Source organism: Phaeobacter sp. A36a-5a (genome assembly GCF_037911135.1).
GTDB classification, from domain to species: Bacteria; Pseudomonadota; Alphaproteobacteria; order Rhodobacterales; family Rhodobacteraceae; genus Phaeobacter; species Phaeobacter bryozoorum.
Genome location: NZ_JBBLYU010000001.1, coordinates 111501 through 225900, shown reverse-complemented (window position 1 = coordinate 225900; position 114400 = coordinate 111501). Strand labels below are relative to the sequence as shown.

Sequence of the window (114400 nt, the reverse complement as noted above, 5' to 3'; positions counted from 1 at the left end):
TTCTTCCCAGAGGAAAACCTGTTGGAGCGGGCAGATATTCTGACCGCCAAGCCCCCTCAGCTGCTGAATATCCCCGGTGCCACCCGCACCCCCTATTTCTGCTCGGGCTGCCCTCATAACACCTCCACTAAACTGCCTGAAGGCAGCAAGGCCAACTCGGGAATTGGCTGCCATGTCATGGCCAGCTGGATGGACCGCGACACCGCCGGTTATGCCCAGATGGGAGGCGAAGGGGTGCCCTGGACAGTTGCCTCGAAATTCAACGGCGGCAAGCATGTGTTCCAGAACCTTGGCGAGGGCACCTGGTATCACTCCGGCTCTCTGGCGATCCGTCAGGCGGTCGCTGCGGGCACAAATATCACTTATAAAATTCTTTATAATGATGCGGTCGCGATGACCGGCGGCCAGCCAGTGGATGGACCGGTCAGTGTCTCAGGCATCGCCCAAACCTGCCGCGCAGAAGGCGTCGACCGGATTGCGCTGGTGTCCGATGAGATCGGCAAGTTCTCCCCCTCCGATTTCCCTGCGGGCACCAGTTTTCACGACCGTGCCGAAATGGACACCGTCCAACGCGAGCTGCGGGAGATCCCCGGCGTTACCGTCTTGATTTACGAACAGACCTGCGCCACCGAAAAACGCCGCCGCCGCAAGCGTGGCACAATGGAGGATCCAAAGCGGTTTGCCTTTATCAATGATCTGGTTTGTGAGGGTTGCGGCGATTGTTCGGTGGAATCCAACTGCCTGAGTGTCGAGCCGAAAGAGACCCCCTTTGGCCGAAAACGCAAGATCAACCTTTCAAGCTGCAACAAGGATTTCTCCTGCCTGAATGGTTTCTGCCCAAGCTTCGTAACCGTGGAAGGTGCAACGCGGCGCAAGAAAGAAATTGCCGCTTTGGACATTGGTACGCTGACCGCTGGCCTACCTATGCCTGCTTTGCCATCGCTGGAGGATCCATTCGATCTTCTGGTGACCGGTGTCGGCGGTACGGGCGTCGTCACGGTAGGTGCTCTGATCACTATGGCCGCGCATCTGGAAGGGAAAGGCGCCAGCGTCCTGGACTTTACCGGCTTCGCACAGAAGTTCGGCACCGTACTCGGCTACATCCGCCTTTCAAATGCACCGGACGCGCTGCATCAGGTGCGTATCGACCAAAGTGCGGCAGATGCGGTAATCGGTTGCGACGTGGTAGTCAGTTCCGCTCCGAAAGCGTCAGCCCACTATCGCGAGGGCACGAAAATGGTGCTGAACCGCGCCGAAATGCCCACAGGCGATCTGGTCCTGCGCCGTGATGCCGACTTGATGGCCACTCTGCGCGAAAAATCCATCGCCGATGTTATCGGTGCCGACAACCTGTCGGGCTTCAACGCGAATGAAGCGGCAGAAACTCTGCTTGGCGATGCCGTTCTGGCCAATGTCATGATGCTGGGCTTTGCTTGGCAAAAGGGACTGGTTCCGGTCAGCCTCGTCGCCCTTGATCAGGCTATTGTCTTGAACGGTGTTGCGATCGAGAAGAACCGCCTGGCCCTGGCCATCGGGCGGGCCTTCGCCCATGATCCGGCGCGCCTGTTAGATCTCTACTCCGAAGAGGAGGCGCGCGTAGAAACCCTGGCCGAGCTGATTGACCGCCGCGCCACGTTTCTGACCGGCTATCAGGATGTTGCCTATGCACAATCTTATACTGCCCAGCTGGAAACCCTGCGCGATGCCCTTCCTGTGGATCGGTCTGAAGAGCTGGTCAAGGCGGCCGCAAGATCGCTGTTCAAACTGATGGCCTACAAGGACGAATTCGAAGTGGCCCGCCTTCTGAGCAACGATCGTTTTACGCATCAGCTCGAAACCGAATTTGAGGGCAACTTTCAGGTGAACTATCACCTTGCCCCGCCGCTCCTCAGCCGCAAAACCGATGCGCGGGGCCGCCCCCGCAAAATCCAGTTCGGCGGCTGGATGCGTCCGGCGCTCCGCCTTCTGGCGAAGGGACGCCGCCTGAGAGGCCATCGCTGGAACCCCTTCGGTCATCACGAAGAGGCACGTCTGCACCGTGATCTGCTCAGCTGGTATCAGGGCATCCTCCAGCAGGCCGCCGTACGCTATACAGCAGAGGATCACGACAAATGGCTGTCCGTGCTGACTGCACCGATGGATATCCGTGGATACGGACCGGTGCGCATGGCCGCCGCCGAAAAGACCAGGGCCGACGTCGACAAGCTGCTCACTGCGATGTGAGACCGCGTCTTAGGGGCGCCAGTACTGTTTGGCGTATTCCGCAAATTCGGCCAGCTCTGCGGGGCTGGCCGACTGGCCGGTAAAGACCTCCAGATAAGCCCCCGTCATGCTGAGCCGCTGCTCGTACGGCTCATTAAGGCCCGCCATGTCGTAGCCCAGCTGCATGTAATAGAGCACTTTGGCCCGCGTTTCTGCATCGCGTTCAGGGTAATCATAGCGCCGAAACATCGAGGTCAACGCATCGATCCTGCGGGCATCCGACATGTCCAGAATATTGCGCACATGGCCGGATCTGCGCGCCCAGTCCCGTATCGCGAAGTCAAGAGCCGTGTTGAACAACTGCGGGTTCGCCGTACAGCGAAACACATTCAGGACAGCGGCGGTAATGGTCTCTGCCGCAGCTTCAGCCTGCCCCATCAGGCCAACCGTATTGGTCTGTTCCCAATTGGTCAGCAGCGCGTCCAACAGATCCTGCCGTGACTTGAAATACCAATAGAACGAAGACCGAGAAACCCCCATGCGTTCCGCGAGCGCAAGCACCTTGACCTGCTCGACCCCGTCGGTAATCAGCACATCCATCGCCACATTCAGCCAATCTGCACGCGTGACCTTGACGTTGCCAACCAATGGGATGGCTTCGGGATCATCGCGGTGCAGGATCGGTTTTTCAGCCATGGCTGACCTCTGAATACTTGGATTGAAACCTCGGCGGGCGGGCCGCAGACGACACGAATGATCTGCCCGCACAACTTGCCGCTGTTTGTACAGGCTGTCCATCCGGTCCTACAAGTGTTCTCACAATCGGGCGCTTGGGCGCTCGGCGATCCTATCGTACCACGCGCGGGTCGCAGTATTGTCTGCCGGGATACGCATCTTAATGACCCGGGCGAAGTCGACAAAAACAAAGGCGGCAATGTCGGCCAGGGTCAGATCGTCCAAAGCGACAAAGACGCTTTGCTGCAAGCGCGCCTCCAGCAGATCGAAAAACCGCGCAGTTCGGGCAAGACCTCGTTCTGCCAACTCTGGAATCTGAGCATGATCTTCGGGGCCAGGAATGGCCCGGTGGGCAAAGGACGGGTGGCTGTTTCGCAGCGCTTCGGCGATCGGCAGTCCGCCCTGCGCCTCTACTATCGCATGCCACATCAGGACTTGCCCTTTTTCCGCCGGAGTGCGCCCCGTCAATGGCGGTTCCGGGTGGAGCGCCTCCAGATAGGCCGCAATCCCCAGGTTCTCAGTCAAGGTCAGCCCGTCATCCGTCACCAGAACCGGCAGCGTCGCCTGCGGATTGACCGCCCGAAACGCCTCAGACAATTGTTCGCCCTTTGCAATCGAAATGTCGCGCGTCTCGATCTCCAGCCCCTTTTCTGCGATGAACATCCGCGCTCGTCTGGGGTTGGGGGCGGTGCTGCAATCGTAAAATATCATAGTGCGGCCTCTCATCTGCGTTTCGGAACGTCTCAAGCAGCCTAGGTCGCCGGAAGGCCACGGCGCCAGTCAAACCCGACGTCGCAACCGCAGCTGACACGCGCGGATCAGCTCACACGGCAATAGATGAAACACCGCCCCGGAACCGCCCCCGCTGGCAAAGGCTGTTCCACCAGCGCGTCGAAATACATCCGGTCTGAGGACACCATAAGGCCGCCCACCGCCAGAAGCGGCTCGACCAGAGGCGAGATCATCCTCGCGAAGGCGTCGTTCTTTTCGCGGTCATGCCCGCCCAGGTCGGCGTGGATCAGGCTGGCGCCTCCCGAAAACCGGTCTGCGGCTGCAGGCAGTGTTTCACGAACGTCACCAAGGATGGTCAGATGTTCCGCTGGCGTGCTGTCAGGATGCGAGGCGACGGCGCGCTCGAACACATAGACGTCACGATCACGAATGCGTTCGCGCATGTGGTGAAAGGTACGGCCATTGCCTAACCCCAGTTCAAACACCGGCTCTGTCCGGCCCGCGGTCTGCGCAATAGCCGCATCCAGACAGGCCCGCTGCGACACCATCCGGTCGATAAACAGATCAAGCCGTGTGGTGGTATTCTGCGCGTTCATGACATTCTCCCTTAGATGACCGTGGCAGCACTAAGGCCGCAAGTTGCGACAGCTGTGACAGAGATCGTCGCGAATGTGTAGCATCCGAAAGCTATGCGTCTCTGCGCTTTTGCACGAGCCTGGGCTGCTCGCGGGCACTCAATTTTTTGGCATCAATCTTTAGGGTATGGAAATGGGATTTGACTATTGCCCCAGTGGCGCGCGACAGTGGGCGAAAAAACAGGGGATATGGAACCGCTATGCAAGCGCCGCAACGGCTTGGCGGCTTAGGCTAAATGACGCCTCTGCTGTCTGTCGAGAACCTCAGTATCGGATTTGGCCAGGGTGACCCGGTTGTGAGAGACGTGAATTTTTCCGTCTCCGCAGGTGAAACCGTTGCGCTTGTCGGAGAAAGCGGCTCGGGCAAAACCGTGACCTGTCGTGCTGTCTTGCGGATCCTGCCGAAGGCCGCGCAGATCAGGCAGGGCCGGATCTTGTGGCGTGGCGCCAACGGCGGTGGCGAACGGGATCTGCGCACGCTGGGCGAGCGGCAGATGCGAGACGTTCGCGGCAATGAAATCGCAATGATCTTTCAGGAGCCGATGCGCTCTCTTTCGCCACTGCACAGGATCGGCAATCAGGTTGCCGAAGTACTCTGGCTGCATGGTGGCAAGAGCGAAAGCGCCGCCAAGCGCGAGGTCTTGACCTGTTTTGAACGGGTGGGCTTCCCGGATCCGGAGCGCACCTATAAATCCTATCCTTTTGAGCTGTCCGGCGGGATGCGTCAGCGCGCGATGATTGCGATGGCGATGGTCGCCAAGCCTGATCTTTTGATCGCGGACGAACCGACGACGGCGCTGGACGTAACCACCCAGGCACAGGTACTGGGCCTAATGAAAGACCTCCAGCGCGATACCGGCATGGCGATGATCCTGGTGACCCACGATCTGGGTGTTGTCGCCAATATGGCAGAGCAGGTCGTCGTCATGCACAAAGGCCGCGTCATGGAATCCGGCAGTGCCGAAGCTGTCCTTGGCGCGCCCGCGCATCCCTACACTCAGGCTTTGTTCAGGGCGGCCCCGCAGATCCCCGAGACACCAGAACCCGTCTCCCCTGTGCCGCAGGACGATCTGATCCTTGAACTGCGCAACATTTCCAAGACATACGCGTTGCGGGCTGGCAAAGGCTGGTCTGCGCCCACCCTTATTCATGCCTGCAAAGAGCTGAATCTAGCGCTCCCGCGCGGCAAGACGCTGGCAATCGTCGGCGAAAGCGGTTCGGGAAAGACAACAGCCGCACGTATTGCGCTTGGCGCCGAAGCCCCCGACCCCGGCGGGGAAGTCTTGTTCAGACCCGCAGCAGATGCCGCACCGATTTCTGTTCATGACATGGACCGCAGCAGCCGGACGGCGTTTCAACGAGCCGCCCAGATGGTGTTTCAGGACCCCTATTCATCGCTGTCGCCGCGGATGCGTGTTCAGGATGCCATGACGGAACCTCTGGAGATCCACGGTTTGGGCAATCGCAGCAGCCGCCGGGATCGCGCCGAAGAGATGTTGCGGCTGGTGGGCCTGCAACCTGAAATGCTGCTTCGCTATCCACATGCGTTCTCGGGCGGTCAGCGCCAACGCCTGTCGATCGCCCGCGCGCTGATGCTCGATCCATCGCTGATCGTCTGCGATGAGCCGACATCGGCCCTGGACGTCTCGGTCCAGGAACAGATCCTGCGACTGCTGGAGGACATCCGCGATCAGCAGCAACTGTCCTATCTCTTTATCAGCCACGACCTGGCTGTGGTGGCACGCATCGCCGATGAGGTCGCTGTAATGCGCCGTGGTATGGTGGTAGAACAGGCGCCGCCTGAAACGCTGTTTTACAATCCTCAGCATCCATACACCAAGGCACTGATTGCTGCGCAGCCGGAACCGAGCATCAAGCGCCCGATCAATCTCAAATTGGTAGCACAGGGCGCCGGATCGCCCGACAGCTGGCCAGACCGTTTCAAATTCTCCGGCATCACGGCACCGCCTTTGGTACAAGTGGAGCCCGGACATAAGGTACGTTGTCATGTTTAATCTGCGCTCATCCCTGAAGACCCTCGCAACTGGAGCGGTTCTGGCCCATGCCCTCAGTCTGGCAATGGCCTCGACGGCCCTCGCCACGCCCGCACAACTGATCGAAAGCGGATTTTGGGAACAGGAGGTGCAATCCGGCGACCTGCCGCCCGTCGCCGAACGAGTGCCCGAGGTCCCGTTGATCGTCGATCTGGAAGCCAAGGGCCGTCGGTTCGGGGTCCAGGGCGGCACGCTCAACACCATGGTGACTCGGTCCAAGGACATCCGGCAGATGGTGGTGTATGGCTACGCCCGACTGGCGGGCTATGACGAGACCTATCAGCTACAGCCAGACATCCTGCTGGATTTCGAGGTTGAGGATAATCGCCGCTTCACCTTGAAACTGCGTCCGGGTCACCGCTGGTCAAATGGTGATCCCTTCACCTCTGCCGATTTTGAATACTGGTGGAAAGACGTCGCCAATAACCTGCTACTCAACCCTACTGGCGCCCCGGATTATCTGCGGGTGGATGGGGCGCTGCCAACCGTCAGTTTTCCTGATGAAACAACCATCATCTACGAATGGGCTGCCCCCAATCCCAGTTTCCTGCACAGTCTTGCGCAGGCCAGCCCGCCCTTCATCTATCGCCCATCGGCCTATCTGAAACAGTTTCATGCCGATTACGCCGACCCCGAAAAGCTCGCTGAGGAAGTGGACTATGCCCGGGTCAAGAGCTGGGCCGCCCTGCACAACAAGCTCGACAATATGTATAAGTTCGACAACCACGAATTGCCGACTTTGCAGCCTTGGATCAATGCAACCTCGGGCAAGAAGATCCGGCATCTCTTCGTGCGCAATCCTTATTACCATCGTGTCGACAGCAAGGGCGTGCAGCTGCCCTATATCGACACGGTCGAGATGGAAATCGTGGCAGGCGGCCTGGTCGCCGCCAAGACCAATGCCGGCGAAGCGGACCTGCAAGCCCGCGGACTTGGCTTTCGCGATATTCCGATCCTGCGCAAGGGAGAGAGCGATGGCGCCGCCTACAAGACCTATCTCTGGGGCAATGGAACTGCTTCTCAGATCGCCATCTATCCAAATCTCAACGTAAACGACGACCAATGGCGCCAGGTTCTGCGCGACACGCGCGTACGCCGGGCCCTCTCTGTCGCGATCAACCGGGCCGGCATCAACAAGGCGCTCTATTTCAAACTGGCAAAGCCGGGGGCGATGACGGTGCTTGAGGCCAGCCCCTTCTTTGATCCCGCCCTGCGCGAGGCCTGGGCTCAATATGACCCCGAGCTGGCAAACCAGCTTCTGGACCAAGCCGGGCTGAGCGAGCGTGACAGCTATGGCATCCGTAAACTGCCCGATGGCCGTCCCATGGAACTTGTCGTGGAGACCGCCGGCGAACGTCAGGAGGTAGAAAACGCGCTACAGATCATCTCCGATGACTGGCGCGATGTTGGCGTCAAACTGGTGATGCGGCCCCTTGATCGAGACATCCTGCGCAACCGGGTGTTTTCCGGCACTACAATGGCCTCGGTCTGGTATGGCTGGGACAACGGGCTGCCGCAAACCTATACCTCACCTGCTTATCTGGCACCGACCGATCAGGTGTTTCTGTCTTGGCCGAAATGGGGCCAATACCATCAGACCGGAGGTGACGTTGGGGAGGCACCGGACCTCGAACCCGCCCAGCGACTGATGGAACTCTGGCACGCCTGGGAAGCCGCAACAACGGACGAAACCCGCACCAAGGTCTGGCAGGAAATGCTGAAGATCCACGCTGATGAAGTCTATGCAATCGGTCTGGTCGCTGCGGCCCCGCAACCTGTTGTTGTCAGCAATCGTCTGCGCAATGTGCCGACAAAAGGCACCTGGGCCTGGGATCCGGGCGCCCATTTTGGCATCTACCGCCCGGATGAGTTCTTCTTCGAAGACGGCAAAGGCTGAGGGACCACGACCAGATGGAGATCCTGCGCTACGCCATCTATCGCTTTGGAACCATGTTGCTGACGCTGCTTGTGGTATCAGTGCTGATCTTCGTCATCATCAACCTGCCCCCCGGTGACTACCTGTCCAACCAGATCGCGGAGCTGCGAGCCTCCGGCCAGTCGTCCGGCGTGGACAAGGCGGAATTCCTTCGCAAGGAATATGCGCTGGATCGCCCGCTGTGGCAGCAATACATGATCTGGATGGGGTTCATGCCGGGCCCGCATGGGTTCTCCGGGATGATACAGGGCAATTTTGGCTGGTCTTTCGAATTTGACCGCCCGGTTGCCGAGATCGTCGGTGAGAGCCTCTGGCTCACCGTTCTGGTCAATGTTGCAGCAGTGCTGTTTGTCTACCTCGTTGCACTTCCGCTGGGGGTCCTGGCGGCAGCGCGCTCTCGCACCTGGGTCGACTATACCTCTGCCTTCGTTGGATACCTCGGGCTCGCAACGCCGAACTTTCTGCTGGCGCTTATCCTGTTCTATTATGGGCATAAATATTTCGATCTGCCAATCGGTGGCCTGATGGATCCCGCCTATGAGGGAGAGCCGATGACATGGGAAAAGGTGAAATCCATTCTGATCCACCTGATTGTGCCAACCTTCGTGATCGGAACCTCCGGCGCCTCGGCCATGATGCAGCGGCTGCGGGCCAATATGCTGGATGAACTCGGCAAACCCTATGTGGAAACCGCGATAGCAAAGGGGATGGCACCGGCCCGGATGTTAACAAAATATCCGCTGCGTGTGGCCTTCAACCCCTTTGTTGCGGATATTGGCAACCTGCTGCCAGCCATGATCTCCGGCTCGGTTCTGGTCTCCGTTGTTCTGGGCCTGCAGACCATTGGGCCTACCCTACTCACCGCACTCAAAACACAAGATATGTTCCTGAGCGGTTTCGTCTTGATGTTCGTCGCACTGCTCACCCTGATCGGGACCATGATTTCCGATGTCTTGCTGGTGATGCTCGATCCCCGCATCCGCTATGAGGAGCGCAAGCGATGAGCACCCAACCCGACAATCGCTACGTCGATACCGCGCCCTATGATCCCAATACGGCCCTGCAAGAGCTGGAGCGCAAGGATCTCGACGCCCCCAATTGGGTGTTGATCTGGCGCAAGTTCAAAACGCACAAACTGGGACTCACCTCGGGTATCTTCCTGCTGGTCTGCTACCTGCTGCTTCCTGTCATCGGCTTCATAGCGCCCTACGGCCCGAATGAGCGCGACAGCGAGCATATCTACTCGCCGCCTCAATCCATAAACCTGTTCCACGAGGGCAAGCTGCGCGCGCCGTTTATCTATCCGATGACCTCGGAGGCGGATCTCGAAACGTTTCAATGGGTCTTCAAGCCAGATCTGGAAAACCCGCAACCGCTGCGATACTTCTGCGAGGGTGCAACCTACAAGATTGCCGGGCTGTTCCCCTCCGACACCCATCTGTTCTGCCCCCCCGAAGACGCAACTCTGTTTATCTGGGGATCCGACCGGCTGGGCCGGGATGTCTTCAGCCGTATTCTTTATGGCGCCCAGCTGTCACTCACCGTGGGTCTGATTGGCATCACCGTCTCCTTTGTGCTGGGGATATTCTTTGGCTCCCTCGCGGGATACTTCGGCGGCAAGCTGGACTGGATGATCAACCGGATGATCGAAATCCTGCGCTCGCTGCCTGAACTGCCGCTGTGGCTGGCGCTCTCCGCCGCTGTGCCATCCAACTGGTCGCCAGTCGCGGTGTTCTTTGTCATCTCAATCATTCTGGGCATTCTTGACTGGCCCGGCCTGGCGCGCTCCGTCAGAGCGAAGTTCCTATCCCTGCGCGAAGAAGAATACGTCCGCGCTGCAGAAATGATGGGAGCGTCCTCGGGGCGGGTGATACGCAAACACCTGCTGCCGAATTTCATGTCACATCTTATCGCCTCTGCTGCCCTGTCGATCCCGGCAATGATCCTTGGTGAAACGGCGCTCTCGTTCCTTGGCCTCGGTTTGCGCGCCCCGGCCGTTAGTTGGGGCGTCATGCTGAACGACGCGCAAAATCTTGCTTCGATCGAGATTTACCCATGGACCGCCATTCCCATGCTTCCTATCATCATTGTTGTGCTTGCATTCAATTTCCTCGGCGACGGATTGCGCGACAGCCTCGATCCCTACCAGCAATAACCCCCAGGTGATCAACTGACCCGCGAAAGGAGAGCCCAATGCAGGCGCTACCAGACCCTGAAACCTACTCCGTGATCGCAGGTGCTCGCTGGCCCAGCTGCTATGCTGTTTCGGAACTGGCCAACCGCTCGCTGGCTGCGGTCGGGGTCGCCCTAGCCGAACTGATGACCGCGATGAACCTCGACACCGAAGATCTGGCCGTTACCGTCGATCAGCGCCGGGCTGCGCTCTGGTTTCGCTACAGCTTCCGTCCCATGGGCTGGGAGATGCCCAATCTCTGGGACCCCTTGGCCGGCGATTATCGCACAGCCGACGGATGGATCCGGCTTCATACCAACCTTCCCCATCATCGCGACGCGGCGCTGGCGACCCTCGGCTGCCAACCTACCCCGGAGGCGGTACGCGACGCTGTTGCTAGCAGATCCGCGGATACGTTGGAGCAGGCCATCGTTGGTGCGGGCGGTGTCGCGGCAGCGATGCGCAGCCATGCCGACTGGCAGGCCCATCAACAGGGGCAGGCAGTCGGTTCCGAGCCCTTGATCGCCTGGGGGCGGCCCCGTCACATCAACCTCCGAAAGCAACCATTGGCAACAGGGGCTCGGCCTTTGGCGGGACTGCGGGTGCTGGACCTCACGCGGGTGCTGGCAGGCCCGGTAGCGACCCGGACCTTGGCCGCCTTCGGTGCAACTGTCCTCAGGATTGATCCGCCGGGCTGGGACGAACCCGGCGTGCTTCAGGATATCTCCCTGGGCAAACATATGGCGTCATTGGATCTGCGCTCCGCCAGCGGGCGTGATCGCTTTGAAACTCTGTTAGCCGACGCCGATGTTCTGGTGCATGGCTTTCGTCCCGGAGCGCTGGACGGGCTGGGATATGATACCGCAAAGCTGCAGGAACTCGCGCCGAACCTCATTGATGTGCGCCTGAATGCCTATGGCTGGACCGGCCCGTGGGCGCGGCGCAGGGGATTTGACAGCCTTGTGCAGATGAGCAGCGGGATCGCCGAACGTGGGCGCCAATGGGTCGCCGGATTTCCATCGACATCTGACCCCGCGGCAAAACCGGTTCCGCTCCCTGTACAGGCACTGGACCACGCGACCGGTTATCTGATGGCCGCAGCAGTTCTACAGGCATTGGGCAAGGCAAGCAGAGGCGAGCCTGTTGCCGATGCGCGCCTGTCGCTGGCCCGCACCGCGCATGAGCTCACATCCCTAACCGACTGTCATGGCGATGACAGCGCACCCGGCCAGGAACTGGCGGGCGCAGTCGATCACGACTTCTCACCGGAAGTGGAGCAGACAAGCTGGGGATCCGGACAGCGGCTGCTTGCGCCGCTGGCGGTTGGTAAGACGCAGATGCAGTGGGTCCAGCCCGCGACGGCATCAGGAACAGCAGCGCCGGACTGGCCTCGCTGATCTCCTAGCGATCGTCACCGTCGCCATCGTTCACATCCATCAGATCCTCATCGATGGCCGCCTGAACAGCCCCGACAGCCAGATCGCGCTTCTCTTTGGGGGTTTGCTCGACCTGATCCCCAGCCAAACGCACGGTAACCTCGCGATGGGCAAATTTGATACCTTCGCGCGCAAAGAGATCGCGGATTTCCTGAAACACCTTCTTGCGCACCAGCCATTGGTCGCCAGGCTTGGTCATGAATTTGACCCGAATGATCATTGCAGAATCCTGCATCTCGATCACACCCTGCGACTTCAGCGGCTGTATGAAGGTGTCTCCAATCACCGGATCATCCAGCAGCTCTTGCCCCAGTTTCTTGATGAGTTTGCGAACCTTTTCCACATCGGTGTCATAGGTCACCCGTAGCGGCAGCTTCATCATGACCCAGTCGCGGGAATAATTGGTCAGCACGCGGATCTCACCAAAGGGAATGGTGTGCAACGCTCCCAGGTGATGGCGCAACTGAAAGGATCGCACCGAAATACGTTCGACCGTGCCTTTGACATCGCCGATATCTATGTATTCGCCTTTGCGGAAGGCGTCGTCCACGAGGAAGAAGGCACCCGAAAAGATATCCCGGACCAGGGTCTGCGACCCAAAACCCACCGCCAGACCGACTACACCGGCACCGGCGAACAACGGGCTGACGTTGATCCCCAGTTCCAGCAGAACGATCAGGATGATGGAGACCACGACAACCGCCAAGATCGCGCCTCGGAACAGCGGCAGCAGGGTTGCCAACCGGCTGGCACCGCCCGCGCCGCCCTCGTCCCCTAATTCGCCAACCGGCATGTCGCCGACCTCTTCGTCGATCTTGCTGTCGATCCAGATCCGGGCGATGTGGTAGACGATATAACCGATGAACAGGATCACGATTATATCGCTCATCCGGTCCAGACGGGAGTTTTCCATCCAGGCTGCTTCGGGGTTCCAGATCGTGACCATGGCGAGAAAGCCGACGGTAAAGGCCAGTATACCGGCGATGCGGCGCGCGAGATCTTCGAAAGTGGCTATCGGGTGCCGCTGCTGTTGCGGAAGCATCTCGGCATCGTCGTCGGTCTCTGCGTCACTGTCTTCGTCGCTTCCATCGGCAGCGTTGACCAGCACCCGTCGCTGCGACCGATTGAAGAAGCGTTCGATCACATAGTTGATGAGGCCGTAGACAACCAGAATAGAGGTCAGCACCGAATAGCTGCCCGCCATGAGCGGCAGCGACATATCGCGCTCCAACACCAGATCGAAGGCCAGCTCCAGCCATCCAAATATGATGTAGACCACCAGAACAGGTGCCCAGGCAACAGACAGAAGCCGGACGAGCCAGGAGCAGGTTTCCGGGGCGCGGCCTGCACGTATGGCGTTGGAAATGGGTCGCGCATTGATCACAACCATCAACAGATTGCCGAACGTGCCAACCAATGCCAACACGCCATAGACAAGCGCATATACATTGTAATTGAGCCCGAAATCGCCAACCCAAGTCGCAAAAAGCACCGAACAGATATCGTAGGTCGCCAGCCCGGAGGCCCAGAAATACAGACGCCGAGCGTCCCGGTCTGAGAACACAGGAATGCGGTATTGGCTGAGGTAAGGCGACAGCACCATGCGCCACAGGTCCGAAACTGTCCGCGACAAGAAAAACGCCGTGTAGATCGCGGTGACGGTGAATTTCACCGATGAATTGCCGGAAGTTCCGAAGATGAGATAGGACGTCAGCAACGCAAACGCCATGGCTACAATTGTACCGCCGACCCCCATAATGAAACGGAAGACCAGGAACGGCATTTTATCCTGATAGCCTTCGGGCTGTTCCTTGATCCGCGACACCACATGTTTCTTGGCGATACGCTTGCCGTAAATCTCGACCGAGACCCAGCGACCGATGAACAGCAGAAACAAGCTCCAGCCGAGCACCTTCACGTAGGTGATAATGCGGCCATCCGGGCTCGTCTGTCGCAGGATGTACTGCACCTCAAAGATCGAATAGGGCATCGCCTCCAGACGACTTTTCAGGGCATCCCCGAATTGCTCCACCTCCGATTGCGCTTTCATCAGCGCCGAGGCCCCTTCCATCTGATCCGTGGCGGGAACAGGTATCGTTCCACCCTGCGCATCCGAGGGCGAAACCAGCTGGCCGCGACCATCAACGATGATGACGCCGACGCCGCTCTCAGCTGCCTGCTCAATCGCCTTGGCTAGATCATCCCCACCCTGAGGTGACGTCGATTGCGCCCATGTTGCTGCCGGACCAAAGGCCGCCACAACCAGCGCCAGCGTCAAACAGACAAGATACTGCGATACCATTCGCCACATGAGAACAACCCGATTTTTTGGAACCATCCCTTCACCAAGGCCGCAAAACGGTGAAAATATCAAGTCTTTGCACCTCGGCACGGCGTTTCAGTGGTGAAAGTGCGGTTCGCAAGCGCTTGATTGCAACTTATACCTCTGCACGTTATAGAAAATTCAGCGTATCACACAGAGCGCAGGAGGGCAGACCACGCCGACGGGCGCAGGATGCCACCTTCGACGTTCTGGATCTGACGCAACGATGATCTGTGCCTTGGCCCGTAGCGTGTCAGGCTGAGCAACCTGAGGCGATACTATGCTGAGGCGGACCCTGGCCGAGCTGTTACGCACAGCCGCTGATGCGGAGGATGGGCACCCGTGTCCAGAACATCTCTGCACGTCCTCCCGACTTGGGTTTCCCGGTGTTTCATCTCTCCTATCCTTGTACCAGACGCAGGCCCAGCGATGACAGTCAACGCACCCTCCAGCACCCCTCGCGGCCCCCGTGTCATGCTCTACAGCCACGATACCTTCGGGCTGGGTCATCTGCGACGGTCGAGGGCCCTGGCCGGTGCGATTACCGATGCGGACCCGTCGGCCTCGGCCCTGATCCTGACCGGCTCTCCCGTGGCCGGGCGTTTCGCCTTTCCCTCACGCGTCGACCATGTGCGGCTACCCGGTGTAATCAAGCGGTCGGACGGCTCCTATGCGTCACGGACAATGGGAATGTCGATTGAAGAGACCACCACGCTGCGGGCAGGTCTTATCCGATCTACCGCGATGGAATACGCCCCCGATGTGCTGATCGTCGACAAGGAACCAACCGGGTTTCGCGGCGAATTGCTGCCCACCCTGGAAGAGCTGCAGCGCAAGGGCAAAACACGCCTGATCCTCGGGTTGCGCGATGTTCTGGATGAGCCGGAGGTGCTGGCCACCGAGTGGGCCCGCAAGGATGCCGTTGCCGCCACTGAACAATTCTATGACGAGATCTGGGTCTATGGCATCCGCTCCGTCTATGATCCCACCGCCGGGCTTCCCCTCAGCGCGGACGCACAGGCGCGGATGCATTGGACCGGGTATCTGCGCCGCGATCTTGGCGAGCTGGGAACCCCTCCAGAACAGCCATATGTCCTGATCACCCCCGGCGGCGGCGGCGATGGCGCGATGATGGTCGACCTTGTCCTGACCGCCTATGAACGCGACCCGAACCTGGCACCCCGTGCCATGCTCGTCTACGGCCCCTTCCTGTCGGGCGAAACCCGAACCGAGTTCGAGACTCGTGTTGCCGCTCTGAACGGCCGCGTCACAGCAGTGGGGTTCGAATCCGAGATCGAAACCCTCTTCGCCGGGGCGCAGGGCGTTGTCTGCATGGGCGGCTACAACACGTTCTGCGAGGTTTTGTCCTTTGACAAACCCGCCGTCATTGTACCGCGCACCACCCCGAGGCTTGAGCAGTGGATCCGCGCCAGCCGCGCCGAAGAACTTGGGCTGACGGCCATGCTGGATGAGCGTCGAGACGGCTGGACACCAGAGGCGATGATCCGTGCGATCCGTGCGCTCGCCGACCAACCACCGCCCTCGGCGGCGATTCCCGACGGGTTGTTAGACGGTCTCGACTATGTAACCGACCGGGTCGATGCACTTCTGCATAAGACCAGCGGGAAGGCCGCCGAATGAACTCTCGCAAGACCACGCCGTCGCGCCCGCCTCTTGCCGTGATCGTCAAAGGTTGGCCGCGCCTGTCCGAAACGTTCATCGCGCAGGAACTGGTCGCGCTGGAGGCCGCAGGCCATAGTTTTGAAATCTGGTCCCTTCGTCATCCCACGGATATCAAACGTCACCCCTTACATGAGAAGCTGAGCGCCGCGGTCCACTACCTGCCGGAGTATCTTTATCAGGAACCTGATCGTGTCTGGAGCGCGCGGCAACAGGCACAGGCCATGCCCGGCTATCAGACCGCCTATCGGATCTGGCGGCAGGACCTGCGCCGCGATCCCTCCCGCAACCGGATCCGCCGATTTGGCCAGGCTTGCGTCCTGGCTGCGGAAATGCCGGAGCAGGTCCTCGGGCTTTATGCTCATTTCCTGCACACGCCGTCTTCAGTGGCGCGCTATGCCGCCATCATGCGCGGTCTGCCCTGGAGTTTTTCCGCCCATGCCAAGGACATCTGGACATCCCCCGAGTGGGAACTGAAAGAAAAGCTTGCCACCGCGACACATGGCGCTGCCTTTGGTGCCACTTGCACCGGGTTTGGGGCGAAACACCTGCAAGCGCTTTCGGACAGAACTGACCGGGTTGACCTGATCTATCACGGTCTGGATCTCTCGCGTTTCCCCTCTCCGCCCCAGCGCAGATGGCGTGCTCCGGGCGACCCGCTGCATCTGATGTCGGTCGGCCGATTGGTCGAGAAGAAGGGCTTTGACCGGTTGATCGCCGCGCTCGCCCTCCTGCCCAGTTCGCTTGACTGGCACTGGACCCACATCGGCGGCGGCGACCTGAAAGACCTGCTACGAGGCATGGCAGAGGATCTAGGCGTGGTCGATCGGATCACCTGGCGCGGCGCCTGCGATCAGCCCGAGGTTATCTCGGCCATGCGCGCATGTGACATATTCGTCCTGCCCAGCCGCATCGCCAGCGATGGTGATCGGGACGGGCTACCTAACGTGCTGATGGAAGCCGCGTCGCAGCGCCTGCCGATCCTGTCCACCGCGGTCTCTGCGATCCCGGAGTTCATCGAAAATGGCACCCACGGCGTGCTCAGCCAAGATACCCCCGAAGCCTTGGCAGAGGCCATCCTGACCCTGAGCCGGAATCCCGAGCAAGCCGCCCGAATGGCAGAAGCGGCACTCGTTCGACTGCGTCATGATTTTGGCATGGACCCCGGCATCGCCCGGCTGTCGGAGCGGCTGAAGACGATGATACGCGAGACATGAGCCGGGGCCACAAGATTGCCTTTTATGCGCCGATGAAGTCACCGCGCCACCCGGTGCCTTCAGGTGATCGAGAGATGGCCCGCAATCTGATGGGATTACTCGCCGGGACTGGGGCAACCGTCACGCTGGCCAGCGAGCTTCGGGTGTATGACAGATCCGGTGACACCGAACACCAAGCCACACTGCGCGGCAAGGCAGCACATGAGATCGACCGCATCTGTACCGAGATTCGCGCCACTCCCGAGGCCGACCAGCCTGCGCTCTGGCTTACCTACCACAACTATTACAAGGCCCCCGATCTGATCGGCCCTGCCGTCGCGGAGCGTCTCGGCATCCCCTATGTTCAGGTAGAATCGACACGCGCCAACAAAAGGCTCGAAGGTCCATGGTCGGATTTCGCCAGAGCAGCCCATGAGGCGGCCGATGCGGCTGCGGTCATCTTCTATCTGACCGAACAGGACCACGAGACCTTGCTGCGCGACAGATACGCGGACCAGAGGCTGGTCCACCTGCCCCCGTTCTTGACAGCGAAGACGCTGCCGACCGCCAGCGATCACTCCGGCCCGCTGTTGAGCGTCGGTATGATGCGACCGGGCGACAAGCTCGCCTCATATCGTCTGCTCGCGGATGCGCTCGCCAGGGTATCCCAGCCCTGGCGGTTGGACATCGTCGGCGACGGCCCGGCCCGCCTCGAGGTCGAAACCCTGATGCGCCCCTTCGGCGAGCATGTCCGATTTCTTGGTGAGTTGAACCGGGAGGCATTGGAGGCGCTCTATCAACAGGCCTCCCTTTTTCTCTGGCCCGGTGTCAACGAAGCGTTTGGAATGGTCTATCTTGAAGCCCAGGCCTATGGCGTGCCTGTCGTGGCGCAGGATCGCCCTGGCCTGTGCGATGTCGTCACCCAATGGGAGGAACCAGACCTTAATCCAACGACCGACAGCGGCGCTGCGGGCTACGCCCGGGCGCTCGAACGGGCGCTGGATGATGGAGCCTTGCGGAACCGGCAGGCCAAACGCGCCCGCGACCGGATTGCCACGCGACACCTCGCACCGGTGGCGGCACAAAAATTGTGGGCCACGCTCTCACCCTTGCTGGAGATTTCATCATGATCAGGCTTGCCCTCCTGCGCCACGGCCACACCGACTGGAACCGTGCCGGCCGAATTCAAGGTCGCAGCGATATCCCGTTGGACGACACGGCACGTGCCGAACTCGCCGTGCAGGCCCTGCCTGCCCCTTGGGATCAAGCTTCGCTTTGGTCGAGCCCGTTGAAACGCGCGGCCGAGACCGCCAAGCTGGTTGCAGACCGTACCCCCCAGACCAGCCCGGCGCTCATCGAAATGAACTGGGGAGACTGGGAAGGCCAGCACGGCAAGGATCTAAGAGCCGACCCGACTAGCGGATTTCGCGACATCGAGGAGTGGGGCTGGGACTACCGCCCGCCCGGCGGCGAAACCCCACAGGAGGTCTGGGAGAGGATCGTGCCATGGCTCGCCCAGTTGACAGAGGACACCGTTGCCGTGTGCCATATCGGGATCATGCGGATGATCCTGGCGCGGGCATATGGCTGGAACTTTGACTCGCCAGCCCCATTTCAGATCAAGCGCAACCGGTTGTTCGTGGTGGAGCGACACGCTGACGGCAGGCTCACACCCGTCGCTGAACCAGTGCGTCTCAGCAAACGTGACATGTGATGAAAGTCCTCATCGCCGTCACGCATCTGTTGGGCACTGGGCATCTGTCACGCGCCCTGACACTGGGCCGGGCGTTCAGCGCTGCCGGACAGCAGCCCTGCGTCGTCTCCGGCGGCGGGTCGGCGCGTCAGCTTGATCATAGCGGTGTTGATCTCGTGCAGCTGCCTCCTTTGCGATCAGACGGCGTCAGTTTCTCGCGCCTGCTGACACCAACCGGTGAAGTGGCCGACGATGCCTATTTCGACAGCCGGATCGAAATGCTGTGCGACACGGTTCAACGGATCCAGCCGGATATTGTCATCACTGAGTTATTCCCCTTTGGACGGCGCAGCTTGCGGCAGGAGTTTCTGGCACTGCTCGATGCGGCTCACGACCTGCCGAAACGACCTGTCGTGTTGGCCTCCGTGCGCGATATCCTGGCACCACCCTCGAAACCCAAGAAGGCCGATGACGCCGCGGCCATTCTGACAACACGCTATGATGGTGTGCTGGTTCATTCAGATCCCCAGGCCACGCAGTTGGAGGCCTCATGGCCTGTCACACCGGCGATCTCGTCAATGCTGCACTATACCGGATATGTCGCACCGCCCCCGCCAGCACCGCACCCAGAAGGAACCGGCAAAGGCGAGATCCTTGTCAGCGCCGGTGGCGGCGCCGTCGGTGAAACGCTTTACCGGATCGCGCTCAAAGCCGCTGCGCTGCGTCCCGCTCTACGCTGGCGGATTCTGGTGGGCGGCCCGTCCGCAGCGGAGCAAATCGCCCAGCTGGTGGCGGAGCACGGCGAAACACTCGCACATCTGGAACCCGCACGGCCAGATTTCAGGCAGATGCTAAAAGGCGCAGCCGCTTCGGTCAGCATGTGTGGCTACAATACTGCGCTCGATCTGTTGCAAACAGGGGTGCCCGCAGTGATCGTTCCATTCGATGCGGGCAATGAGGTCGAACAGACCCTGCGCGCCAGCAGTCTCACGCAGCTGGATGGCATCGCGGCGATACCCTCGGCCGATCTGACGCCGGAGGCGCTTTGCAGGGCCGTTGACGCGGTTATGGCGGCACCCGCACGGCCAACAGATGGCTTCCGGTTTGACGGCGCCTCCCGAACGGTAGAGATTGCCCGCGAAATGGCAAAGGAGCGTTCATGACACCCGATTGGACCAATTTGGACCGAGAGCTTGCCAGGTGGCAGGAGGATGGGCTGATCCTGCCGCTGTGGTGGCGCGATGACGACGCGATTGCGGCGACACCACAGCTCGACCGGCTAATCGAACAATCGCAGCAACTGGCGCTACCTGCCCATCTCGCGGTTGTGGGACGTGACGCAACCTCCTCCCTTGCCAATCGGCTGGCTCAGGTCGACACGCTGGTGCCGGTGGTTCATGGCTGGGCGCATCAGAACCATGCCCCGCATGGTGAAAAGAAGGCCGAGTTCGGCACCCATCGACCGATAGATGATGTGCTGGAGGATGCAGAGAACGCCCTGACCCGTCTGCGTGACCTTTTTGGCGATCGGCTAAGACCGATGTTTGTCCCTCCCTGGAACCGGATCGACGCCGAAGTTGAACCCTGGCTGGCCGGACTCGGCTATAGCGCGCTATCGACCTTTGCTCCTCGGCGACGGGCCAAGGCAGCCCCGGGTCTATGGCAGATCAATACGCATCTGGACCCGATCGACTGGAAGGGCACGCGCTCACTCGTACCGCCAGCGTTGCTTCTTTCACAGCTGGTCACGCAGCTCGCAGCGCGCCGCAAGGGGCAGGCCGATGTCGCCGAACCCTATGGCATCCTGACCCATCATCTGGTGCAGGACGATGTGACATGGACGTTCTGCAACGATGTGATACGCCGCCTGCTGGACGGCCCGGGGCGTGCTTGGGTTTTTGATGAAAGGATTAACTGAATGAGCCGCTTGGATTCCATGCTGCGTCGCCTGACCGCGCAGCGAGATGGGCTCAACTGGGCCGCAGACCAAATTCGTGGCCTGAGCGGTGATGTTCTTGATATCGGGTTGGGCAACGGCCGCACCTATGACCACCTGCGCGAAACATTGCCTGACCGCAGGGTGCGGGTCATCGACCGGGTGCTGCAGTGCCATCCCTCCTGCGTGCCGCCAGAAGCAGACTTCCTCCAAGGGGAGGCGCGCCCGATGTTGGACCAGCTGGCCGACGAGAACAGCCCAATAGCGCTGGCCCATTATGATCTGGGTTTCGGCGTCCCGGAGCGGGACATCGCCGAGGCTGCGGCTCTGTCACCGGCCATTGCGGCAGTGATGACGCCGGGCGGGATCATCGTTTCAGGTCAGCCGCTGGTCGGATTTGAAGAGTTGCAAGGCCCGGCGGATATTCCACCGGGGCGCTACCTGTTCTATCGCGCCTGACTGGCGCAGCCCTGCCGCGCAGGCACTAGGCGACGCGGTTTCCTTGTGACCAGACGGAAGACAACGCTGGCACCCCTGCCCGCATTCGGAAGCGGATCAGATCTGCGCGCTTGCCGATGTCGATACGTCCACGATCCGTCAGGTTCACCGCGTCCGCCGGTGCCGAAGTGACGGTCGCGAGACCTCGCGACATGTCACCCCAGATATCGCCAAGCTGCGCAGCTGCCAGCAACAGGGCCGCTGGCACATAATCGGAGGACAGCACGTCAAGAAGCTCTAGTTCCGCAAGCTCCTTTGCCGCAACGTTGCCGGAATGCGAACCCCCGCGGATCAGGTTCGGCGCGCCCATCATCACCTTGATGCCGTGCGCATGGCAGGCCTGTGCCGCCACGACGGTGGTGGGGAATTCAGCAAGATGGATGCCGTGACCGGCTGATACCGCCACCTGGTCTGCAGTTGTATCATCATGGCTCGCCAGAACCGCTCCAAAGCGGCGCGCAGCATTCACCGCCTCGACCTCGTGCAGGTCGCCATAGGTCTCGCGCATTTGCTTCAGTCCCGCTACATGCGCTCGGAAGCCGTCGTCATCAAAGCCATGCTTGCCCTTCACATAGGCTTCCAGCTTTGACATGTCGCGGAACTGGCGCTGTCCCGGCGTGTGATCCATCAGGGACACCAGACCGACCCGGTCCTCCTCCCCAAATTCGTTCAGCTCCTGTACCAGGGTTTCAGAACACACCTCGGCGCGCAGATGTAGAAAATGGCTGATCTTGAGCGCCGCCTGATCGCGAAGCTCAAGCAATTCAGATGCAAGACTACGGGCATAGGCGCCGTAGCGGGACTCAGCCGCCTTGATCGAGCCAACGCGCATTGCATCAAAAACTGTGGTAATCCCGGTTCCCGCCAGCTCGGCATCATGAGCGATAATGGCCGCGGCATGGGGCCAGTCGACCTTCGGTCGCGGTTGAATATGTCGCTCCAAGTTGTCGGTGTGCAGCTCAATCAGACCGGGGCACAGAAAGTCTCCCTCTAGGTCAATAGCCCCATTCGGTACGGATGCGCCATCGGCGATATCCACGATCTGCCCATCTTTCAGGGTGACGGAACCGGTGCGGGTTTCTCCGGGAAGAACGAGCGTGGCATTGGCAAGGATCATAGGTTCTGTCATCTGAGTTTCACACGGTTTGAGCTATAGAACGGGCCACACCTAGGAGGCCATTGTGACATTCACGCGATACGCGATCTATTATGTGCCGCCCAAGCAGGCGGAATGGAGCCGATTTGCATCCAGTTGGCTGGGCTGGGACCTTTGCGAAGGGCGTCCGCTGGATCATCCCCCGAACACCGGTCTGGACGTTGCTGCAATCACTGACGTGCCGCGCAAATACGGGCTTCACGCGACCATCAAGCCGCCGTTTCGGCTCGCTGAGGGCAAGACAGCGGACGCTCTGGCAGAGCGGTTTGCGCAGTTCGCAACTGAGATGGCACCAGTTAGGCTGGACGGGCTGACGCTCACACGGCTTGGCCGTTTCCTCGCCCTTTGTCCGACCGGGGATCTGCTGTCGCTGAACCGCCTTGCGTTTAACTGCGTGCGGGATCTGGACGATTTCCGCTCTCCACCTTCGGCAGCTGAACTGGATCGGCGCCGCACTGGAGGTCTGACGCCCGCTCAGGAACTGGCGCTTCTCACCTGGGGCTACCCCTATGTCGGCGACAGCTTCCGGTTCCACATCACACTGACCGGCAAACGGCCTAAGGCGGAACTGCCTGCCATCGAAAGCATGTTGCAGGACCGGCTTGGGCCGCTGCTGCCAGCGCCCTTTGTTCTTGGAGATCTGGCTCTGGTCGGCGAGGGCAGCGACGGTCGTTTTCAGCTGATCCATCGTCATGCCCTCACTGGCTGAAGCCAGGGGGCCAGGGCTGCTTCTGCGGCCTTGATCGCCCCGTCCAGTTCACCGCTGTTGTCGATGTCGATTACATGCTCGAGCCCGGTCGGCAACGGCGTTGCCGCGCGGGCAAGCCTGCGGCTGACTTCAGCGCCATCCTCGCGCCCGCGCTCGGCCAACCGCGCCGCCAGCGCCTCTGGGGTGGCTGTGACAGACAGAACAATCAGGACCCCAAAAACATCCTGCGCTTCGAGGAGCACCTTTCTCGAAAGGTTCACCAAGACGCCCGATGCGATCCCACGCGCCTGGTCTATTTCTCGTGGAATCGCATAATGCAGACCGTGCGCCTGCCAATGGAGCGCAAACCGCTCCTCGGCACGGAGTGTTGCAAAACGGGCCTCGCTTACCGCCTCATAGTCTTCACCACCCAGTTCCGGCGCCCGCGTGATGACGCGCCGCTGCTTCTGCACGCCCGGCAGACGGGCCATCAGCGCATCCATCAGGCTATCCTTGCCAACCCCTGAGGGGCCAACCACAGCGATAACAGGGGCTATCGAAGGCTCCAGGATCATGCAGCAGCCTTTGGGGTAAAGGCTGAAACATCGACAAAACGATCGCAGACCTGCTCGCGTGCGGCCTCATCGTGGAAGATACCGATAATGGCGGCGCCGCGCGCCTTGGCGTCTTCGATCAGAGACAGAACGGTCGCCCGGTTTTGCGCATCGAGACTCGCCGTTGGTTCGTCCAAGAGCATCGCCGGGTAGGTATGGGCGAAACCGCGAGCAATGTTCACCCGCTGCTGTTCCCCACCCGAGAAGGTGGTCGGGCTGAGCTGCCACAGGCGTTCCGGTATGTTCAATCCCGCAAGCAGGGTCGCGGCCCGGTCGCGCGCCGCAGCTGTATCAACGCCCACCGACAGAAGCGGCTCAGCCACGACATCGAGCGTTGGTACTCGCGGCACCACCCTCAGGAACTGGCTCACATAGCCCAGCGTTTCACGGCGCAGCGCCAAGATCTCGCGCGGAGCCGCCTTCGCCACATCCACGCCGCCCACCATAACCCTGCCAGATGCCGCCAGATAATTCCCGTAGATTACCCGCATCAGAGTGGATTTTCCCGCCCCGGATGCGCCTATCAGGCCAATGCACTCTCCGGGGGCCACCTTTAGATTTGCACCTTCCATGACCGGGATGACCGCACTGCCCTGATTGTGCAGGGTGAAGCTCTTGCTGACGTTTTGAAGTTCAATCATCTCGGATCCTCAGACCTGCAGAACGCTGGAAACCAGCAATTGGGTATAGGCGTGCTGCGGGTCATCCAGCACCTGATCGGTCAGACCAGCCTCGACGACATGACCGTCTTTCATGACCATCAGCCGATCCGCCAGGAGACGCACCACCGCGAGATCATGGGTCACGATAATGGCGCTCAGGCCCATTTCCCGCACCAGCCCGCGCAACAGATCCAACAGCCGCGCCTGCACCGAGACATCAAGCCCGCCAGTGGGTTCGTCCATGAAGACAAGGCGCGGCCCGGTGACCAGATTGCGGGCAATCTGAAGTCGCTGCTGCATCCCGCCGGAAAAAGCTGTGGGCCGGTCATCGATGCGGCTTTCGGCAATCTCGACGCGGCCCAGCCAATCGGCCGCTCGGGCGCGGATGCTGCCGTAGTGGCGATCCCCCACAGCCATCAGCCGTTCACCGATATTGCCACCGGCTGACACAGACATCCGCAGCCCATCGCGGGCGTGCTGATGGACAAACGCCCAATCCGTTCGCCCCAGCATACGACGTGCCGGTTCCGACATGGTGACTGTGTCCACCGGCCCGTCTGCACGGGTGTCGAAGATCACTTCACCACGATCCGGCGTCAGATGCCCCGCCATACTGTTCAACAGAGTCGATTTCCCCGACCCGCTTTCACCAACAATGCCCATGACTTCGCCCGGATAAAGATCAAAGCTGACATCTGTGCAGCCAATCCGCGCGCCATACATCTTGGCCAGGTTCTTTACTTGCAGCAGCGGTGTCATCACGCGGCCTCCTCACTCAGGCGGCCAATATGGCCAGCGTCACGCCGGGATCGGCAATAATCCGTGTCCGAGCAGACAAACATCCGGTTGCCCGCGTCGTCGAGGATCACCTCATCCAGATAGCTGTCTTCGGCCGCGCAGAGATCGCAGGGGTGATCCGCCTTGCTGGCTTCAAACGGATAGTCCTCAAAATCCAGGGAGACCACTTCGGTATAAGGCGGCACCGCGTAGATGCGTTGCTCGCGCCCTGCGCCAAACAGCTGGATCGCCGCCATGTTCATTTTCGGGTTGTCAAATTTCGGGATCGGCGAGGGGTCCATCACATATCGGCCTGCGACCTTCACCGGATAGGCATAGGAGGTCGCAATCGCGCCGTGCTGGCTGATGTCCTCATAAAGTTTCACGTGCATCAGCCCATATTCCTGCAGGCTGTGCATCTTGCGGGTCTCGGTCTCCCGCGGCTCGAGAAAGCGCAGGGGCTCCGGGATTGGCACCTGATAGACTAGGATCTGATCCTCGCTCAGCTCCGCCTCAGGGATACGATGGCGGGTCTGGATAACACTGGCCTTCGCAGTTTCTTCAGTGGTGGCTACGCCTGCGGTGTTTTCGAAGAACTTCCGGATCGAGACCGCGTTGGTGGTGTCATCGGCACCCTGATCGATCACTTTCAACGTATCATCCGGCGTCAGCGTCGCTGCCGACACCTGCACGCCACCTGTACCCCAGCCATAGGGCATTGGCATTTCACGGCTGGCAAAGGGGACCTGATAGCCCGGTACCGCCAGCCCCTTCAGGATCGCCCTGCGGATCATCCGCTTGGTCTGTTCATCGAGATATGCAAAGTTGTAGTCGGTCATGACTTTTCCCTCACGGCCCGTATTTGGGAGCATTTGTTTTGCAGGAATTTTCCGTAACGACCCTCGTGCTGGCTGTGGTCGCAATACTGTTGGTCGTCAAACTGTTCCGTGTTCAACCGCTTAAGTCGCGACCGCGGAACGGCAGTTACGCTGGTGCCGAGGGGCAATACGATGGAGGAGATCATGGCTTTGGGGGAGGAGATGGCGGCTGCGACTAACGTCATTCCGCAGCCTCCTGCGCAGCAAGTGTTTCTGCCAGCTCGGTTGCCTCGCGGCGCAATTTGCGCACCAGTTCCAGCTCGGACTGGAAATCCACATAATGTGGCAGTTTGATGTGCTCTAGAAAGCCTGTGGCCTGAATGTTGTCGGCGTGGCTCAGAACAAATTCCTCGTCCTGGGCCGCGGCGCCGAGGTTATCCTCGCCCAGCTCCTTCCAGCGCAGCGCCCGATCAACCAAGGCCATGGCGATGGATTTGCGCTCTGACTGACCAAATACCAGACCGTAACCGCGGGTGAACTGCGGTGGCACGGTTTTCGACCCCTTGAACTGGTTCACGGTCTCGCATTCGGTCAGCTCAACCTCTCCGATCTCAATCGCGAAACCCAGCTCTGGGATCTCCATTTCGACTGGTACGGTGCCGATGCGCAGCTCCCCCACAAAGGCGTGGTTGCGCGCATAGCCACGCTGGGTCGAATAGGCCATGCCAAGGATGAAGCCTTCGTCCCCGCGCGTGAGCGACTGTAGACGCACCGCCCGCCCCGCCGGAAATGACATCGGCTCGCGCGTCAGGTCGCCCGGTTCGGTATCGTCCTGAGGCTCCTGTTCAATAATGTTCTCGCCATCGAGGAAAGTCAGGATATGTGGCGTGTCTTCGCTCCGCGGCTCAGCTGTCTGGGCCTCCGGCAGATCTCCGGCATCACTCTCCGCCGCCAGTTTGAAATCCAGCAAGCGATGGGTGTAATCGAAGGTCGGTCCAAGCACCTGACCACCAGGCGCATCCTTAAAGGTCGCAGAGATCCGTCGGTCACAGGCCATACGGCTCGTTTCAACCGGCTCAGATGCGCCGAAGCGCGGCAGCGTTGTGCGATAGGCGCGGATCAGAAAAATCGCCTCAATCAGATCCCCACGCGCCTGTTTGATCGCCAGCGCCGCCAGGTCAGGATCGTAAAGCGAACCCTCAGCCATCACCCGGTTCACCGCCAGGCTCAGCTGTTCGCGAATCTGGGCCAGGCTCAGCTCGGCCACCGATGTATCGCCCCGGCGTTCTTCGGCCAGCCACGCATGGGCGTTGTCAATCGCCCGTTCGCCCCCTTTTACGGCAACATACATGTCTTAGCCCTCCTTCTTGGACAGCGGAGCAATCCGGCTGGAACGTGGCAGCGCGCAAAGCTGGCTGCCGACGGTGAAATAAGTGTCGAACCCCAGAGGGAAGAGCGCAGAGTTATCCTGAAATGCGCCCAGATCAGGCAGGTGGATCTGGGCGGTGTCTTTAATGCCAGGGCCGCTCAATTCAGCGTTGGGTCGTGCAAGTTCGTCCATTTCAACGATCAGAGTGGCCGAGCGATCCGGGTATTCAGCCGTGCCGATACGATAGACATCAACTGGTGCCAGCGCAGCCCAGCCGCCCAGCGCAAAATCTGCAACATCAGCCGCCACCAGCGGCGCGCCTGTATGAAAGGTGACCCATTCCCGCACCGCCAGCGTGTCAACATCCGGCGCTAGGTAGAGACCCGTGTCGGGATCACACAGCGTCAGCAACAGGCAGCCAGCGGCGACAGACAGGTCATCGGGTGGCGCTGCGCCAGTGATGTCCATGATCTGGCCAGGACGTGCCATGGCGGTCATCGCAGCGCGAAACGCATGCGCCGACTGCACCGCAGGAGAAGCAAAACCACCAGAGAACTGAGAAGCCTGGGCTTGCGTCGACATCAGTCTTCCCCTCGCACCATTGTAAAGAAATCAACTTTCGTAGCGGCGGCTTTTGCAGCCCGAGCCGCCTTTTTCGCCTGCTTTGCCTCGCGCAGCGGTGCCAGGATCTGACGCTGCACGTCAGCCGCCGCCCCGGTCTGCATCAGCGCATCAATCTTGGCGGCGATCTCAGCCTGTGCCTTGTTACGGCCCTGAACATAGCCGTGACCGACAACGCCATCGGCCAATGTCAGCGCGCAGCGGGTAACCGTCATTTCACCTAGGTTGAAGGCCGCTCCGCTGGCCCCCATGCGCCCCCGCACCATCACGCCGCCAACTTCGGGCGGGCGCAGCCATGCGTGATCGGGGTTCTGCCCATAGCTCTGCCAGAGCTCCTGCAATGCCGCGGCATTTGCAGAGGCAAGAAGGCTCATCCATGCTTGGCGGTCCACCCCGCTGCCGGTACCACCCGCTGTGATGCTGTTTTCTCTGTTCATCTTGTCGAAGCCTCTTGGCCTGTTTGTCTAGCTTATCTATACAACTAGACAAATGTTACCTGAGTCGCCCCACGCGGCGCAACGACAACCTTGTGAAAGTTTCGTGACATGCCCCGCACCCCGGTCTGGAAATCCATCGCCATCAGCCTCACCGATGACATCGCACAGGGGCGCTATCAGACCGGCGACAAGCTTCCGCCAGAGGTGCAGCTCGCAGGTCGATTTGGGGTCAACCGCCACACTGTCCGTCGCGCCTTGTCGGAGATGGCAGACCAGGGGCTGGTTCACGCCCGCCGGGGCGCCGGTGTCTTTGTTGCGGCTCAGCCAACAGACTACCCGATTGGCAAAAGAGTCCGCTTTCACCAGAACGTCGCTCGGCTGGGACGTATTCCAGCAAAGAAAATCCTCAGCCTGGAGACCCGGGCTGCCGACCGCCGAGAAGCCGAGGCACTGGGGCTGGAATCAGGAACAGCCGTACATGTCTATGATGGGTTGTCACTGGCGGATGGCCAGCCGATTGCCCTCTTCCAAAGCGTGTTCCCCGCCGAAGACCTGCCTAATCTGCTCCCCGCGTTGCAAGAGACCCAATCTGTAACAGCGGCGCTGAAGATCTGCGGGGTCACCGACTATACGAGGGTGGAGACCCGTATCACGGCCAAACTCGCAACTGCCACGCAGGCACTGCACCTCAGGATCTCCGAGGGCAGCCCGATCCTGCGGACAACCGGCATCAACGCAGCGTCAGACGGGACCCCTGTCGAATTTGGCCGAACTTGGTTTGCCGGGGACCGGGTGACCCTGACCGTCAGCGATCAGGATGACGCGGGTTTGGCCGACGGGTGACCTGTCTGCATGACGCCCTCGTTGATGGCTGATCCGCAGGCAGGTGCTAGGCGTATTTCTCTAAGAAGGCTTCGGCGCTTAGCGCTCGAAAATCGGGGACCGCCGCCTTCAACCGGGCATTGTCCCAGTCCCACCAGGCCAAGGCGATCATCGCCTCAGCGACTGCTTCGGTATACCGACGCCGGATGAGCCGCGCCGTGTTTCCCCCGACGATCGTATAGGGGGCAACGTCCTTGGTGACGACAGTCCCGGCCGCCACCACGGCACCATGGCCAATGGTCACCTCGGGCTTGATCAGCACACCATGCCCGATCCAGGTGTCGTGGCCGATATGTGCCAGCCGACTGGCACGATGCTGAAACCAGTCCGCGTCATCTTCGATGTCGTCCCAATAGGCCGACGAGCGGTAGAGGAAATGATGCAGCGAGGCCTTTTGCAGCGGATGATCGGTGGCGCCAATACGCGTGGCGCTGGCGATATTCGAGAACTTCCCGATCTCTGCATTCGCGATATCACAGTAGCGATCACAGTAGCTGTAATCGCCGAACCGGCTGTTCAGTACCCGGCTTTCCGCCCCGATTTCGACGAAGGCGCCAAACTGGCTGTTTGCGATCGAACAGTTGGAATGAAGATACGGCTGATCGGCAGAGAGACGGGGCATTGGGTGGCTTTCGAAGATATTGAAGAGACAGGTTCTTAGCACCGCCAACGGTCACGGCAGCAGCATCGCGCCACCCTGACGGCGGGCCTTGCGGCCCGGCTCGCCCTTGATCAGGCGGCGGCGCAGCCAACCGGACACCCAATCCATGACCATCACCATGAGAATGATCAGCACGATGTAATAGGCAACCTCTTCCCAGTCCTTCTGGGTGATAATGGCCTGAGTCAGCAGCAAGCCGATACCGCCACCGGTGATGGCGCCAATGATCGTTGCGCTGCGCGTGTTTGATTCCAGAAAATAGAGCAGCTGGCTCAGCAAGACAGGCGTGATCTGCGGAATGACACCGAAGCGATAGCGCTGCGCCGGCTTCGCGCCTGTGGAGGCAACGCCTTCGATCTGTTTCTCGTCCACATTCTCCAGCGCCTCTGAGAAAATCTTGCCAAAGGTACCAGTGTCGGTCACCAGGATCGCCAAAGCGCCAGTCAGCGGACCGGGTCCAAAGGCCCGGGCAAGGACCACGGTCCAGATCAGAGAGTCGACGCCGCGCACGAAGTCAAAAAGGCGACGGGTTGCAAAGCGGACCGCGCGCAGCGGCATGAAGTTCCGGGTAGCAGCAAATGCGAGCGGCAGCGCAATCAGCCCCGCGCCCATCGTGCCAAGGAACGCCATCAGCAGCGTTTCGAAAATGGCCCAGGCCACATCCTGATGCCGCCACATCTTGTTGGTCCAGAAATCGTGGAAGATCGCGCCCGCTTCACCGGTTGCGGCCCGGGTCATCAGCTCACCGGGCCCCAGACCGTGGTAACGGCTGTCGAGGGTGAAGAAGAACAACTCCCAACCAGCAAAATACCGAAACAACTCCGCACGGTTACGGGTCACCGTCAGACGCCCGGCATCGGTCGTCACCGCCAACCGGTTCTTTGAGACATTGATCCAATCCGGCAGATCGCCTGCCGGAAATTCGGCCTGCACGCCAGCGCTGCGACTTGGGGTTGCGCGGATCCTACCATAGCCGGGGATATCAAAAACAATGCTCTCGGGGCCGAAGCGAACCTGATGACCATCTTCGAGGTCAATCACGGTAACGTCGGACGGTGTTGTCGCGAGGGAAACCCACTCCGGCGCTTGCCCATCGGGATAGGCCCCTTTGCGCTCTCCCTCGATGGCGACGCTAACGTCACCTGTCCGATTGTCGCGCGTGACGTGGGTTTTGTAGCTGTAACTATCTGCCACCAGCGTGCGGGCATTCTGCGGATTCATCCGCGCGGCCAGCCCCGCAACGTCGAAGGCGACGAAGACATAGGCGAGATAGACCAGTACCAAGAGCGGCAGAGAAAGGCTCAGGACGCGCTTGCGGATGAACAGGCGCTCCATGTCCAGTTTGCGCAAGGTCGGCGGAACAGTGGTGTCAAAGGTCGTCATTGTTTGGCTCCGTGGGTCAGCCGGTCGCGCAGCAGGCCCGACAGTTGATCCACCAGGACGATGGTAAAAAACAGCAAAAGAAAGATCGCCGCAGCTTCATCATACCGCCCCTGCCCCCAGGACATGGCGTTACGCAGCTCGTAGCCGATACCGCCTGCCCCGACGAAGCCGAGAATGGCGGAGGCGCGGATATTGATTTCGAACCGCAGAAGTGCGTAGCTCACATAGTTCGGGCCGACCTGGGGAAAAACGCCCAGCACCATGCGCTGCGCCCAACCGGCCCCGACAGAGGCCAGTCCTTCGACAGGCTTCAGCGATGCGTTCTCATTCACCTCGGAAAACAGCTTGCCCAGAGCGCCCGCAGTATGGATCGCAATCGCGATCATCGCAGGCACCGGTCCACCACCCAAAAGAAAGATCAGCACCAGTGCGATGACGATTTCCGGGATCGCACGAAAGATATCCAGCATCCGGCGGAACAGCGGGATAAGGCGCGGCCAGCGCGCCAGCCCCCGTGTTGCCAACAAAGACAGGATGGTTCCGAAGATTGCCCCAATCAGCGTGGCAGCGGCAGCGATGTTCAAGGTCTCGATCAGGGCCGGTGAAAACTGTAGCACATGCCCGGGCAATAGGGCCACCTTCTCGACCGCTTCCGAAAGCACCTCAGAGGGGTAGTCAAAAACATGGGTAATCCCATTCCAGAAAGACCCTGCGTTGCGATCGTCGGCGATCCTGAAACCGGCGGCCATCATCGCCACAAATACGGCCAGAAGGATCCCGCCATAAAGGCGCTTGCGCTGTATCAGCGCCTGGTAATCGGCCTGAATGTCGGACACCGAAGGGGCCGAGGCTGTTGCATCTGTCATGAATGGGATCCTGTGTCGTCGAAAACAGCCGAACGGCTGGGCTTTCGATGTTTCACGTGGTGGAGACTGCGCGCAGTCAGTTCCGAACCAGGGCAGTTGGCAGATAAAATGGCGGGGTTCGGCACGAATTCTCCGAACCCCGCGCGCTTAGGTACTGAAATTAGTTGGACTTCAATTTCCGCGCTTCGATGATAACCTCGTAGGCCTCGTGGGTGATCGGCATGAAGCCTTTCGCCTCACCGGCGGCCACACCATAGAAACATTCAGCATCCATCGACTTCAGAGAGGCCATCAGGCCAGTCATCTTCAGCTTCACGTCCTCGGGCAGTTCGGTGCGCAGAACAACCGGGCCCTCGGGAATAGGCTTGGACTGCCAGATCTGCACCAGATCGTTCATATCGACGAGACCTGCATCAACTGCGCGACGCAGCGCGCCGGAGTTGAAACCATCTTCCCACTCACCCAGGCCGTCAGCCCAGCTGACGCCGGCGTCCACATCGCCATTCGCAACAGCGACGATTGTCTGCTCATGCCCGCCCGTGAATTTAACCTCGCCAAAGTAATCGCCGGAGGTCATGGTCGCGCCGGTTACCTGTGGAATCTCGATCGAAGGGATCAGGAAACCGGAGGTGGAGTTTGGATCACCAAAACCAAATGTCTTGCCCTGCATGTCATCGAGCGATGTGATCCCGCTATCCTTACGCGTGAAACCGATGGAATAGTAGCCATAGCCACCGTCGTTATTCACCTTTACCAGGATCGGCTCTACCGCCGCCGGATCACTGAGATAAGTTTTGGCATAGCCGGATGCACCCAGCCACGCCATGTCGATGGTGCCGCCCAGCAGCCCCTGGATCACCCCGTTGTAGTCGGCCGGGGCAAAGAGTTTGGTTTCGACCTCCAGAAGATCCTCGGTCTTCTGACGCAGGCACTCGTTGTTGTTCAGGCGATCCTGAGCGTTTTCACCACCAAGAATACCGATACGGAATTCCTGAATTTCCGAGGTCTCAGCAAGAACCGGTGCGGTCAGCGCGGTGGTCGCCAGAATGGCAGCAATAAGGTTTTTCATTAGTCAATCTCTCTGGTTGGTCATGTCGGCGAACGAACCGCCGGGTTTGGAAAAAACTGTCAGTTCGCCGGAACAGGCTGTCGGCGCGGCTGAATACGGTTCAATGTCTCAATCTCTGTAGAGGTAGCGGCCTCGGAGAAGTCCGCGCCTGCTCCGTAGATCTCGCGGGCGACACCGGTCGTCAGCTGCTCCGGCAGACCATCGAACACGATGCGCCCATCCCGCATGCCGACAACACGGTCGCAGTAGCGACGTGCGGTATCCAGTGTGTGCAGATTGGCGATGACAGTGCGGCCGTCCTCCTCGTGGATACGGCGCAGTGCCTCCATGACTGTCTGGGCATTCATCGGATCAAGCGAGGCAATCGGTTCATCCGCCAAAATGATCCTCGGATCCTGCATCAGAGCCCGTGCAATCGCGACCCTCTGTTGTTGACCACCCGATAGCGCCTCGGCCCGTTTGGCGGCGTGTTCGGCGATACCAAGCCGGTCAAGGATATCAATCGCGCGATGGATGTCGTCCATCGGGTAGAGATTGAACAACGTCGCAAGGCTCGAGCGACGGTTGAGCGTGCCGTGCAGCACGTTGGACACGACATCCATCCGCGGAACCAGATTGAACTGCTGAAAGATCATCGCACAATCGGATTGCCAGGCGCGTTTCTCCTTGCCGCGCAGCTGGGTCACATCGCGCCCTTCGAAAAGGATGCGCCCCTCACTGGCGTCCCCAAGCCGGTTGATCATCCGCAGCAACGTGGATTTCCCCGCGCCCGAGCGGCCGATAATGCCGATCATGCAGGGTTTGTCGATATCCAGCGTCGCGGCATCCACCGCGATCTTGTCGCCGAATCTCTTGGTCAGTTTGTCAATTCGCAGCACCTGAGGCTCCCGTCTCTTTGCGGGACTGACTAAGCTGCCAGATCAAAACTTGTGTGTCATCGCGGTGAAGCTTTTGTAACGGCCGGCATGACAACAGCCAGCACGCCCCTAGGCGCGCCGGCAACAAGCCGCTATACGGCGACGAAACGCTGCCCACGAAACCAAGGAACTGCTGCCATGTCTTTCGACCGCTCCATCAAAATCGCACCTTCGATCCTGTCTGCCGACTTTGCCAATTTTGGTCAGGAGATTCAGGCCATCGAATCCCAAGGCGCCGATTGGGTTCATATCGATGTGATGGACGGGCATTTTGTACCCAACCTTACTTTTGGTCCGATGGCGGTGAAGGCGTTTCGCCCACATGTCAAAACCGTGATGGATGTGCATCTGATGATTGCACCGGTTGACCCCTATATCGACGCCTATGCAGATGCCGGGGCCGACGTTCTGACCGCACATGTCGAGGCCGGGCCGCATATTCATCGCACCCTGCAAGCGATCCGCGGGGCAGGTATGAAAGCCGGTGTGGCCCTGAACCCCGGCACCCCTGCCGAGGCGGTTGCCCATCTGCTGGATCTGACCGATCTGATCTGCGTCATGACGGTGAACCCCGGGTTCGGCGGTCAGAAGTTCATCGATATGACCGCCAAGATTCGCAGCCTGCGGTCCATGATCGGTGATCGTCCGGTGCATATCGAGATTGATGGCGGCGTTGACCCCAAGACCGCACCGCTGGTGGCAGAAGCCGGGGCGGACGTGCTGGTCGCCGGATCAGCAGTGTTCAAGGGCGGCTCCGTCGATACGCCGGAGGTTTACGGAGAAAATATCCGCAACATCCGAGCCGCTGCTGCTGGCGTCTGGGCCTGAGCGAGCGACATCACAGCAGCGCGCTTTCAGTAGGGCGGACACAAGGAACTCCCGCCCGCTGCGACGCCTTTCAAGAAAGGCGCTGAAGCCGTTGGGCCAAGCGCCGCGCGTTGCGCGGCGCGGGCGCTTCACGCCAGCCGGTCCGCGAAATGGGACAGCAGAAGATGCTTCAGGATCTTGCCTGTCGGTGCCGCTGGCAGCTGTTCTGTGAGCACAATAAGGCCGGGCCGTTTATAGCCTGCCAGACGCTCTGCCACGAAGAGACGTAAGTCCTCAACCCGAGGCGCATCGGCAGTGGCCACCTGCACAAAGGCGACCACCTGTTCGTCCCCGTCCATCTGGCGGCCGACAACAGCGGATTGAACCACCTGCGGATGGGCATTCAGAGCTGCTTCGACCTCCGGCGGGAAGACATTGAAACCGCCATGGATAATCAGCTCCTTGGCGCGTCCGTCGATGTGCAGATTGCCGCTTTGGTCCCAACGCCCCATATCGCCGCTGCGCAGCCAACCTTCGGCATCGAGAGCCGCCCGCGTGGCGTTCGGGTTGCGGAAATAGCCGAGCATAACGTTGTCTCCGCGCAGGCAGATCTCTCCCAGCCCGCCGCCGCCGCCCGGGACATTTTCATCCAGACGCACCTCAACCCCCGATAGCGGTGAGCCAACCGATGTATCAGGGTCACCCAGGCAGTTGCGTGTCGCGCAGATCCCTGCCGTGGCCTCGGTCATCCCATAGCCGTTCTGCAGGGCAACGCCGTAAAAATCTTCCGCCCGCCGTTTCCAATCCGGGTCGAGCGGAGCCGCGCCAGAGGAGACATAGCGCAGATCGGGACTATCAAGATGCGCCAACCCCTGTTCCTTAGCGTATTGCATCACCAGCGCGTGCATCTGCGGTACAGCGGAAACCAGGGTGACGCCGCTCCTCAACGCCTGATAAAACCGCGCCGCGCTAAAGCGCGCCTCAAGACGAACCTCGGCCCCGATCATCACGGAGGCGGTCAGAACGGACGCAAGGCCAAACACGTGGCTAAGTGGCAAAACGCCATAGATCACATCTCTTACGGTCATATCGCGCAAGCGAGCCGAGGCACCGCCGCCGAAACTCAGGTTTCCATGGCTGAGCATCACCCCCTTTGGATCACCGGTCGTACCGGTTGTGTAGAGCAGCACGGCCAGATCGGACGGTATCGTTTCATCGCCTCGATCGCCCGCCGCAACACCCTCTCCGGGGGCTGGCATCACGATCTGCAAGCTGCCCAGATCGCCCGGCATCGGGTGTGCGCCCAATCGGGCCGCGTGGGCCGCAGCATCCGGCGAAGCGGCCACCGTCAGCAGGATCACTGTCGGCTCGGCATGGGAACGGATACGCTCGACCTCGGGCGCTCGCATCCGGGCATTCACGGGAACTGTAACACCGCCCAATTGTGAGGTAGCAAACAGGGCTGCAACGGCGACGCAGCAGTTCTCGCAGAGTAACATGACCCGGTCACCCGGCCCCACTCCAGCGGCCACCAGATGAGATCGCAGTTCATCGCAGACGCGGGCAAGCTCACCATAGGTCCACTTCGTGCCGCCGCTGTCGCTGAAGGCCGGAGACTCCGGACGATGGCGCGCATGCTGCTCAAGATACTCGTGCCAAAGCGTCATGTTCGATTCCCCGTGGTCGTGTTGATATCTGTCACCCCCCTCCGCAGACAAAGCTGCGCCGCGGGGGCCTCAGCCCCGTATCCTTTTGAAGACCCCGGTCGCGGTGGCCAAGATCTGCCCGCGACCATCCACCAGCTCTCCCGCCACATAGGCCAGGGAGGCGCCACCGCCTGTTGCCGTTGCCGATGCCACAACCGGCCCGGACCGTGCAGCCGCGATATAGGACAAGGTCAGTGAGACGGTCACCACCGGCGGGTGCAAGGCTGCGTCAAAATGCTGAGATGCCGTATTGCCACAGACCACATCCATCAGGGTCGCAACGATGCCACCATGCAGGAGGCCATTGCGGTTAAGGTGCTGTGGAGCAAGCTCCAGCATCACAAGGCACGCCCCGGTTTGCGTATCGATCTCGGTGCGATACCCGACCATCTGCTGACAACCTGGATCGTCAATGATGCGCTTGGTGCCCCCGGACCCATGTGCTGCCGCAGCCTCGGTGGCCTGCGATATCGGATCAGGCCGCCGTGAGGTCAATGAACCGCTCCAACTGGGTATCAGCATCACCAAAGCGGTGTTCCGCCAAGACGATGCGTTTGGCGATATGGGCCAACTCATATTCGGCAGTCATCGCGATGCCTCCGTGAAGCTGGATCGCCTCTTCCGCGATATGGCGCCCCGTCCGCCCGATGAGATTGCGCGCGGCGGCGATATGACGATCCCGCACCAGTGGCAGATCCTCCAGGTGGCCTGCTGCATTGATCACGGCAGAACGCGCCTGTTCGAGCTCGATCAACATCTCTGCAACGCGATGCTGCAAGGCCTGAAACGTGCCGATTGGACGTCCAAATTGCTGCCGTGTAGTCAGGTAATCCATCGTCAGCCGTACGGCTGTTTCCATCGCGCCAAGCGTCTCTGCGGCGAGCGCAACCTCCGCCGCGGCAATGGTGCCTTCGATACGGTCCGCAGCATTGCCAGCTGCGCCGATCCGCGCTGATTTCGACAGCCGAACACAATCCAGTTCCATCTCGGCGGCTCTGCCGCCTGCCAGCAATGCGCTACCCCGCATTCGCAGACCGGGTGCATCGGGGCGAACACAAAATAGGGACAGGCCGCCACGATCTCCGGGTGACCCCGCTTCGCGCGCGGCAACAATCAGCAAGTCGGCCGCCTCTGCATTCACTACCACGGATTTCCGCCCGGTGAGCAGAATGTCATCCCCCTCGTCGACAGCCTTGGTTTCGATCCAGGTACGCTCATACCGGCTGGCAGGCTCGCCGTGGGCAAAGGCCAGCTGCAGATCTCCAGCGATCAGCCGATCAATCATTTTCTGATCACGCGGCGAAATCGGATCGGTGCCAGAGCCACACAGCAGCACGCCACAAAGAACGGCGCTGTCAAGCACCGGTTCAACAACGCCGGCACGGCCCAATTCCTCAAACACCGTCGCAATGTCGAATCCGGCCCCGCCATATCCACCAGCGGCCTCGGGCAGCAGCGCGCCAATCACCCCGAGGTCAGCAAGCTGTCCCCAAATTTCCGGAGAGTACCCCGAAGGATCGGTAAGCGCCTGGTTTCGGGCTGCGACAGAATACCGATCGCGAAGAAACCGGCGCAAACTGTCCTGAAGCATCTGGCGCTCTTCTGTCAGCTGAAAGTTCATGTCCTGCCTCCCAGAGAAACCTTGGCAATGATATTCTTCTGGATCTCGTTCGATCCACCGAAGATCGACAGTTTTCGATTGTTGAAATACTGGGCCGCGACAGCTTCACTCCCCTCTGGTGAAGAAAGCGCGTTGTTGTCACCGGCTACCGCCTCCGACGCAAACGGCAGGGCATAAACGCCCGCTGCGCGCCGTGCGAGATCGTTGATCTCCTGACGTATTTCGGTGCCTTTCACCTTGAGCATGGAGCTTTCGACGCCGGGCGCCTGCCCTTGGGCCGCAGCTGAGATGATGCGCAGATTGGTGGTGGACATGGCCATCAGATCGATTTCCGCGCGGGCGAGTCGCGCGGCGAAATGTGGATTTTCGATCAGCGGGCGACCGCGATGAAGCTGGTGACGCGCGAGACGTTTCACCGCCTCCAGCCCTGCCTGGCTGAACCCGACACCTGCAATATTGGTGCGTTCATGGGTCAGCAGATATTTGGCATAGGTCCAGCCTTTGTTTTCCTCACCAACCAGATTTTCAGCAGGCACGCGCACATCATTGAACCAGACTTCGTTGACCTCATGGGTGCCATCAAGAAGGATGATCGGCCGCACTTCGATGCCTGGTGTCGCCATGTCAATCAGCAGAAAGGAAATCCCCTCCTGCTGCTTGGCCTGAGGATCAGTGCGGACGAGACAGAAAATCCAGTTGGCGAATTGGCCAAGCGTGGTCCAAGTTTTTTGTCCGTTGACGATATAATGGTCACCATCGCGAACTGCGCGCGTGCTCAGGCTGGCCAGATCGGACCCTGCGCCCGGCTCGGAATATCCCTGACACCACCAGTGTTCACCGGACAGAATTTTGGGCAGGAAATACGCGCGCTGCGCATCGGATCCGAATTTTTGCAGAACCGGCGCAAGCATGGTCAAACCAAACGGAACGATGCGCGGCGCGTGGGCGCGACAACATTCTTCTTCGAAGATGTGGCGCTGGACCGCATTCCAGCCGCAGCCGCCATACTGCTGCGGCCAGGTCGGTGCCAGCCACCCCTGATCGTTCAGGATCTGGTGCCAGCGATCATGCCCCTCTTTGCCGATACCCCGCCCCAGGCGCACAGCGTCCAACAGATCCTGAGGCAGCTTCGCCTCCAGAAAGGCGCGCACTTCCGCGCGAAATGCCAACTCTTCGGTCGAGTAATTCAGATCCATCTCCGCGTACCTCCCCGCGCTATTTCGATAGTGCCCGCTGCTCTCATCCGGGATCTACTTGGACCGCACCTACCGGCGAAGCCGTACCCAGATAGTCAGTAGATCTCGAACAGGCCCGCAGCACCCATGCCGCCGCCGATGCACATGGTTGCAACACCCAACTTGGCCCCACGTCGACGGCCCTCACGCAGCAGATGCCCGACCATTCGTGCGCCTGTCATGCCAAAGGGATGGCCGATGGCAATTGATCCGCCGCTCACGTTGCAGATTTCGTCCGGGATACCGAGCTGGTCACGGCAATAGAGCGCCTGGCTGGCAAAAGCCTCATTCAGCTCCCACAGATCGATATCCGCGACTGTCAGCCCGTGCCGCTCCAGCAGGCGCGGCACCGCATGTACCGGGCCGATGCCCATTTCGTCAGGCGCACAGCCGGCAACGCAGAACCCGCGAAACGCCCCCATCGGGTTCAGCCCTCGACGGCTTGCCTCGGTGGCCTCCATCATCACGACCGCCGCCGAACCATCGGAAAGCTGGCTGGCGTTTCCTGCGGTAATGAACTTGCCCTCGCCACGCACCGGGTCCAATCCGGCAAGCCCGTCCAAAGTGGTTTGCGGGCGATTACATTCGTCGCGATCCACAGTCACCTCGCGGGTGCCAACCTCACCGGTTTCCTTATCTTTTAAAGCCATAACGGTCTGCATGGGCACGATTTCGTCGTCAAACAGCCCTGCACTCTGCGCCGCTGCTATCCGCTGCTGGCTGCGCAGCCCGTAGGCATCCTGCGCTTCCCGGCTGATCCCGTAACGCTCGGCAACGATATCTGCGGTATCGATCATGGCCATATAAACGTCTGGCTTGTGCGCCTGCAGCCAGGGGTCCTGCACCTGCTTCACATTGGGCTGCACCATGGAGATGCTCTCGACCCCACCTGCAACCATCGGGCCAGCCCCTTCGGCCGTAATCTGCTGGGCCGCAAGCGCGATGGTCTGAAGACCCGAGGCGCAGAACCGGTTCACAGTCATGCCTGCTGCGGTCTGCGGCAATCCCGCGCGCAGCGCAATCTGACGTCCGATATTGTGACCCGTAGCCTGTTCGGGGAACCCGCAGCCGATAATGCAATCCTCGATCTCGCCACCATCTAGGCCAGCCCGCTCGACGGCTGCAGCTACGGCATGGCCGCCCAAAGTCGCGCCATGGGTCTGGTTGAACGATCCGCGAAAAGACTTGGCCAACCCAGTGCGGGCAGCGGAAACGATGACAGCCTGTTTCATCTCACCGGGCCTCCTTGTTGAGATCGTCAAAGCTGCGGCCCTCGGCGACAAGCTCTTCCAGCAAGGGCGCCGGCTGCCAGAAAAACGCATCTTCCTTGGCATAGCGTTTGATGTCCTTGAGGATGCTATCCAAACCTTGCAGGTCAGCCCATTTCAGCGGACCGCCCCAAAACCGCGGAAAGCCATAGCCGAACAGCAATACCATATCCACATCCAGCGGACGCCGGGCTATGCCCTCGCCGACAACCTTCGCCGCCTCATTGACCATCGCGCACATGTAGCGCCGCAGGACCTCGTCATTGGCCAAGACCTGCGGCGTCACGCCCTGATCCCGCTGATCGCGTTCGATATACTCGGATACCTGTGGATTTGGGGTCCCGCCGCGCTTGCCCTCTTCGTAGACATAAAAACCCCGGCCGGTCTTCTGCCCGAAATCTCCAGCTTCGCAGAGCATATCGGAAAAATGCACAACCCGCTCACGGGGATCGCGTGTCGGCGCCCGCCGTTTGCGGGCTGCCCAGCCGATATCAAGCCCTGCCAGATCCGCCACCGCAAATGGCCCCATCGCAAATCCGAACCCGGTCATCACCTTGTCAATCTGGTAGGGTGAGGCTCCGTCCAGCACCATGTAATCGGCAGCCTTGCGGTAGCTGTTCATGATCCGGTTGCCGATGAAGCCATCGCAGACACCTGAACGCACAGAGATCTTCTTCAGCCGCTTGCCAAGGGCAATTCCGGTGGCGATCACATCAGGCGCGGTCTGATCTGCAACCACGACCTCAAGCAGTTTCATCACATGCGCCGGGGAGAAGAAGTGCAACCCGATCACATTCGCCGGTCGGCGCGTCGCAGCAGCGATTTCATTGATATCGAGATATGACGTGTTGCTGGCGAGAATTGCGCCGGGTTTGCAATGCGTATCCAGCGCCGAGAAAACGTCGCGTTTGACGTCCATGTCTTCAAACACGGCTTCGACCACCAGATCGACCTGCGACAGCGCTGCATAATCCGTCGCCAGCTGCAGCGCCTCGTTCATCATGGTATCAAACTGCGACTGAACGATCTTGCCGCGTTTAAGCGCCCCTTTCAGATTGCCTTCGATCCGTTCATGAGCTGCGACCGTCGCCGCATCATCACGTTCGATCAGTACTACGGGCAGCCCCGACAACAGGGCGGCGGTTGCAATGCCTGCGCCCATCGTGCCGCCACCAATCACCCCCATCGAGGCGACGTCGCGCGGGGTCACATCGGCCAGCTCTGGCAGCTTGCTGACCGCGCGCTCCGAAAAGAATGCGTGGATCAGACCCTGTCGCTGATCGCTCTCCATCAGCTTCTTAAACAGCTCTCGCTCCTGGCGCACCCCGTCAAGAAAGCTCTTAGCTTCACATGCAGCCTGAACGGCACGCACCGCGACGGCCGGGGACAGCTGACCGCGGCCCCGGGCGAGCACCCGCTCATAGGCCTCATCGAAATCGATGGGTTCCGGTGGCGGCATATCACAGACCGGTCGACGCGGCGCATCCTGGTCCAGCAATTCACGGGTGTAAGCCAGACCGACTTCGCGGGGACTGCCCTCCGCAATACGGTCAACGACCCCCTTGTCGAAGGCTTCTGCCGCCGGCACATGGCGGCCGGTGGTGATGATCTCCAGCGCTGCCTCGGTTCCGGTGACGCGCGGCAGCCGCTGCGTCCCCCCAGCGCCCGGGATGATGCCCAGATGCACCTCAGGCAAGCCCATCTTGGCGCTCGGCACTGCAATCCGGTAGTGCGACGACAGCGCCACTTCCAACCCGCCGCCCAGCGCGGTGCCGTGGAGGGCAGAAACCACGATGAGCTTGGCGGCTTCGATGCGGTTGCACAGGTCAGGCAATCCGGGCTCTTGCATCGGCTTGCCGAACTCGCGGATATCGGCGCCAGCGAAATAGGTTCGCCCCTCGCCGTAGATCAGTACGGCACGTGCGCCTTCTTCCTCGGCGCGCTCAATCCCGGCAAGAAGCCCACGGCGCACGTCAACGCCAAGAGCGTTCACTGGCGGGTTCTGCGCGCCCAGCACTGCAATATCGCCAATACGCTCATAAACAACGGCTTCAGTCATGGATCTTTCCTCTTATTGCGAGCGATGCCGAGCAAAACTTCGACAGGCTCCAACCGCGGGAACGCAGCTGCCTTGCGGCAGGCACGGATCAGGACGCAGACGTCACCCCCGCACATTTCGCCATGCGGAACATCATTCCGCAAACTTGATGCCGACCCTAAATCCGGCTTCGTGACCTGACAAGAGATATCATGCCGCGCGTCTGCGCCGCTTGCCAAGCATCACGATTTGCCTGCGGGTCGTGACGGTGCGTCTCGCGGTATTTGGGCGCTAGACGGTCAGCTCTCAGCTTTCGGAACCGGTCGACGATAGGCCTCGGTCAGGGTTGCATCCACCTCCGACGGCTCATAGACGCCCAACAGGATCCCTTTGCGCACCGATTTCCCTCGGCGCTTGGCAATCTGCTCGTCAGAAAGGGTAATGCGTTGCGACATCCGCAGCCCCCAATCGAGCAGTCGATCGTACATGAGGTCGATCACCTCCTGATGCGCCTTCGTTTTGGCAAGATCCACGAGCTCATCTGGATCCTCCCGCAAATCGAACAGCATGGGCCGAAGCCCGCCCTCAGCGTGCATGAACTTCCAGCGCGCATCCACGATCATGAACAGCCTCGCATCTTTCGGAGCCAGGCCAAGTGTTTCGGACAGGGGGAGCGTCGCATAATCAAACTCGGCCACCGCGTAGTCGCGCCACTCTGAAGTCTCGCCGCGCAACAAGGGCATCAATGAGCGCCCTTCCAGGATATGAGGTGCCGCCGCGCCGCCCGCTGCCTCCAGAAAGGTCGGAAGCAGATCAATCGACTCGACCAGTGCATCGCAGGTGGTGCCGCGGGTGGCGTCGGCCTCGGGCCGCGGATCGTAGATGATCAGCGGCACCTTGATCGACGGTTCATGGAAAAGGTTCTTCTCGCCCAGCCAGTGATCGCCGAGGTAGTCGCCATGGTCCGAGGTCACCACGATCATCGTATCCTTCATTCGCCCGGTTGCCTCAAGCCAGGAGAACAGCCGACCCATCTGATCGTCAGCCTGTTTGATCAGCCCCATATAGGCGGGGATCACCTTCTGACGCACCTCCTCTCGGGAGAAGGCCTGACCAATCTGATTGTTCATCATACCGGCAAATACCGGATGCGCATTCTCGCGCTCGGCGCTCGAACGAACTGCGGGCAGAACATGCTCAGGACCATACATATCGTGGTAGGGCGCAGGCACAATATATGGCCAATGCGGCTTGATGTAACTCAGATGCGCACACCACGGCTGATCGCCCTCCCTCTCCGCAGTTTCGATAAACCGCATGGCTTCACGGGTGAGCCAAGGCGTCTCACTGTCCTCCTCCGCGATATTGGCGGGCTTGTCTGCGTAGACCATGAACCAGCCAGAGGCGATATCGTCACCATCCACGCCGGCGTTTGCAAAATCGCTCCAGGGATTGTCGCCGGGGTAGCCCCGCGATTTGAGATACTCATTATAGGGGCTCCGCTTACTGTCATAAAAACCGTCCGGCCCCTCAGCCCACAGCCCGTCGTCACGGACAAATGGGTCAAAACCGCATTCCGTCTGGCGCACACCGATGATGCTGTCAGGGGCAAGACCCAGACGCTCCAGCCCCTCGGCATCGGCAACCATATGCGTCTTGCCAATCAGGTGGCAGCTCATCCCGGTCTTGCGCAAGTGGTCACCCATTGTCCATTCGCCCACCCGCAGCGGGTAACCGTTGAACTGCACTCCGTGGCTTGAGGGATAGCGCCCGGTGTAACTCGACATACGGGAAGAACCGCAGGTGGGCGACTGCACATAGGCTCTGGTGAACCGGACCCCGCGCCGTGCCAGCCCATCCAAATGAGGCGTCTGTAGATGTGGATGCCCAGCACAGCTGAGGTAGTCAAACCGCAGCTGGTCAAACATGATATAGAGAATATTCATTCACCCTCCCCATTCCGGTCACCGCAAAGATCGCAGCGAACAGATACCTCGCGCTTCTCCAATCAGAGCGGACACTCGCAATTAGTCAACATGTAAACTATTTTCGACAGCCACTGCGACGCTGAATGGATCATACGCGCAAAGGCGCAGAGCGACCGAAATATGAAGGATCAGCAAGAGAACCATTAATACGTTACAGAATTCCACCACTTTGTTCGATTTGGTTACATCTCTCTTGCCCAGAATCACTTCTGCGCGTATCACCGACTAAATGGTCGGCTTATCTACTGCCGCCACAGGAGACGCGAACACCCATGGATGCTTTCATCTGCGATGCCACCCGCACCCCGATCGGCCGCTACGGCGGCGCGCTGAGCCAGGTGCGTACCGATGATCTTGCCGCCCTGCCGATTGCCGCGCTCGCCGCGCGAAACCCGGACGTGGACTGGGGCTCCCTCGACGATGTGATCTTTGGCGATGCCAACCAGGCCGGTGAAAGCAACCGCAACGTGGCCCGCATGGCGGCGCTGCTGGCAGGCCTGCCCACCTCAGTTCCCGGCACCACCATCAACCGTCTCTGCGCCTCCGGCATGGATGCGGTCGGTATGGCGTCCCGCGGGATCAAGGCGGGCGACTATGACATGGCCATCGCAGGCGGCGTCGAAAGCATGAGCCGCGCGCCTTTTGTGATGCCCAAGGCGACCTCTGCCTTCACCCGCGCCAACGCGGTCTATGACACCACCATCGGCTGGCGCTTCGTGAACAAGAAAATGCAGGAAATGTACGGCACCGACTCGATGCCGCAGACCGCAGACAACGTGGCCGAAGACTACGGCGTTTCCCGCGAAGATCAGGACGCCTTTGCCGCCCGCAGCCAGGCCCGCTGGGCCGCCGCGCATGAGGCCGGCATCTTCCAGGACGAAATCACGCCGGTCACCATCCCCCAGCGCAAGGGCGATGATCTGGTGGTGGACACCGATGAACACCCCCGCCCCGGCACCTCGGCAGAGAAGCTGGCGGGCCTCAAGGGTGTCAACGGCCCGGACAAGACCGTGACCGCAGGCAATGCCTCCGGCGTCAATGACGGTGCTGCGGCGATCCTGATGGCGAATGAAGCGGCAGCGGCGAAGAACGGCCTGACACCGATGGCCCGCATTGTTGGCATGGCCGCCGCCGGGGTCGAGCCGCGCATCATGGGCATCGGCCCGGTGCCCGCCACCCGCAAGGTTCTGGCCCGCACCGGCCTGACCATCGAACAGATGGACGTGATCGAACTGAACGAAGCATTCGCATCGCAGGGCCTTGCCACCCTGCGCGAGCTTGGCGTTGCGGACGCAGCACCCCATGTTAACCCCAACGGCGGTGCGATTGCACTGGGCCACCCGCTCGGCATGTCCGGGGCGCGGCTGGTGCTGACCGCTGCCTATCAGCTTCAGCGCACCGGCGGGCGGTATGCGCTCTGCACCATGTGCGTCGGCGTCGGTCAGGGCACCGCCCTGATCCTCGAACGCGTGTAACGAACCCTAGGGGAGGTCCCAGACATGTATGCTCAGATGATTAAATCCGAAGCGACCCAGGACGATCCGGAAAAGCTGGCGGCCTTTCAGGCGCGCATCGACGCGGGCGAGAAGATCGAGCCCAAGGACTGGATGCCCGAAGGCTACCGCAAAACGCTGATCCGCCAGATCGGGCAGCATGCGCATTCGGAAATCGTCGGCCAGCTGCCCGAGGGTAACTGGATCACCCGCGCGCCGACGCTGGAGCGCAAGGCGATCCTCCTCGCCAAGGTGCAGGATGAGGCAGGCCACGGTCTCTACCTCTACTGCGCGGCGGAAACCCTGGGTGTCTCCCGCGACGAGATTACCGAAATGCTGCTGGACGGCCGCATGAAGTATTCCTCGATCTTCAACTACCCGACGCTGAACTGGGCCGACATCGGCGCGGTCGGCTGGCTGGTGGACGGCGCGGCGATCATGAACCAGGTGCCGCTGCAGCGGACCTCCTTCGGTCCCTACTCCCGCGCGATGATCCGCATCTGCAAGGAGGAAAGCTTCCACCAGCGCCAGGGCTATGACGCCATCCGCAAGATGGCGGAAGGCACCCCGGAGCAGAAGAAGATGGCCCAGGATGCGCTGAACCGCCTCTGGTACCCGTCGCTGATGATGTTCGGGCCCTCCGACAAGGACTCGGTCCATTCCGCCCAGTCGATGGCCTGGAAGATCAAGATGAACACCAACGATGAGCTGCGCCAGAAGTTCGTCGACCAGACCGTGCCGCAAGCCGAATACCTGGGCCTGACGATCCCCGATCCCGACCTGAAATGGAACGAGGAACGCGGCCACTACGACTACACCGATCCGGACTGGAGCGAGTTCTTTGAAGTGATCAAGGGCAACGGCCCCTGCAACGTGGACCGCCTCGCCGCCCGAAACAAGGCCTGGGACGACGGCGCCTGGGTCCGCGACGGCCTGCTTGCCCACGCCAAGAAAAAAGCCGCGCGTCGGCACGCCGCCGAATAACCCCAAGCATTCCGGCGCCCCGCCCAGACGCGCAGCGCCCCCTCAGCCAGGAGGATTTGAGACATGAAAAACGAATGGCCCCTCTGGGAAATCTTCATCCGCGGCCAGCACGGCATGAGCCACCGCCACGTCGGCTCCCTGCATGCGCCGGACGCCGAAATGGCGATCAAGAACGCCCGCGACGTCTACACCCGCCGCAATGAAGGCGTGTCGATCTGGGTGGTCGAGGCGAACCACATCGCCGCGTCCTCGCCCAGCGACAAGGGCCCGCTCTATGAGCCGTCCGAGTCGAAGGTCTACCGCCACCCGACCTTCTTCGACATCCCCGAAGAAGTGGGGGCGATGTAATGACCCGCGACGACGCATTTGCCCAGTTCCTGCTGCGGATGGGGGACAACACCCTGATCCTCGGCCACCGGGTCAGCGAATGGTGCGGCCACGCGCCGGTGCTGGAAGAGGACATCGCACTGGCCAACACTGCGCTGGACCTGATCGGCCAGACCCAGATGTGGCTCGGCCTTGCCGGTGAAGTGCAGGGCGAAGGCAAATCCGCCGACGACCTCGCCTTCCTGCGCGACGCCTGGGACTTCCGCAACGTGCTCTTGTGCGAGGTGCCGAACGGCGATTTCGGCCGCACCCTGATGCGCCAGTTCCTGTTTGACGCCTGGCATTCGATCCAGCTGGGCCGGCTGATGAAGTCGTCGGACGAACGCGTTGCAGCAATCGCCGAAAAAGCTTCGAAAGAGGTGGCCTATCACCTGGAACGCTCTGCCGACACGGTGGTGGGCCTGGGCGACGGCACCGGGGAAAGCCACCGCCGGATGCAGGAGGCGCTGGATTACCTCTGGCCCTATGTGGGCGAGATGTTCCAGTCCGACGATGTGGACGCCGAAATGGTGAAGGCTGGCATCGCCCCCGATCCGGCGGCCCTGCGCGAAGAATACGACGCGCTGGTGTCCCGCATCCTGGGTGACGCGACGCTGACCATTCCCGAAAGCCGCTTTGCCCACAAAGGCGGGCGCACCGGTGCGATGCACACAGAGCATCTGGGCCACCTGCTGACCCAGATGCAATGGCTGCAGCGCGCCTATCCCGGCGCCAAGTGGTAAGGCCTCGGCCGGAGAACTAAAGGCAACGCCCGTCACGAGCGGCGGGCGTTGCCCCCCCCACCGCGGGGGCGCAATGGGCGTTGCCCGGCGCACTGCCGGGCGATACAGCCAATGAGGGTAACCGCATGAGCCAAGTGACAACTCAGCCAAGCACTGACCAGATCTGGGAGTGGCTCGACGCCGTGCCGGATCCGGAAATCCCGGTGATCTCGGTCGTCGACCTCGGCATCGTCCGCGGTGTGGAATGGCAGGGCGAAACCCTGGTTGTTTCCGTCACCCCCACCTACTCGGGTTGCCCGGCGACCTCGATCATCAGCCTCGACATCGAGACTGCGCTGCGCAGCAAGGGGATCGAAGACCTGAAGATCGAAACCCGGATCTCCCCCGCCTGGACCACCGACTGGCTGTCTGAAAAGGGCCGCGCCAAGCTGGAGGAGTACGGCATCGCCCCGCCCCAGCCCGCGGGCGGCCCGGAAAAATGCCCTCGTTGCGGCAGCAAGAACCTCACCAAGGTCAGCCAGTTCGGCTCGACCCCCTGCAAGGCCCACTGGCGCTGCCAGGACTGCCTCGAACCCTTTGATTATTTCAAGTGCATCTGAGGAGACCCTGATGGCGCGCTTTCACGACCTTGAAGTCACCGACGTCCGCAAGACCATCCGCGATGCGGTGGTTGTCACCCTGAAGCCCGTGAACGGCGCGGCTGAGGCGTTTGATTTCATCCAAGGCCAGTATCTGACCTTCCGCCGCGATTTCGACGGCGAGGAACTGCGCCGCAGCTACTCAATCTGTGCGGGCAAGGGCGAAGGCATCCTGCAGGTCGGCATCAAGCGCGTCGACGGCGGCGCGTTCTCGACCTGGGCCAACACCGAGCTGAAGGCGGGTGATACCCTGCAGGCGATGGCACCGATGGGGACCTTCTTCACCCCGCTCGATGGTACCGCCGAAAAGCACTACCTGGGCTTTGCCGGCGGCTCCGGCATCACCCCGGTGCTGTCGATCCTCAAGACCACGCTGGCGGCGGAACCCAAATCCTCTTTCACGCTGGTCTACGCCAACAAGGGCGTGAACACGATCATGTTCCGCGAGGAACTGGAGGATCTGAAAAACCTCTACATGGGCCGCTTCAATGTGATCCATGTACTGGAAAGCGACGCCCAGGAAATCGACTTGTTCACCGGTCTGGTGACAGAGGGGAAGTGCGCCCAGCTGTTCGAGCACTGGATCGACATCCAGTCGGTCGACACCGCCTTTATCTGCGGCCCGGAGCCGATGATGCTGGGTATCGCTGCGGCACTGCGCACCGCCGGTCTAAGCGATAGCCAGATCAAGTTCGAACTCTTCGCCTCCGCCCAGCCGGGCCGCGCAAAACGCAAGGCCACCGCAACGGATGCGGCCAGCAGCGCCAACCAAACCAAGGCCGCGATTACCCTGGACGGCGCCACCCAGACCATCGAAATGGGCAAGGACATGACCCTGCTGGACGCGGCGCTCGAGAACGCCATGGACGCGCCCTATGCCTGCAAGGCAGGTGTATGCTCCACCTGCCGCTGCAAGGTGCTGGAGGGCGAGGTCGAAATGGTCGCCAACCACGCGCTGGAGGATTACGAGGTCGAAAAGGGCTATGTGCTGTCCTGCCAGGCCTATCCGCTGAGTGATCAGGTGGTGGTGGACTACGATCAATAGCCCACTAGGTTAGAGCCCGAGCGATCAGGACAAAACACACAGCAACAGACTCAAGAGGACAATCGCATGAGTGACGAGATGAGCATTGAGAGCTATCTGGCGGCCGGTGGCGTCCTCAGCAATCCTTCCAACGTACCGCCACGCTATCGCGCTGAGCTGATGACCATCATGGCCAGTTTCGTGGATAGCGCGCTGGCGGGAGCGGCGGGGTTTGTCGATATCATAAACGAAGGCCCGGGGATCAAATCGCGCATGGCTGCCGCCCGGATCGTATTGGAAAAAACCGCCAATGCAGACCGGGTCTTGCAGGTCATGGGCGATTTCGGGGCCGACACGGAGCGCTATGTAGACCACCACCCCTGGACAGCCCGACTGGACCGCGAGGCTGGACTGGATCAGGCCAGATCCAAACATGACCGGCGCCTTGCTGTGTTCAATTACCCGCTTGAAGGCTGGGCCGATGCAGTGGTGATGAACCTTTTGATGGGACGCGCCGTTGCCGTGCAATTGGCAGAACTGTCCATGATCTCCTACCAGCCCTTGGCCGAGGCCTTCCGCGCCATTCAACCGATTGAGGCGCATCACGCGCGGCTTGCCCATGAAGGCCTGTCGCGTCTCGTCCAGGAAGGCGACATCGGCATGTTGCAGGAGTCCATCGGTTACTGGTGGCCACGTGTCGCCATCAGCTTTGGGGTCGATGACTCCGACAAATTCGAAGCCCTTCTCACACTGGGGTTGCGCCATCGCAGCAACGCAGAGCTGCGCGCACGGTGGCAAAGCGAGATGCGTGGCGTGTTGCGAGAGCTGGGGCTGGAAGCTCCCGAACCGGCCTGAAGCGGCGGCATCAAGGCACCGCCCGACACCCACCCATATGGCGGAAGAACCCAGCGGAAAAGGTCTGGACGACTGACCCATCGCGTCCTAGGGTCAGCCTGTTCCAGCACCCCAAAAACGAGGCCCGACATGGCGATCAGCAAGACCATTCGCACCTATTTCAACGGCAGCTGGCATGAGGGCGATGTGGCAATCATGAAGGCCGCTGACCATGCGGCTTGGCTTGGATCGTCGGTTTTCGACGGTGCGCGGCTGTTCGATGGTGTCACGCCCGACCTTGATCTGCACTGCGCCAGAGCCAACGCATCGGCCCACGCGCTGATGATGGCTCCAACCGTCAGCGTCGAAGATATGGTCGCCATCGCCAAAGAGGGTCTCGCTCTCTTTGCACCAGATGCCGCGGTCTACATCCGCCCTATGTACTGGGCGGCCGAGGGCGATTCCACGATGATCGCACCGGAACCCGCAAGCACCCAGTTTGCTCTTTGTCTGGAAGAAATCGCTATGGCTGCCCCGACAGCTGTAGCGACTCTGACACGCACCTCCTTCCGCCGGCCCGTGCTGGAGAGTTCTGTGGTCAATGCAAAGGCCGGTTGCCTTTATCCGAACAACGCCCGCATGCTGCGTGAAGCGCGCGCAAAAGGATTCAGCAACGCGCTCGCCCTCGATGCCATGGGGAATGTCGCTGAGACCGCCACGGCCAATATTTTCATGGTGCGTGACGGAGAGGTCTTTACTCCGATTGCAAATGGCACCTTCCTTGCAGGGATCACCCGTGCTCGTCACATCGCAAACCTGCGCTCAGATGGTGTCACCGTTCATGAAACAGTGCTTGGCTATAAAGACTTTGAAGACGCCGACGAAGTTTTCATGTCCGGCAATATGAGCAAGGTCACGCCAGTTGCCGCCTTTGACGATCGGCAATACCAGATCGGACCAATCGCCAAGCGCACACGGGATCTCTATTGGGATTGGGCAACAAGCAGCCGTGGATAGCTGCGTGCGACTAGCCTTTGTGCTCATCTATTGCGCCGGGGGATGGCTTGCGCCATGATCCAGACGGAACAACCAGAGGATCAATATGCGCAAATTTCTTGTGGTATTGGATGACAGCCGCGAATGCCTGAACGCCATGCGGTTCGCCGCCATGCGTGCCGCCAAGACTGGCGGCGGAGTTGAAATCCTTTCGGTGATTCCACCCGACGAATTCAATCATTGGATTGGCGTCGGCGAAGTGATGCGCGAAGAGGCCCGCGAACGCATACACGCCCATTTTGAAGTATTCGCGAAGTGGATGCGCGACCGGCAAGGTATCGAACCCAAACTCGTGATCCGCGAAGGCGAAGCGGTGCCAGAGATTATCGCCCAGATCGAATCTGATCCCGAAATCGGCGTATTGGTACTGGGCGCCGGTGACGACCGCAAAGGCCCTGGTCCCCTCGTCACCCAGCTAAGTCGCTCATCCGGCAGCCTGCCGGTCCCGATCACAATCGTACCCGGCGATCTGTCTAAAGAAAAACTGGAAGCGATCACCTGATCGCTGCCAAGCTGACCGACCTGCGGGTTGCACGAACTCGCCGCGAGTGGATCCGAAGCGAAAGGCCCCAGCGCGCGCCACAAGGTTCCGCAACTTTAGAACCGTTCCAAATCTTGACTTAAGCCCACCGGAGGCGCATATCTCTGCCACGCTTTAAGGAGGCCCGACATGTTCATTCAGACAGAATCCACGCCCAACCCGGCGACGCTGAAATTCCTGCCGGGCCAGACCGTACTGGAAATGGGCACAGCTGATTTTCCCAGCGCAGAGGCCGCAGGCTCATCGCCTTTGGCGCAGCGCATTTTTGCTGTTGCAGGCGTGACTGGCGTGTTCTTCGGCAACGATTTCGTAACCGTGACCAAGGCAGAGACGGTTGAATGGGACCACATCAAACCGGCGATCCTCGGCGCGGTGATGGAACATTTCCAGTCCGGTCAGCCGGTGATTTCCGAAGGTGGCGAACAGACCTCTGGCCATGCGGAACACACCGGTGAGGATGGCGAAATCGTCAACCAGATCAAAGAGCTTCTGGACAGCCGCGTACGCCCTGCTGTGGCTCAGGATGGCGGCGATATCACCTTCCACGGCTTTGACCGTGGTGTGGTCTACCTGCATATGCAGGGCGCCTGCGCAGGCTGCCCATCGTCGACACTGACGCTGAAGATGGGCATCGAAAACCTGCTGCGCCACTACATCCCCGAAGTGACCGAGGTTCGCCCCGTTGCCGTCTGACGCTCTCGTCCTTGGCTTTGATACATCGGCCGCGCATTGCGCGGCCGCTTTGTTGCGTGGGGACACGGTGCTGGCCTCCCGATTGGAGGAGATGACTCGCGGCCAGGCCGAACGATTGATGCCGTTGCTGGACGAGGTGCTCGCCGAAGGTGGCGCAGCTTGGGCGGATCTTGATGCCATTGGTGTCGGTATCGGACCCGGAAACTTCACAGGCATTCGCATCGCCGTGTCCGCTGCACGCGGTTTGGCGCTGGGGCTGGATATTCCGGCAGTCGGTGTAAACGGATTTGACGCACGCCATCACCCCGGCACTCTCGCTGCGGTGCCCGCACCTCGCGATCATGTCTATGCACTGCCTCCCGGAGGCGAGCCCCGGCTGATGCCACTTGTTGAAGCGCAGGCGGTTGCCGCCGCGCATGATCTAGAGTTGCTGGCCGAGGCAACTCCGCCGGATATCGCCGAAGCCATCGCCCGCAACGCCGCCGACCGTTACCAAACAGAAGCAGTTGCCCCTGCCCCGCTGTACCTGCGGGCTGCTGATGCCGCGCCGGCAAGAGACGCCCCACCAACGCTGATTGATGGCTGATACCTTCGGTCGACCATGCTACGAAACTGTCCCTCAAATCTGACACCACAGGACATGGCCCACACCCATCGGGCTGCCTTTGTGCAGGGGCGCCCGTGGTCTTCGGATGAATTTTCTGCCCTGCTCGACAGCCCGTTCAGCTATGCTGTCGGCGATACACGATGCTTTGCCTTGGGACGCGTTGTCGCTGGAGAGGCCGAACTGCTGACCATAGCGACCCACCCTGACTACCGGCGTCAAGGGTTTGCGCGTATGGTCTTGGACAGCTGGCAGGAAGCCGCGCTGGCCAGAGATGCAACCGATGGCTTTCTGGAAGTTGCCGCAGACAACCGATCGGCGCGTGCCCTGTATCACTCCTATGGATTCGCCGAAACCGGGCGGCGGGTCGGCTACTACCCGCGCGAAGGCGCGTCTTCAGTGGACGCAGTGCTCATGTGCGTCAGTTTACGCAAGGCCGAAACCGCAGAATAACACCAAAAGGTCAAAAAACGGTTGACCCTTTCCGCAGGCTACGGCCTAAATTGTCGCACCTTTTTAAAAACACATGGGTTGGGGCGGTCAAACTGGCCGCAACAAGAACAACAAATTGGGAGTACCCCTATGACCCTGATGAAATCCCTGATGAGCGCCGCGGCGGCCGTGGCGCTGACAGCGGGTGCCGCATTGGCAGAGCCTGCACTGATCTTTGATCTGGGCGGCAAGTTCGACAAATCGTTCAACGAAGCCGCCTTCACCGGCGCGCAGCGTTGGGCTGAGGAAACCGGCGAAAGCTTCCGCGAAATCGAACTGCAATCCGAAGCTCAGCGTGAGCAGGCCCTGCGTCGCTTTGCCGAAGCGGGCGCGAACCCGATCGTCATGGCCGGTTTTGCTTTTGCCGACGCTCTGGGCCAGGTTGCAGCCGACTACCCCGACACCAAATTCGTGATCATCGACATGGTTGTTGATGCGCCGAATGTGCGTTCTGTCGTCTTCAACGAACATGAAGGCTCCTACCTTGTCGGTATGCTGGCGGCCAAAGCGTCCAAATCGGGAACAGTGGGCTTCATCGGCGGTATGGATATCCCGCTGATCCGCAAATTTGCCTGCGGCTACGCCGAGGGCGTGAAGGCCGCAAACCCGGACGCAACTGTGATCGCCAATATGACCGGCACCACCCCTGCGGCCTGGAATGACCCGGTCAAGGGCTCCGAACTGACGAAGGCGCAGATCAGCCAGGGCGCTGATGTTGTCTATGCAGCTGCGGGCGGCACTGGTGTTGGCGTACTGCAGACCGCCGCCGACGAAGGCATCCTGTCAATCGGTGTGGACAGCAACCAGAACCACCTGCACCCAGGCAAAGTTCTGACGTCCATGATGAAGCGGGTCGACAACGCTGTGTTTGAAGCCTTCTCCGACGGTCCTGACCTGGAAACCGGCTTCTCCGTCATGGGCCTGTCGAACGGCGGCGTCGGCTTTGCGGTTGACGATAACAACGCATCGCTGATCACCGAAGAGATGCAGGCCGCCGCTGATGAAGCCGCAGCCAAGATCGCAACCGGCGAAATCACCGTGCATGACTACATGTCGGATGACAGCTGCCCGGCTCTATCCTTCTAAGTACTGAACTGCCCCCCGGCCCACCGTGATCCTCTTGATGATTATGGTGGTGACCGGGGGTTTCATATTGCCCGGAGGCTGCGCCTTTGCCGCCTCCGGGTTTGGTTTTTCCTAGGTTGGCCAAATTGCACATGTTAACCGCCGCTCGCTTCGGCGTGAATCTGTGCCAACCGATCCAGGATGAATAAGGGGAGCCCGAATGACGGCACCAGCAATTGAACTAAAAGGCATCTCCAAGGCCTTTGGCCCCGTTCAGGCCAATAAGGATATCTCAATCCGTGTTTCCCCCGGCACGATCCATGGGATCATCGGCGAGAATGGCGCAGGCAAATCAACGCTGATGAGTATCCTGTACGGTTTTTACAAAGCCGATAAGGGTGAGGTCTGGATTCACGGGAAACGTACCGAGATTCCCGACAGCCAGGCGGCGATCTCGGCAGGGATCGGCATGGTATTCCAGCACTTCAAGCTGGTTGAGAATTTCACGGTACTGGAGAACATCATCCTCGGCGCCGAGGATGGCAAACTGTTGAAGCCCTCTCTCAGCAAGGCCCGAAATTCGCTGAAAGACCTGGCAGCAGAATATGAGCTGAACGTTGATCCCGATGCCCGTATCGACGAAATCGGTGTCGGCATGCAGCAGCGTGTCGAGATCCTGAAGGCGCTATACCGCCAGGCCGATATTCTGATTCTGGACGAGCCGACAGGGGTTCTGACCCCGGCAGAGGCCGACCAGCTGTTCCGCATTCTGGACAGGCTGCGCGCCGAGGGCAAAACGATCATCCTGATCACTCACAAACTGCGCGAAATCATGGAGTATACCGATACGGTGTCGGTGATGCGCCGCGGCCAGATGACCGCGACCGTGAAAACCGCTGAAACCAGCCCCGAACATCTGGCCGAACTGATGGTGGGACGCAAGGTGCTGCTGCGGGTGGACAAGGTTCCCGCCACTCCCGGCAAGCCGATCCTTGAGATCGAGAACCTCAGTGTTGTCGATGAGGCGGGCGTTGCGCGGGTTAAGAATATCGACCTGACCGTGCGTGCGGGAGAGATCCTTGGCATCGCCGGGGTGGCCGGCAACGGTCAATCCGAACTGATGGAGGTGCTCGGTGGCATGCGCGAAGGTCAGGGCACCATTCGTCTCAATGGATCGCCGCTGCCCCTGTCAGGTGCCGGATCCGATGCCCGCGCCCGTCGCGCAGCACATGTGGCCCACGTTCCCGAAGACCGTCAGCGCGAAGGTCTGATCATGGACTTCCACGCTTGGGAAAACGTGGCGTTCGGCTATCATCACGCGCCCGAATACCAACGCGGCCTGTTAATGAACAATGCTGCGCTGCGCGCCGATACCGAGGCCAAGATGGCCAAGTTTGACGTACGCCCCCCGGACCCCTGGCTTGCGGCCAAGAATTTCTCCGGCGGCAATCAGCAGAAAATCGTTGTTGCCCGCGAAATCGAGCGCAACCCTGACCTGTTGCTGATTGGGCAGCCGACACGGGGCGTCGATATCGGCGCCATTGAGTTTATTCACAAGCAAATCGTCGAATTGCGCGATCAGGGCAAGGCGATCCTGCTGGTCTCGGTTGAACTGGAGGAAATCCTGTCACTCGCCGACCGTGTTGCAGTGATGTTTGACGGAATGATCATGGGCGAGCGCCCGGCCGATCAGACCGATGAGAAAGAGCTGGGCCTGTTGATGGCCGGTGTCGCGGGGGAGGCCGCGTAAATGGATAAAATGCCTAAATGGGCCGATGTCGTACTGATCCCGCTGATCAGCCTCGTATTGGCCGCTATTCTGTCTGCCTTGGTGATTCTTGGCATTGGCGAAGACCCGATTGCCGCCGTGAAGCTGATGGTTTCGGGCGCGCTTGGATCCACTTATGGCTGGGGCTATACGCTCTATTATGCCACCAACTTCCTGTTCACGGGTCTGGCCGTTTCCGTGGCCTTCCACGCCCGGCTTTTCAACATCGGTGGTGAAGGTCAGGCGATGCTCGGTGGTTTGGGTGTGGCCCTCGTATGCCTTTATATTCCCTGGCCGCATTGGTCGCTGGCACTGATCTTTGCCAGCCTGGGTGCTGCCCTTTTTGGTGCGGCCTGGGCCGCGATCCCCGCCTATCTTCAGGCGAAGCGCGGCAGCCATATCGTGATCACCACAATCATGTTCAACTTTATTGCGGCGGCCGTTCTGAACTACGTGCTGGTCAATCTCCTGCGTCCAGAAGGTTCGATGGACCCGGCGACAGCCCGTTTTGCCGAAGCTGTCCACCTGCCGTCCTTGCATGAGCTCCTCGCACCTATCGGGATCGAGTTTTCCAAGGCGGCACCTGCCAATGTGAGCTTCCTCGTCGCGCTTGCTGCTTGCGTTGCGGTCTGGTTGCTGATCTGGCGTACCAAACTGGGCTACGAGATCCGGGCCTATGGCAACTCCGAATATGGCGCGCTTTACGCCGGAATCTCGCCGGTCAAGATCACCATGATTGCGATGCTGATCTCTGGCGGTCTGGCGGGCATGATGGCCACCAACAATGTGATGGGCGAGGCCGAGCGCCTGGTATTGAACTCAACCGAGGGCGCCGGTTTCATCGGCATCGCCGTGGCACTCATGGGGCGCAGCCATCCCTTTGGCGTGTTTCTGGCCGCGATCCTGTTCGGGTTCCTCTATCAGGGCGGCGCGGAGCTGGCGCTATGGACCAGCATCCCGCGGGAACTGATCGTCGTCATTCAGGCACTGGTGATCCTATTCACAGGCGCGCTGGACAATATGGTACGAGGACCGCTTGAACGGATCTTCCTTGCTCTGCGCCGGGGGAAAGCGTGATGGATTTTCTGACTCTAATCCAGGTGCTCGACAGCACCGTTCGCCTCGCAACACCGCTGCTGCTGGCCTGTCTGGCTGGACTGTTCTCCGAACGGGCGGGGATCTTCGATATCGGCCTTGAAGGCAAAATGCTGATGGCCGCTTTCTTCTCGGCGGCGGTGGCTGCGACCACTGGCAATGTCTGGCTCGGCCTCCTGGCCGGTATCGCATCATCGCTGGTTCTCAGCGGCCTGCACGGGCTCGCCTCGATCACCTTCCGTGGCAACCAGCTGATCTCCGGTGTGGCGATCAACTTCCTTGCCGCAGGCATGACCGTACTGATCGCGCAGGACTGGTTCCAGCAGGGCGGGCGCACACCCTCGCTGTTCTCGGGCGGCCGATTTGAACCTCTCAGCCTGCCGTTTGCAGATGCGCTGGCGGATGTCCCTGTGTTGGGCCCGATCTATAGCGAGCTGCTTTCCGGTCACTCCGTGCTGGTCTACCTGGCGTTCCTCGCGGTGCCTGCTACCGCCTGGATCCTCTTTGGTACGCGCTTTGGCCTACGCCTGCGCGCGGTCGGGGAAAACCCCGCAGCTGTCGATACCGCCGGTGTGTCCGTGGTCGGTCTGCGCTATGCGGCGGTAATGATCTGTGGCCTGCTCTGCGGCATTGCCGGCGCCTATCTAGCAACAGCGCTACAGGCCGGGTTCGTAAAGGACATGACAGCCGGTCGCGGCTTTATCGCCCTGGCAGCGCTCATTTTCGCGAAATGGCGCCCCTGGCACGCGCTTGGTGCCTGCCTTCTGTTCGGCCTGCTTCAAGCGGTGGCCCTGCGTTTTCAGAACATCGAAATCGGCAACTTTGTGATTCCGGTGCAGATGATGGACGCCCTGCCCTACATCCTGACTGTGGTGATCCTGGCAGGCTTCGTCGGCAAGGCGGTTCCGCCCAAAGCCGGTGGAGAACCCTACGTAAAGGAGCGCTGATAGAGCCATCAATTTGGTACAGCCCGCAGGGCTGTACCAAAGGCATCTGCAAGCGCCCGGCTCCGGCCGGGCGTTTGCCGTTTTGACACAGCCAGAGTCAGACTTTTCGGAAACCAGTTCTCCCCATGCGAGTTCCGACCAACTTTCATAGGTCCAGTTTTTGCCCTAGCGTCAGTCCTGTTTTCTGCGGAGCGGCATCGGCAGTTGATTTTAGCCAATTGCTGCGCTCTAACACTGATATGCAGATTTATCTTCCCATCGCCGAAGTCTCGGTCAACGCATTCCTGCTGCTGGGGCTTGGCGGCATGGTCGGCATCCTGTCCGGCATGTTTGGTGTCGGTGGCGGCTTCCTGATGACACCGCTCCTGTTCTTCATCGGCATCCCGCCGGCAGTGGCCGTTGCCACCGAAGCCAATCAGATCGTGGCCTCCTCATTCTCCGGTGTTCTTGCTCATTTCAGGCGCCGAACCGTCGACATCAAGATGGGCCTGGTTCTTCAAGCGGGCGGTCTTTTCGGTGCGGCGCTTGGGGTTGTGGTCTTCAACTATCTCAAAGCATTGGGCCAGGTCGATCTGCTGGTAAAACTCTGTTACGTCGTCTTTCTTGGCGTTGTCGGCGGGCTGATGTTCATCGAAAGCCTGAATGCGATCCGCAAATCCAAAGCCTCCGCAGGTGGCGCCCCCGCGCCGCGTCGGCAGCGTGGCTGGGTCCATGCCCTGCCCTTCAAGATGCGGTTCCGCACATCCGGCCTCTATATCTCCGTGATTCCTCCCTTGCTGGTCGGTGTCGTCGTCGGCATCCTCGCGGCAATCATGGGTGTTGGTGGTGGCTTCATCATGGTGCCAGCCATGATCTACATCCTCGGGATGCCAACCAAGGTTGTGGTTGGTACATCGCTGTTTCAGATCATTCTGGTCACCGCCTTTACCACGATGCTGCACGCCACCACGAATTATACCGTGGATATTGTTCTGGCGGTTCTATTGCTGATCGGCGGGGTGATCGGTGCCCAGATCGGCACCCGGATCGGCGTCTATCTCAAGGCTGAACAGCTCCGCATTCTGTTGGCGCTGATGGTAATTATTGTCTGCGTCAAACTCGGGCTGGACCTGTTGCTGATGCCATCTGAGCTTTACTCGCTCGGCAGCGATGGAGGGCACTGAAATGCTCCATCGCGTCATCAGGCAACGCCTCCGTCGCGAGCCGCAATCCCAGCCGGCCCGCGGCTCCGCGCGGCTCTGGATTGCATTCCTCCTGGTCCTGCCACTCGGGTCGATGGCCACCGCTCAGACCTCCACCGATCCGGCAGATAGCGACCCTCCCGCTGGCCCGCGCGAGGAAGTCGTGCTCGGTCTGAGCCAAGACCGTGTTGCCATCACCGCCGACTTCGACGGATCGGAAATCCTCGTCTTTGGGGCCGTGAAGCGGGAAGCCCCTATCCCGCAGGACGACCCTCTTCAGGTGATCGTCGCCGTATCCGGTCCGGCCTCGCCCGTGATGGTACGCCGCAAGGAGAAAAAGCTTGGGATCTGGGTCAACACCGACAGCGTGCTGGTAGACTCGGCACCGAGCTTCTACGCAGTTGCGACAAGCGCGCCGCTCTCTCAGGTGCTGAGCGATACTGAGGACCTGCGGTATCGAGTCTCCGTGGGGCGGGCCATCCGCTCGGTCGGTGCCGGAATGCACATCCGCGGGGCACAGAAATTCGCCGAAGCCGTGATCCGCATCCGGTCCGAGAACAATCTCTATTCTCTGCGGGAGAACACTGTCGCCGTCGATCAGCAAACGCTGTTTCGCACTGCGATCGAGATGCCCGCCGACCTGACCGAAGGGGCCTATCGGACCCGCATCCTGCTCACACGAGGCGGGTCGGTTGTCGCGCAGTACGAAACCAGCATCGACGTGCGCAAAGTCGGGCTGGAACGGTTTCTTTACACACTTTCACGCGAACAGCCGTTTCTCTACGGCCTTATGTCACTGGCCATTGCAATTGCCGCAGGTTGGGGTGCCTCTGCTGCCTTCCGCCTGCTGCGCAACAGCTGATGACCACGAACCAGATCCAGACCCAGACCGCCGCGCTACGCCCAACGGGCGTGGTGCCAGCTTGCTGGTGTCACAACGGGCGGGAGACCTCTGCAGTGACTATCCACGCCCGATGTAAGGCATCTTAGTTGCCATCACGGTCATGAATTGCACATTTGCCTCAGGCGGAAGATTTGCCATATGCAGCACCGACCGTGCAGCATCCTCAACGGCGAAGGTCTCCATCGCGCCCGCTGCCGGATCCGTCTCGGCCTGCCGGACGCTCAAATCCGCAACCATCGGCGTGCGTGCGTTGCCGATGTCAATTTGTCCGCAGGCAATATCAAACGGGCGCCCATCCAGCGACAGGCTACGGGTCAGCCCGGTGATCGCGGCTTTGGTCGCCGCATAGGGGACCGAATGTGGGCGCGGAACATGGGCTGCAATTGATCCGTTATTGATGATCCGCCCGCCCTGCGGGGCCTGCTGGCGCATCTGGCGAAAGGCCGCTCGGGCCGAAAGGAACATGCCGTTCAAGTTTACATTGACGGCTGCAAACCAATCCTCCAGCGCAATCTCATCAATCGTGCCGGAAGGGGTAAAGATGCCTGCATTGTTGAACAACACATCTAACCGCCCGGCCCGCTTTGCAAAGGTCTCCACGGCACGATCGACAGCCTCAGCATCGGTGACATCCGCCGGCAAGACATGAGCCGTGTCGCGCCCCTGCGCCACGGCCTCCAGCGCCTTTGCGCGGCGGGCAAGCAGGCCCACCTGCCAACCTTCGTCCAGAAACAGCTCCGCCACGGCACGGCCGATACCGGAGCTGGCTCCGGTGATCAGGATCGTGCGTCTAGAATCTGGAGCTTGGATCGTCATAGTGGGCTGTCCTCTTGCAGTTCCAGGGTCAGGGCGCCTACCGGCGCGGCCCGCAGGTCGTCCACCTGCAGAGGGCCTGTCGGCTTTGCCAGACGATTGCGCACCACCCAGATCAGGCGCTCCTGCGCCCGCGTAATGGCCACATAAGCAAGCCGCTTCCAGAGCGGTTGCCCGGCCTCCACCCGGCCCATGCGCGCCGCGGCATAGATATCAGGCGCAAAAACCTGCGCCGTGGGCCATTGCGAGCCCTGCGCCTTGTGAATAGTGACGGCCGCCCCGTGCAGAAACGCCGCCCCCATACGCGCAGCAAATGGAATGAAGGGCTCTTCTTCATCCGGTTTTTCGATCTTCACGATAGAGGCCGCAGAGACCTGCGGGTCCTCTGCCCCCATGACGTGAAGGCGCGAAAATCCAGGCTTGCGACCCGGTCCGAGGTAGATGACCTGGGCCCCCTTGATCAGGCCGCGGGCTTCCAGATCCAGCCTTTTCTTGCGATGTTTCATCGGCAATTCGATTCCGTCGCAGATCAGCGGCTCGCCAGCCAGCAAACTGTCCTCCGGCGCACCGTGCACGTTACGAAACGCATTGATCAGCCGAATCCGGGTGTTGTTGCGCCAGACCAGAACCGGAGAACGTGCCATCAGATCCACCTCGACCCGTTGCCCCCAGACGACGCGATCATCCTGGCGAGAGAGGTCCTCAACCATGCGCTCAAAATCCTCAAACCCGATGTTCGGATCAGCCAGAGCATGAGCGAGGTCCAGAATGGGATTGCCTGCCTCTTGGCGGTGAATGCGGTTGAGGATCAGTTTGCGCTCTTCTGGCAGCGTTTCAAAAACCATGGCACCGGATTGGTTCACCGGGGCGAGCTGTGCGGGATCGCCAAACAGCAATAATGTCGGGAAAATTTCCTGAAGGTCCTGGAACTGGCGGTCATCCAGCATCGAAGCTTCATCTATAAAGCCGATATCCAGCGGCTCCTCCCGCCGTTTCCAACCGGTGATGAAGTCAGATCCGCGCAGACCGGCAGCAGCCAACGCACCAGGGATCGACTTGTTGCGTTCATAAAACGCCTTCGCCCGCGCCAGGGCTTCTTCGGTTAACCCCTCAATTTCGGGTTCATCGCCACTACCCGCCAGCCATTCCGCTATCCGCTCATATTCCGGATCATAGACAGGCGTATAGAGGATCCGGTGGATCGTAGTTGCGGGAACACCACGAAGGCGCAGCACGCTGGCGGCCTTGTTTGTGGGCGCGAGGATTGCGAGTGTGCGCCGGTCCTCATTCTTCTTGCGGCTCTCATAGTCGCCGGAAACAACCTCGACACCGGCCTTTTCCAACGCCTTATAGAGCTCCGCCAACAACAGCGTCTTACCAGATCCGGCCTTGCCAATAACCGCCATTGCGCCACCGTCACCGCGGGGCGGGTGAAGCAGATCGTCTTCGAGATCGACCCCTGCGTCACGAAGAAGACTGCTGACACGATCAAAAGCGACGGCCTGATCGTCGGAGAATTTAATGGGTGCTGCGCTCATTCGGCGACACTACAGCCGCCGGGCCGGCTGCACCAGAGCAGACGGCCCCACATCATATCGTTTCAGCGCAGCTCGCCCTCCTTCAGCGCTATGCCCATCGACACCCTGTTCACCCCGTCAGCGCAACGGGTCCTGGCGCGCCTGCACCGCCAAAGGAGCGGTCGAACCAGAGTGTCGACAATTCCGGCTGAATGCCTGCCTTCTGCGCGACCCGGTGATACGCCTCGGTAGAATAGTCCCACAGGCCAAGGCAGATCCGGTCCCGCCCCGCGCCCATGGTGCCGACAATTTCCGGGCTAAACCCAAGAGAGCGGTAGATCCGCACCATCCGCCGATCAAAAACCCCGGCAAAATGCGCGATATTGAAGTTCCGCATGATCTCAAGCCCGGCCAGGGTCAGCGCCCCGGCCACATTGCCGCTGACATGTCGGGACAGGCAGAACCGGGTGCATTCCCAGATCAGAGGGCTGCGGATCGCCTCCCCGCCGGTCAACTCAGGAAAGACATCATTTACCATGATTGGACCCGTAGAGGGCAGGAAACGCATTGACCCACCGTGGCTGCCATCGGGCTGCTGCCAGATCACATATAGCGGATCAAGCGCATCATATTCATCGCGTTCTTCCCCGCAGGCATCTACCGAGACCTCCCAACCCAGCCGCGTCTTGAACTGATCCGCGCGATCCACGAACATCGAATGGGCAAGCTCACGGTGCTTATACAGGTCGTGTGCATATACGTAACGAAGCATAACTTAGTCCCCTTTAGATAGAAAAGTGGGACCAGATTACGATCAGAAGATATTTTCAACTATAGGGTTAATGAACATCAACAGCTTCAACGTCTTAGATGATGATCAACCCGAGACTCAGTGCCCGTGCGATGGCATGCGTGGTGTTGATCGCCCCCAGTTTGAATCGCGCGCTCTCAATATAGACCCGCAATGTGTGCTCCGAAATGGTCAGCGTCTTGGCCACCTGGGCTCTGCTGTAGCCCATCGCAAGCAAGGTTAACGCGTCAATCTCACGTGGGGACAGGGGTTGGACGTGCTCCGGGCTGCGATCCGGTTCAAATTCCAGCGCCTTGCGGTTGAAGTAATGCCCGATCAGGATCAGGTCACGGCTGTGTCTGTCAGTGAATTTCGTCCAGGTCTCATCGTTGCAGTTGTGGCTGACCGTGAACAAAGCGAATTGCCCGTTTGGCCCACGGATCGGGATTGAGTACCCCTGATTGCCTACGTCATGGGCAAGGGCGTCCTGCAGAAACTCGCGCGCAGGCTTGGACGACCAATCAAGGCGGCGCCAGTCAACCGGGTGAAACCGCTGATAGCAGCCGATAATGACCGGATCGACACGCACATAGGCTTTTTCCTGATAGCGCTCGACCCATTCCCGCGAATAGGTGCCAAAGTGATAGTGATCGCCAGCGCTGTCGACCCAGTGATACATGGCGTGATCAACCTCAAAGGTCTCACAGACCCGCTCAATGATCTCTTGCAGACCATCGACCGTTGTCGTGGCGTCCAAAACCTCAAGGATAAGATCAAGATTAACTTTGGTTGCCATGAAATGCCTGAATTCTCACTTGGTCTCAGCGCAGAACCTCTGCACCTATTTGGCTGTCGGCAGATCCAAATTGCCGCAGCTCTGGCCTTTGTGCCGCGATCATCGATGCAGCGTCAACGGTAAGCCCGCATAATGATCAGGTTTTTATTTCATAAGCGATTATCTAGGGCGCGGCCACAAAATGTCTTCACCATCAGCACATGACCGCTGGTCATTCCGCACAAATGTTCGACAACCACGTTCGCACCAGCAAAACAATAACCCGCCAGTCACAGGAGCGACTGACGGGTGAAATAATGTGTCTCTCGAGGGTGTTTACCCTGCCAGAACATCCTCCAGTGTGCGCAGACCGGTCCGGGGCGCCTGAACCAGAACAGACATATTACCCGGCTTGTGCTCGTTGCGGAGCATCTTCATATGCGCCTCCGGCAGATCGTTCCAGGAGAACACCTCCGACATGCAGGGGTCTAGGCGGCGCTCGACCATCAGCTTGTTGGCAGCGGCGGCCTGCTTCAGATGCGCAAAGTGCGAGCCCTGCAAACGCTTCTGGTGCATCCACATGTAACGCACATCGAACGTCAGGTTATAGCCAGTGGTGCCTGCGCAGATCACAACCATGCCGCCTTTTTTACAGACAAAGGTCGAAACCGGGAACGTGCTTTCGCCCGGATGTTCAAACACCATGTCGACATTCACGCCTTTGCCGGTGATGTCCCAGATAGCCTTGCCGAACTTACGGGCTTCCTTGAACCAATTGGCATATTCGGGCGTGTTCACTGTCGGCAACTGCCCCCAGCAATCAAAGTCTTTGCGGTTGATCACACCCTTGGCGCCCAGCCCCATGACAAAATCACGTTTGCTTTCGTCCGAGATCACGCCGATGGCATTTGCACCAGCCGTATTGATCAACTGGATCGCGTAGGAGCCGAGGCCGCCCGAAGCGCCCCAGACCAGCACGTTCTGGCCCGGCTTCAGATCGTGCGGCTCGTGGCCGAACAGCATCCGGTAGGCGGTCGCAAGGGTCAGCGTATAGCAGGCGCTTTCTTCCCAGGTCAGGTGCTTGGGGCGGGGCATAAGCTGCTGCGACTGAACATTGGTGAACTGCGCAAAGGAGCCGTCGGGCGTCTCATACCCCCAGATGCGCTGGCTGGGAGAGTACATCGGATCGCCACCGTTGCATTCTTCGTCGTCGCCATCATCCTGATTGCAGTGAATGACCACCTCGTCGCCGACTTTCCAGCGCTTAACCTTGTCGCCCACGGCCCAAACGATGCCCGAGGCGTCGGAACCGGCAATATGGAACGGCGCACCGTGACCATCAAAGGGGCTGATAGGTGTGCCGAGAGCCGCCCACACACCGTTATAGTTCACACCCGCCGCCATCACGAGCACAAGCACGTCGTGGCTGTCCAGTTCGGGCACATCGACCACTTCCTGCACCATCGCAGTATCAGGGGTGCCATGGCGCTCTTTGCGGATGGTCCAAGCATACATCTTCTGTGGCACATAGCCCATCGGCGGCAGTTCACCGATCTCATAAAGCTCTTTTTCAGGGGCCTCGTAGGAGAGGGCGCCGTTCTGCGTGTCCAAAGCCATGCTGGCCTCCTTTTTTCCGCTGTTTGCCGCAATGCAGAATCGCAGCTGCTACCTAGGGAATAAGATCCGCCAAGCAACAATGCAACATCATTTATTTGATTTGGGTAATTTTATGACCCAGCGGATGCAGAATAACCCTTTGCACCTGCAGCAATACCAGCCTCTTTTGGCCCGTCAGTGTCAGGCTCCGGGATCAGATGACGGATTGAATTTGCGTAGTAGACAAGCAGATCGTGTTGGTCGGCCACCACCTCGTAGCCGCCCGCTGTCTGTCGCAGGATGCCTCTCATCGTCAGTTGACGTAGCCCCAACTCGGCGGCGGAACCGCGGTCGTTGCGCGATGTATGGATATAAGCATAGGGCAATCGAGACAGCAGCGCGTCCATCCCTGCTTCAATATCCGCACGGCTGAGCGGCTGTTGACCCTTTGGGAGGTACTCCACAGTGGCGGCGACCAAGGCCACCGGCAATACCGGAACACATTCGCCGATACGACCCATCAGCTCCTGCGCAAGACTCGTCGGCGTGTCCTCTCCCCCGCTGCAAAGAACAAAGTCGCGCAGGCTGAGAGGGCGCCCAAAACTGACTGCCGCATACCCGGATCGCTGGTAGCGCCTCGTCGCCCATAGCCACAGCTGACGCAGCATACGAACCGCCACCACATGGATGCGTGCGCGGAATCGTCGATCACCGGATTTCGCAGCCGATGTCAGGATCTTGTCTTCCAGCACGCGGTCGTAGTTCAGCGCAACAGGCACAAACACCACATCACGCCCGCCCTCGCCCTGTGCCGCCTGACCGTCAACGATGTATTTCAGTAGCCCCACCTTCGGCTGTGCCAAAGCGCCATCTAGGCTCAACCCGCCTTCGGGAAAAATCGCCTGGGTCACCCCGCCCTGTGTCGCCAGCCTCACATAGGTCGCCAGAACGCGACGATAGAGGTCATTGCGTGACTTACGGCGGATAAAATAGGCACCCATGGCCCGGATCAATCGCGACAACGGCCATACCCGCGCCCATTCACCCACCGCATAGGACAAGGCCGACCGGTCCGCCACCAGATAGGTGATCAGGACATAATCCATGTTCGAGCGATGATTCATGACAAAAACCACCGTCGCCTCAGGGTCTATTGCCTTCACTGCAGCTTCATCCAGATGACCGAGGCGAACACGATAGATCGCATTGGACAAAAACCGTGCGAGACGGATCGCGATGCTGAAATAGGCAACTGCGGAAAACGACGGGACGATCTCGCGGGCATAACGCCGGGCCTCCTCGAAGGCGACGTTTTCGGGAATGCCCTGCGCACGTGCATGGTCTGCAATCGCCTGGGCCACCTGCGGGTCATAGATCAGCCGCTGTATCATGTCGTAACGGCGTGCCAGTTTGAACGGTTGAATTGGTCGTTCCAGGCGGCGGTTCAACCGCGCCACAGCCCGCTCCAAACGACGACGGAAGAACCACCGCACCGACGGAAACAGGAAATGCGAGGCAAAGGTGATCGCGGCAAACAGCACGATAAGCACAAAAAGCCAAAGCGGGAGTTCCACGGTCTGCGTCATCCTGAGACCCTTCCCCATGCTTGCTGTCATTACAAGCACTTTGCCGGATCTGCAGAGGCCCCATATTTAGCAGCTGGCATGAAATGCCGCAACGCAGCGAATTGACATGGGTTTAAAATTGCAGTCTACATCAGCTTGACGAAATAAAATTACCGCAACACTGACTCGCGAGGCCCGACATGCCGCAGATGCAAAAAGACCGCCCCTGGCTGATCCGCACCTATGCCGGCCATTCCACGGCATCGGCATCCAACGCGCTGTACCGCGCCAACCTGGCCAAGGGGCAGACCGGCCTCTCGGTCGCATTCGACCTGCCGACCCAGACTGGCTATGACAGCGACCACGTGCTGGCCCGCGGCGAAGTGGGCAAAGTCGGAGTACCCATTTGCCATCTGGGTGACATGCGGACCCTGTTCAATGAGATCCCGCTGGAGCAGATGAACACCTCGATGACCATCAACGCCACGGCTCCCTGGCTGCTGGCGCTCTATATAGCGGTGGCAGAGGAACAGGGCGCGGATGTGTCCAAGCTGCAGGGCACGGTGCAAAACGACTTGATCAAGGAATACCTCAGCCGCGGCACCTATGTCTGCCCGCCCAAGCCCAGCCTCAAGATGATCGCGGATGTGGCGGAGTACTGCTACACCAACGTGCCCAAGTGGAACCCCATGAACGTGTGTTCTTATCACTTGCAGGAGGCCGGCGCGACACCGGAGCAGGAGCTGGCCTTTGCCCTGGCGACCGCGCAGGCGGTGCTGGACGAGCTGAAACCGCGCATCGCGCCGGAGGATTTCCCGGCCATGGTCGGACGCATCTCCTTCTTTGTGAACGCGGGCATCCGGTTCGTGACCGAGATGTGCAAGATGCGCGCCTTTGTCGATCTGTGGGACGAGATCTGCCGCGACCGCTATGGCGTCGAGGACCCCAAGTTCCGCCGCTTCCGCTATGGCGTGCAGGTGAACTCGCTCGGCCTGACCGAACAGCAGCCGGAAAACAACGTCTACCGCATCCTGATCGAGATGCTGGCAGTGACGCTCTCCAAGAAAGCCCGCGCCCGCGCGGTGCAGCTGCCCGCCTGGAACGAAGCTCTTGGCCTGCCCCGCCCCTGGGATCAGCAATGGTCGATGCGGATGCAGCAGATCCTGGCCTATGAGACCGACCTGCTGGAATACGGCGACCTGTTCGACGGCAACCCGACGGTCGATGCCAAGGTCGAGGAACTGAAGGCAGGCGCTCGCGCCGAGCTGGCCAACCTGGAATCGATGGGCGGTGCTGTCGCCTCGATCGAGTACATGAAGGGCCGACTTGTCGAATCCAATGCCGACCGGCTGAACCGGATCGAGAAGAATGAAACCATCGTGGTGGGCGTCAACAAATGGACCGAGGGCGAGCCATCACCGCTGCAGACCGAGGACGGCGGCATTATGGTGGTCGACCCCGCGGTGGAGCAGGAGCAGATCAGCCGCCTGAACGACTGGCGCGGCGAGCGTGACAATGACGCTGTGCAATCGGCCCTGGCCGCGCTGCGCGCAGCAGCGCAAAGCGGCGCCAATGTCATGGAGCCGTCGATTGCCGCGGCCAAGGTCGGCGTCACCACCGGCGAATGGGCCGAGGAAATGCGCAAGGTCTACGGCACATATCGCGGCCCGACCGGCGTGTCCGGGTCCGCCTCCAACAAGACAGAGGGGCTGGATGAGCTGCGCGAAAAGGTCAATGCCGTAAGCGACCAACTGGGACGCCGCCTGAAATTCCTCGTCGGCAAGCCCGGCCTAGACGGCCACTCCAACGGCGCCGAACAAATCGCCTTTCGCGCACGCGACTGCGGTATGGATATCACCTACGATGGGATCCGCATGACACCCGAAGAACTGGTAGCATCGGCACTGGCGGACGATGCCCATGTGGTCGGCATGTCCATCCTCTCCGGCAGCCATCTGCCCCTGATTGAGGAGCTGATGGGTCGGATGAATGACGCGGGCCTGTCGCATATTCCAGTTGTCGTTGGTGGAATCATTCCCGACGACGACGCTGACCGCCTTAAAAAGATGGGTGTGGCCCGTGTTTATACCCCCAAGGATTTCGAACTCAACGCAATCATGGGTGATATTGTTGAACTTGCAAAACAACCGCAAACGACTTCACATTAGCGGATTTTCGCAAATCAATTTAATCGACACAATTTTCTTGGTGAAATCACCTTGGGAATAGGGTCATAAATGAATGCGCCTCGTAGCATCACGATGCGCATTCATTTATGGAGAAGAAAATGGCCGTTGACCTCACAACGATGTCACGAAAAGAGCTTTTGGAATTGCAGGCGAATGTCGAAAAGGCACTGAAAGAAGCCGAGCAGCGCGAGCGCATCGAAGCATTGAAAGCCGCTGAAGAAGCTGCCGCAAAATATGGTTTCTCGCTTGACGAGATTGCAGGCAACAACCGAGGCACTGCCAAGAAAACCAAGGCAGCTCCGAAATACCGCAACCCGCAGAACCCGGAAGAAACCTGGACCGGTCGCGGTCGCAAACCTCATTGGGTCCATGCAGCGCTGACATCGGGCGTTGATATTTCCGATCTGGAAATCTGATTTCCAGAAGTTGAGGACAAAGTATGACTGTTCATATCGGAGCCGCCAAGGGCGAGATTGCCGAAACGGTATTGCTGCCCGGCGATCCCTATCGCGCGAAATGGGCCGCCGAAACATTTTTGAAAGATGCCCGCCTCGTGAATGAAGTGCGCGGAATGCTGGGCTTCACCGGCACCTGGAATGGGCATCCGGTCACCATTCAAGGCAGCGGAATGGGCATGCCTTCCCTGTCTATTTATGTGAATGAGCTGATCCGTGACTACGACGCCAAAACCTTGATCCGCATTGGGTCCTGTGGCGGAATGCAGGACAAGGTGAAAATCCGTGACGTGATCCTCGCCATGACGGCAACCACTGTCAGCTCCCCTTCGCGTGGGATTTTCAAAGAGGTCAATTTTGCCCCCTGTGCCGACTGGTCCCTGCTTCAGGCTGCCGCGAAGGCCGCAGAGGCGCATAAGCTCACGCCGCATATCGGTGGCATCTACTCATCCGATGTTTTCTATGACGAGCGACCGGACCTGAACGAGCAGATGGTGCGTCATGGCATTCTGGGCGTCGAGATGGAGGCAGCCGAGCTTTATACCCTGGCGGCCCGCTACGGACGCCGCGCGCTGGCGGTGCTGACGGTATCCGATCACCTCGGGACAGGCGAGGCGCTGCCGTCCGATCAGCGTGAGCGGAGTTTCGGCGACATGGTGGAAATCGCTCTCGAAGCGGCCTTTGCCTGAACTGAGAAATCGCAAAGACCCATAGAAAAGGCAGCGCCGATCGCGCTGCCTTTTTCGTTCTGCCAGCAGCCAGGCTCAACCGCGACCGTGACTACGGTCATACCCGTTGCGCGCAGGTGGCCGCCAATCTCCCAATGCACCGCTTTCGGGGGTGAAGACCTCAATCAACAACGGATGACAGGACGCGGTGTCACTGGTGTGTTCGTCACCACAATCGCCTCCCGGACAGGCGCTCAATGCGCCCAAGAGGTCAATTTCCGCAAAAAACTCAAGATAGTCGCCTGGGCGCACTGGGCTCGCTTTCATGAAGTACTGCCCGGTGTCACGAGTAAATCCGGTACACATGAATACGTTCAGGACATCGTGAATATGCGGCTCGGCTGCGTCCAGTGGCATATCCAGATGATCTGCCAGCGCCCGGGTCAGGTTGGAATGGCAGCAATGATGATAGTGACCGCCAGACAGCAGATTACCGGTATAGGGGTCGCAGCGGGTGCCGATCACGTCATGAACCGAGCCGCCATAGCCGTCGATCCCATACCAGCCCAGACTATCCGCAACAATGGTCGCCATCGGACGCAGATGCGGCAGGCTGCTCCACAGCCTCTCCCCCGTGGTTACATGAGTTCCATGCAGCGCACGTGTCTTGCCGGAGAAAAAGCGCTCGGTCAGATCAGCACTGTTCCAGAGATTGAGGTCCCCGACCTGCGGCCCCTCGACCGAGGTGATACGAAAGAAGCTTCCAGCCGCGACGCTGAAACAGGCCGCCTCCCGCGGCGAGACCAATACTTCGGCGGTTTTCTGCGCCGTCTCACGAGCAGTCCCATATCGCGACAGATCCGGCTTGGGCAATGTCTCGTTCGGGTAGCAGATGACTGGCGCCACGGCACGCCTTTGCTCTGCATCTTCGGGAGGCTGTGCCTCGGTGCCGGGAAAATCAGTAGCGGACATGGCGCAAACCTCTCTGTTGTTTGCGCCATGAAATCCAATGCAGCCGCCGGAAACAAGCCGACATTGCAAGGTGCTCAGGCCCTGCTGATTAAAGATCCGAGATCAGATCACCACCACATCGAGCGGTGGAAAGCCGTTGAAGCCAACAGAGGCGTAGGTCGTCGTATAGGCTCCACAGGAATGGATCACAACGCGATCCCCTGCTTTCAGATCAAGCGGCAGCTGGTAGAGCTGCTTTTCATAGAGCACATCAGCACTGTCACAGGACGGGCCCGCCAGAATGCAGGGGCCGGTCTGCTCATCCCCATGATCGGTGGTGATCCGGTAGCGGATAGCCTCGTCCATGGTTTCCGCCAGGCCTGAAAATTTGCCGATATCCAGATAGACCCAGCGGTGCAGATCGTGCGCATCCTTGCGCGAGACCAGCAACACTTCGGCCGCGATCGCGCCAGCCTCAGCCACCAGGCCACGACCGGGTTCCGCCATGATCTCGGTTGCGTCGGGGAAACGTGCCTCCACGAGCGCCATGACCTCCTGCGCATAGCGATTAGGGGCCATCACCTCGGTGCCGTAGCTCGCCGGGAAACCGCCACCGATGTTCAGAAGGGTCAGCTCATGACCGGCGGATTTTGCGGCCTGCCAAACCTGGGCGACCTGATCAAGCGTGCCAGCCCACATCTGCGGCTCGCGGGTTTGCGAGCCAACGTGGAAGGATACGCCGGAGACAATCAACCCAACCTCGCGGGCGCGGTCCATCAGGCTAAGCGCCATCGCACTGGAGCAGCCGAACTTGCGGCTGAGCGGCCAATCCGCCCCGGTGGCTTCGACCAGCAGGCGGATGCAGACATGGGCACCAGGCGCATGGGCGGCCAGCTTGTCCAGCTCGGCCAAGGCATCAACCGCGAAATGGGTGATCCCGATCTCATGAGCAAAGGCGATATCGCTCGGCCGTTTGATCGTGTTGCCGAAGGAAATCTGGCCAGGCCTTGCGCCTGCAGCCAGACACATTTCAATCTCGGCGCGGCTGGCCGCATCGAAATTTGCCCCCATAGTGGTGAGCCGGCGCAGAATCTGCGCTTCTGGATTGGCTTTTACCGCATAGTGGATTCGGGCACGCCCAAGGCCTTGGGCCAGGGCGGCGTATTGCCGGGCAACAGCTTGGCTGTCAATCACCAGTGTCGGGCGGTCAAACGCGGTCTGTGCGATATAGGACAGGTGGCGAGAAACGGGGACAATAGCATCTTGACGGGCAAGTTGCCCGGTTACGTTTGCGTTCATGGTCATCTCCAAAAGACCCGGCCATCTATGACCGCTCACTTCAATCAGAGACGTTACCGTCGCTACGTAACCATGGGGGATAACCCTTGGGACAGAGGCGCGTGCGTTGGCGTCTGTCCGCCATATCTACCAAACACACGAGTCGATCAAGAGTTTTCTGGGCCACTGAAGCCCTTATTTTCATGGGGGATTTGATCAGATTTCAGCCATGCGCCTATTGCAACACTTACCCGGTATTTCGGGGTCTGAGGCATGCACGCGGCACCCCGTCTCCTGGTTGGACGGCACCACAGGATGCACAGCGCCACTGGCTCGCCGACTTTTCCTGACGCCAGCGACAATCCCGGCTGAGGGTGGATGTATTGTGGCGCCAAAGGAAATATCCAAGGACACCGAGCAACAGAAAGAGGATCAACACTGGCATATCGCCTGTTTACCGATCCCCACTGTCAGCCGCAACTTCGGGGCGCAGTCGCTGCTCGACAACGCAGAACGCCACCCACAGCAGGTGAGCGGCGTTCTCCCTAATCAAAGCTTGGCAGGGCTTAAACCGCGCGTTCAACCATCATCTGCTTGATATGCGAAATTGCCTTGGCCGGGTTCAAGCCCTTCGGGCAGGTCTTCGCACAGTTCATGATGGTGTGGCAGCGATAGAGCTTAAACGGATCCTCCAGCTCATCCAGACGCTCAGGTGTTGCCTCATCGCGGCTGTCGATGATCCAGCGGTAGGCGTGCAGCAGCGCGGCCGGCCCAAGGTAACGATCCCCGTTCCACCAGTAGCTCGGGCAGGATGTCGAGCAGCTGGCGCACATGACGCATTCATACAGCCCGTCCAGCTTCTTGCGATCCTCGATGGACTGCTTCCACTCTTTCGCGGGGCGGTTGGTCTTGGTTTCCAGCCATGGCATGATCGAGGCATGCTGGGCGTAGAAATGGGTCAGATCTGGGATTAGATCCTTCACCACCGGCATATGCGGCAGCGGGTAGATCTTTACGTCGCCCTTGATCTCATCGAGGCCGTAGATACAGGCCAGGGTGTTGATCCCATCGATGTTCATCGCACAGGAGCCGCAGATCCCTTCGCGGCAGGACCGGCGGAATGTCAGGGTCGGATCGATCTCATTCTTGATCTTGATGAGCGCGTCCAGAACCATCGGACCGCATTTGTCCATATCGACAAAATAGGTATCCACCTGCGGGTTCTTGCCGTCATCCGGATTCCAGCGGTAGATGCTGAATTTGCGCACATTGGTTGCGCCTTCGGGCTTGGGCCAGGTTTTACCCGTGGTGATCTTGGAATTTTTCGGAAGTGCGAATTCGACCATAGATCGTTCTCCTTGCTTAGCTGCCCGCCAGCCACAGGCACAAAGCGCTGCGCTGGCAGGAGATCGGTGTCCGCGCTCCGGCAGGGCCGGAACGAAGATCTGTCGGTGTAGCGACCCGGTCGGTCGCAATCTGGTAGGCGCAGGGCAGCATCAGCGCAGCCCTCCCGCCTCTATCGGCGTCTGATCTGCAAGCGACGCAAGCTTTTTGGCATCGTCAGGGTAGTGTCGGCTCAGCGCGGCAAGCAGTGCCGTGTCACGCGCTGCGATATGCAGGATCGCCTGATACTCAGCGTCACCGGACATGCGCTGCCAGCGCTGATCCGTCCGCAAATCAAAATCGGCGCCAGCCTCTGGCGTATCAAAGGACGAACCACCACCATAGCGCTGAACCTTGCCAAGGGTATTGTCAACGCAGGGCAGCCCCAGTCGATCCAGCAGAGCGGAGCGGTATTCCGCGTCATGTATCCAGACATCATAGTCAATCACGGTCAGAGCGAGATCATCCGCCTGCGCGACCAACTCCAGCATCTTGCGGTAGCTGTCGATCGCCCGCAGCACCGAAGCGCTACGATACGCTACCGTGAAATCCGGGTTCCGTTGCAGCTTCTTCAAAAGCGAGGCCGACCAGTTCAGAAACCCACGCAGCAACAGGATATCATCGCTCAGAAGAGTCTCATCCAGATCACCGGAAACTGGCCGTTCCAGACCGAAGTCCGACGGCACCGTATCCTCATATGAGATGAGCAAAAGGCCACCGGCCTCCAGCGTTGCCCCCAACCCTGCCAGATCGCGCGTATCATGGCGCGCCAGCTGCACAGCGTTGCGCTCCACCCCCTGATGATGCGCCAGCGGCCCCCGGCCCGATTTGCAGTTGTTGAAGAACAACGCCTGTCCGTGCGGCGCATTGCGCTGCAACCAATTGGCAACCGCATGATTGCCGGAACGACGCATCCCGAACATCCGCAGCGCAGCATCGGGCCGCCAGCCGAGTTCTGGCCAACAGCCCGCATTGCCAACAACGCCTGCAACCGGCGTCACCGATGATGTCCGACCTGTCGCCATCACGCGACCACCTGCACAGATGTCGCCACTCCCCCGCGTATGCGGGGAAATGTTGCAATCTGATATGCTGGGGCTGCCTGCATCACGCTCTTAGAAGGTCCGTGCTTTGGGCGCGATCTTCGCCTCGCTGATGCCACCTTCGGCCTCAGTGGTGAGCGGCTCGACGATCACCGGGCGATAGGACAGATCCACCTTGTTGCCATCGACGCGGCTGACGGTATGAACCCGCCAGTTTTCGTCGTCTCGGTTGGTGAAATCCTCATGCGCGTGGGCGCCACGGCTTTCCTTGCGCGCCTCGGCGCCAACGATAGTGGCCAGCGCGTTTGGCATCAGGTTGGTCAGCTCCAGCGTTTCCATCAGGTCCGAGTTCCACACCAGAGACCGATCGGTCACAGCCAGATCATCAAGCTTGGCAGCGATCGCTGTCATCTTGGTTACGCCTTCGGACATGGTCTCCGAGGTGCGGAATACGGCAGCGTCGCTTTGCATGGTGCGCTGCATCTCAAGACGCAGATCAGCGGTCGGTATACCGCCCTTCGCGTGGCGCAGACCATCAAACCGATCAAAGGCCTTGTCGACCTGTGCTTGGTTCAGCACCGGGTTCGGGGCATCCGCATCGACAACCTTGCCCGCACGGATCGCTGCGGCGCGGCCAAAGACCACGAGGTCGATCAGCGAATTCGACCCCAAACGGTTGGCACCATGCACCGAGGCGCAGCCCGCCTCGCCCACAGCCATGAGGCCCGGCACAACGGCGGTCGGGTTATCTGCGGTCGGGTTCAGCACCTCGCCCCAATAGTTGGTCGGGATGCCGCCCATGTTGTAGTGCACCGTGGGCAGAACCGGGATCGGTTCCTTGGTCACGTCAACACCGGCAAAGATCTTGGCGCTTTCGGAAATGCCCGGCAGCCGCTCGGCGAGCGCCTCGGCCGGCAGGTGGCTGAGGTTCAGGTGAATGTGGTCGCCATGCTCGCCAACACCGCGGCCTTCGCGGATTTCCATGGTCATCGAACGCGAAACATAGTCACGCGGCGCGAGGTCCTTATACTGGGGCGCATAGCGCTCCATGAACCGCTCGCCTTCGGAGTTGGTAAGATAGCCACCCTCGCCACGCGCGCCCTCGGTGATCAGACAGCCAGAGCCGTAGATGCCGGTCGGGTGGAACTGCACGAACTCCATGTCCTGCAGCGCCAGGCCTGCGCGCGCCACCATGCCGCCGCCGTCGCCGGTGCAGGTATGCGCCGAGGTGGCAGAGAAGTACGCCCGTCCGTAACCGCCGGTCGCCAGCACAACCATCTTGGCGTTGAAGACATGCATGGTGCCGTCGTCCAGCTTCCAGCAGACAACGCCCTGACACTGCCCGTCCTCGGACATGATCAGGTCGATGGCGAAATACTCGACATAGAACTCAGCATTGTTCTTCAGCGACTGACCATAGAGTGTGTGCAGAATGGCGTGGCCGGTCCGGTCCGCAGCGGCACAGGTCCGCTGCACGGCGGGACCCTCGCCGAACTCTGTGGTGTGACCGCCAAAGGGACGCTGATAGATCTTGCCTTCCTCGGTACGCGAGAACGGCACGCCGTAATGCTCCAGCTCATAAACCGCCTTGGGCGCTTCACGGGCCAGATATTCCATCGCGTCGGTGTCACCCAGCCAGTCAGACCCCTTGACTGTGTCATACATGTGCCACTGCCAGTGATCAGGCCCCATATTTGACAGCGATGCCGCGATGCCGCCCTGCGCCGCGACGGTGTGGGAGCGGGTCGGGAACACCTTGGTCACACAGGCTGTGCGCAGGCCCTGTTCTGCCATGCCGAGGGTCGCACGGAGGCCAGCACCACCGGCGCCAACCACGACCACGTCATAATCATGTGTTTCGTATTCGTAAGCAGCCATTGAGAACCTCGGAATTTACAGGGCCAGGCGGATCAGCGCATAGGCGCTGACAGCGGCCACGGCATAGGACAGGCAGGTGATCAGAATAATCGTCAGACGACCTGCAAAACCGTGAACATAGTCTTCGATCATAATCTGCGCGCCGGATTTGAAGTGCATCATGCCCACCCAGATGGTCAGCAGAGCAACCAGCGCCGGGAACGGGCGCGCGTAATAGGCTGTGATCTCTTCGTAGGATCCCCCCAGCGCGGAGCCAAAGGTGAAGACAAACAGCGGAACCAGGATCAGCAATCCGATGGAGCTGACCTGCATCGACCAGTGATGTGCTGTACCGGATTTTGCTGCACCCATGCCAACGGCACGCTTGCGATCTGTCAAATAGCGCATTGCGACAACTCCTTCAGCTCAGACGATAAAAAGGGTGAGGACGGTCAGAACAACCGATCCGATAATGACGGCCCAGCCCAGTTTCTGCGCGGGTTCCAGATCCAACATCTTGCCGTTGTCCCAGATCAGGTGACGCACACCGGCCAGCGTGTGGTACCAGAGGCCCAGCACTGACAGGCTCATCACGATGTCGCCGAGCCAGCTGGTCATCACCGCATTTGCGGTGCGGAAATAATCTTCAGAAGTTGCCGCCGCCAGAAACCACCAGGCGATCAATAGCGCGCTCACAAGCAAGGCATTGCCCGTAATCCGCGTCAGGATCGAGGTGATCGAAGTGATCTGCGGGCGGTAGACCTGCAAATGTGGCGAAAGCGGGCGGTTGCCCCGATTTACATCGGCCATGTTGGCTCCTTTCCGGTTAGCTGACGACGTTTTAGCGGTTTTTTGCGTCCTGTCACGCAAACGAGCGGTAAAAATGCGCAGTTATTTTTGGGAATGCTACGAAAACAACAATATGTGATCACACGGTTCCGGTAAGTGATCACAAAACAGCATATAGGTGAATCCTTACAGAATCACATGGTGTTCGCGAATTTAATGGACTGACGGGACAAAGCTGCCCAAATCTGCATTTTGCTGTGCCACTTCCCGCAACAGTTTTTTGCGGATCGCATCTGGATAGTCGTCGAATCTGGCCGCAGTCTGAACAAAGGCGCCGGGTCCGTGAATGAGCTGTTCAAAGAAGTACGCCGTCAGATCCGGCTCGCTCTCCTCAATTGCAAGCGCATTGACAGTCACCCCTGCCGCGCTGAGAGCACCGCGCATCGCCGTCGGCTCGATCCCCTCATTCGACGGCCCGTCACCAGAAACATCGATCACCCGGCGGCGACAGCTCGGCACCAGCTGGAACTGCTCCAACGCCAGCTGCAGTGCCTCACCGATGCCGGTTGCGTAGTTGCGCCAGGGGCGCGGAGCACTGGCAATCTCCGCAGCCAGCCGGTCGACCGCCGGGAAATCTGTGACGCTGCGCCAGCTGAGCGTCAGGTCCTGGCGCCCGCTGCCCGACCATTGAATTAGCGCTACCCGCGCCTGTGCCCGCACCAGAGCCTCGGCGATGATCCCATCGCGCAGCGCCGCAGCCAATCCCTCCATCTGCGTGCGGTATTCCTCGACATCGACGCTGCCGGAGACGTCAACCGCCAGAACCAAGGCAAGATCGCACGCCCGCGCCTGCATCGGCGCCAGTGTCACAAGCATAAAAACGCACAGTCGAAGGATCCGCATATTCCAAGCTTAGCGAAAACAAGGCGGTTGCCCTATCGTTTTTCGCAGCCCGCCCGCTGTCCCGCAAACAGGGTCTCGATCGGCGCCCAGTGACCCAGCACCTGGCGGCTGTGCCGATCATAGGCGAACCAATTGCCGCCACCAGCGGACTGATCCCAGCGCCGGTCAATCGCCACGCCCCTCAAGGCGCAGTATAGCAGTGTGCCGACCGCCCCATGACCACAGAAAACTAGCGCTGAATCCGGGTAATCCTGCTCCACCGCCTGAACCTCCCGCTGGATCCGCGCCTGCGCATCCACAGCTCTCTCGCAGCCTCGTACCGACTGCGACGGCTTCGCAAAGAAGGCATCAGCCTGCACCTCAAAGGCGTCAGGCAAAAGATACCCTGTGCTGGAGCGATCGTTCTCATGCGTGTCCGGTCGACAGCTGACCAGCGCCCCAAGCGCGGCGGCCAGCGGCGCGGCGGTCTCGACCGCTTTGCGTTCGGCGCTGGCGATCACCGCCGCCTTGCCTGTCGGCTGCAATATCGTCAGACGCTGCGCCAGGTGCGCCACCCGCGCTGAGCCGATCGCGGACAGCCCCCAATCAGGCGGGGCGACAGCCGCGTCTATCTCCACCTGCGGATGCGTGATGTAAAGAACAGTGGCGGGATCAAGTTCGATCATTTCACACCCATTGATCCCGCGTAGGTCATCGTGGCATCAGCGCCCAATAGTCCAGATCCAACAGGACCTCGGGCCGATATTTGCCGTCATCCCCCTTGAGCTGGAACGGAGCACCGCCACTCGTCGCAACCAGACGTAACCGGATTGCCCCAACCCCGGGAGCCGCGGTTTCCGCCTTGTCCAGAACCTCCGACCAGGCGCGAATGGTCATGCCGGACGTGCAGGGGTTTGCGTGGGCGCCTCCATTCAGCCCCACGATCATCTGTGCATTGGCAAGGCCGTTGAACGACAGCGCCCGCGCCATGGAAATCACATGACCACCATAAATCAATCGTGAGCCATCAGGCCGCGCGGTGGTGTCGAAATGCACTTTGGCCGTGTTCTGCCACAGGCGCGTGGCCAGCATGTGCTCAGCCTCTTCAACAGTGACCCCGTCAATATGGTCTATCTGCTCGCCAACCTCATAGTCGCCCCAGCGATGCGTCTCGCCTGCCAGCGTGAAATCATAGTTGGAAAAATCCAGCCCGGCAGGAATGACCAGCTCCTCAGCAGAGATCACCCTGGCCAGGTCCGGAATGCAGGTCTCCGGCGCAGGGACGTCCAGATCGCCTTTGCGCACCATCACCCAGCGAACATAGTCAAGCACGCAATCATCATGTTGGTTGAGGCCACGCGTCCGCACGTAGACCACGCCGGACTTTCCGTTTGAGTTCTGCTTGACCCCAATCACCTCACTCTCGGCGCGCAGGGTGTCGCCCGGGTAAACAGGCAGGTGCCAGCGCCCCTCCGCATAACCGAGGTTCGCCACCGCATTCAGCGAAACATCCGGCACGGTTTTGCCAAAAACCATGTGAAACGCCGCCAGATCCTCCAGCGGCGATTGAGCCAGACCACATCCGCGCGCAAATTCATCCGAGGAATAGAGCGCATGTCGCGCCGGGTAGAGCGCATGATACAATGCGCGCTCCCCACCTGAAACCGTCCGCGGCACTGCATGATGCAGCACGTCGCCGACGGCATAGTCCTCAAAGAACCGGCCCGGATTGGTCTTGGCCATTAGTGATCTCCCAATTTGGTGTCAGGGGTATAGGTGCCGGGCACCTCTTTCACCACAGATTGACCACAGCGCATGATACCCTTCACCGGATCGAAGGTCTGGGTGGGACTGCCATAAAGCTCCCACCCTTTGTTCAGTGCATCGGTCACCTTGTGGCAGAAGGCCGAGGTGTCGTCCTCGGACAGAAAACGATAGAGTTTCATCAGCGATCACCCCGGAAACGGCGAAGGGCCAACCAGCCCGTGGATATAGCCGATCACCCCCAGAAGCACGATCGACGCGACAAGGAACATCCCATCTTTTGCGATGCTGCCTTTGGGGTTCGGGGTCCAGTTCGGCTCGGACCGGTTGATCACAACCATTTCAGCCAGCGCCCAGACGAGCATACTGCCAAAGAGCACAAAAGAGGCCGGATCCCAGTTCACCAGAAGATGCGCCACGGCCCACATCGCAAAGCCGAGCAGCATGGGGTGACGCAGCTTGTAAAACAGCGCCCCCTTGCTGGGGCCAGGACTGGTAAAGTAGAGGCCAAGCAACACCAGAGTGTTGTTGATATGGGTAAGAAACGGGGGCGGCAGCGCCAGATCGAAGGATTCGGCACTGCGGTAGCCGATCACCATCAAGACAACGCTTGCAAGCAGCGCAAGCGCCATCATCCCCTTGCCACGCCCCCCCATTGCGGCGCGCGCATCCGGCGCCAGCCTTTTGAAGAAATGCGCGCCCCACCAGATCAGGATGCCTAGAAGCAACAATGCCATGTCAGTCTCCCCAAGAAATATGACTGACCCAACGCCTAGGCGGAAAACGCCGCAATTGCATCCGCTTTTGCGAGAATTTCGCGGGCCGTGGCGACATGCAGGTTTTCGACGATCTTGCCATCGACCACCGCGACCCCCTGCCCCTCTGCTTCGGCTGCATCGAAGGCCGCGATCTGACGACGGGCGAGGTCAATCTCATCCTCTGAAGGAGCAAAGGCCGTATTCGCCACATCGACCTGCGCCGGATGGATCAGCGTCTTGCCGTCAAACCCCATGTCGCGGCCCTGGGCACACTCCACTGCAAGGCCCTCGCCATCCTTGAAGGCATTATAGACCCCGTCCACAATAATGACCCCTTCCGCCTTTGCCGCGAGCAGACATTGACCGAGCCCGGCCATCAACGGCAGCCGATCCGCGCGGAAACGGACCTGTAGCTCCTTGGCGAGATCGTTTGTGCCCATCACCATGCCCTGAAGCAGCGGGTGTGCGGCGATTTCTGCTGCGTTCAACATGCCGCGAGGCGTTTCCATCATTGCCCAGAGCGGCGTATCGCCTGTGACCTTGGACAGCTGATCCAAGTCAGCGGCAGAGGACACCTTGGGCAGCAGTATTGCATCGCAATCCATCTCGGCCGCCGCCTCTGCATCCGCGGCGCCCCAGCGGCTGTCCAGACCGTTGATCCGAACGATTTTCATCCGACCGCCATACCCCCCTTCGTCCAGTGCCGCCGCCAGCGTCGCCCGGGCGTTTTCCTTCTCATCGGCAGAAACGGCGTCCTCGAGGTCGAAGATAATCGCATCCACAGGCAGGCTGCGCGCTTTGTCGAGCGCGCGAGGCTTGGAACCGGGGATATAAAGTACCGAACGATAGGGACGTGTGCGCGGATCCATGAGCGACCTCCTGAGACATTTTGTTGCGCAAACGGGTACCCAAGTGAAAGGAAGCTTTCAAGTGAAATTACGCCGCAGCGCAGAATTCCCGACATCACACCGGTTGGAAACGAGTCACCGTGAAAACCTAAACACTTGGAACGATTTATTATTTTAAAGAAAAATCAAGGAGAACTCTGCGTTAATGGGATGTCAGCATCTATTTGCAACACTTTTCAGACCGGATGAGGACCGAACCAAAACGGCATGACCCTTCCGGGAGCGGGCGAACAGATCCGCGCAGACGATGACGCGATACCGGCGCGATGCATGACCCGCCCGGGTCGGATCACACGACCCGAGGGACCGCCCCGCTGCCGGATCTTCCGGAAAGGGTAAAACCCATGTTGAAGAAGACGTTTGAAGTTGCAGTTCTCAAAGGCGCCACGCTGGCGGCACTTGGTCTTATGGCCCTGCCGGCGGCGGCACAAACCAGCAATAACTGCGCGCCCCGCGATCAGGTCGTGAAACGGCTGGCTGAGCGCTACGGTGAAAGCCGCCAAAGCATTGGGATTGGCCAACGTGGTGTCGTGATGGAAACATTCGCCTCGGCCGACACTGGCAGCTGGACAATCACGATCACAACGCCGGGTGGGGTGACATGCCTTGTTGCCTCGGGCCAATCCTTTGAGTTCCTGGCTGAGGCGCTCCCGGCCGTCGACAGTGACGCCTGACAGACGGCCCTCCCGAAGACAGAGGACCACCTGCCCAATTGGTCGGTTCGTCTAGCGGCGGAGGGGAGCAGCAAACGGCCCTCTGCCAATCTGGCTGACCGGGACTACGGGCACGGATAAAGACACCTGGATTTCTCTGGCTCCGGCATTTTAAACCTTTGGGGCGGGGTCGATCATTAGGTCAACCCATCCCAGATCAGCTTGGTCCCCGTGGCCAGCAACAAAACATAGGTCAGTCCAAAAAATAGCGGCTCAGATACCCGGTGGTGCAGCCGCACCCCGATCCAGGCCCCCAGCAAGGCAAAGGGCGCCAACATCAGATCAAGTGTCAACGATGCCGGGGTCACCAACCCAAGCATCGCATAGGGCACGAACTTCGCCATATTCAGAACGCCAAACACCAATACGGTAGAGGCCTGATATTCCGTCTTGGTCATTTTGCGCCCCAGCAGATAGACCGCCGCCGGCGGCCCGCCGGCATGGCTTACAAAGCTGGTGAACCCCGCAACCAGTCCGGCCAACAGCCCGGTCACATCAGCGTTCTCACGCGGCTCTGCCAATCGCGCCCGCAGATGCCCCGACAGCTGCCAAGCCACAAACCCCACCGAGATGACACCGATGAGGATCCGCATGGCATCTGCGTCGACAGATCGGTAGAAGACAGCCCCCAACAGCACACCGGGCAAACCGCCGACAATCAGCAAAAGCGACTCGCGCATCCGCCAGCGCCCCCAGTACGGTCGGAGTGATGCCACATCAATCAGCATCAGCAACGGCAACATAAAGGCTAGTGCTACACCAGGCTCCACAATCAGAGCAAGAATCGAGGATGAGGCAAAGGCAGCACCAGAACCAAAGCCCGCCTTGGAAACACCCGCGAAGGTAACTGCCAGAACCGCCACCAGAAAAAACATAACCGTGATCTCGGGCATCTGAGAAATCCCTCTAAGTGCCTCATATGTCGATTTTTTAAACAGATCCGTCCGAAATGAACAGTCTGCGGCAGATCAGCCGTAGCCACGCAGGGATCTTGCGCCAAGACACAGAAGAGCTTAGTCCTCCCGGCAATCACAACCGGACCGGAGAGATATTCCAATGGCTCGACCCAAAATCGCCCTGATCGGCGCAGGCCAGATCGGCGGCACACTTGCCCACCTCGCAGCACTGAAAGAACTCGGCGACGTCGTCCTGTTCGACATTGCCGAAGGCACCCCTGAAGGCAAGGCGCTCGACATCGCAGAATCCGGTCCTTCGGAGGGCTTCGATGCCAAAATGAAGGGCACCCAGTCCTATGAGGACATTGCAGGCGCCGACGTCTGCATCGTCACGGCCGGTGTCCCGCGCAAGCCCGGTATGAGCCGCGATGACCTTCTGGGCATCAACCTCAAAGTTATGAAATCCGTCGGCGAAGGCATCCGTGACCACGCGCCGGACGCATTTGTGATCTGTATCACCAACCCGCTGGACGCAATGGTCTGGGCCCTGCGCGAGTTCTCGGGCCTGCCCCACGAGAAGGTCTGCGGCATGGCCGGTGTTCTGGACAGCGCCCGCTTCCGTCACTTCCTGGCTGAAGAATTCAACGTCTCCATGAGAGATGTCACCGCCTTTGTGCTGGGTGGACATGGCGACACGATGGTTCCGCTGACACGCTACTCCACCGTCGCGGGCATCCCGCTGCCGGACCTGGTGAAAATGGGTTGGACCAGCCAGGAGAAACTCGACGCGATCGTTCAGCGCACCCGTGACGGTGGCGCCGAGATTGTCGGCCTTCTGAAAACCGGGTCGGCCTTCTACGCGCCCGCCACCTCGGCGATTGAAATGGCAGAAGCCTACCTCAAAGATCAAAAGCGCGTCCTGCCCTGCGCGGCTTATGTTGATGGTGCTCTGGGCCTTAAAGGCATGTATGTTGGCGTGCCCACGGTGATTGGTGCCGGAGGTATCGAACGCGTCATCGACATCAAGATGACCGCAGACGAGCAGGCAATGTTCGACAATTCAGTCAACGCAGTCAAAGGCCTGGTCGAAGCCTGCAAAGGTATCGACGGCTCATTGGCTTGAATTCGACGGCAAGAAACAAGTCATTTTAGAAGGCCCGCCATCTTGGCGGGCCTTTTTCTTGCCGCACGGCCTCCAGCAGGAAGCCGCCCCCTCCCGTACCCAGTTAGATCCCAAGAAGGCGCAGCACGATATCGGCTCGAGCCGCAACAGTGGTTTTAGGCAGGACAACGACACGATAGCCGAGCCGTCGATAATCCATTACCAGGCGGTCATACTCCTCAACAGCCTGTCCGAAACCATGCTGCCGCTCGGCGTCCTGGCAATAGATCTCCGCCCAGGGCGGCGTTAGGACCACCAGATCGTGGTAGCGTTCGGATTTGGCCAGAATATCGCCAACAGGCCGTCCGGTGACATGCGACAACGCGACCGCCGCATCCACCATCCCCCGGTCAAAGAACACCCATCCCCGGGTAGAAGAAACGCCGCGGCGATCTTCGCGCGCAAGATCCATCGCCCGTCGCGAAAACGCTTCCATATTCACCCATGGCAGCGCAGCGCCGCTCCCCAGCTGTTCCTCGGCGACGATCCGACGCCCCGGCTCGGCCACGGTCGCAAACCCGCGCCGTCCCAACTCGGTCAGTAGAGTGGATTTTCCACCCCCTGAACATCCCGAAAGAATGACATGCCGCGCTGTCCCCTCGGTCATGAAGCCCCCCCTTTTGCATCATGGAAACTGCCCGTTGCCTCAGCGCTCGGGTGTTGGAAATCTCTGCCGTGCCCCGCTGAGACGGCGACCCCACATGCCCAGTTCGTGCCACACGCGCGGCGTCCGGGCGGTCGAATGCCGCATCCGGGCATCTTACGGTCGGTCAGGATCCAAACCCCTCCCATCGAATCAACTGCATTCACATTCCGTAAATTTGTGATCACACGCCGGAAAACTGTGATCACAAATTCGATAAATCTTCGGGAATTCTTTACCAGCTGTGAGAAAACCCTTTAAACATTGGCGCCATGACGGCGTATTAGACAAGACAATTGCAGCCAGACGGGACAGTTTCAGATGAACATCCACGAATATCAGGCCAAGGCCCTCCTCCGCAGCTACGGCGCGCCGGTTTCGGACGGGCGTGTGGTGCTCAAGGCAGAAGATGCCAAAACCGCAGCTGGTGAGCTGGACGGCCCGCTCTGGGTGGTTAAAGCTCAGATCCACGCAGGTGGCCGCGGCAAAGGCTCCTTCAAGGAAGCCGACGCGGGCGAAAAAGGCGGCGTGCGCCTGACCAAATCGGTCGAAGAAGCCGCTGACGAAGCCAAGAAAATGCTGGGCCGCACGCTTGTGACCCACCAGACCGGCCCGGCCGGCAAACAGGTGAACCGCATCTACATCGAGGCAGGCTCCGGCATTCAGACCGAACTTTACCTCGCACTGCTGGTGGACCGCCAGACCTCGCGCATTTCCTTTGTCTGCTCCACCGAGGGCGGCATGGACATCGAGGAAGTGGCGGAAGCCACCCCCGAGAAGATCCTGTCCTTCTCCGTTGATCCGGCAACCGGCTACCAGCCCTTCCACGGCCGCCGCATCGCCTTCTCGCTGGGTCTTGAGGGCCAGCAGATCAAGCAATGCGTCAAACTGATGGGCCAGCTCTACAAGGCATTTGTCGAAAAAGACATGGAAATGCTGGAGATCAACCCGCTGATCGTCTCCGACAGTGGCGATCTGAAGGTCCTGGACGCCAAGGTCGGTTTCGACGGCAACGCGGTTTACCGCCACGCCGATATCTCCGAGCTGCGCGACACCACCGAGGAAGACCCCAAGGAACTGGAAGCCTCCAAATACGATCTGAACTACATCGCGCTCGACGGTGAGATCGGCTGCATGGTGAACGGTGCGGGTCTGGCGATGGCCACCATGGACATCATCAAGCTCTACGGTGCCGAGCCTGCGAACTTCCTCGATGTTGGTGGCGGCGCCACCAAGGAGAAAGTGACCGAGGCGTTCAAGATCATCACCTCTGACCCGAATGTCAAAGGCATCCTCGTCAACATCTTTGGCGGTATCATGCGCTGCGACGTCATCGCCGAGGGCGTGGTTGCCGCGGTGAAAGAGGTCGGCCTGAAGGTGCCGCTGGTTGTTCGTCTCGAGGGCACCAACGTGGAAGCCGGCAAAGACATCATCAACAACTCCGGTCTTGATGTCATCGCAGCTGACAACCTGTCCGACGGCGCCGAGAAGATCGTGAAAGCGGTTAAGGGCTGATCGAATGGTTGAGCTGTTCGCAGCAACGTTAGCGGTAGCCGTTGGCTTTTGCGCGGTGAGTTTTCAACGCTCGTCTCGCAAGTCCTTTGCCTTCGGCATCGCAAGCGCTGTTTTGTGGACAGCTTCGATCGGGCTGCTTTGGCTTAATCAGACAGCCTTCCCGAATGACGAAACCAAAAGGGAAGTGGGAGAAATACTGGCGTTGGCGCCGTTGATGCTCGCGATCCCTTTCTCCGCAATTGCATTCGTCCTGCTACTCGCCGGATGGAAAACGAAAAAGGAGGCCTAAAATGGCAATCCTCGTAGACGAAAACACCAAGGTCATCTGTCAGGGCTTTACCGGCTCGCAGGGCACATTCCACTCTGAACAGGCCATTGCCTATGGCACCAAGATGGTCGGCGGCGTGACACCGGGCAAAGGTGGCCAGACCCACCTGAACCTGCCGGTGTTCAACTCCGTGCACGAAGCCAAGCACGTCACCGAGGCGAATGCCTCCGTGATCTACGTGCCACCGCCCTTCGCGGCTGACTCCATCCTTGAGGCCATCGACGCCGAAATGGAGCTGATTGTCTGCATCACCGAGGGCATCCCGGTTCTGGACATGATGAAGGTGAAGCGCGCGCTGGAAGACAGCAAATCGCGTCTGATCGGCCCGAACTGCCCCGGCGTCATCACTCCAGATGCCTGCAAGATCGGCATCATGCCTGGCCACATCCACAAGCGTGGCTCGGTCGGCGTTGTGTCCCGCTCGGGTACCCTGACCTATGAAGCTGTTAAGCAGACCGCCGATATCGGTCTCGGCCAGTCCACCGCTGTGGGCATCGGCGGCGACCCGATCAAGGGCACCGAGCACATCGACGTGCTGGATATGTTCCTGGACGATCCGGAAACCGAATCCATCATCATGATCGGTGAGATCGGTGGCTCCGCTGAAGAAGAAGCGGCAGAATTCATCGCCGAGCAGAAGAAAAAAGGCCGTTGGAAGCCGGTCGCTGGCTTCATCGCAGGCCGTACCGCCCCTCCGGGCCGTCGCATGGGCCACGCCGGCGCGATCGTCGCAGGCGGCAAAGGTGGCGCAGAGGACAAGATCGAAGCGATGAAATCCGCTGGTATCGTTGTGGCTGACAGCCCGGCCACCCTGGGCGAGGCCGTTCTGAAAGCTATCGGCAAATAATGCCGAAGGCTGCCTCATATGGCATCAAGGACCAAATCCCGGACGGGCACACCCTGTCTGTCCGGGAACCGAGCGGCTGTCCGGGCCGCTCGTCTTCCCGTTTCAGGGATCCTTTTGCAGATAAGATTGTTACCTCCAGAGGCCGTTCTTATCTGCTGCAGGATTCCGAGGGCGTTTTACTCTTCTGAAACGCCTTCTGATCAGGCTGCAACGCATTGACCCAAGGTCGCACCAAAACCGGTCCCAACCCGCAAGAGGTACTCTCATGACCGACCAGAGCCCTAACGATCTCTTCCATGCCTCCTCCTTCATGCAGGGGCACAACGCGGAGTATCTGGAGCAGCTCTATGCCCAATATGCCAATGACCCCAACGCGGTGGATGCCGCCTGGGCGGAGTTTTTCCGGCAGATGGGGGACGCAGAGCTCGACGTGAAGGCCGAGGCCGCAGGCCCCTCTTGGGCGCGCTCCGACTGGCCGCCTGCTCCCAATGACGACCTGACGGCCGCGCTGACCGGCGAATGGCCCGCCCCGGAAGAGAGCAAGAGCGCCGGCAAGAAGATCAAGGACAAGGCTGCCGCCAAGGGTGTCGAAGTGACCGACGATCAGGTCCAGCGCGCCGTGCTGGATTCGATCCGCGCACTGATGCTGATCCGCGCCTACCGGATCCGCGGCCATCTGGCAGCAAATCTTGATCCGCTCGGTATGCGCGAGGACGCCCAGCACCCCGAGCTGGATCCGCGCACCTACGGCTTCAGCGAAGCCGACATGGATCGCCCGATTTTCATAGACAATGTTCTGGGTCTTCAGGTCGCCTCGATGCGCCAGATCGTGAACATCGTGAAACGCACTTACTGCGGCACCTTTGCCCTGCAGTACATGCACATCTCAGACCCCGAGCAGGCCAGCTGGCTGAAGGAGCGGATTGAGGGCTACGACAAGGAAATCACCTTCACCCGCGAAGGGCGCAAGGCGATCCTAAACAAAATGGTCGAGGCCGAGGGCTTCGAGAAATTCCTGCACGTCAAGTACATGGGCACCAAACGCTTTGGCCTTGATGGCGGCGAGAGCCTGATCCCGGCGATGGAACAGATCATCAAGCGCGGTGGCGCGCTTGGGATCCGAGACATCGTGATCGGGATGCCGCACCGGGGCCGCCTGTCGGTGCTCGCCAATGTGATGCAGAAACCCTACAAGGCGATCTTCAACGAATTTCAGGGTGGCAGCTTCAAACCCGAAGACGTGGATGGATCGGGCGATGTGAAATATCATCTTGGCGCGTCGTCAGATCGTGAATTCGATGGCAATTCCGTCCACCTGTCGCTGACCGCCAACCCCTCTCACCTCGAAGCGGTAAACCCGGTGGTTCTGGGCAAGGTGCGCGCCAAGCAGGATCAGCTGAAAGACCACGATCGCAGCAAGGTTCTGCCGATCCTGTTGCACGGTGATGCGGCCTTTGCCGGCCAGGGGGTCGTGGCGGAATGCTTCGCCCTGTCAGGGCTGCGCGGCCACAAGGCAGGTGGCACCATGCATATCGTGGTGAACAACCAGATCGGCTTTACCACCGCACCGCATTTCTCTCGCTCCTCGCCGTATCCCACCGACAACGCGCTGGTGGTTGAGGCGCCGATCTTCCACGTCAACGGCGATGACCCGGAAGCGGTGGTCCATGCCGCGAAGGTCGCGACCGAGTTCCGGCAGAAGTTCCACAAGGACGTGGTTCTGGATATCTTCTGCTACCGCCGGTTTGGTCACAACGAGGGCGACGAGCCCATGTTCACCAACCCTCTGATGTACAAGAAGATCAAGGGCCACAAGACCACGCTGTCGCTTTATACCGAACGTCTGGTGAAGGACGGGCTGATCCCCGAGGGCGAGATTGAGGATATGAAAGCCTCGTTCCAGGCTCGCCTGAACGAGGAATTCGAAGCCGGAAAGAACTATAAGCCGAACAAGGCGGACTGGCTGGACGGACGCTGGTCGCACCTCGACAAGCACGGCGCCAAGTATCAGCGCGGCCGTACCGCCATCAAGCCGGACACCCTGAACGAAATCGGCACCGCACTTTCACGCGTGCCGGAGGGCTTCCCGATCCACAAGACCATCGGCCGTTTCCTTGAAGCCCGTGGCAAGATGTTCGAGACCGGTGAAGGCATCGACTGGGCGACCGGTGAGGCACTCGCCTTTGGCTCGCTGCTGACTGAAGGCTACCCTGTCCGCCTCGCCGGTCAGGATGCCACGCGCGGCACCTTCTCGCAGCGCCATTCCGGCATCGTGAACCAGGAGACCGAAGAGCGCTACTATCCGCTGAACAACATCCGCAGCGGCCAGTCGCAGTATGAGGTGATCGATTCCGCCCTGTCGGAATATGCTGTCCTCGGGTTCGAGTATGGCTACTCGCTGGCGGAACCCAATGCGCTGACCCTGTGGGAGGCCCAGTTCGGCGATTTCGCCAACGGCGCCCAGATCATGTTCGACCAGTTCATCTCCTCCGGCGAGTCCAAATGGCTGCGTATGTCAGGCCTCGTCTGCCTGCTGCCGCACGGGTTCGAAGGTCAGGGCCCGGAGCATTCCTCCGCCCGTTTGGAACGCTTCCTGCAGATGTGCGGCCAGGACAACTGGATTGTGGCGAATTGCACGACACCGGCAAACTACTTCCACATTCTGCGTCGTCAGCTGCACCGCACCTTCCGCAAGCCGCTGATCATGATGACGCCGAAATCGCTGCTGCGTCACAAGCTGGCGGTCAGCAAGGCCGAGGAGTTCACCACCGGCTCAAGCTTCCACCGGGTGCTGTGGGATGATGCACAGCACGGCAACTCCGACACCAAGCTGGTGGCCGACGACAAGATCAAGCGCGTGGTGCTCTGCTCTGGCAAGGTCTACTATGACTTGCTGGAAGAACGTGACGCGCGCGGCATCGACGACATCTACCTGATGCGGATCGAACAGTATTATCCCTTCCCTGCCATCTCCCTCGTAAAAGAGCTGGAGCGCTTTAAGGGCGCCGAGATGGTCTGGTGCCAGGAAGAGCCCAAGAACCAGGGTGCCTGGACGTTCATCGAGCCGAATATCGAATGGGTGCTGACCCGTATCGGCGCCAAGAACAGCCGCCCGATCTATGTCGGTCGCGCCACATCGGCCTCACCCGCGACGGGTCTGGCCAGCGAACACAAAGCCCAACAAGCTGCGCTCGTCAACGAAGCGCTGAGCATCGAAGGATAACACCCTATGACCACCGAAGTTCGCGTGCCCACCCTGGGCGAATCCGTGACCGAAGCCACCGTTGCCACCTGGTTCAAGAAACCCGGTGATGCCGTAGCGGCTGATGAAATGCTCTGTGAGCTGGAGACTGACAAGGTCACCGTCGAAGTCCCCGCCCCTGCCGCAGGCACCCTGGGTGAAATCGTCGCCGCCGAAGGCGAGACCGTAGGGGTCGACGCCCTTCTGGCCACCATCTCCGAAGGTGCGTCCTCCGGCGCCGCAACCTCGGGTGCGCCCAAGAGCGATACCACGCCAGCCGCTGACACCGGTGACAAGGCGGGGGCCAGCACCGATGTGATGGTCCCCACTCTCGGTGAATCGGTCAGCGAAGCCACCGTCTCGACCTGGTTCAAGAAGGTCGGCGATACCGTCGCGCAGGATGAAATGCTCTGTGAGCTGGAAACCGACAAGGTCTCGGTCGAAGTGCCCGCGCCGGTCTCCGGCGTTCTGACCGAAATCACCGCCGCAGAAGGCAGCACTGTGGATGCAACGGCCAAACTTGGTGTGATCTCCGGTGGCGACGCCGGCGCCGTCACCCCCGAGCCGACAAAGGCAGAAACCGCCGGTGGTGCGCAATACACCACACCTCCTGCAGGTCAGGGCGGTCCCGCAAAGGATGTCGCCAATGCGCCCTCCGCAGAGAAAGCCATGGCCGAGGCCGGTCTGTCCGCAGATCAGGTCCAGGGCACCGGTCGCGATGGCCGCATCATGAAGGACGATGTCGCCCGCGCTGTGGCTGCGGCCGCAGCGGCACCGGCGGCTACTGCCTCGGCGCCCGCAGCTGCCGCTCCGGTGCGCGCACCTGTGGCAGCCGACGACGCCGCGCGCGAAGAACGGGTGAAAATGACCCGCCTGCGCCAGACCATCGCCAAGCGTCTGAAGGACAGCCAGAACACCGCGGCCATGCTCACCACCTACAACGAGGTCGACATGACCGAGGTGATGGCCCTGCGTAACGAGTACAAGGATCTGTTCCTGAAGAAGCACGGTGTGAAACTGGGCTTCATGTCCTTCTTCACCAAGGCCTGCTGCCACGCGCTCAAGGAAGTGCCCGAGGTCAATGCCGAGATCGACGGCACCGACATCGTCTACAAGAACTTTGTGCACATGGGCATCGCCGCAGGCACGCCCACGGGACTGGTGGTTCCGGTCATCCGCGACGCCGATGCAATGTCCTTTGCTGACATCGAAAAAGCGATAGCCGAAAAAGGCGCGCGCGCCCGCGACGGCAAGCTGTCGATGGCAGAAATGCAGGGCGGCACCTTCACCATCTCCAACGGTGGTGTCTATGGCTCGCTGATGTCCTCGCCGATCCTGAACCCACCGCAGTCCGGTATCCTTGGCATGCACAAGATCCAGGACCGCCCGATGGCGATCAACGGCAAGGTGGAAATCCGCCCGATGATGTATCTGGCGCTATCCTACGACCACCGCATCGTCGACGGCAAAGGTGCCGTGACCTTCCTCGTGCGCGTCAAGGAAGCGCTGGAAGATCCCCGCCGGTTGTTGATGGATCTGTAGGATAGCATGCGCGCGCTGTTCCAGATTACGGAGAAGGGCCGGGCGGCTGATGGCCGCCGCCTCGCAGCGCGCGCAACTCTTGTTCAGCTCGCCGTTGTCTGGGGGCTGTTCGCCGTTATTGGCACGCTGGAGATTGCTGCTGGGAATGAGATTGCGCCCTACTCGCAAGCGATGGTAGCGGTTTGCATATTCTATATCTTTTTTCTCTATGCTCTCGCCCGCGATTGGGCGGTAGTGGGCATTCTTTACGGTGGATACCTTCTGCTAGGATTTTTTGTTGGCAGCAATCTTATCGGGTTGGGCTTGCTTTACGCTCTTGGCACCATCGTTTCCAGTATCCTGAACTTCGTGGCTCTGTGCGGCATCGTGATCTGGCTGCGAAACCGATCTGCAACCTCTACAAGCATTGTGTAAGGTCTAGATGCCCCCTGAACTCACCGCCCTCACCCTCGCCGCCCTTCTGCAGGTGTTTCAGATCGCCCTGATGGCGGTGCCTGCGAACCTTGAGCTGGGTCAGGGCAAAACGCTTGGCCCGCGCGACCGGGATCGTCTCGGCGGTGATCTGCGCGATCAGCTCTCGACCCGCACCGCGCGTCTACACAGGGCGATGTCAAACCACTTTGAGGGGCTGATCCTCTTCGGGATCGCCTGCCTGGTGGTGTCACTGGCGGGCAAGTCAACCGGGTTCACCGCGGCCTGCGCCTATGCCTACCTCGGCGCGCGCGTCCTCTACATTCCCGCCTATGCCTTTGGCTGGGTCCCGTGGCGCTCGCTGATCTGGTCTGTGGGCTACCTCGCAACCACCCTCATGCTGATTGCGGCCCTGACATGAGCCGTCATCTTTCCCAAAATACTCCGGGGGAGGCCCCGCCAGGGGCCGGGGGCAGCGCCCCCTTTCCCCATGATCTTCATCGCTAACCCCTCAAGGAGCACATCAATATGGCATCCTATGACGTGATCGTAATCGGCGCCGGCCCCGGTGGCTATGTCTGCGCTATCCGCTGCGCCCAGCTGGGCCTCAAGACCGCAGTGGTCGAGGGCCGCGAAACCCTCGGCGGCACCTGCCTCAATGTCGGCTGTATCCCGTCAAAGGCACTCTTGCACTCCACCCATCTGCTGCATGAGGCCGAGCACAACTTCGCCCATATGGGTCTCAAGGGCAAAAGCCCCTCGGTCGACTGGGCACAGATGAAATCCTACAAGGAAGAGGTCATCGGCCAGAACACCGGTGGCATCGAATTCCTCTTCAAGAAGAACAAGATCGACTGGATCAAGGGCTGGGCTTCCATCCCGGAGGCTGGCAAGGTCAAGGTGGGCGATGACACCCATGAGGCAAAGAACATCGTGATTGCCTCCGGCTCCGTTCCCTCGGCTCTGCCGGGCGTCGAGGTCGACAATGACAAGGGCATCGTGGTGGATTCCACCGGCGCACTGGACCTGCCGAAGATCCCAAAGAAAATGGTGGTAATCGGCGCTGGCGTCATCGGTCTGGAGCTGGGCTCGGTCTATGCCCGCCTGGGCAGCGAAGTCACCGTGGTGGAATATATGGACGCCGTCTGCCCCGGTATGGACAAGGACGTTCAGCGCAGCTTCAAGCGGATCCTTGAAAAACAGGGCCTGACCTTTGTGATGGGCGCGGCCGTCCAAGGGGTCGATGCCGCCAAGACCAAGGCAAAGGTGAAGTACCAGCCGAAAAAAGGCGGCGACGAAGAGGTGATCGACGCAGATGTGGTGCTGGTAGCGACGGGTCGCAAACCCTATGCGGAGGGGCTGGGGCTGGACGCCCTCGGCGTCAAGATGACCGAACGGGGTCAGATCGCCACCGACTCCCAATGGGCGACCAATGTCAAAGGCGTCTATGCCATCGGTGACGTCATCGAAGGTCCTATGCTGGCCCATAAAGCCGAAGACGAAGGCATGGCCGTTGCCGAGGTGATTGCGGGCAAACATGGCCACGTCAACTACGGCGTGATCCCTGGCGTGGTCTACACCACACCGGAGGTGGCCACCGTCGGCCAGACCGAAGATGCGCTGAAAGCCGAAGGTCGCAAGATCAAGGTGGGTAAGTTCATGTTCATGGGCAACGCCCGCGCCAAAGCGGTGCATCAGGCAGAAGGCGGCTTCGTCAAGCTGATCGCCGATAAGGAAACCGACCGCATCCTGGGCGCTTCGATCATTGGCCCGGCAGCCGGTGACCTGATCCACGAAATCTGTGTAGCGATGGAGTTCGGCGCCTCCGCCGAGGATCTGGCGCTGACCTGCCACGCACATCCGACCTATTCCGAAGCTGTCCGCGAAGCGGCGCTGGCCTGCGGTGACGGTCCGATCCACAGCTGAATGGAGCAGCGCAGGAAACCGGGTGCCCTACCCGGGCTCCGCCTGCTAGATATCTAACCCACACCAGAGCGGCCCATCCATGGTGGGCCGCTTTCTCATGAACCGGAGCCTCTACCATGACTGTCAGCCTGCAAGTGATCTACCCCGCCTCCGCCGACGCGACGTTTGACTATGATTATTATGAGACCACCCACCTGCCACTGGTCGAAGAACATTTTGGCGATCTGATGGAAACCGTCGAGGCATCGCGCGGGATTGCAAGCGGCCCGGATATTCCGCCGGCCTATCTGCTGATCGCCACGATCACCTTTCCAGATATGGACACATTGGACCGCGCGATGGGCGAAAAAAGCGGACCAATCATCGACGACGTCGCCAATTTCACCAATGTGCGTCCGCAGATCCTTGTCGGTGAGGTCTTGATGAGCTGACCCTGCTCTGCCACCCGGGCGAACCCTGCTGTGAAAGCCCGGATGGGGCATTCACAGCCGCTCCCGGTTACCAGAGGGTCTTGGCTGCACGGGGCGCCCAGGCCTGGTCATAGGCGACACCGCCCTCTTGCCCTGCGGTCTGCTCGGCCAGGATCTCGCCCATAGAAGGAAGCCCCGCGCTTTCGTCGCCTGAGGTCCAGGTCCGAGCCCGCATCAGCGCGCGGGCGCACTGGCTGTAGATCTCGCCAATCTCGATCACAATCACTGTGCGCGGCTGCTTGCCGTTCTTGTCGAACCGGGCCAACATCGCCGCATCTGCAGTGACCCGTGCCCGCCCGTTGACCCGCACCACATTGTTTGACCCCGGTACCAGAAACATCAGCGAAACCCGGGGGTCCCGCAGGATGTTTCGCAAACTGTCGATACGGTTGTTACCGCGCCAATCCGGCAGCGCGAGCGTTCCGGGATCCAGCTCCAGCACCACCGGACCATCATCACCGCGCGGGCTGTCATCGGTCCCCTCCGGCCCAACGGTGGCCAACATGCATAGTCGCGATGCCATGATCCACTGCCGGTACAGCGGCGTCATCTGCCGTGCCACCTTGCGCAGGGACGGTGTTCCCGGAGCGCCATAAAGCGCCTCCAACTCATCAACTGTGCTGAGAAATTCCATCGACCTTGAACCCCGCTTCCTGCATCAACTTGTCTGAATGTGTCTCAACTTCGCGCTCCAGCGTGGCCATGAAGGCATCGCGGTCCAGTCCCGGGGCGATAGCAGGCAGAAATTCCACAACGCCCAACCCCGGTTTGCGCATGATCCCGGTGCGTGGCCAGAACAACCCCACATTGGTCGCCGCAGGCACACAGGGCTGCTCCAGCGCGGCATAAAGGACGCCAGTGCCGATCTTGTAGGGCCGGTCAACCCCCGGCGCGACCCGCGTGCCTTGCGGATAGATCACCAGCTGGCCGGGTTCTGCAAATTCTGCCGCCACGTCCTTGACCATGCGGGCAATGGCATTGCCCTTCTTGCCACGGTTGACCGGCACACAGCCCAGGCGCTTGGCATAAATGCCGATAATCGGCGTCCACAACAGCTCACGTTTCATGATGAACTTGGCTGCTGGCGTGGCGTGAAAGATAATCAGAATATCCAGAAAACTCTGATGTTTGGCCGCAATGATCACCTCATCGGTCGGGACCTCGCCACGCACCTCCGTACGCAGGCCCAGCATCCAACGCGCGCACCACAGCACATAACCGGCATAGCTGCGACAGGCCACCCGGGCACCGCGCGGCGAGACCAGGGCCCATGGCGCAAAGACCAGACCGAAGATCAGCATCATCACATAGATCTGAATCATGAACACGGCCGAGAGCAGCCATCTAAACGCAGTTTTCACGCCAAATCTCCAAGACGTTTGTTGGCCGCACGGGTGGTCGCGGCAAAGGCGACAAGCGCACCAAGCAGAGGGATGCAGAGTGGCAGGAGCCAGCTCCAGCCTTGAAAGCCAAGCCCGGTCAGGAACCCGCCCTCGCGGGAGGCTTCGGGCATCAGCCAGACCCCGAGCATTCCCAGCGCCATGCCAACGCTGGCACCAAATAGCGCGCGCAGGGTGAAACGCCGGATAAAGGCCTGAGCGATATAGGTGTCCAGCGCGCCGACGAGACGCAGCACCTCAATCACCTGGGCATTGGCCGCAAGCGCTGCATTCGCAGCAAGGGTGATCATCGCCGCGGTGGCCCCGCCGATCAACAGGATGGACACCCAGGCCAACCGCCGCAGCGCCTGGGCAGCATCCACCAGCGGCGCCCGCCAGCGCGTGTGATCATCCAAGATCGCACCCGGAACCTCAGCCTGAAGGCGCAAGCGCAGACCGGTCTCATCATAGCCCGGATCGCCCTCGATCACTTCGATCAGCTGTGGGATCGGCAGCGTATCCAGCGGCAGTTTGGTGCCAAACCATGGCGCCAACAGAGCCGCCTGTTCCTCGCGGCTCAGCGCACGAGCCGAGGCGACACCCGGCGTCTGTTCCAGAATGGTCATTGCCGCCTCGGTCTGGGCAGCACGCTGCTCCGCCGGTGCATTGATCCGTAGCGTGGCCGCGCGCGCCAGTTCCTCTGCCCAGCGATCTGCCAAACGGCCGGAGGCCAGCGACAGCGCCAAGGCAAAAACCGCCAGAAACGCCATAGCACCAGAGACAAACAAAGTCAGCTGGGCGGTAAATCCACTGGGCGGAACAACACGGTCAGCCTGGGCATCCCCGACAATCAGGTTGCGCAAACGGGTCAGTTTCATAGGTCCGCTCCGGCCTGCTGAAGCTGGCGGTTCGAAATCCGCAGGACTCGTGCCTGAACCTGCTTCTTGGCGGCCCGGATCAACGACAGATCATGTGTCGCAACCAGAACGGTTTTGCCCATGTGATTCAATTCCACCAACAATTGCAGCAGCCGCTGCGACATGTCCCAATCCACGTTGCCAGTTGGTTCATCGGCGATGATCACCTCAGGCGAGAGGATCACCGATCTGGCCAGCGCCGCGCGCTGCCGCTCGCCACCAGAGAGCTCCGGAGGGGTGGCATGGGCGCGCTCCGACAGGCCAACCCAGTTCAACAGCTCGCGCAGATTAGCCTCTTCCTGGGTGATATCCCGCCCGGAGACCGTCAACGGCAACGCGATATTCTCCAGAACCGGCAGGTGATCGAGGAACCGGCAATCCTGGTGGACCACCCCGATGCGGCGGCGCAGATAGGCCATCTGGTCACGATCCAGCCCCTTGATATCCATGTTGAAAGCACGTGCGCGGCCTGACGTTGGTGTCAGCGCGCCATAGCAAAGTTTCAACAGGGTGGTCTTGCCTGCGCCCGATGGGCCTGTCAGGAAATGGAACGACCCCGGTGCCAGCTGCACCGACACGTCGCTCAGCAGTTCCCCGCCACCGTAGTTGTACCCCACATTGTCCAGCTCGATCACGGCGGTCCCCTTTTGGTCACCGGTGTTTTGCCCGACTGTGCGCCCAGTTTCAATGGTCCGCGCTGTTGCCACGCCACCCCGGCTGAAACAGTCCGTTCAGATGAGAGCGATTGGCTCTTTCGTGGAAAGACGGAACTGCCTATGATTATTCAACAATCACCCGCCGACAGCCGCCCGGCCCCCCCGGGAGCCACCTCAGGTCCCAAGGAGTGACCCATGCGACTGACATGTCCGAACTGTGCCGCCCAATATGAGGTGCCGGATGATGTGATCCCCGATGAGGGGCGCGACGTGCAATGTTCCAACTGCGGGCAAACGTGGTTTCAGGCTGGCCGTGCGATTGAGGCGGAGGATGACCCGAGCATTTCCCCCGCTGCGGAACCCGGCGACGATATAGCCCCGGTTGAGGACGAAATCGGCGCCCCTGATCCCGCTTCCCTTACGGCGACACAAGACGATGATATCGTGGAAGACGCGCCGGAGGAGGAGACCGCAGAGCCTGATCAGCAGGATGAAATCCAGAATCAACCGCCAGAGATCACAGCCACGTCGCGAGGTCTTGACCCGACGATCAGCGATATTCTGCGCGAGGAGGCTGAGCGTGAAGCCCGGCTGCGCGCCGCTGAAAGCAACAGCTTGCAAACACAGACGGATTTGGGACTGGATTCTCTGCCGGAAGAAGAATCCGCCCGCCGTGCCCGCGAAGCCCGCGAGCAGATGGCCCGGATGCGTGGCGAAGATCCCCAGCAGCTCTCCACCTCGGAAACCGAATCCCGTCGCGGATTGCTGCCCAATATCGACGAAATCAACTCGACCCTGCGATCCGGTGAAGGGCCTGCGGCCCCGATCGCACCACCAGTCGATGCACCGGCCCCAAGGAAAAAGCGGAACTTTGCGCGGGGCTTTGCCTTTGCACTGTTGATCGCGCTGGGTCTTGCCATGGCCTATGATAACGCGCCCCTGATCGCCCAGAAGCTGCCACAGGCGGATCCCTACCTCAGCACCTATGTCGCCAAGGTGGACGCGGCGCGGCTGTGGCTAGATACGCAGGTGCGTGCCTTCACAGTGCAGCAGTAGAACCGCAGCCGACGGTACCGGCGACCGATCGGACACGAACGGTCGCCCCGCAGGTCCACCGCCGTCGTCAGAAGCGATCCAGAAGACGCTCGAGATAGCTTCGCTCAGTCTCGCTACGGCTGCGCTCTCCGGCGCGGCGGCGGATCTCTTCAAGAAGATCCCAGGCGCGGCGATAGGCCTGCCCTTCGCTGAACTGCCCGTCGGAAACACCACCATCACCCTGTTCCCCATTGCGTCGGCCAAGCGGATCCATTTGGTTGCCTTGGCTTGAGCTGCTGGTGCGCCCCTGCGCCTGTCCCTGACCCGGTTGCTGCTGTTCGGCCATTGCCTCTCCCAGCGCGCGCATTCCCTCTCGCAGAGCTTCCATCGCGTCGGACTGGCGGTCGATGGCCTCGGCGAGGTCACCCTGCCGCAAAGCCTCCTCCGCCCCATCCATGGCCCGTCCGGCATCATCAAGCGCATCACGCGTCGCCTGACCGCCTTCGCCATTGCCAAGCGGGAGGCCATCCCGCTGCGCCCGCAACTGATCGCGAAGAGCTTGCTGGCGATCAGCCAGCGACCCGGCAGGACCCTGTGTGCCGCCCTGCGGAGTGTTGGCGCCGCCACCCTGCCCGGTCCCATCATTATCAGGCGCGCGCTGTCCCTGACCACCCTGACCGGGCTGCCGATCACCGCTGGGGTCGCCGGAGCCGGGCCTGTCGCCTTGGCCACCCTGATTGCCCTGACCGCCCTCGTGGGACTCCCCACGTCCCAGGCCGCCATTGCGCCCTTCATTTCCCTGACTTTCGCCGCGACGTGCACCGGGATTGAACTGCTCCTGCAAATCCCGAAATGCCTGATCCGACAAGCCCTGCTGCTCACGCAGGGTTTCGGCCAACCCCTCCATGCTCTGCTCTCCGGGGCTGCCATCCTGACCTTCCTGCCCTTGGGTGACACGCATGTTTTCCATCATCTGCTGGAACTCGCGCAGCGCCTGCTCGGCCTCGGCCATCCGGCCCTGTTCCATCAGCTCCTGAATACGATCCATCATCGCCTGAAGATCCTGCTGAGTGAGCTGCATGGCGTTCTCATCCGGAGCGCCTTGCGGCTGCCCGTCATTGCCCTGCTCCTGCGCCTGTCGCTGCAACTGACGCAGATAGTCCTGCGTGGCATCGCGCAGCTGTTGCATCAGACGGGCAATCTCTTCATCGCTGGCACCATCACGCATCGCTTGGCTCAGCTGCTCCTGAGCGCGCTGCATGCGGGCAAGAGCGTCGCCGACATCGCCTTCCTCCAGCTGGATTGCCAAATCCCAGAGCGCTTCAGCCAACGCGTCCTGCTGCTCTGGCCCAAGCGTTCCTGCGTTGCTGTGCTGTTCCAGACGACGAAGGATAGTGCGCAGACGCAGATAATCCCCATGGTCGTGGAACACTTCGGCCGGATAGATCGACAGGGCGCGCAGGACCTGGGCCACCCGCGGCGCATTGGCACGCGCCCAGAGCAGATCGCGCCGCTGCTCTGCCACCGCTGCGGCCATCGGATCAAAGAAACGCCGGGTCACCAACGGCGCCCTGAGCACCTCTGCCTCGGTCTCCTGCCCCTTGGCGTCCTGTGCGACCATACGGTAGCTGACCGGCATGTTGGCCCAGGGGTGTTTGGCGAAGGCCTCGATCACCTGCTCGTCGAAGCTGTGGCGATCACCGGTCAGCGGCAGTGGCAGGTCCAGAACAATCGGCTCCCGCGTATCTGGTTCGGCTGCCAGCCCATGGCTCCGATCAATCTCGGCCATATCCAGCGAGATTTCGACCTGACCAGCCGCCACGCCGTAATCGTCACTGGCGGTATAGGCAAGCGAGGTCGTATCATCGGACTCCAGCGTCGGCTCTCCCATAATGGCAATCGTCGGAGGCAGGTCCTCAATCAGCGTCACATCCCAGCTGCGCCCTCCGGTGCCATTGATGGTCAATGTCCCGTCGCGGGTGATCACGAAACTCTGCTCAGCCGCGGCGGCAGAGGGCACGTCTCCGGTGCGCCCCGAGAGAGTTTCATCCAGTGTAAGATCTCCGACCTCACCGTAAAACCGCAGGGTCAGGCGGCTGTTTTCGGGCAGGGTCAGAACCGGCTCGGACTGATCATTGAGATAAAGCACCGGCAGACCGGTGTAGCGCGGCGGTTCGATCCAGCCCTCCCATGTCGGCCCTGCTGCCGCATTCACCGCGCCGGGGGCCATCTCGCCAAGGCTACCAACCCGCCAGATGGAGCCGAAGAGCATGGCAACCGATAGCGCCAGAAGTGCCAGATAGCGCAGCGCAAAGGGGTCAGCGCGCGCGACTGACAGATTGGGTTTAGGGGCAACTGCGGTGGCGGCGCGCGCCTGCATCCGCCGCTGATGCGCCTGCCACAGGGCTTGCGACGCCGGATCATCCGACCCGATGGCCTGCGCGTCCAGCAGCGCCGCAATAGGATGTCCGGGCAGCGTCATATCCAGACGAGCCAGGGCGTCGGACAGACTGGGCATTCTGAACCGCCAGCCCCCAAAGCCAATCGCGACTGCCGCAGCCAACACCAGCAGCACGGCCCCCACCCAGACCAGTTCGATCGGCAACTGCTCGTGCAGGCCCAACATCACAGCGGCAAGCGCCAGCATCAGTAGCGAAACCAACGGCCAGAAGGCGCGCACCAGACGTTCCGACAACAGCCCCACCCAGGTCAGCCGCAACGGCCAGCGAAGCCGCACAAGGCGCGGATCTGAGAGCCTCGGGCCTGAGCCGCGACCTGTTGGGATCGGATCGGACGGCAGATCGGAACCGCCGTCTTTCCGCGAGTACCCGCCCTCCGCCTGCGGGCGCGCCGGTGAACCCGGCGCGGCGGCAGATGTCGCGTCAGCCTTGCGGCGAAACTTGGGGTCGTTGACCATGCGGGCGGCGCCTCCGATCAGCCCTGCGCCGCGTCAGATGTCGCGGTACCCGTCAGAGCCACTCCGGGATGGTATCGCGGTTTATCATTTCGTCAAAGTCCGGACGTCGGCGGATAACCGCGAATTGATCCCCATTGACCAGCACTTCAGGGATCAACGGGCGCGAGTTATATTCGCTCGACATCACTGCGCCATAGGCGCCAGCACTGCGGAAAGCCACCAGATCCCCCGCTTCCAGGGGCGGCATATCGCGATGGCGCGCAAAGGTATCGCCAGTTTCGCAGACCGGTCCAACGATATCATATGGACGCTGCTCCACTCCGGCGTCGGCTTCGATCACCGGAACAATCTCGTGATGCGCCTCATACATGGCGGGGCGGATCAGATCATTCATGGCGCCGTCGATGATCAGGAAATCCCGGTCCTCGCCGGATTTCACATAGATCACCTTGCTCACCATGATGCCGGCATTGCCGGCAATCAGACGCCCCGGTTCGATTTCGATCTCACACCCAAGATGCCCCAAGGTGCGCTGTACCATAGCGCCGTATTCAACCGGCAACGGTGGCGTATCGTTCGAGCGGGTGTAGGGAATACCAAGGCCACCGCCAAGGTCGAGACGGTGAATCTCATGACCATCAGCGCGCAGCTGCTCGGTCAGTTCCGCCACTTTCTGATAGGCCAGCTCGAACGGGGCCAGTTCGGTCAGCTGCGAGCCGATATGTACGTCAATGCCGATCACCTTCAGCCCTGGCAGGCTGGCGGCACGGGCATAGACTTCCCGCGCCCGCGCAATCGGAATGCCGAATTTATTCTCAGACTTGCCCGTCGCGATCTTGGCGTGAGTCTTTGCATCGACATCCGGGTTCACGCGTACAGTGATCGGCGCCACAACGCCCAGTTCCTGCGCAACCGCGTTGATCACGTCCATTTCCGGCTCGGATTCGACATTGAACTGACGGATACCACCGCTCAGGGCGGTTCGGATCTCGTCCTCGGTCTTGCCGACGCCCGAAAACACAATCTTGTCACCGGGAACCCCGGCCGCCTTGGCGCGCAGATATTCGCCCTTGCTGACCACATCCATGCCGGCGCCGGCCTGTGCCAGCGTTTTCAGGATCGCCTGATTGCTGGCTGCCTTCATTGCGTAGCAGACCAGATGATCCATCTCCTTCAGCGCATCATCAAAGAGGTGGAAATGGCGCAGCAGTGTCGCCGTTGAATACAGGTAAAACGGAGTGCCCACAGCAGCCGCGATCTCGGCCACCGGCACATCTTCGGCGTAGAGAGCGCCGTCACGATAGAGAAAATGATCCATAGATCGCGCTTAGACCAGAACCGGGGCGCGGATCAAATGATTCCGCTCAGGGTCAGACGCCCAGATAGACGCTGAGTGGCCCTTTGTGCAGGCCAAGGCTGCCGCCCGCGTGGACGCCGCTGCTGGACACGCCAACTCCGGCATTGAGCGAGGGTCGTACCGGCTCTCCGTCGACCCCGCAGGCCGCAAGACCCACGCAGGCCACCAGAATACCCAGGATCAGAACGGTTTTCTGCATATTGATCCCTTTCGATCTGGGCGGTTGCGATTGAACCGGCACATCACCGCTTAACCGCAACCGCCCTGCTATCAGTCCGCCAGGAGGCTCTGCCAGCGGGCCACCTGCGCGCGCACCTGGGCGGGTGCGGTGCCGCCGTAAGACATGCGCGAGTTTACCGAGTTTTCGACGCCAAGCACAGTGAAGATGTCCTCGGTGATGCCTGCATGCACGCCCTGCATATCCGCGAGCGCGAGGTCCGGCAGGTCGCAGCCGCGCTTTTCGGCCATCGCCACCAGGGTGCCGGTCACGTGGTGCGCATCGCGGAACGGCACCTTCAACACCCTAACCAGCCAGTCGGCCAGGTCTGTGGCGGTGGAGAAGCCGGAGCCTGCCGCAGCGGCCAGTGACTCGCGATTGCCGGTCATGTCCTTGACCATGCCTTCCATCGCCGCCAGCGCCAGCATCCAGTTGTCGGCAGCGTCAAAGACCTGTTCCTTGTCTTCCTGCATGTCCTTGGAATAGGTGAGCGGCAGCCCCTTCATCACCATCATCAGCGCGGTGTTGGCGCCAAAAATCCGGCCCACCTTGGCGCGGATCAGCTCAGCCGCGTCCGGGTTCTTCTTCTGCGGCATGATCGACGAGCCGGTGGAGAAACGATCGCTGAGCGTCACGAAACGGAATTGGGCGGAGGACCAGATCACCAGCTCCTCGGCAAAGCGGGAGAGGTGCATGGCGCTGATCGAGGCGCAGGACAGGAACTCCAGCGCGAAGTCACGGTCAGAGACCGCATCCAGCGAGTTTGCCGCCGGGCGGTCGAAGCCCAGCGCCTTGGCGGTCATTTCCCGGTCAATCGGGAAGGAGGTCCCGGCCAGCGCTGCCGCGCCCAGCGGCGATTCGTTCATCCGCGCGCGGGCGTCGCGCACGCGGCTGAGGTCGCGGCCGAACATCTCGACATAGGCCATCATGTGGTGGCCCCAGGTGACCGGTTGCGCGGTCTGCAGATGGGTAAAGCCCGGCATCACCCAATCGGCACCAGCCTCCGCCTGCGACAGAAGCGCGCGGATCAGCGCCAAGAGGCCGCTTTCGGCGGCGTCCAGCTGGTCGCGCACCCAGAGTTTAAAGTCGGTTGCCACCTGGTCGTTGCGGCTCCGGCCCGTGTGCAGGCGGCCCGCAGGCTCACCGATGATCTCTTTCAGGCGGGCCTCCACGTTCATATGGATGTCTTCCAGTGCGGTGGAATACTGGAAGGTTCCGCCCTCGATCTCTGACAATACGGTGAGCAGCCCTTCCCGAATGGCCTCGGCATCATTATCCGTAATGACACCTGTCGCGGCCAACATCGCCGCATGGGCCCTGGAGCCGGCAATGTCCTGCGCTGCCATCCGCTTGTCGAACCCGATCGAGGCATTGATCGCCTCCATGATCGCGTCCGGGCCAGCGGCAAAGCGGCCGCCCCACATCTGGTTCGAGGATTGATCTGTCATGGTGTGGAACCCCGGAGATAATATGCGTCTGTTTCGTCAGCTAACCCTTTATATGGCCCTTGCCCTCGGTGCAAATGCCGCCTTTGCCGCGGACCCCGCAGCCCTTTCCGAGCTCCGCGAAGGTGACATGCGCCGTCTGATCCTCCACCCGGAAGCAAAACCGACCTCCAGCAACAGCTTTGAACTGGAAGACGGCAAGGGCAGCGCCTCGCTTGCCGATTATGAAGGCAAGGTTGTCCTGCTGAACTTCTGGGCCACCTGGTGCGCTCCCTGCCGGAAAGAAATGCCGATGCTGTCCGAACTTCAAAGTGAATTTGGCGGTGAGGATTTTGAGGTCCTGACCCTGGCCACCGGCCGCAACTCGCCCGCCGGGATTCAGAAGTTCTTTGATGAAACGGGCATCACCAATCTGCCCCGCCATCAGGATCCAAAGGGTGCGCTGGCCAAGGAAATGGCCGTGTTTGGCCTACCGATGACAATGATCCTCGATCGCGACGGCAATGAAATCGGCCGCCTGCGTGGCGATGCAGAGTGGAACTCCGACAGTGCCAAGGCAATCCTGCAAACTCTGATCGACGCAGAATGACTGATTGACGCTCATTAAGAAGACCCGCGGCCGTACCGCAGTGCAGCAGCTTTCCCGGGCGTGCGCGGGCGGTGGCCAGATAGCTGGCATCTTTCGGAGCTTGACCCAACGCCACCTTTGACAGAGCCGTCACCCTGCCGCCAATCTGAGCGGCAGGGAGGACGTGATGCCGCTGGAAATCTTGGTGGCGATGGTGCTGATCGGCATTGTTGTCATAGCTATACTGCTTCATGTCACCGGGCGGTCCGCTCCGGTTCTGATGACGCGAGACACCGCCGCCAAGGCCTGGTCTCGTCATGATCCCGATACTCAAATCCTGAACACATGGCCAAGCACTCTTGGTCAGGCGGCCCTGATTGAAACCGATCTCGGGCTTGGTCTGGTCTGGTGTTTTGGCGCCGATACCATCGCCCGGCCACTTGCCGGGGTGCGACTATTGGATCACCCCAAGGGCCTGAAGCTGCGGTTCGCCGATTTTGCTACCCCCTCCGTGGTGCTCCACCTGTCGGATGCCGAGCGAAAAGATTGGCGACGGCGCATCATGGGCGACCACAGCGCGCCAATCACACCGACCGTGACAGCGCAGACAGAAGGACAGACACATGCCTGATACGATTTCGTACCCTGATGTCACCCAGTGGGCGGTCCCTTTCTTCATCGCCGCGATTCTGGCTGAGTTCCTCTGGATCGCCATCAAGGGACGTGGCGGGCGATATGAAACCCGCGACGCCGTCACATCTCTTGTTATGGGCGCCGGTAGCGTGGCGTCAGGCATTGCGCTTGGCTTCATCGCCTGGGCCTTCTTCATGCTTTTGTGGCAGATCACGCCGTTGGACCTGGGCACATCGGTCTGGGTGATCGTTCTGTGCTTCGTCCTGGACGACCTACGCTACTACTGGGTGCATCGCTTTGGCCACCGGGTGCGCTGGGTCTGGGCCAGCCATGTCAATCATCACTCAAGCCAGCACTACAACCTCACCACCGCTCTGCGGCAGACCTGGACGGGCACATTCACCTTTATGATGGTGGTGCGCGCGCCGCTGGTTCTCCTGGGCTTCCATCCTGCCATGGTGCTGTTTGTCGGAGGCATCAATCTGGTCTACCAGTTCTGGATCCACACCGAGGCCATCGGCCGGATGCCGCGCTGGTTTGAGGCCGTGATGAACACACCCAGCCATCACCGCGCCCACCACGGCCGCAATCCGCGCTATCTTGATTGCAACTATGCTGGCGTCTTTATCATCTGGGACAAGATGTTCGGCACATTCGTACCCGAACAGGATCACGACCGCCCGGATTACGGCCTGGTTCACAACATCGGCACCTTCAACCCACTGCGTGTCGCCTTCCACGAATGGGTCAGCATCTTCAAGGATGTGACCCAACCCGGGCTGACGGTCAGGCAGCGGTTGCTATATGCGGTTGCCCCGCCGGGCTACAGCCATGACGGCAGCCGCGACAGCTCCGACACAATCCGCGCAAAGCATTTGCAACGTCATCCTGAGGACATCGGCAGCGCTGGCTTTGACAAGACCTGAGTGCAGCTCTCAATTTGGGTAAAATTGTCGCCTTAATCCTAGCTCAACGCTTTTGCGCCAAGGTCCGGTCTGATCCATATTGATCAGACCACCCCAGCGCCAAGGGATATACCCGTGAAGAAGAAGCAAAAGGTCATGGCCGACATGCCAGAAGGCGGCGATAACCCGCTGACCTCTGCGGTTGTATCGCGTGATCGGTCGACTCTCGACATGGTCAGCGACGCGATTCGCCACAACCAGACGATGCTTGCCTATCAGCCCATCATACAGGCTATGCCGCCACAGGGGGTTGCCTTTTACGAGGGGTATATCCGGGTTCTCGATTCAACGGGTCGCGTGATACCTGCGCGCGAATTCATGCCGCTGGTCGAGGATAAGGAAACCGGGCGTGAACTGGACTGTCTTGCGCTCGAACATGGCCTGAAGGCACTTGCCCGCAGCCCCAATATCCGCCTCTCCGTCAATATGTCCGCGCGCTCGATCGGCTATCAGCGCTGGATGCGTGTCCTTGAAAAACATCTGAAGAAAGATGCCGCCGCAGGCGAAAGGCTGGTGCTGGAAATCACCGAGGCCTCTGCCATGGCTGCGCCCGAGTTGGTCATCGACTTCATGGACCGGATGCAGAAACACGGTATCGCCTTTGCGCTTGATAACTTCGGCGCCGGGGCAACGGCCGTCAGCTATTTCCGGCAGTTCTTCTTTGATGCGGTGAAGATTGACGGGCAGTACATCCGTAACATTCATGCCAACCACGACAATCAGGCTGTTGTCCGCGCGCTGGTAGGGATCGCCAAGCAATTCGATATGCTGGTGGTTGCGGAATCCGTCGAAAGCCCAGCTGACGCCGAGTTCCTGATCTCCGTCGGTGTGGACTGCCTGCAGGGCTATTTGTTCGGCGCCCCCTCGGTCAGCCCGCCATGGCTGGAAGAGCTGCGCAGGAACAGTCGCGCATCCTGACCTCACAGCACGTTGCCTTATGGGTGAATTCGCGCATCTTTGCGCCAGATACCTGCCGCGCAACGTAAGGGCGAATTCCTGTCGGGAATGATCGCTTGGCAAACGACCGGACCTGCCTCAGAATATGTGCCATAGTATTGATTGACACAGGCTCTCCCTGTGGGACACCTTGCACGTGCTGCAATTGCAGCGAAACACACGGCCTTTAAAAAAAGGCAGGGGGATCCCGGTTGCTGCGGCTGCGAAATGCGGACTGCGCGGTTGGCCTCCCGGGACTATGAATGGCAGAGGACCCTAACTGATGACCAATGTAGTAATTGCATCCGCCGCGCGCACCGCCGTCGGCAGCTTTGGTGGCGCATTCGCCAATACCCCCGCCCATGATCTTGGCGCCGCAGTGCTGGAGGCTGTAGTTGAACGTGCCGGGATAGACAAATCCGAAGTTTCCGAAACCATTCTGGGTCAGGTGCTGACGGCGGCACAGGGTCAGAATCCCGCTCGCCAGGCCCATATCAATGCCGGCCTGCCACAGGAATCGGCAGCCTGGGGGATCAATCAGGTCTGCGGTTCCGGTCTGCGTGCCGTGGCACTTGGCGCCCAGCACATCCAACTCGGTGACGCGGCCATCGTCTGTGCGGGCGGTCAGGAAAACATGACCCTCTCGCCCCATGCCGCCAATCTGCGCGCCGGGCACAAAATGGGCGATATGAGCTATATTGATACCATGATCCGCGATGGCCTTTGGGATGCCTTCAACGGCTACCACATGGGCCAGACTGCGGAGAATGTTGCCGAGAAATGGCAGATCTCCCGTGACATGCAGGATGAATTTGCCGTTGCCAGCCAGAACAAGGCCGAAGCGGCACAGAAGGCAGGCAAATTCGCCGATGAAATCGCAGCCTTCACCGTCAAGACCCGCAAGGGCGACATCATTGTGGATCAGGACGAATACATCCGCCACGGTGCCACCATCGAGGCCATGCAGAAGCTGCGCCCCGCCTTCACCAAGGACGGTTCGGTCACAGCCGCCAATGCCTCAGGCCTGAACGACGGCGCCGCGGCCACCCTGTTGATGAGCGCCGATGACGCCGAAAAGCGGGGTATCGAACCGCTGGCCCGGATCGCCTCCTATGCCACCGCAGGTCTGGACCCCTCCATCATGGGCGTTGGTCCGATCTACGCCTCGCGCAAGGCACTGGAGAAAGCCGGCTGGTCCGTGGATGACCTCGATCTGGTTGAGGCCAACGAAGCCTTCGCAGCGCAGGCCTGCGCCGTGAACAAGGACATGGGCTGGGATCCGGCAATCGTCAACGTCAACGGTGGCGCAATCGCAATTGGTCACCCGATTGGTGCCTCCGGCTGCCGCGTCCTCAATACGCTGCTGTTTGAAATGAAGCGGCGGGGTGCCAAGAAAGGCCTCGCCACGCTTTGCATCGGCGGCGGTATGGGCGTTGCCATGTGCGTGGAGCGTCCCTGAGGCGCATTATTCTGACCATATCAAGGGCGCCCGATTGGCGCCCTTTTCTATATGGAGCGCATTTTACGATAGCTTTGTCGAAGAGAGCGACGCAGCGTCGCACTCCGTATCGGCTCCAGCGTCCGAATTCACGGAGTAATATAATTGCGCAATCAAAAACAAAATAGTAGCAAGATTACCAAGTCAAATAACGGAGGACTTTTCCATGGCACGTAACGCACTCGTCACCGGCGGCTCTCGCGGCATCGGCGCTGCAATCTCACAGGCGTTGAAAGCGGAAGGCTATACTGTGGCGGCGACCTATGCCGGTAATGATGAGGCAGCGGCGAAGTTTACCGATGAAACCGGCATCAAGACGTACAAGTGGGACGTTGCCAGCTACGAAGACAGCGCCGCTGGCATCGCCAAGGTTGAAGCGGATATCGGCCCGATCGATATCGTCGTCGCCAATGCAGGCATCACCCGCGATGCTCCGTTCCACAAGATGACACCGGAGCAATGGCAGCAGGTGATCGACACCAACCTCACTGGTGTCTTCAACACCGTGCACCCGATCTGGCCCGGCATGCGCGAACGCAAGTTCGGCCGTGTGATCGTGATCTCCTCGATCAATGGTCAGAAAGGCCAGTTCGCTCAGGTAAACTATGCCGCGACCAAAGCAGGCGACCTCGGCATCGTGAAATCTCTGGCCCAGGAAGGGGCGCGGGCGGGCATCACCGCCAACGCGATCTGCCCAGGCTATATTGCGACCGAGATGGTGATGGCCGTTCCTGAGAAGGTCCGCGAGTCGATCATTGGCCAGATCCCAGCTGGCCGCCTGGGTGAGCCGGAAGAGATTGCTCGCTGCGTGACCTTCCTCGCATCAGAGGACTCGGGCTTTATCAACGGCTCCACCATTTCGGCCAATGGCGCGCAGTTCTTCGTGTAAGACCGCACCAAGCACAGATGGCAAGGGCCGGTCCACTGGGCCGGCCCTTTTCCAACCCCGTAAGGACATGCGCGCTATGCCCAGCGGGAAACCCCAGCACGCAGCCGCGTGGCGCGACGAGGTGCAAATATACGCGCCCACAGCGCACGTACGACCTGGCCGCGCTCCTCATGTGCGCGTTGCAGGGCGAGTTTCACGGTAGCACTGGCAGAATATTCCATCGTTTCGGCCTCCATTCAGATCAGTGTTGCTAACTTGACCAAGATATGCGCCTTTTCGTGTCAACAGACAAACGAGACTTTTCAGCACTTCACTTAAGTATTACTTATCTCATATGTCTGATCGCCTGCCACCACTGACCGCCCTGCGCGCCTTTGAAGCCGCCGCCCGCCATATGTCCTTTGCCCGTGCGGCACAGGAGTTGAACGTGACCCCGGCAGCGCTGTCATTTCAGATCAAATCCCTGGAAGAGCATTTGGGAACACCGGTATTCCGCCGCCTGAACCGCGCCGTCGAGCTGACGGAAGCAGGGGCTGCCCTGGCGCCCGGGACGTCTGATGGGTTTCAGGCACTGACGGCAGCCTGGCGCGCGGCAATCCGGCTACAGGACGATGGGGTCCTGACGGTCACGGCCGGCCCTGCCTTTACCGCGAAATGGCTGGCGCCGCGCTTTTACGAGTTTGCGCGCGCCCACCCTGAAATCGACCTTCGGTTCTCGGCCAGCCTGCGCCGTGTCGATCTGATGCGCGACGACGTTGATGTGGCGATCCGTTTTGGCTACGGCCCATACCCAGACGTCTATTCAATGCCGCTGCCTGTGGAGTGGGTGATGCCGGTCATGACACCTGATATCGCGCAGCGTTACCCCACCGTCGCCGCGCTGAAAGACGCGCCGCTAATCCACGACGATTCACTGAACTTTATGTCACCGCAGCTCGACTGGACCGCCTGGTTCAAGTTGATGGGTGAGGAGTTCAACCCCACCCATGGCGCCCGCTTCAGCAACGCCGACCACGCGGTGGATGCCGCTTTGGCAGGGGCCGGGGTGGTTTTAGGGCGGCGCGCGCTGGTGGTAAAGGATCTTGCCGAAGGGCGTCTGGTTGCCCCCTTCAAAACGGCGCTAACCGGCAAGGCCCGATTTAGCTTCCTCTGTCAGAAAGGCGCTGAAACGCGCCCGCAGATCGTGGCATTCCGCGACTGGATCCTGGCCGAAATCGAAAAGACCGCCGCCGTGTCAGATGGGCTGACCATCGTGTCGGTAGACAGTCTCACATGACCAGGAACCGCGCAACGGCGACCGGCTTTGTCGCGGTATTGCTTTGGTCGCTACTGGCTGTTCTCACCGTTGGCACTGCGCCGACCCCACCGCTCCTGTTGAACGCCTTGTGTTTCACAATCGGCGGCTCATTGGGCCTCATATGGTGTTGGCGCAGTGGTGGCCTCACGGCACTGCGACAAGTGTCATGGCGGGTCTATCTCTTCGGCAGCCTCGGTCTCTTTGGCTATCATGCGCTTTACTTCTCCGCGCTGAGGATGGCCCCCGCAGCCGAAGCAGGGCTCATTGCCTATCTCTGGCCATTGCTGATTGTGCTGTTGTCCGGCCTGCTGCCCGGGGAAACACTGCGCGCGGGGCATTTGCTGGGGGCCCTCCTCGGCTTCGCCGGTGCCGCAACAATCATCACCGGTGGCGGAGCCGAGTTTGATGCCGCGGCACTGCCCGGCTATGGGCTTGCGCTACTCTGCGCACTGACGTGGTCGGGATATTCCGTGCTTGCGCGACGCCTGGGGACAGCCCCCACCAGCACGGTTGCCGTATTCTGCCTGATCACTGCGGCAGCATCCTGGGGCCTTCATTTCGCGCTGGAAGAAAGCCATTGGCCCGTCGGCATCAGCGGTTGGGGAGCGACAGTCGCGCTGGGTCTGGGGCCGGTCGGCCTTGCGTTCTATGTCTGGGACATCGGAGTGAAACAGGGTGACATCCAACTGCTCGGCACCAGCTCTTATGCAGCACCTTTGCTTTCAACACTGATCCTTGTTGTTGCAGGAATTGCGCCTGCGTCATGGACGCTGGCG

General features: G+C 60.4%; 110 protein-coding genes (2 of these 110 only partly in view). 57 read left to right on the top strand and 53 right to left on the bottom strand.

The genetic code is table 11. From position 1 onward, the window contains the following. Nucleotides 1–2223, top strand: partial view of an indolepyruvate ferredoxin oxidoreductase family protein gene (locus tag WLQ66_RS01080; RefSeq protein WP_340544399.1) — the 3' portion only. It extends 1200 nt beyond the left edge of the window; the window shows 2223 of its 3423 coding nt (coding positions 1201–3423); its start codon lies beyond the left edge, outside the window; the stop codon is at nt 2221–2223. Nucleotides 2224–2232: 9 nt separating this feature from the next. On the opposite strand, the gene WLQ66_RS01075 is transcribed toward WLQ66_RS01080, so the two are convergent. The 3 genes from WLQ66_RS01075 to WLQ66_RS01065 all read right to left on the bottom strand — a co-directional run bounded on the left by WLQ66_RS01075 (nt 2233) and on the right by WLQ66_RS01065 (nt 4265). Then, complete coding sequence (locus tag WLQ66_RS01075; RefSeq protein ID WP_340544397.1) at nt 2233–2898, bottom strand: TetR/AcrR family transcriptional regulator; 666 nt, start codon at nt 2896–2898, stop codon at nt 2233–2235. A 120-nt stretch (nt 2899–3018) separates the two neighbouring features. Next, nucleotides 3019–3648, bottom strand: coding sequence for a glutathione S-transferase family protein (locus WLQ66_RS01070; RefSeq protein ID WP_340544396.1), 630 nt, complete (start codon nt 3646–3648; stop codon nt 3019–3021). A gap of 107 nt (nt 3649–3755) precedes the next feature. Further along, nucleotides 3756–4265 carry a class I SAM-dependent methyltransferase gene (locus WLQ66_RS01065; protein ID WP_340544395.1) on the bottom strand — a complete coding sequence of 170 codons (510 nt, stop codon included), beginning with the start codon at nt 4263–4265 and terminating at the stop codon, nt 3756–3758. A gap of 275 nt (nt 4266–4540) precedes the next feature. On the opposite strand from WLQ66_RS01065, the gene WLQ66_RS01060 reads away from it, so the two are divergent. Genes WLQ66_RS01060 through WLQ66_RS01040 form a run of 5 tightly spaced genes read left to right on the top strand, consistent with a single transcriptional unit; the run spans nt 4541 to nt 11864 of the window. Then, nucleotides 4541–6319, top strand: coding sequence for an ABC transporter ATP-binding protein (locus WLQ66_RS01060; RefSeq protein WP_340544393.1), 1779 nt, complete (start codon nt 4541–4543; stop codon nt 6317–6319). Beyond that, entirely contained in the window at nt 6312–8255 is a 1944-nt protein-coding gene (locus WLQ66_RS01055) for an ABC transporter substrate-binding protein (protein ID WP_340544392.1), read from the top strand. The genes WLQ66_RS01060 and WLQ66_RS01055 overlap by 8 nt, the downstream gene beginning before the upstream one ends. A 14-nt stretch (nt 8256–8269) precedes the next feature. Next, the gene (locus tag WLQ66_RS01050) at nt 8270–9298 is read left to right on the top strand and encodes an ABC transporter permease (protein WP_340544391.1); all 1029 of its coding nucleotides are present in this window, start codon (nt 8270–8272) and stop codon (nt 9296–9298) included. Beyond that, nucleotides 9295–10449: an ABC transporter permease gene (locus WLQ66_RS01045; RefSeq protein WP_340544390.1), complete on the top strand. Its 1155-nt coding sequence runs from the start codon at nt 9295–9297 to the stop codon at nt 10447–10449. The genes WLQ66_RS01050 and WLQ66_RS01045 overlap by 4 nt, the downstream gene beginning before the upstream one ends. Before the next feature lie 38 nt (nt 10450–10487). Next, entirely contained in the window at nt 10488–11864 is a 1377-nt protein-coding gene (locus tag WLQ66_RS01040) for a CoA transferase (protein WP_340544389.1), read from the top strand. Between the two features lie 4 nt (nt 11865–11868). Here WLQ66_RS01040 and WLQ66_RS01035 read toward each other — a convergent pair whose 3' ends face one another. Then, complete coding sequence (locus WLQ66_RS01035; protein WP_340544387.1) at nt 11869–14214, bottom strand: mechanosensitive ion channel domain-containing protein; 2346 nt, start codon at nt 14212–14214, stop codon at nt 11869–11871. 441 nt (nt 14215–14655) lie between these two features. On the opposite strand from WLQ66_RS01035, the gene WLQ66_RS01030 reads away from it, so the two are divergent. Genes WLQ66_RS01030 through WLQ66_RS01000 form a run of 7 tightly spaced genes read left to right on the top strand, consistent with a single transcriptional unit; the run spans nt 14656 to nt 21190 of the window. Further along, nucleotides 14656–15867, top strand: a complete 1212-nt coding sequence (locus tag WLQ66_RS01030; protein ID WP_340544386.1) for a glycosyltransferase family protein — start codon at nt 14656–14658, stop codon at nt 15865–15867. After that, nucleotides 15864–17123 carry a glycosyltransferase family 4 protein gene (locus WLQ66_RS01025; RefSeq protein ID WP_340544385.1) on the top strand — a complete coding sequence of 420 codons (1260 nt, stop codon included), beginning with the start codon at nt 15864–15866 and terminating at the stop codon, nt 17121–17123. Before WLQ66_RS01030 ends, WLQ66_RS01025 begins: the two co-directional genes overlap by 4 nt. Then, a complete protein-coding gene (locus WLQ66_RS01020; protein WP_340544384.1) occupies nt 17120–18232 on the top strand; it encodes a glycosyltransferase family 4 protein in 1113 nt (370 codons plus the stop codon). Before WLQ66_RS01025 ends, WLQ66_RS01020 begins: the two co-directional genes overlap by 4 nt. Beyond that, complete coding sequence (locus WLQ66_RS01015) at nt 18229–18816, top strand: histidine phosphatase family protein (protein ID WP_340544382.1); 588 nt, start codon at nt 18229–18231, stop codon at nt 18814–18816. The genes WLQ66_RS01020 and WLQ66_RS01015 overlap by 4 nt, the downstream gene beginning before the upstream one ends. Next, nucleotides 18816–19958, top strand: a complete 1143-nt coding sequence (locus WLQ66_RS01010; protein ID WP_340544381.1) for a glycosyltransferase family protein — start codon at nt 18816–18818, stop codon at nt 19956–19958. The genes WLQ66_RS01015 and WLQ66_RS01010 overlap by 1 nt, the downstream gene beginning before the upstream one ends. After that, nucleotides 19955–20713 (top strand): polysaccharide deacetylase family protein, encoded by a 759-nt coding sequence (locus tag WLQ66_RS01005; RefSeq protein WP_340544380.1) that lies wholly within the window; start codon nt 19955–19957, stop codon nt 20711–20713. Before WLQ66_RS01010 ends, WLQ66_RS01005 begins: the two co-directional genes overlap by 4 nt. Further along, complete coding sequence (locus WLQ66_RS01000; RefSeq protein ID WP_340544379.1) at nt 20714–21190, top strand: class I SAM-dependent methyltransferase; 477 nt, start codon at nt 20714–20716, stop codon at nt 21188–21190. Between the two features lie 25 nt (nt 21191–21215). Here WLQ66_RS01000 and WLQ66_RS00995 read toward each other — a convergent pair whose 3' ends face one another. Next, nucleotides 21216–22358, bottom strand: a complete 1143-nt coding sequence (locus WLQ66_RS00995) for an alpha-D-ribose 1-methylphosphonate 5-triphosphate diphosphatase (protein ID WP_340544377.1) — start codon at nt 22356–22358, stop codon at nt 21216–21218. A 52-nt stretch (nt 22359–22410) separates the two neighbouring features. Between WLQ66_RS00995 and WLQ66_RS00990 the strand changes: the two genes are divergently transcribed. Further along, nucleotides 22411–23094 (top strand): DUF1045 domain-containing protein, encoded by a 684-nt coding sequence (locus WLQ66_RS00990; RefSeq protein WP_340544375.1) that lies wholly within the window; start codon nt 22411–22413, stop codon nt 23092–23094. Here WLQ66_RS00990 and phnN read toward each other — a convergent pair. The 7 genes from phnN to phnG all read right to left on the bottom strand — a co-directional run bounded on the left by phnN (nt 23076) and on the right by phnG (nt 28371). Beyond that, entirely contained in the window at nt 23076–23648 is a 573-nt protein-coding gene (phnN, locus tag WLQ66_RS00985) for a phosphonate metabolism protein/1,5-bisphosphokinase (PRPP-forming) PhnN (RefSeq protein ID WP_340544374.1), read from the bottom strand. The two genes, WLQ66_RS00990 and phnN, sit on opposite strands and share 19 nt — an antisense overlap. After that, nucleotides 23645–24328, bottom strand: coding sequence for a phosphonate C-P lyase system protein PhnL (phnL, locus tag WLQ66_RS00980; protein ID WP_340544373.1), 684 nt, complete (start codon nt 24326–24328; stop codon nt 23645–23647). The genes phnN and phnL overlap by 4 nt, the downstream gene beginning before the upstream one ends. A 9-nt stretch (nt 24329–24337) precedes the next feature. Then, a complete protein-coding gene (phnK, locus tag WLQ66_RS00975; RefSeq protein ID WP_340544372.1) occupies nt 24338–25108 on the bottom strand; it encodes a phosphonate C-P lyase system protein PhnK in 771 nt (256 codons plus the stop codon). Continuing rightward, nucleotides 25108–25965 carry an alpha-D-ribose 1-methylphosphonate 5-phosphate C-P-lyase PhnJ gene (locus tag WLQ66_RS00970; protein WP_340544371.1) on the bottom strand — a complete coding sequence of 286 codons (858 nt, stop codon included), beginning with the start codon at nt 25963–25965 and terminating at the stop codon, nt 25108–25110. Before WLQ66_RS00970 ends, phnK begins: the two co-directional genes overlap by 1 nt. Nucleotides 25966–26185: 220 nt before the next feature. Next, nucleotides 26186–27295, bottom strand: a complete 1110-nt coding sequence (locus WLQ66_RS00965) for a carbon-phosphorus lyase complex subunit (protein WP_340544370.1) — start codon at nt 27293–27295, stop codon at nt 26186–26188. 3 nt (nt 27296–27298) lie between these two features. Next, a complete protein-coding gene (gene phnH, locus WLQ66_RS00960; protein WP_340544369.1) occupies nt 27299–27895 on the bottom strand; it encodes a phosphonate C-P lyase system protein PhnH in 597 nt (198 codons plus the stop codon). Further along, complete coding sequence (gene phnG / locus WLQ66_RS00955; RefSeq protein ID WP_340544368.1) at nt 27895–28371, bottom strand: phosphonate C-P lyase system protein PhnG; 477 nt, start codon at nt 28369–28371, stop codon at nt 27895–27897. Before phnG ends, phnH begins: the two co-directional genes overlap by 1 nt. Before the next feature lie 108 nt (nt 28372–28479). On the opposite strand from phnG, the gene phnF reads away from it, so the two are divergent. After that, on the top strand, nt 28480–29214 hold the full coding sequence (phnF, locus tag WLQ66_RS00950) for a phosphonate metabolism transcriptional regulator PhnF (RefSeq protein ID WP_340544367.1): 735 nt from the start codon (nt 28480–28482) through the stop codon (nt 29212–29214). Nucleotides 29215–29260: 46 nt separating this feature from the next. Here phnF and WLQ66_RS00945 read toward each other — a convergent pair whose 3' ends face one another. From WLQ66_RS00945 to phnC, 5 genes are all read right to left on the bottom strand, one after another. Then, nucleotides 29261–29875 (bottom strand): LbetaH domain-containing protein, encoded by a 615-nt coding sequence (locus WLQ66_RS00945; RefSeq protein ID WP_340544366.1) that lies wholly within the window; start codon nt 29873–29875, stop codon nt 29261–29263. A 51-nt stretch (nt 29876–29926) separates the two neighbouring features. Further along, the gene (phnE, locus tag WLQ66_RS00940; RefSeq protein WP_340544365.1) at nt 29927–31297 is read right to left on the bottom strand and encodes a phosphonate ABC transporter, permease protein PhnE; all 1371 of its coding nucleotides are present in this window, start codon (nt 31295–31297) and stop codon (nt 29927–29929) included. Continuing rightward, nucleotides 31294–32163, bottom strand: coding sequence for a phosphonate ABC transporter, permease protein PhnE (gene phnE, locus WLQ66_RS00935; RefSeq protein WP_340544364.1), 870 nt, complete (start codon nt 32161–32163; stop codon nt 31294–31296). Before phnE (WLQ66_RS00935) ends, phnE (WLQ66_RS00940) begins: the two co-directional genes overlap by 4 nt. Nucleotides 32164–32323: 160 nt before the next feature. Beyond that, nucleotides 32324–33232: a phosphonate ABC transporter substrate-binding protein gene (gene phnD, locus WLQ66_RS00930; protein ID WP_340544363.1), complete on the bottom strand. Its 909-nt coding sequence runs from the start codon at nt 33230–33232 to the stop codon at nt 32324–32326. A gap of 59 nt (nt 33233–33291) precedes the next feature. Continuing rightward, the gene (phnC, locus tag WLQ66_RS00925; protein ID WP_340544362.1) at nt 33292–34110 is read right to left on the bottom strand and encodes a phosphonate ABC transporter ATP-binding protein; all 819 of its coding nucleotides are present in this window, start codon (nt 34108–34110) and stop codon (nt 33292–33294) included. Nucleotides 34111–34287: 177 nt separating this feature from the next. On the opposite strand from phnC, the gene rpe reads away from it, so the two are divergent. After that, nucleotides 34288–34977 (top strand): ribulose-phosphate 3-epimerase, encoded by a 690-nt coding sequence (rpe, locus tag WLQ66_RS00920; RefSeq protein WP_340544360.1) that lies wholly within the window; start codon nt 34288–34290, stop codon nt 34975–34977. Between the two features lie 128 nt (nt 34978–35105). On the opposite strand, the gene WLQ66_RS00915 is transcribed toward rpe, so the two are convergent. From WLQ66_RS00915 to WLQ66_RS00885, 7 genes are all read right to left on the bottom strand, one after another. Further along, the gene (locus tag WLQ66_RS00915; RefSeq protein ID WP_340544359.1) at nt 35106–36623 is read right to left on the bottom strand and encodes a class I adenylate-forming enzyme family protein; all 1518 of its coding nucleotides are present in this window, start codon (nt 36621–36623) and stop codon (nt 35106–35108) included. Between the two features lie 69 nt (nt 36624–36692). Next, nucleotides 36693–37157, bottom strand: a complete 465-nt coding sequence (locus WLQ66_RS00910; RefSeq protein WP_374015384.1) for a PaaI family thioesterase — start codon at nt 37155–37157, stop codon at nt 36693–36695. Further along, the gene (locus tag WLQ66_RS00905) at nt 37138–38283 is read right to left on the bottom strand and encodes an acyl-CoA dehydrogenase family protein (RefSeq protein ID WP_340544358.1); all 1146 of its coding nucleotides are present in this window, start codon (nt 38281–38283) and stop codon (nt 37138–37140) included. Before WLQ66_RS00905 ends, WLQ66_RS00910 begins: the two co-directional genes overlap by 20 nt. Next, nucleotides 38280–39479, bottom strand: coding sequence for an acyl-CoA dehydrogenase family protein (locus WLQ66_RS00900; protein ID WP_340544357.1), 1200 nt, complete (start codon nt 39477–39479; stop codon nt 38280–38282). The genes WLQ66_RS00905 and WLQ66_RS00900 overlap by 4 nt, the downstream gene beginning before the upstream one ends. Before the next feature lie 95 nt (nt 39480–39574). Next, entirely contained in the window at nt 39575–40750 is a 1176-nt protein-coding gene (locus WLQ66_RS00895) for an acetyl-CoA C-acyltransferase (RefSeq protein ID WP_340544356.1), read from the bottom strand. Nucleotide 40751: 1 nt separating this feature from the next. After that, complete coding sequence (locus WLQ66_RS00890; RefSeq protein WP_340544355.1) at nt 40752–42845, bottom strand: 3-hydroxyacyl-CoA dehydrogenase NAD-binding domain-containing protein; 2094 nt, start codon at nt 42843–42845, stop codon at nt 40752–40754. 278 nt (nt 42846–43123) lie between these two features. After that, nucleotides 43124–44770 (bottom strand): sulfatase-like hydrolase/transferase, encoded by a 1647-nt coding sequence (locus WLQ66_RS00885; RefSeq protein WP_340544354.1) that lies wholly within the window; start codon nt 44768–44770, stop codon nt 43124–43126. 314 nt (nt 44771–45084) lie between these two features. Here WLQ66_RS00885 and pcaF point away from each other — a divergent pair, with 314 nt between their 5' ends. From pcaF to WLQ66_RS00795, 18 genes are all read left to right on the top strand, one after another. Further along, nucleotides 45085–46287 carry a 3-oxoadipyl-CoA thiolase gene (pcaF, locus tag WLQ66_RS00880; RefSeq protein WP_340544352.1) on the top strand — a complete coding sequence of 401 codons (1203 nt, stop codon included), beginning with the start codon at nt 45085–45087 and terminating at the stop codon, nt 46285–46287. Nucleotides 46288–46311: 24 nt separating this feature from the next. Continuing rightward, a complete protein-coding gene (gene paaA, locus WLQ66_RS00875; RefSeq protein ID WP_260017688.1) occupies nt 46312–47289 on the top strand; it encodes a 1,2-phenylacetyl-CoA epoxidase subunit PaaA in 978 nt (325 codons plus the stop codon). A gap of 63 nt (nt 47290–47352) precedes the next feature. Next, complete coding sequence (gene paaB / locus WLQ66_RS00870; RefSeq protein WP_008557866.1) at nt 47353–47637, top strand: 1,2-phenylacetyl-CoA epoxidase subunit PaaB; 285 nt, start codon at nt 47353–47355, stop codon at nt 47635–47637. Next, nucleotides 47637–48398: a 1,2-phenylacetyl-CoA epoxidase subunit PaaC gene (gene paaC, locus WLQ66_RS00865; RefSeq protein ID WP_340544344.1), complete on the top strand. Its 762-nt coding sequence runs from the start codon at nt 47637–47639 to the stop codon at nt 48396–48398. The genes paaB and paaC overlap by 1 nt, the downstream gene beginning before the upstream one ends. 125 nt (nt 48399–48523) lie before the next feature. Next, a complete protein-coding gene (gene paaD, locus WLQ66_RS00860; protein ID WP_008557456.1) occupies nt 48524–48997 on the top strand; it encodes a 1,2-phenylacetyl-CoA epoxidase subunit PaaD in 474 nt (157 codons plus the stop codon). 10 nt (nt 48998–49007) lie between these two features. Next, entirely contained in the window at nt 49008–50081 is a 1074-nt protein-coding gene (gene paaE, locus WLQ66_RS00855; protein WP_340544341.1) for a 1,2-phenylacetyl-CoA epoxidase subunit PaaE, read from the top strand. Nucleotides 50082–50147: 66 nt separating this feature from the next. Continuing rightward, the gene (locus WLQ66_RS00850; RefSeq protein ID WP_340544340.1) at nt 50148–50915 is read left to right on the top strand and encodes a Phenylacetic acid catabolic protein; all 768 of its coding nucleotides are present in this window, start codon (nt 50148–50150) and stop codon (nt 50913–50915) included. A gap of 129 nt (nt 50916–51044) precedes the next feature. Next, nucleotides 51045–51911: a branched-chain amino acid aminotransferase gene (locus WLQ66_RS00845; protein ID WP_340544339.1), complete on the top strand. Its 867-nt coding sequence runs from the start codon at nt 51045–51047 to the stop codon at nt 51909–51911. An 85-nt stretch (nt 51912–51996) separates the two neighbouring features. Beyond that, nucleotides 51997–52452: a universal stress protein gene (locus tag WLQ66_RS00840; protein ID WP_340544338.1), complete on the top strand. Its 456-nt coding sequence runs from the start codon at nt 51997–51999 to the stop codon at nt 52450–52452. Between the two features lie 168 nt (nt 52453–52620). Further along, nucleotides 52621–53184: a NifU family protein gene (locus tag WLQ66_RS00835; RefSeq protein WP_340544337.1), complete on the top strand. Its 564-nt coding sequence runs from the start codon at nt 52621–52623 to the stop codon at nt 53182–53184. Next, entirely contained in the window at nt 53174–53770 is a 597-nt protein-coding gene (tsaB, locus tag WLQ66_RS00830) for a tRNA (adenosine(37)-N6)-threonylcarbamoyltransferase complex dimerization subunit type 1 TsaB (RefSeq protein WP_340544336.1), read from the top strand. Before WLQ66_RS00835 ends, tsaB begins: the two co-directional genes overlap by 11 nt. A 54-nt stretch (nt 53771–53824) precedes the next feature. Continuing rightward, nucleotides 53825–54241 carry a GNAT family N-acetyltransferase gene (locus WLQ66_RS00825; RefSeq protein WP_340544335.1) on the top strand — a complete coding sequence of 139 codons (417 nt, stop codon included), beginning with the start codon at nt 53825–53827 and terminating at the stop codon, nt 54239–54241. 129 nt (nt 54242–54370) lie between these two features. Beyond that, nucleotides 54371–55366, top strand: a complete 996-nt coding sequence (locus WLQ66_RS00820) for a BMP family lipoprotein (RefSeq protein WP_340544334.1) — start codon at nt 54371–54373, stop codon at nt 55364–55366. 199 nt (nt 55367–55565) lie between these two features. Then, nucleotides 55566–57095, top strand: a complete 1530-nt coding sequence (locus tag WLQ66_RS00815) for an ABC transporter ATP-binding protein (RefSeq protein ID WP_340544333.1) — start codon at nt 55566–55568, stop codon at nt 57093–57095. Continuing rightward, a complete protein-coding gene (locus tag WLQ66_RS00810; protein WP_340544332.1) occupies nt 57096–58190 on the top strand; it encodes an ABC transporter permease in 1095 nt (364 codons plus the stop codon). It begins immediately after the preceding gene. Further along, nucleotides 58190–59155: an ABC transporter permease gene (locus WLQ66_RS00805; protein WP_340544331.1), complete on the top strand. Its 966-nt coding sequence runs from the start codon at nt 58190–58192 to the stop codon at nt 59153–59155. The genes WLQ66_RS00810 and WLQ66_RS00805 overlap by 1 nt, the downstream gene beginning before the upstream one ends. Nucleotides 59156–59394: 239 nt before the next feature. Next, a complete protein-coding gene (locus tag WLQ66_RS00800) occupies nt 59395–60318 on the top strand; it encodes a sulfite exporter TauE/SafE family protein (protein ID WP_340544330.1) in 924 nt (307 codons plus the stop codon). 112 nt (nt 60319–60430) lie between these two features. Beyond that, nucleotides 60431–61198, top strand: a complete 768-nt coding sequence (locus WLQ66_RS00795) for a TIGR02186 family protein (RefSeq protein WP_340546273.1) — start codon at nt 60431–60433, stop codon at nt 61196–61198. A 99-nt stretch (nt 61199–61297) separates the two neighbouring features. Here the strand turns inward: WLQ66_RS00795 and WLQ66_RS00790 are convergent, their stop codons facing one another. From WLQ66_RS00790 to WLQ66_RS00765, 6 genes are all read right to left on the bottom strand, one after another. Continuing rightward, nucleotides 61298–62056, bottom strand: coding sequence for an SDR family oxidoreductase (locus WLQ66_RS00790; RefSeq protein WP_340544329.1), 759 nt, complete (start codon nt 62054–62056; stop codon nt 61298–61300). After that, nucleotides 62053–63591: an ATP-dependent DNA helicase gene (locus WLQ66_RS00785; protein WP_340544328.1), complete on the bottom strand. Its 1539-nt coding sequence runs from the start codon at nt 63589–63591 to the stop codon at nt 62053–62055. Before WLQ66_RS00785 ends, WLQ66_RS00790 begins: the two co-directional genes overlap by 4 nt. A 109-nt stretch (nt 63592–63700) precedes the next feature. Continuing rightward, nucleotides 63701–64342 (bottom strand): acyl-homoserine-lactone synthase, encoded by a 642-nt coding sequence (locus tag WLQ66_RS00780; protein WP_340544326.1) that lies wholly within the window; start codon nt 64340–64342, stop codon nt 63701–63703. 94 nt (nt 64343–64436) lie between these two features. Next, nucleotides 64437–65156, bottom strand: a complete 720-nt coding sequence (locus tag WLQ66_RS00775; protein ID WP_340544325.1) for a helix-turn-helix transcriptional regulator — start codon at nt 65154–65156, stop codon at nt 64437–64439. Between the two features lie 315 nt (nt 65157–65471). Further along, nucleotides 65472–66752, bottom strand: a complete 1281-nt coding sequence (gene ccrA / locus WLQ66_RS00770) for a crotonyl-CoA carboxylase/reductase (protein ID WP_340544323.1) — start codon at nt 66750–66752, stop codon at nt 65472–65474. Between the two features lie 110 nt (nt 66753–66862). Next, complete coding sequence (locus WLQ66_RS00765) at nt 66863–68317, bottom strand: 1-acyl-sn-glycerol-3-phosphate acyltransferase (protein WP_340544322.1); 1455 nt, start codon at nt 68315–68317, stop codon at nt 66863–66865. 179 nt (nt 68318–68496) lie between these two features. Between WLQ66_RS00765 and WLQ66_RS00760 the strand changes: the two genes are divergently transcribed. From WLQ66_RS00760 to deoD, 3 genes are all read left to right on the top strand, one after another. Next, nucleotides 68497–70464 (top strand): ethylmalonyl-CoA mutase, encoded by a 1968-nt coding sequence (locus tag WLQ66_RS00760; RefSeq protein ID WP_340544321.1) that lies wholly within the window; start codon nt 68497–68499, stop codon nt 70462–70464. 119 nt (nt 70465–70583) lie between these two features. Next, on the top strand, nt 70584–70901 hold the full coding sequence (locus WLQ66_RS00755; RefSeq protein WP_340544320.1) for an H-NS histone family protein: 318 nt from the start codon (nt 70584–70586) through the stop codon (nt 70899–70901). Between the two features lie 23 nt (nt 70902–70924). Then, a complete protein-coding gene (gene deoD, locus WLQ66_RS00750; RefSeq protein WP_340544319.1) occupies nt 70925–71629 on the top strand; it encodes a purine-nucleoside phosphorylase in 705 nt (234 codons plus the stop codon). A 75-nt stretch (nt 71630–71704) separates the two neighbouring features. On the opposite strand, the gene WLQ66_RS00745 is transcribed toward deoD, so the two are convergent. The 13 genes from WLQ66_RS00745 to WLQ66_RS00685 all read right to left on the bottom strand — a co-directional run bounded on the left by WLQ66_RS00745 (nt 71705) and on the right by WLQ66_RS00685 (nt 83182). After that, the gene (locus WLQ66_RS00745) at nt 71705–72580 is read right to left on the bottom strand and encodes an urea carboxylase-associated family protein (RefSeq protein ID WP_340544318.1); all 876 of its coding nucleotides are present in this window, start codon (nt 72578–72580) and stop codon (nt 71705–71707) included. Between the two features lie 102 nt (nt 72581–72682). Further along, the gene (locus WLQ66_RS00740; RefSeq protein ID WP_340544316.1) at nt 72683–73864 is read right to left on the bottom strand and encodes a type III PLP-dependent enzyme; all 1182 of its coding nucleotides are present in this window, start codon (nt 73862–73864) and stop codon (nt 72683–72685) included. 539 nt (nt 73865–74403) lie between these two features. Beyond that, a complete protein-coding gene (locus WLQ66_RS00735) occupies nt 74404–75183 on the bottom strand; it encodes a succinate dehydrogenase iron-sulfur subunit (RefSeq protein WP_340544315.1) in 780 nt (259 codons plus the stop codon). Between the two features lie 150 nt (nt 75184–75333). Further along, entirely contained in the window at nt 75334–76245 is a 912-nt protein-coding gene (locus tag WLQ66_RS00730; protein WP_340544314.1) for a hypothetical protein, read from the bottom strand. Between the two features lie 90 nt (nt 76246–76335). Further along, complete coding sequence (sdhA, locus tag WLQ66_RS00725; protein WP_340544312.1) at nt 76336–78141, bottom strand: succinate dehydrogenase flavoprotein subunit; 1806 nt, start codon at nt 78139–78141, stop codon at nt 76336–76338. Nucleotides 78142–78156: 15 nt separating this feature from the next. Continuing rightward, complete coding sequence (gene sdhD, locus WLQ66_RS00720) at nt 78157–78528, bottom strand: succinate dehydrogenase, hydrophobic membrane anchor protein (protein WP_340544311.1); 372 nt, start codon at nt 78526–78528, stop codon at nt 78157–78159. An 18-nt stretch (nt 78529–78546) separates the two neighbouring features. Further along, on the bottom strand, nt 78547–78930 hold the full coding sequence (sdhC, locus tag WLQ66_RS00715) for a succinate dehydrogenase, cytochrome b556 subunit (RefSeq protein ID WP_340544310.1): 384 nt from the start codon (nt 78928–78930) through the stop codon (nt 78547–78549). 192 nt (nt 78931–79122) lie between these two features. Next, entirely contained in the window at nt 79123–79812 is a 690-nt protein-coding gene (locus WLQ66_RS00710) for a DUF1194 domain-containing protein (protein WP_340544309.1), read from the bottom strand. 32 nt (nt 79813–79844) lie between these two features. Next, the gene (locus WLQ66_RS00705) at nt 79845–80477 is read right to left on the bottom strand and encodes a histidine phosphatase family protein (RefSeq protein WP_340544307.1); all 633 of its coding nucleotides are present in this window, start codon (nt 80475–80477) and stop codon (nt 79845–79847) included. A 25-nt stretch (nt 80478–80502) separates the two neighbouring features. Next, nucleotides 80503–81534 (bottom strand): MaoC family dehydratase, encoded by a 1032-nt coding sequence (locus WLQ66_RS00700; RefSeq protein WP_340544305.1) that lies wholly within the window; start codon nt 81532–81534, stop codon nt 80503–80505. Beyond that, the gene (locus WLQ66_RS00695) at nt 81534–81737 is read right to left on the bottom strand and encodes a DUF1737 domain-containing protein (RefSeq protein WP_340544304.1); all 204 of its coding nucleotides are present in this window, start codon (nt 81735–81737) and stop codon (nt 81534–81536) included. Before WLQ66_RS00695 ends, WLQ66_RS00700 begins: the two co-directional genes overlap by 1 nt. A 6-nt stretch (nt 81738–81743) precedes the next feature. Further along, complete coding sequence (locus WLQ66_RS00690; protein ID WP_340544303.1) at nt 81744–82292, bottom strand: NnrU family protein; 549 nt, start codon at nt 82290–82292, stop codon at nt 81744–81746. A 35-nt stretch (nt 82293–82327) separates the two neighbouring features. Beyond that, nucleotides 82328–83182, bottom strand: coding sequence for an HpcH/HpaI aldolase/citrate lyase family protein (locus tag WLQ66_RS00685; RefSeq protein WP_340544302.1), 855 nt, complete (start codon nt 83180–83182; stop codon nt 82328–82330). A 383-nt stretch (nt 83183–83565) separates the two neighbouring features. On the opposite strand from WLQ66_RS00685, the gene WLQ66_RS00680 reads away from it, so the two are divergent. After that, nucleotides 83566–83895 carry a hypothetical protein gene (locus WLQ66_RS00680; protein WP_340544300.1) on the top strand — a complete coding sequence of 110 codons (330 nt, stop codon included), beginning with the start codon at nt 83566–83568 and terminating at the stop codon, nt 83893–83895. 176 nt (nt 83896–84071) lie between these two features. Here the strand turns inward: WLQ66_RS00680 and WLQ66_RS00675 are convergent, their stop codons facing one another. Next, entirely contained in the window at nt 84072–84827 is a 756-nt protein-coding gene (locus WLQ66_RS00675) for a sulfite exporter TauE/SafE family protein (protein ID WP_340544299.1), read from the bottom strand. Between the two features lie 163 nt (nt 84828–84990). Between WLQ66_RS00675 and mdh the strand changes: the two genes are divergently transcribed. Further along, entirely contained in the window at nt 84991–85953 is a 963-nt protein-coding gene (mdh, locus tag WLQ66_RS00670) for a malate dehydrogenase (protein ID WP_340544298.1), read from the top strand. A gap of 103 nt (nt 85954–86056) precedes the next feature. Here mdh and WLQ66_RS00665 read toward each other — a convergent pair whose 3' ends face one another. Further along, nucleotides 86057–86599, bottom strand: a complete 543-nt coding sequence (locus WLQ66_RS00665) for an AAA family ATPase (protein WP_340544297.1) — start codon at nt 86597–86599, stop codon at nt 86057–86059. A 357-nt stretch (nt 86600–86956) separates the two neighbouring features. Between WLQ66_RS00665 and sucC the strand changes: the two genes are divergently transcribed. The 9 genes from sucC to WLQ66_RS00620 all read left to right on the top strand — a co-directional run bounded on the left by sucC (nt 86957) and on the right by WLQ66_RS00620 (nt 96876). Further along, on the top strand, nt 86957–88150 hold the full coding sequence (gene sucC, locus WLQ66_RS00660) for an ADP-forming succinate--CoA ligase subunit beta (RefSeq protein ID WP_340544296.1): 1194 nt from the start codon (nt 86957–86959) through the stop codon (nt 88148–88150). 4 nt (nt 88151–88154) lie between these two features. Further along, entirely contained in the window at nt 88155–88439 is a 285-nt protein-coding gene (locus WLQ66_RS00655; RefSeq protein WP_340544294.1) for a hypothetical protein, read from the top strand. 1 nt (nt 88440) lies between these two features. Then, nucleotides 88441–89325, top strand: coding sequence for a succinate--CoA ligase subunit alpha (gene sucD, locus WLQ66_RS00650; protein WP_340544293.1), 885 nt, complete (start codon nt 88441–88443; stop codon nt 89323–89325). Between the two features lie 265 nt (nt 89326–89590). Continuing rightward, the gene (locus tag WLQ66_RS00645) at nt 89591–92548 is read left to right on the top strand and encodes a 2-oxoglutarate dehydrogenase E1 component (RefSeq protein ID WP_340544292.1); all 2958 of its coding nucleotides are present in this window, start codon (nt 89591–89593) and stop codon (nt 92546–92548) included. 6 nt (nt 92549–92554) lie between these two features. Beyond that, entirely contained in the window at nt 92555–94108 is a 1554-nt protein-coding gene (gene odhB, locus WLQ66_RS00640) for a 2-oxoglutarate dehydrogenase complex dihydrolipoyllysine-residue succinyltransferase (RefSeq protein ID WP_340544291.1), read from the top strand. 6 nt (nt 94109–94114) lie between these two features. Beyond that, nucleotides 94115–94522 carry a hypothetical protein gene (locus WLQ66_RS00635; protein ID WP_340544290.1) on the top strand — a complete coding sequence of 136 codons (408 nt, stop codon included), beginning with the start codon at nt 94115–94117 and terminating at the stop codon, nt 94520–94522. Nucleotides 94523–94529: 7 nt separating this feature from the next. Continuing rightward, nucleotides 94530–94940 (top strand): MAPEG family protein, encoded by a 411-nt coding sequence (locus tag WLQ66_RS00630; RefSeq protein ID WP_340544289.1) that lies wholly within the window; start codon nt 94530–94532, stop codon nt 94938–94940. 107 nt (nt 94941–95047) lie between these two features. Next, complete coding sequence (gene lpdA, locus WLQ66_RS00625) at nt 95048–96445, top strand: dihydrolipoyl dehydrogenase (RefSeq protein WP_340544287.1); 1398 nt, start codon at nt 95048–95050, stop codon at nt 96443–96445. Between the two features lie 116 nt (nt 96446–96561). Further along, nucleotides 96562–96876 (top strand): EthD family reductase, encoded by a 315-nt coding sequence (locus tag WLQ66_RS00620; protein WP_340544286.1) that lies wholly within the window; start codon nt 96562–96564, stop codon nt 96874–96876. A gap of 67 nt (nt 96877–96943) precedes the next feature. Here the strand turns inward: WLQ66_RS00620 and WLQ66_RS00615 are convergent, their stop codons facing one another. From WLQ66_RS00615 to WLQ66_RS00600, 4 genes are read right to left on the bottom strand one after another with little or no spacing between them, the layout of a single operon-like run. Beyond that, nucleotides 96944–97549, bottom strand: a complete 606-nt coding sequence (locus WLQ66_RS00615) for a pyridoxamine 5'-phosphate oxidase family protein (RefSeq protein ID WP_340544285.1) — start codon at nt 97547–97549, stop codon at nt 96944–96946. Continuing rightward, the gene (locus WLQ66_RS00610) at nt 97527–98276 is read right to left on the bottom strand and encodes a lysophospholipid acyltransferase family protein (RefSeq protein WP_340544284.1); all 750 of its coding nucleotides are present in this window, start codon (nt 98274–98276) and stop codon (nt 97527–97529) included. The genes WLQ66_RS00615 and WLQ66_RS00610 overlap by 23 nt, the downstream gene beginning before the upstream one ends. After that, the gene (locus WLQ66_RS00605; protein WP_340544283.1) at nt 98273–99172 is read right to left on the bottom strand and encodes a cell division protein FtsX; all 900 of its coding nucleotides are present in this window, start codon (nt 99170–99172) and stop codon (nt 98273–98275) included. Before WLQ66_RS00605 ends, WLQ66_RS00610 begins: the two co-directional genes overlap by 4 nt. Next, the gene (locus WLQ66_RS00600; protein ID WP_340544281.1) at nt 99169–99846 is read right to left on the bottom strand and encodes a cell division ATP-binding protein FtsE; all 678 of its coding nucleotides are present in this window, start codon (nt 99844–99846) and stop codon (nt 99169–99171) included. The genes WLQ66_RS00605 and WLQ66_RS00600 overlap by 4 nt, the downstream gene beginning before the upstream one ends. Before the next feature lie 216 nt (nt 99847–100062). Between WLQ66_RS00600 and WLQ66_RS00595 the strand changes: the two genes are divergently transcribed. Continuing rightward, entirely contained in the window at nt 100063–100923 is an 861-nt protein-coding gene (locus WLQ66_RS00595; protein WP_340544280.1) for a zinc-ribbon domain-containing protein, read from the top strand. 67 nt (nt 100924–100990) lie between these two features. On the opposite strand, the gene WLQ66_RS00590 is transcribed toward WLQ66_RS00595, so the two are convergent. The 4 genes from WLQ66_RS00590 to argH all read right to left on the bottom strand — a co-directional run bounded on the left by WLQ66_RS00590 (nt 100991) and on the right by argH (nt 106841). Beyond that, nucleotides 100991–103819 carry a DUF4175 domain-containing protein gene (locus WLQ66_RS00590; protein ID WP_340544279.1) on the bottom strand — a complete coding sequence of 943 codons (2829 nt, stop codon included), beginning with the start codon at nt 103817–103819 and terminating at the stop codon, nt 100991–100993. Between the two features lie 52 nt (nt 103820–103871). Then, complete coding sequence (gene lysA / locus WLQ66_RS00585; RefSeq protein ID WP_340544278.1) at nt 103872–105137, bottom strand: diaminopimelate decarboxylase; 1266 nt, start codon at nt 105135–105137, stop codon at nt 103872–103874. 52 nt (nt 105138–105189) lie between these two features. Next, the gene (locus WLQ66_RS00580; RefSeq protein WP_340544277.1) at nt 105190–105375 is read right to left on the bottom strand and encodes a hypothetical protein; all 186 of its coding nucleotides are present in this window, start codon (nt 105373–105375) and stop codon (nt 105190–105192) included. Nucleotides 105376–105446: 71 nt separating this feature from the next. Further along, on the bottom strand, nt 105447–106841 hold the full coding sequence (gene argH / locus WLQ66_RS00575) for an argininosuccinate lyase (protein ID WP_340544276.1): 1395 nt from the start codon (nt 106839–106841) through the stop codon (nt 105447–105449). Between argH and WLQ66_RS00570 the strand changes: the two genes are divergently transcribed. The 8 genes from WLQ66_RS00570 to yddG all read left to right on the top strand — a co-directional run. Then, on the top strand, nt 106840–107427 hold the full coding sequence (locus WLQ66_RS00570) for a TlpA disulfide reductase family protein (protein WP_340544275.1): 588 nt from the start codon (nt 106840–106842) through the stop codon (nt 107425–107427). The genes argH and WLQ66_RS00570 overlap by 2 nt on opposite strands. A 166-nt stretch (nt 107428–107593) precedes the next feature. Then, the gene (locus tag WLQ66_RS00565; protein WP_340544272.1) at nt 107594–108037 is read left to right on the top strand and encodes a hypothetical protein; all 444 of its coding nucleotides are present in this window, start codon (nt 107594–107596) and stop codon (nt 108035–108037) included. Continuing rightward, nucleotides 108030–108965: a sterol desaturase family protein gene (locus WLQ66_RS00560; protein ID WP_340544270.1), complete on the top strand. Its 936-nt coding sequence runs from the start codon at nt 108030–108032 to the stop codon at nt 108963–108965. Before WLQ66_RS00565 ends, WLQ66_RS00560 begins: the two co-directional genes overlap by 8 nt. Nucleotides 108966–109100: 135 nt before the next feature. Further along, nucleotides 109101–109922: an EAL domain-containing protein gene (locus WLQ66_RS00555; protein WP_340546272.1), complete on the top strand. Its 822-nt coding sequence runs from the start codon at nt 109101–109103 to the stop codon at nt 109920–109922. Between the two features lie 301 nt (nt 109923–110223). Continuing rightward, nucleotides 110224–111399 (top strand): acetyl-CoA C-acetyltransferase, encoded by a 1176-nt coding sequence (locus tag WLQ66_RS00550; RefSeq protein ID WP_340544269.1) that lies wholly within the window; start codon nt 110224–110226, stop codon nt 111397–111399. Between the two features lie 205 nt (nt 111400–111604). Further along, nucleotides 111605–112327, top strand: a complete 723-nt coding sequence (gene phbB, locus WLQ66_RS00545; protein WP_340544268.1) for an acetoacetyl-CoA reductase — start codon at nt 111605–111607, stop codon at nt 112325–112327. Nucleotides 112328–112661: 334 nt separating this feature from the next. After that, nucleotides 112662–113603 carry a transcriptional regulator GcvA gene (locus WLQ66_RS00540; RefSeq protein ID WP_340544266.1) on the top strand — a complete coding sequence of 314 codons (942 nt, stop codon included), beginning with the start codon at nt 112662–112664 and terminating at the stop codon, nt 113601–113603. Continuing rightward, nucleotides 113600–114400, top strand: partial view of an aromatic amino acid exporter YddG gene (gene yddG / locus WLQ66_RS00535; RefSeq protein ID WP_340544265.1) — the 5' portion only. The gene runs 63 nt beyond the window's last position; 801 of the gene's 864 nt are visible here — the first part of the coding sequence; its start codon is at nt 113600–113602; its stop codon lies off the right edge, out of view. Before WLQ66_RS00540 ends, yddG begins: the two co-directional genes overlap by 4 nt.

Coding starts and splice junctions, on each gene's coding strand:
- WLQ66_RS01075 (WP_340544397.1), bottom strand. CDS start 2,898: ATGGCTGAAAAACCGATCCTGCACCGCGATGATCCCGAAGCCATCCCA.
- WLQ66_RS01070 (WP_340544396.1), bottom strand. CDS start 3,648: ATGATATTTTACGATTGCAGCACCGCCCCCAACCCCAGACGAGCGCGG.
- WLQ66_RS01065 (WP_340544395.1), bottom strand. CDS start 4,265: ATGAACGCGCAGAATACCACCACACGGCTTGATCTGTTTATCGACCGG.
- WLQ66_RS01060 (WP_340544393.1), top strand. CDS start 4,541: ATGACGCCTCTGCTGTCTGTCGAGAACCTCAGTATCGGATTTGGCCAG.
- WLQ66_RS01055 (WP_340544392.1), top strand. CDS start 6,312: ATGTTTAATCTGCGCTCATCCCTGAAGACCCTCGCAACTGGAGCGGTT.
- WLQ66_RS01050 (WP_340544391.1), top strand. CDS start 8,270: ATGGAGATCCTGCGCTACGCCATCTATCGCTTTGGAACCATGTTGCTG.
- WLQ66_RS01045 (WP_340544390.1), top strand. CDS start 9,295: ATGAGCACCCAACCCGACAATCGCTACGTCGATACCGCGCCCTATGAT.
- WLQ66_RS01040 (WP_340544389.1), top strand. CDS start 10,488: ATGCAGGCGCTACCAGACCCTGAAACCTACTCCGTGATCGCAGGTGCT.
- WLQ66_RS01035 (WP_340544387.1), bottom strand. CDS start 14,214: ATGTGGCGAATGGTATCGCAGTATCTTGTCTGTTTGACGCTGGCGCTG.
- WLQ66_RS01030 (WP_340544386.1), top strand. CDS start 14,656: ATGACAGTCAACGCACCCTCCAGCACCCCTCGCGGCCCCCGTGTCATG.
- WLQ66_RS01025 (WP_340544385.1), top strand. CDS start 15,864: ATGAACTCTCGCAAGACCACGCCGTCGCGCCCGCCTCTTGCCGTGATC.
- WLQ66_RS01020 (WP_340544384.1), top strand. CDS start 17,120: ATGAGCCGGGGCCACAAGATTGCCTTTTATGCGCCGATGAAGTCACCG.
- WLQ66_RS01015 (WP_340544382.1), top strand. CDS start 18,229: ATGATCAGGCTTGCCCTCCTGCGCCACGGCCACACCGACTGGAACCGT.
- WLQ66_RS01010 (WP_340544381.1), top strand. CDS start 18,816: ATGAAAGTCCTCATCGCCGTCACGCATCTGTTGGGCACTGGGCATCTG.
- WLQ66_RS01005 (WP_340544380.1), top strand. CDS start 19,955: ATGACACCCGATTGGACCAATTTGGACCGAGAGCTTGCCAGGTGGCAG.
- WLQ66_RS01000 (WP_340544379.1), top strand. CDS start 20,714: ATGAGCCGCTTGGATTCCATGCTGCGTCGCCTGACCGCGCAGCGAGAT.
- WLQ66_RS00995 (WP_340544377.1), bottom strand. CDS start 22,358: ATGACAGAACCTATGATCCTTGCCAATGCCACGCTCGTTCTTCCCGGA.
- phnN (WP_340544374.1), bottom strand. CDS start 23,648: ATGATCCTGGAGCCTTCGATAGCCCCTGTTATCGCTGTGGTTGGCCCC.
- phnL (WP_340544373.1), bottom strand. CDS start 24,328: ATGATTGAACTTCAAAACGTCAGCAAGAGCTTCACCCTGCACAATCAG.
- phnK (WP_340544372.1), bottom strand. CDS start 25,108: ATGACACCGCTGCTGCAAGTAAAGAACCTGGCCAAGATGTATGGCGCG.
- WLQ66_RS00970 (WP_340544371.1), bottom strand. CDS start 25,965: ATGACCGACTACAACTTTGCATATCTCGATGAACAGACCAAGCGGATG.
- WLQ66_RS00965 (WP_340544370.1), bottom strand. CDS start 27,295: ATGTATGTTGCCGTAAAAGGGGGCGAACGGGCGATTGACAACGCCCAT.
- phnH (WP_340544369.1), bottom strand. CDS start 27,895: ATGTCGACGCAAGCCCAGGCTTCTCAGTTCTCTGGTGGTTTTGCTTCT.
- phnG (WP_340544368.1), bottom strand. CDS start 28,371: ATGAACAGAGAAAACAGCATCACAGCGGGTGGTACCGGCAGCGGGGTG.
- phnF (WP_340544367.1), top strand. CDS start 28,480: ATGCCCCGCACCCCGGTCTGGAAATCCATCGCCATCAGCCTCACCGAT.
- WLQ66_RS00945 (WP_340544366.1), bottom strand. CDS start 29,875: ATGCCCCGTCTCTCTGCCGATCAGCCGTATCTTCATTCCAACTGTTCG.
- phnE (WP_340544365.1), bottom strand. CDS start 31,297: ATGACGACCTTTGACACCACTGTTCCGCCGACCTTGCGCAAACTGGAC.
- phnE (WP_340544364.1), bottom strand. CDS start 32,163: ATGACAGATGCAACAGCCTCGGCCCCTTCGGTGTCCGACATTCAGGCC.
- phnD (WP_340544363.1), bottom strand. CDS start 33,232: ATGAAAAACCTTATTGCTGCCATTCTGGCGACCACCGCGCTGACCGCA.
- rpe (WP_340544360.1), top strand. CDS start 34,288: ATGTCTTTCGACCGCTCCATCAAAATCGCACCTTCGATCCTGTCTGCC.
- WLQ66_RS00915 (WP_340544359.1), bottom strand. CDS start 36,623: ATGACGCTTTGGCACGAGTATCTTGAGCAGCATGCGCGCCATCGTCCG.
- WLQ66_RS00905 (WP_340544358.1), bottom strand. CDS start 38,283: ATGAACTTTCAGCTGACAGAAGAGCGCCAGATGCTTCAGGACAGTTTG.
- WLQ66_RS00900 (WP_340544357.1), bottom strand. CDS start 39,479: ATGGATCTGAATTACTCGACCGAAGAGTTGGCATTTCGCGCGGAAGTG.
- WLQ66_RS00895 (WP_340544356.1), bottom strand. CDS start 40,750: ATGAAACAGGCTGTCATCGTTTCCGCTGCCCGCACTGGGTTGGCCAAG.
- WLQ66_RS00890 (WP_340544355.1), bottom strand. CDS start 42,845: ATGACTGAAGCCGTTGTTTATGAGCGTATTGGCGATATTGCAGTGCTG.
- WLQ66_RS00885 (WP_340544354.1), bottom strand. CDS start 44,770: ATGAATATTCTCTATATCATGTTTGACCAGCTGCGGTTTGACTACCTC.
- pcaF (WP_340544352.1), top strand. CDS start 45,085: ATGGATGCTTTCATCTGCGATGCCACCCGCACCCCGATCGGCCGCTAC.
- paaA (WP_260017688.1), top strand. CDS start 46,312: ATGTATGCTCAGATGATTAAATCCGAAGCGACCCAGGACGATCCGGAA.
- paaB (WP_008557866.1), top strand. CDS start 47,353: ATGAAAAACGAATGGCCCCTCTGGGAAATCTTCATCCGCGGCCAGCAC.
- paaC (WP_340544344.1), top strand. CDS start 47,637: ATGACCCGCGACGACGCATTTGCCCAGTTCCTGCTGCGGATGGGGGAC.
- paaD (WP_008557456.1), top strand. CDS start 48,524: ATGAGCCAAGTGACAACTCAGCCAAGCACTGACCAGATCTGGGAGTGG.
- paaE (WP_340544341.1), top strand. CDS start 49,008: ATGGCGCGCTTTCACGACCTTGAAGTCACCGACGTCCGCAAGACCATC.
- WLQ66_RS00850 (WP_340544340.1), top strand. CDS start 50,148: ATGAGTGACGAGATGAGCATTGAGAGCTATCTGGCGGCCGGTGGCGTC.
- WLQ66_RS00845 (WP_340544339.1), top strand. CDS start 51,045: ATGGCGATCAGCAAGACCATTCGCACCTATTTCAACGGCAGCTGGCAT.
- WLQ66_RS00840 (WP_340544338.1), top strand. CDS start 51,997: ATGCGCAAATTTCTTGTGGTATTGGATGACAGCCGCGAATGCCTGAAC.
- WLQ66_RS00835 (WP_340544337.1), top strand. CDS start 52,621: ATGTTCATTCAGACAGAATCCACGCCCAACCCGGCGACGCTGAAATTC.
- WLQ66_RS00825 (WP_340544335.1), top strand. CDS start 53,825: ATGGCCCACACCCATCGGGCTGCCTTTGTGCAGGGGCGCCCGTGGTCT.
- WLQ66_RS00820 (WP_340544334.1), top strand. CDS start 54,371: ATGACCCTGATGAAATCCCTGATGAGCGCCGCGGCGGCCGTGGCGCTG.
- WLQ66_RS00815 (WP_340544333.1), top strand. CDS start 55,566: ATGACGGCACCAGCAATTGAACTAAAAGGCATCTCCAAGGCCTTTGGC.
- WLQ66_RS00810 (WP_340544332.1), top strand. CDS start 57,096: ATGGATAAAATGCCTAAATGGGCCGATGTCGTACTGATCCCGCTGATC.
- WLQ66_RS00805 (WP_340544331.1), top strand. CDS start 58,190: ATGGATTTTCTGACTCTAATCCAGGTGCTCGACAGCACCGTTCGCCTC.
- WLQ66_RS00800 (WP_340544330.1), top strand. CDS start 59,395: ATGCAGATTTATCTTCCCATCGCCGAAGTCTCGGTCAACGCATTCCTG.
- WLQ66_RS00795 (WP_340546273.1), top strand. CDS start 60,431: ATGGCCACCGCTCAGACCTCCACCGATCCGGCAGATAGCGACCCTCCC.
- WLQ66_RS00790 (WP_340544329.1), bottom strand. CDS start 62,056: ATGACGATCCAAGCTCCAGATTCTAGACGCACGATCCTGATCACCGGA.
- WLQ66_RS00785 (WP_340544328.1), bottom strand. CDS start 63,591: ATGAGCGCAGCACCCATTAAATTCTCCGACGATCAGGCCGTCGCTTTT.
- WLQ66_RS00780 (WP_340544326.1), bottom strand. CDS start 64,342: ATGCTTCGTTACGTATATGCACACGACCTGTATAAGCACCGTGAGCTT.
- WLQ66_RS00775 (WP_340544325.1), bottom strand. CDS start 65,156: ATGGCAACCAAAGTTAATCTTGATCTTATCCTTGAGGTTTTGGACGCC.
- ccrA (WP_340544323.1), bottom strand. CDS start 66,752: ATGGCTTTGGACACGCAGAACGGCGCCCTCTCCTACGAGGCCCCTGAA.
- WLQ66_RS00765 (WP_340544322.1), bottom strand. CDS start 68,317: ATGACGCAGACCGTGGAACTCCCGCTTTGGCTTTTTGTGCTTATCGTG.
- WLQ66_RS00760 (WP_340544321.1), top strand. CDS start 68,497: ATGCCGCAGATGCAAAAAGACCGCCCCTGGCTGATCCGCACCTATGCC.
- WLQ66_RS00755 (WP_340544320.1), top strand. CDS start 70,584: ATGGCCGTTGACCTCACAACGATGTCACGAAAAGAGCTTTTGGAATTG.
- deoD (WP_340544319.1), top strand. CDS start 70,925: ATGACTGTTCATATCGGAGCCGCCAAGGGCGAGATTGCCGAAACGGTA.
- WLQ66_RS00745 (WP_340544318.1), bottom strand. CDS start 72,580: ATGTCCGCTACTGATTTTCCCGGCACCGAGGCACAGCCTCCCGAAGAT.
- WLQ66_RS00740 (WP_340544316.1), bottom strand. CDS start 73,864: ATGACCATGAACGCAAACGTAACCGGGCAACTTGCCCGTCAAGATGCT.
- WLQ66_RS00735 (WP_340544315.1), bottom strand. CDS start 75,183: ATGGTCGAATTCGCACTTCCGAAAAATTCCAAGATCACCACGGGTAAA.
- WLQ66_RS00730 (WP_340544314.1), bottom strand. CDS start 76,245: ATGGCGACAGGTCGGACATCATCGGTGACGCCGGTTGCAGGCGTTGTT.
- sdhA (WP_340544312.1), bottom strand. CDS start 78,141: ATGGCTGCTTACGAATACGAAACACATGATTATGACGTGGTCGTGGTT.
- sdhD (WP_340544311.1), bottom strand. CDS start 78,528: ATGCGCTATTTGACAGATCGCAAGCGTGCCGTTGGCATGGGTGCAGCA.
- sdhC (WP_340544310.1), bottom strand. CDS start 78,930: ATGGCCGATGTAAATCGGGGCAACCGCCCGCTTTCGCCACATTTGCAG.
- WLQ66_RS00710 (WP_340544309.1), bottom strand. CDS start 79,812: ATGCGGATCCTTCGACTGTGCGTTTTTATGCTTGTGACACTGGCGCCG.
- WLQ66_RS00705 (WP_340544307.1), bottom strand. CDS start 80,477: ATGATCGAACTTGATCCCGCCACTGTTCTTTACATCACGCATCCGCAG.
- WLQ66_RS00700 (WP_340544305.1), bottom strand. CDS start 81,534: ATGGCCAAGACCAATCCGGGCCGGTTCTTTGAGGACTATGCCGTCGGC.
- WLQ66_RS00695 (WP_340544304.1), bottom strand. CDS start 81,737: ATGAAACTCTATCGTTTTCTGTCCGAGGACGACACCTCGGCCTTCTGC.
- WLQ66_RS00690 (WP_340544303.1), bottom strand. CDS start 82,292: ATGGCATTGTTGCTTCTAGGCATCCTGATCTGGTGGGGCGCGCATTTC.
- WLQ66_RS00685 (WP_340544302.1), bottom strand. CDS start 83,182: ATGGATCCGCGCACACGTCCCTATCGTTCGGTACTTTATATCCCCGGT.
- WLQ66_RS00680 (WP_340544300.1), top strand. CDS start 83,566: ATGTTGAAGAAGACGTTTGAAGTTGCAGTTCTCAAAGGCGCCACGCTG.
- WLQ66_RS00675 (WP_340544299.1), bottom strand. CDS start 84,827: ATGCCCGAGATCACGGTTATGTTTTTTCTGGTGGCGGTTCTGGCAGTT.
- mdh (WP_340544298.1), top strand. CDS start 84,991: ATGGCTCGACCCAAAATCGCCCTGATCGGCGCAGGCCAGATCGGCGGC.
- WLQ66_RS00665 (WP_340544297.1), bottom strand. CDS start 86,599: ATGACCGAGGGGACAGCGCGGCATGTCATTCTTTCGGGATGTTCAGGG.
- sucC (WP_340544296.1), top strand. CDS start 86,957: ATGAACATCCACGAATATCAGGCCAAGGCCCTCCTCCGCAGCTACGGC.
- WLQ66_RS00655 (WP_340544294.1), top strand. CDS start 88,155: ATGGTTGAGCTGTTCGCAGCAACGTTAGCGGTAGCCGTTGGCTTTTGC.
- sucD (WP_340544293.1), top strand. CDS start 88,441: ATGGCAATCCTCGTAGACGAAAACACCAAGGTCATCTGTCAGGGCTTT.
- WLQ66_RS00645 (WP_340544292.1), top strand. CDS start 89,591: ATGACCGACCAGAGCCCTAACGATCTCTTCCATGCCTCCTCCTTCATG.
- odhB (WP_340544291.1), top strand. CDS start 92,555: ATGACCACCGAAGTTCGCGTGCCCACCCTGGGCGAATCCGTGACCGAA.
- WLQ66_RS00635 (WP_340544290.1), top strand. CDS start 94,115: ATGCGCGCGCTGTTCCAGATTACGGAGAAGGGCCGGGCGGCTGATGGC.
- WLQ66_RS00630 (WP_340544289.1), top strand. CDS start 94,530: ATGCCCCCTGAACTCACCGCCCTCACCCTCGCCGCCCTTCTGCAGGTG.
- lpdA (WP_340544287.1), top strand. CDS start 95,048: ATGGCATCCTATGACGTGATCGTAATCGGCGCCGGCCCCGGTGGCTAT.
- WLQ66_RS00620 (WP_340544286.1), top strand. CDS start 96,562: ATGACTGTCAGCCTGCAAGTGATCTACCCCGCCTCCGCCGACGCGACG.
- WLQ66_RS00615 (WP_340544285.1), bottom strand. CDS start 97,549: ATGGAATTTCTCAGCACAGTTGATGAGTTGGAGGCGCTTTATGGCGCT.
- WLQ66_RS00605 (WP_340544283.1), bottom strand. CDS start 99,172: ATGAAACTGACCCGTTTGCGCAACCTGATTGTCGGGGATGCCCAGGCT.
- WLQ66_RS00595 (WP_340544280.1), top strand. CDS start 100,063: ATGCGACTGACATGTCCGAACTGTGCCGCCCAATATGAGGTGCCGGAT.
- WLQ66_RS00590 (WP_340544279.1), bottom strand. CDS start 103,819: ATGGTCAACGACCCCAAGTTTCGCCGCAAGGCTGACGCGACATCTGCC.
- lysA (WP_340544278.1), bottom strand. CDS start 105,137: ATGGATCATTTTCTCTATCGTGACGGCGCTCTCTACGCCGAAGATGTG.
- WLQ66_RS00580 (WP_340544277.1), bottom strand. CDS start 105,375: ATGCAGAAAACCGTTCTGATCCTGGGTATTCTGGTGGCCTGCGTGGGT.
- WLQ66_RS00570 (WP_340544275.1), top strand. CDS start 106,840: ATGGTGTGGAACCCCGGAGATAATATGCGTCTGTTTCGTCAGCTAACC.
- argH (WP_340544276.1), bottom strand. CDS start 106,841: ATGACAGATCAATCCTCGAACCAGATGTGGGGCGGCCGCTTTGCCGCT.
- WLQ66_RS00565 (WP_340544272.1), top strand. CDS start 107,594: ATGCCGCTGGAAATCTTGGTGGCGATGGTGCTGATCGGCATTGTTGTC.
- WLQ66_RS00560 (WP_340544270.1), top strand. CDS start 108,030: ATGCCTGATACGATTTCGTACCCTGATGTCACCCAGTGGGCGGTCCCT.
- WLQ66_RS00555 (WP_340546272.1), top strand. CDS start 109,101: ATGGCCGACATGCCAGAAGGCGGCGATAACCCGCTGACCTCTGCGGTT.
- WLQ66_RS00550 (WP_340544269.1), top strand. CDS start 110,224: ATGACCAATGTAGTAATTGCATCCGCCGCGCGCACCGCCGTCGGCAGC.
- phbB (WP_340544268.1), top strand. CDS start 111,605: ATGGCACGTAACGCACTCGTCACCGGCGGCTCTCGCGGCATCGGCGCT.
- WLQ66_RS00540 (WP_340544266.1), top strand. CDS start 112,662: ATGTCTGATCGCCTGCCACCACTGACCGCCCTGCGCGCCTTTGAAGCC.